This window comes from Nocardia sp. NPDC005746 (assembly GCF_040630785.1).
GTDB lineage: Bacteria > Actinomycetota > Actinomycetes > Mycobacteriales > Mycobacteriaceae > Nocardia.
Map to the genome: position 1 here is coordinate 1 of NZ_JBEXYE010000002.1, position 115343 is coordinate 115343.

General features: G+C 70.3%; 108 protein-coding genes and 1 pseudogene (1 of these 109 running past the window's edge). 53 read left to right on the forward strand and 56 right to left on the reverse strand.

Translation table 11 applies throughout. The features are described from left to right. The 3 genes from ABZ412_RS03780 to ABZ412_RS03790 form a co-directional block, all read left to right on the forward strand. A partial coding sequence (locus tag ABZ412_RS03780) for a SecY family transport protein (protein ID WP_357275974.1) occupies nucleotides 1-401 on the forward strand: 401 nt, incomplete at its 5' end. A gap of 14 nt (nucleotides 402-415) precedes the next feature. Beyond that, nucleotides 416-1327: a response regulator transcription factor gene (locus ABZ412_RS03785; RefSeq protein WP_357275976.1), complete on the forward strand. Its 912-nt coding sequence runs from the start codon at nucleotides 416-418 to the stop codon at nucleotides 1325-1327. Between the two features lie 328 nt (nucleotides 1328-1655). Then, on the forward strand, nucleotides 1656-2294 hold the full coding sequence (locus ABZ412_RS03790) for a response regulator transcription factor (protein WP_357277103.1): 639 nt from the start codon (nucleotides 1656-1658) through the stop codon (nucleotides 2292-2294). Nucleotide 2295: 1 nt separating this feature from the next. Here the strand turns inward: ABZ412_RS03790 and ABZ412_RS03795 are convergent, their stop codons facing one another. After that, a complete protein-coding gene (locus ABZ412_RS03795; RefSeq protein ID WP_357275978.1) occupies nucleotides 2296-2841 on the reverse strand; it encodes a hypothetical protein in 546 nt (181 codons plus the stop codon). 23 nt (nucleotides 2842-2864) lie between these two features. On the opposite strand from ABZ412_RS03795, the gene ABZ412_RS03800 reads away from it, so the two are divergent. Further along, nucleotides 2865-3998 carry a hypothetical protein gene (locus tag ABZ412_RS03800; RefSeq protein WP_357275980.1) on the forward strand — a complete coding sequence of 378 codons (1134 nt, stop codon included), beginning with the start codon at nucleotides 2865-2867 and terminating at the stop codon, nucleotides 3996-3998. 63 nt (nucleotides 3999-4061) lie between these two features. Then, a complete protein-coding gene (locus ABZ412_RS03805; protein WP_357275983.1) occupies nucleotides 4062-4550 on the forward strand; it encodes a YfbM family protein in 489 nt (162 codons plus the stop codon). Nucleotides 4551-4577: 27 nt separating this feature from the next. Here ABZ412_RS03805 and ABZ412_RS03810 read toward each other — a convergent pair whose 3' ends face one another. The 20 genes from ABZ412_RS03810 to ABZ412_RS03905 all read right to left on the reverse strand — a co-directional run bounded on the left by ABZ412_RS03810 (nucleotide 4578) and on the right by ABZ412_RS03905 (nucleotide 22729). Next, the gene (locus tag ABZ412_RS03810; RefSeq protein ID WP_357275985.1) at nucleotides 4578-5129 is read right to left on the reverse strand and encodes a CAP domain-containing protein; all 552 of its coding nucleotides are present in this window, start codon (nucleotides 5127-5129) and stop codon (nucleotides 4578-4580) included. Nucleotides 5130-5191: 62 nt separating this feature from the next. Further along, nucleotides 5192-5902, reverse strand: a complete 711-nt coding sequence (locus ABZ412_RS03815; RefSeq protein WP_357277105.1) for a DUF6390 family protein — start codon at nucleotides 5900-5902, stop codon at nucleotides 5192-5194. Between the two features lie 85 nt (nucleotides 5903-5987). Beyond that, nucleotides 5988-7067, reverse strand: coding sequence for a hydrogenase expression/formation protein HypE (hypE, locus tag ABZ412_RS03820; protein WP_357275987.1), 1080 nt, complete (start codon nucleotides 7065-7067; stop codon nucleotides 5988-5990). After that, nucleotides 7060-8172 carry a hydrogenase formation protein HypD gene (gene hypD / locus ABZ412_RS03825; protein ID WP_357275990.1) on the reverse strand — a complete coding sequence of 371 codons (1113 nt, stop codon included), beginning with the start codon at nucleotides 8170-8172 and terminating at the stop codon, nucleotides 7060-7062. The genes hypE and hypD overlap by 8 nt, the downstream gene beginning before the upstream one ends. After that, nucleotides 8169-8492 carry a HypC/HybG/HupF family hydrogenase formation chaperone gene (locus ABZ412_RS03830; protein ID WP_357275992.1) on the reverse strand — a complete coding sequence of 108 codons (324 nt, stop codon included), beginning with the start codon at nucleotides 8490-8492 and terminating at the stop codon, nucleotides 8169-8171. Before ABZ412_RS03830 ends, hypD begins: the two co-directional genes overlap by 4 nt. Before the next feature lie 17 nt (nucleotides 8493-8509). After that, complete coding sequence (gene hypF / locus ABZ412_RS03835) at nucleotides 8510-10813, reverse strand: carbamoyltransferase HypF (RefSeq protein WP_357275995.1); 2304 nt, start codon at nucleotides 10811-10813, stop codon at nucleotides 8510-8512. After that, nucleotides 10810-11052 (reverse strand): HypC/HybG/HupF family hydrogenase formation chaperone, encoded by a 243-nt coding sequence (locus ABZ412_RS03840; protein ID WP_357275997.1) that lies wholly within the window; start codon nucleotides 11050-11052, stop codon nucleotides 10810-10812. The genes hypF and ABZ412_RS03840 overlap by 4 nt, the downstream gene beginning before the upstream one ends. A gap of 3 nt (nucleotides 11053-11055) precedes the next feature. After that, nucleotides 11056-11532 carry a hydrogenase maturation protease gene (locus tag ABZ412_RS03845; protein WP_357276000.1) on the reverse strand — a complete coding sequence of 159 codons (477 nt, stop codon included), beginning with the start codon at nucleotides 11530-11532 and terminating at the stop codon, nucleotides 11056-11058. Nucleotides 11533-11643: 111 nt separating this feature from the next. Continuing rightward, complete coding sequence (locus ABZ412_RS03850; RefSeq protein ID WP_357276002.1) at nucleotides 11644-13029, reverse strand: hypothetical protein; 1386 nt, start codon at nucleotides 13027-13029, stop codon at nucleotides 11644-11646. Beyond that, nucleotides 13026-13676 (reverse strand): DUF6084 family protein, encoded by a 651-nt coding sequence (locus ABZ412_RS03855; RefSeq protein WP_357276004.1) that lies wholly within the window; start codon nucleotides 13674-13676, stop codon nucleotides 13026-13028. The genes ABZ412_RS03850 and ABZ412_RS03855 overlap by 4 nt, the downstream gene beginning before the upstream one ends. Continuing rightward, complete coding sequence (locus ABZ412_RS03860) at nucleotides 13673-14317, reverse strand: DUF5947 family protein (protein ID WP_357276006.1); 645 nt, start codon at nucleotides 14315-14317, stop codon at nucleotides 13673-13675. The genes ABZ412_RS03855 and ABZ412_RS03860 overlap by 4 nt, the downstream gene beginning before the upstream one ends. Next, nucleotides 14314-15213 carry a NifU family protein gene (locus ABZ412_RS03865; protein ID WP_357276008.1) on the reverse strand — a complete coding sequence of 300 codons (900 nt, stop codon included), beginning with the start codon at nucleotides 15211-15213 and terminating at the stop codon, nucleotides 14314-14316. The genes ABZ412_RS03860 and ABZ412_RS03865 overlap by 4 nt, the downstream gene beginning before the upstream one ends. Before the next feature lie 30 nt (nucleotides 15214-15243). Then, nucleotides 15244-17040: a nickel-dependent hydrogenase large subunit gene (locus tag ABZ412_RS03870; RefSeq protein ID WP_357276011.1), complete on the reverse strand. Its 1797-nt coding sequence runs from the start codon at nucleotides 17038-17040 to the stop codon at nucleotides 15244-15246. 10 nt (nucleotides 17041-17050) lie between these two features. After that, nucleotides 17051-18106: a hydrogenase expression protein HypE gene (locus tag ABZ412_RS03875; RefSeq protein ID WP_357276013.1), complete on the reverse strand. Its 1056-nt coding sequence runs from the start codon at nucleotides 18104-18106 to the stop codon at nucleotides 17051-17053. 88 nt (nucleotides 18107-18194) lie between these two features. After that, nucleotides 18195-19037 (reverse strand): hydrogenase nickel incorporation protein HypB, encoded by an 843-nt coding sequence (gene hypB, locus ABZ412_RS03880; RefSeq protein WP_357276015.1) that lies wholly within the window; start codon nucleotides 19035-19037, stop codon nucleotides 18195-18197. Then, nucleotides 18995-19369, reverse strand: a complete 375-nt coding sequence (gene hypA / locus ABZ412_RS03885) for a hydrogenase maturation nickel metallochaperone HypA (protein ID WP_357276018.1) — start codon at nucleotides 19367-19369, stop codon at nucleotides 18995-18997. The genes hypB and hypA overlap by 43 nt, the downstream gene beginning before the upstream one ends. 35 nt (nucleotides 19370-19404) lie before the next feature. Continuing rightward, nucleotides 19405-20514 (reverse strand): HoxN/HupN/NixA family nickel/cobalt transporter, encoded by a 1110-nt coding sequence (locus ABZ412_RS03890; RefSeq protein WP_357277107.1) that lies wholly within the window; start codon nucleotides 20512-20514, stop codon nucleotides 19405-19407. Nucleotides 20515-20745: 231 nt separating this feature from the next. Next, nucleotides 20746-21531 (reverse strand): SDR family oxidoreductase, encoded by a 786-nt coding sequence (locus ABZ412_RS03895; RefSeq protein ID WP_357276020.1) that lies wholly within the window; start codon nucleotides 21529-21531, stop codon nucleotides 20746-20748. Nucleotides 21532-21559: 28 nt separating this feature from the next. Then, complete coding sequence (locus ABZ412_RS03900; protein ID WP_357276023.1) at nucleotides 21560-22360, reverse strand: alpha/beta fold hydrolase; 801 nt, start codon at nucleotides 22358-22360, stop codon at nucleotides 21560-21562. A gap of 111 nt (nucleotides 22361-22471) precedes the next feature. Beyond that, complete coding sequence (locus ABZ412_RS03905) at nucleotides 22472-22729, reverse strand: hypothetical protein (protein WP_357277163.1); 258 nt, start codon at nucleotides 22727-22729, stop codon at nucleotides 22472-22474. Between ABZ412_RS03905 and ABZ412_RS03910 the strand changes: the two genes are divergently transcribed. Both ABZ412_RS03910 and ABZ412_RS03915 read left to right on the forward strand, forming a co-directional pair. Beyond that, entirely contained in the window at nucleotides 22613-23563 is a 951-nt protein-coding gene (locus ABZ412_RS03910; protein ID WP_357277110.1) for a LysR family transcriptional regulator, read from the forward strand. The genes ABZ412_RS03905 and ABZ412_RS03910 overlap by 117 nt on opposite strands. A 379-nt stretch (nucleotides 23564-23942) precedes the next feature. Continuing rightward, nucleotides 23943-24962 (forward strand): alcohol dehydrogenase, encoded by a 1020-nt coding sequence (locus ABZ412_RS03915; RefSeq protein ID WP_357276025.1) that lies wholly within the window; start codon nucleotides 23943-23945, stop codon nucleotides 24960-24962. Between the two features lie 238 nt (nucleotides 24963-25200). On the opposite strand, the gene ABZ412_RS03920 is transcribed toward ABZ412_RS03915, so the two are convergent. Next, nucleotides 25201-26154: an SDR family NAD(P)-dependent oxidoreductase gene (locus tag ABZ412_RS03920; RefSeq protein WP_357276027.1), complete on the reverse strand. Its 954-nt coding sequence runs from the start codon at nucleotides 26152-26154 to the stop codon at nucleotides 25201-25203. A gap of 141 nt (nucleotides 26155-26295) precedes the next feature. On the opposite strand from ABZ412_RS03920, the gene ABZ412_RS03925 reads away from it, so the two are divergent. From ABZ412_RS03925 to ABZ412_RS03950, 6 genes are read left to right on the forward strand one after another with little or no spacing between them, the layout of a single operon-like run. Next, on the forward strand, nucleotides 26296-26886 hold the full coding sequence (locus ABZ412_RS03925) for a lipocalin family protein (RefSeq protein WP_357276030.1): 591 nt from the start codon (nucleotides 26296-26298) through the stop codon (nucleotides 26884-26886). Further along, entirely contained in the window at nucleotides 26874-28217 is a 1344-nt protein-coding gene (locus ABZ412_RS03930) for an FAD-dependent oxidoreductase (protein ID WP_357276032.1), read from the forward strand. Before ABZ412_RS03925 ends, ABZ412_RS03930 begins: the two co-directional genes overlap by 13 nt. Beyond that, a complete protein-coding gene (locus ABZ412_RS03935) occupies nucleotides 28214-28939 on the forward strand; it encodes a DUF1365 domain-containing protein (protein WP_357276034.1) in 726 nt (241 codons plus the stop codon). Before ABZ412_RS03930 ends, ABZ412_RS03935 begins: the two co-directional genes overlap by 4 nt. Beyond that, a complete protein-coding gene (locus ABZ412_RS03940) occupies nucleotides 28936-30222 on the forward strand; it encodes a class I SAM-dependent methyltransferase (protein WP_357276036.1) in 1287 nt (428 codons plus the stop codon). The genes ABZ412_RS03935 and ABZ412_RS03940 overlap by 4 nt, the downstream gene beginning before the upstream one ends. Next, nucleotides 30219-30626 (forward strand): hypothetical protein, encoded by a 408-nt coding sequence (locus tag ABZ412_RS03945; RefSeq protein WP_357276038.1) that lies wholly within the window; start codon nucleotides 30219-30221, stop codon nucleotides 30624-30626. The genes ABZ412_RS03940 and ABZ412_RS03945 overlap by 4 nt, the downstream gene beginning before the upstream one ends. Then, the gene (locus ABZ412_RS03950) at nucleotides 30623-31501 is read left to right on the forward strand and encodes a MerR family transcriptional regulator (RefSeq protein ID WP_357276040.1); all 879 of its coding nucleotides are present in this window, start codon (nucleotides 30623-30625) and stop codon (nucleotides 31499-31501) included. Before ABZ412_RS03945 ends, ABZ412_RS03950 begins: the two co-directional genes overlap by 4 nt. Here ABZ412_RS03950 and ABZ412_RS03955 read toward each other — a convergent pair. Beyond that, nucleotides 31479-32339, reverse strand: coding sequence for a MerR family transcriptional regulator (locus tag ABZ412_RS03955; RefSeq protein WP_357276043.1), 861 nt, complete (start codon nucleotides 32337-32339; stop codon nucleotides 31479-31481). The genes ABZ412_RS03950 and ABZ412_RS03955 overlap by 23 nt on opposite strands. Nucleotides 32340-32389: 50 nt before the next feature. On the opposite strand from ABZ412_RS03955, the gene ABZ412_RS03960 reads away from it, so the two are divergent. Both ABZ412_RS03960 and ABZ412_RS03965 read left to right on the forward strand, forming a co-directional pair. Beyond that, on the forward strand, nucleotides 32390-33838 hold the full coding sequence (locus tag ABZ412_RS03960; RefSeq protein ID WP_357276045.1) for an SDR family oxidoreductase: 1449 nt from the start codon (nucleotides 32390-32392) through the stop codon (nucleotides 33836-33838). A 313-nt stretch (nucleotides 33839-34151) separates the two neighbouring features. Next, nucleotides 34152-34346 (forward strand): hypothetical protein, encoded by a 195-nt coding sequence (locus ABZ412_RS03965; protein ID WP_357276047.1) that lies wholly within the window; start codon nucleotides 34152-34154, stop codon nucleotides 34344-34346. A 235-nt stretch (nucleotides 34347-34581) separates the two neighbouring features. Here the strand turns inward: ABZ412_RS03965 and ABZ412_RS03970 are convergent, their stop codons facing one another. Together ABZ412_RS03970 and ABZ412_RS03975 are read right to left on the reverse strand one after the other, a co-directional pair. Beyond that, entirely contained in the window at nucleotides 34582-35004 is a 423-nt protein-coding gene (locus tag ABZ412_RS03970) for a CBS domain-containing protein (RefSeq protein WP_357276049.1), read from the reverse strand. Between the two features lie 193 nt (nucleotides 35005-35197). After that, nucleotides 35198-35350: a hypothetical protein gene (locus ABZ412_RS03975; RefSeq protein ID WP_357276052.1), complete on the reverse strand. Its 153-nt coding sequence runs from the start codon at nucleotides 35348-35350 to the stop codon at nucleotides 35198-35200. A gap of 331 nt (nucleotides 35351-35681) precedes the next feature. Between ABZ412_RS03975 and ABZ412_RS03980 the strand changes: the two genes are divergently transcribed. The 4 genes and pseudogenes from ABZ412_RS03980 (at nucleotide 35682) to ABZ412_RS03995 (ending at nucleotide 38343) form a co-directional block, all read left to right on the forward strand. Beyond that, the gene (locus ABZ412_RS03980) at nucleotides 35682-36053 is read left to right on the forward strand and encodes an OB-fold domain-containing protein (protein WP_357276055.1); all 372 of its coding nucleotides are present in this window, start codon (nucleotides 35682-35684) and stop codon (nucleotides 36051-36053) included. A 48-nt stretch (nucleotides 36054-36101) separates the two neighbouring features. Continuing rightward, nucleotides 36102-36516: pseudogene (locus tag ABZ412_RS03985) on the forward strand (acetoacetate--CoA ligase); the annotation flags it as partial. Nucleotides 36517-37045: 529 nt separating this feature from the next. Then, on the forward strand, nucleotides 37046-37603 hold the full coding sequence (locus ABZ412_RS03990) for a hypothetical protein (RefSeq protein ID WP_357276058.1): 558 nt from the start codon (nucleotides 37046-37048) through the stop codon (nucleotides 37601-37603). Next, nucleotides 37600-38343: a cobalt-precorrin-6A reductase gene (locus tag ABZ412_RS03995; RefSeq protein WP_357277112.1), complete on the forward strand. Its 744-nt coding sequence runs from the start codon at nucleotides 37600-37602 to the stop codon at nucleotides 38341-38343. Before ABZ412_RS03990 ends, ABZ412_RS03995 begins: the two co-directional genes overlap by 4 nt. A gap of 25 nt (nucleotides 38344-38368) precedes the next feature. Here ABZ412_RS03995 and ABZ412_RS04000 read toward each other — a convergent pair whose 3' ends face one another. From ABZ412_RS04000 to ABZ412_RS04015, 4 genes are all read right to left on the reverse strand, one after another. Further along, nucleotides 38369-38914 carry a PadR family transcriptional regulator gene (locus ABZ412_RS04000; protein WP_357276060.1) on the reverse strand — a complete coding sequence of 182 codons (546 nt, stop codon included), beginning with the start codon at nucleotides 38912-38914 and terminating at the stop codon, nucleotides 38369-38371. 54 nt (nucleotides 38915-38968) lie between these two features. Next, entirely contained in the window at nucleotides 38969-40591 is a 1623-nt protein-coding gene (gene cobJ, locus ABZ412_RS04005) for a precorrin-3B C(17)-methyltransferase (RefSeq protein WP_357276063.1), read from the reverse strand. Continuing rightward, the gene (locus ABZ412_RS04010) at nucleotides 40588-41223 is read right to left on the reverse strand and encodes a precorrin-8X methylmutase (RefSeq protein WP_357276065.1); all 636 of its coding nucleotides are present in this window, start codon (nucleotides 41221-41223) and stop codon (nucleotides 40588-40590) included. The genes cobJ and ABZ412_RS04010 overlap by 4 nt, the downstream gene beginning before the upstream one ends. A gap of 108 nt (nucleotides 41224-41331) precedes the next feature. Then, the gene (locus ABZ412_RS04015) at nucleotides 41332-41769 is read right to left on the reverse strand and encodes an Lrp/AsnC family transcriptional regulator (RefSeq protein ID WP_357276068.1); all 438 of its coding nucleotides are present in this window, start codon (nucleotides 41767-41769) and stop codon (nucleotides 41332-41334) included. Nucleotides 41770-41945: 176 nt separating this feature from the next. On the opposite strand from ABZ412_RS04015, the gene ddaH reads away from it, so the two are divergent. After that, nucleotides 41946-42818, forward strand: coding sequence for a dimethylargininase (ddaH, locus tag ABZ412_RS04020; protein WP_357276070.1), 873 nt, complete (start codon nucleotides 41946-41948; stop codon nucleotides 42816-42818). Here ddaH and ABZ412_RS04025 read toward each other — a convergent pair. Next, on the reverse strand, nucleotides 42787-43338 hold the full coding sequence (locus ABZ412_RS04025; protein WP_357276072.1) for a hypothetical protein: 552 nt from the start codon (nucleotides 43336-43338) through the stop codon (nucleotides 42787-42789). The two genes, ddaH and ABZ412_RS04025, sit on opposite strands and share 32 nt — an antisense overlap. A gap of 380 nt (nucleotides 43339-43718) precedes the next feature. Here ABZ412_RS04025 and ABZ412_RS04030 point away from each other — a divergent pair, with 380 nt between their 5' ends. Continuing rightward, the gene (locus tag ABZ412_RS04030) at nucleotides 43719-43898 is read left to right on the forward strand and encodes a hypothetical protein (RefSeq protein WP_357276074.1); all 180 of its coding nucleotides are present in this window, start codon (nucleotides 43719-43721) and stop codon (nucleotides 43896-43898) included. Nucleotides 43899-44285: 387 nt separating this feature from the next. Continuing rightward, a complete protein-coding gene (locus ABZ412_RS04035) occupies nucleotides 44286-46034 on the forward strand; it encodes an acyl-CoA dehydrogenase (protein ID WP_357276077.1) in 1749 nt (582 codons plus the stop codon). A 102-nt stretch (nucleotides 46035-46136) separates the two neighbouring features. On the opposite strand, the gene ABZ412_RS04040 is transcribed toward ABZ412_RS04035, so the two are convergent. Further along, nucleotides 46137-47099 carry an AraC family transcriptional regulator gene (locus tag ABZ412_RS04040; protein WP_357276079.1) on the reverse strand — a complete coding sequence of 321 codons (963 nt, stop codon included), beginning with the start codon at nucleotides 47097-47099 and terminating at the stop codon, nucleotides 46137-46139. Nucleotides 47100-47448: 349 nt separating this feature from the next. On the opposite strand from ABZ412_RS04040, the gene ABZ412_RS04045 reads away from it, so the two are divergent. Beyond that, the gene (locus ABZ412_RS04045; protein WP_357276081.1) at nucleotides 47449-48909 is read left to right on the forward strand and encodes a DUF6345 domain-containing protein; all 1461 of its coding nucleotides are present in this window, start codon (nucleotides 47449-47451) and stop codon (nucleotides 48907-48909) included. A 138-nt stretch (nucleotides 48910-49047) separates the two neighbouring features. Here ABZ412_RS04045 and cobG read toward each other — a convergent pair whose 3' ends face one another. Together cobG and ABZ412_RS04055 are read right to left on the reverse strand one after the other, a co-directional pair. Further along, a complete protein-coding gene (cobG, locus tag ABZ412_RS04050; protein WP_357276083.1) occupies nucleotides 49048-50247 on the reverse strand; it encodes a precorrin-3B synthase in 1200 nt (399 codons plus the stop codon). A 196-nt stretch (nucleotides 50248-50443) separates the two neighbouring features. Continuing rightward, complete coding sequence (locus tag ABZ412_RS04055) at nucleotides 50444-50674, reverse strand: hypothetical protein (RefSeq protein WP_357276085.1); 231 nt, start codon at nucleotides 50672-50674, stop codon at nucleotides 50444-50446. 343 nt (nucleotides 50675-51017) lie between these two features. On the opposite strand from ABZ412_RS04055, the gene cobN reads away from it, so the two are divergent. Further along, nucleotides 51018-54653, forward strand: a complete 3636-nt coding sequence (gene cobN, locus ABZ412_RS04060; RefSeq protein WP_357276087.1) for a cobaltochelatase subunit CobN — start codon at nucleotides 51018-51020, stop codon at nucleotides 54651-54653. Between the two features lie 306 nt (nucleotides 54654-54959). Beyond that, entirely contained in the window at nucleotides 54960-55499 is a 540-nt protein-coding gene (locus ABZ412_RS04065) for a hypothetical protein (RefSeq protein WP_357276089.1), read from the forward strand. A 75-nt stretch (nucleotides 55500-55574) separates the two neighbouring features. Here ABZ412_RS04065 and ABZ412_RS04070 read toward each other — a convergent pair whose 3' ends face one another. Both ABZ412_RS04070 and ABZ412_RS04075 read right to left on the reverse strand, forming a co-directional pair. Next, a complete protein-coding gene (locus ABZ412_RS04070) occupies nucleotides 55575-55955 on the reverse strand; it encodes a PPOX class F420-dependent oxidoreductase (protein WP_357276091.1) in 381 nt (126 codons plus the stop codon). 9 nt (nucleotides 55956-55964) lie between these two features. Continuing rightward, a complete protein-coding gene (locus ABZ412_RS04075; RefSeq protein ID WP_357276092.1) occupies nucleotides 55965-56705 on the reverse strand; it encodes an alpha/beta hydrolase in 741 nt (246 codons plus the stop codon). A gap of 92 nt (nucleotides 56706-56797) precedes the next feature. Here ABZ412_RS04075 and ABZ412_RS04080 point away from each other — a divergent pair, with 92 nt between their 5' ends. Together ABZ412_RS04080 and ABZ412_RS04085 are read left to right on the forward strand one after the other, a co-directional pair. Further along, nucleotides 56798-57382 carry a TetR/AcrR family transcriptional regulator gene (locus tag ABZ412_RS04080; RefSeq protein WP_357276095.1) on the forward strand — a complete coding sequence of 195 codons (585 nt, stop codon included), beginning with the start codon at nucleotides 56798-56800 and terminating at the stop codon, nucleotides 57380-57382. Between the two features lie 88 nt (nucleotides 57383-57470). After that, nucleotides 57471-58169 carry a glyoxalase gene (locus ABZ412_RS04085; protein ID WP_357276097.1) on the forward strand — a complete coding sequence of 233 codons (699 nt, stop codon included), beginning with the start codon at nucleotides 57471-57473 and terminating at the stop codon, nucleotides 58167-58169. Here ABZ412_RS04085 and ABZ412_RS04090 read toward each other — a convergent pair whose 3' ends face one another. Continuing rightward, a complete protein-coding gene (locus ABZ412_RS04090) occupies nucleotides 58170-58826 on the reverse strand; it encodes a TetR/AcrR family transcriptional regulator (RefSeq protein WP_357276099.1) in 657 nt (218 codons plus the stop codon). A gap of 168 nt (nucleotides 58827-58994) precedes the next feature. Between ABZ412_RS04090 and ABZ412_RS04095 the strand changes: the two genes are divergently transcribed. Beyond that, nucleotides 58995-60731 (forward strand): amidohydrolase, encoded by a 1737-nt coding sequence (locus tag ABZ412_RS04095; protein WP_357276101.1) that lies wholly within the window; start codon nucleotides 58995-58997, stop codon nucleotides 60729-60731. A 4-nt stretch (nucleotides 60732-60735) separates the two neighbouring features. Here ABZ412_RS04095 and map read toward each other — a convergent pair whose 3' ends face one another. Then, on the reverse strand, nucleotides 60736-61503 hold the full coding sequence (gene map / locus ABZ412_RS04100; RefSeq protein WP_357276104.1) for a type I methionyl aminopeptidase: 768 nt from the start codon (nucleotides 61501-61503) through the stop codon (nucleotides 60736-60738). 79 nt (nucleotides 61504-61582) lie between these two features. Between map and ABZ412_RS04105 the strand changes: the two genes are divergently transcribed. Next, on the forward strand, nucleotides 61583-61852 hold the full coding sequence (locus tag ABZ412_RS04105; protein ID WP_357276106.1) for a helix-turn-helix transcriptional regulator: 270 nt from the start codon (nucleotides 61583-61585) through the stop codon (nucleotides 61850-61852). Nucleotides 61853-61881: 29 nt separating this feature from the next. Here ABZ412_RS04105 and ABZ412_RS04110 read toward each other — a convergent pair whose 3' ends face one another. From ABZ412_RS04110 to ABZ412_RS04125, 4 genes are all read right to left on the reverse strand, one after another. Then, nucleotides 61882-62877 carry a trypsin-like peptidase domain-containing protein gene (locus ABZ412_RS04110; protein ID WP_357276108.1) on the reverse strand — a complete coding sequence of 332 codons (996 nt, stop codon included), beginning with the start codon at nucleotides 62875-62877 and terminating at the stop codon, nucleotides 61882-61884. 93 nt (nucleotides 62878-62970) lie between these two features. Then, complete coding sequence (locus tag ABZ412_RS04115; RefSeq protein ID WP_357276111.1) at nucleotides 62971-63567, reverse strand: dihydrofolate reductase; 597 nt, start codon at nucleotides 63565-63567, stop codon at nucleotides 62971-62973. Nucleotides 63568-63697: 130 nt separating this feature from the next. Then, entirely contained in the window at nucleotides 63698-65095 is a 1398-nt protein-coding gene (locus ABZ412_RS04120; RefSeq protein WP_357277115.1) for a TldD/PmbA family protein, read from the reverse strand. A gap of 21 nt (nucleotides 65096-65116) precedes the next feature. Further along, nucleotides 65117-66652 carry a TldD/PmbA family protein gene (locus tag ABZ412_RS04125; RefSeq protein ID WP_357277117.1) on the reverse strand — a complete coding sequence of 512 codons (1536 nt, stop codon included), beginning with the start codon at nucleotides 66650-66652 and terminating at the stop codon, nucleotides 65117-65119. A gap of 178 nt (nucleotides 66653-66830) precedes the next feature. Between ABZ412_RS04125 and ABZ412_RS04130 the strand changes: the two genes are divergently transcribed. Next, entirely contained in the window at nucleotides 66831-67562 is a 732-nt protein-coding gene (locus ABZ412_RS04130; RefSeq protein ID WP_357276113.1) for a TetR family transcriptional regulator, read from the forward strand. 6 nt (nucleotides 67563-67568) lie between these two features. On the opposite strand, the gene ABZ412_RS04135 is transcribed toward ABZ412_RS04130, so the two are convergent. Beyond that, nucleotides 67569-68336: a TSUP family transporter gene (locus ABZ412_RS04135; RefSeq protein ID WP_357276116.1), complete on the reverse strand. Its 768-nt coding sequence runs from the start codon at nucleotides 68334-68336 to the stop codon at nucleotides 67569-67571. 88 nt (nucleotides 68337-68424) lie between these two features. Between ABZ412_RS04135 and ABZ412_RS04140 the strand changes: the two genes are divergently transcribed. The 9 genes from ABZ412_RS04140 to ABZ412_RS04180 all read left to right on the forward strand — a co-directional run bounded on the left by ABZ412_RS04140 (nucleotide 68425) and on the right by ABZ412_RS04180 (nucleotide 91486). After that, the gene (locus ABZ412_RS04140) at nucleotides 68425-69648 is read left to right on the forward strand and encodes a sensor histidine kinase (protein ID WP_357276119.1); all 1224 of its coding nucleotides are present in this window, start codon (nucleotides 68425-68427) and stop codon (nucleotides 69646-69648) included. A 78-nt stretch (nucleotides 69649-69726) separates the two neighbouring features. Beyond that, nucleotides 69727-70389: a response regulator transcription factor gene (locus ABZ412_RS04145; RefSeq protein ID WP_357276121.1), complete on the forward strand. Its 663-nt coding sequence runs from the start codon at nucleotides 69727-69729 to the stop codon at nucleotides 70387-70389. 82 nt (nucleotides 70390-70471) lie between these two features. After that, entirely contained in the window at nucleotides 70472-70966 is a 495-nt protein-coding gene (locus tag ABZ412_RS04150; protein WP_357276123.1) for an FxsA family protein, read from the forward strand. A gap of 146 nt (nucleotides 70967-71112) precedes the next feature. After that, nucleotides 71113-72708 carry an amidohydrolase gene (locus tag ABZ412_RS04155; RefSeq protein ID WP_357276126.1) on the forward strand — a complete coding sequence of 532 codons (1596 nt, stop codon included), beginning with the start codon at nucleotides 71113-71115 and terminating at the stop codon, nucleotides 72706-72708. A gap of 322 nt (nucleotides 72709-73030) precedes the next feature. Continuing rightward, nucleotides 73031-74662, forward strand: a complete 1632-nt coding sequence (gene lnt, locus ABZ412_RS04160) for an apolipoprotein N-acyltransferase (RefSeq protein WP_357277119.1) — start codon at nucleotides 73031-73033, stop codon at nucleotides 74660-74662. A 410-nt stretch (nucleotides 74663-75072) separates the two neighbouring features. After that, a complete protein-coding gene (locus ABZ412_RS04165) occupies nucleotides 75073-88770 on the forward strand; it encodes an amino acid adenylation domain-containing protein (RefSeq protein ID WP_357276128.1) in 13698 nt (4565 codons plus the stop codon). Continuing rightward, on the forward strand, nucleotides 88767-89759 hold the full coding sequence (locus ABZ412_RS04170) for an ATP-binding cassette domain-containing protein (protein ID WP_357276130.1): 993 nt from the start codon (nucleotides 88767-88769) through the stop codon (nucleotides 89757-89759). The genes ABZ412_RS04165 and ABZ412_RS04170 overlap by 4 nt, the downstream gene beginning before the upstream one ends. Nucleotides 89760-89869: 110 nt before the next feature. Next, entirely contained in the window at nucleotides 89870-90652 is a 783-nt protein-coding gene (locus tag ABZ412_RS04175) for an ABC transporter permease (protein WP_357085957.1), read from the forward strand. An 87-nt stretch (nucleotides 90653-90739) separates the two neighbouring features. Beyond that, nucleotides 90740-91486, forward strand: coding sequence for a helix-turn-helix transcriptional regulator (locus ABZ412_RS04180; protein ID WP_357277121.1), 747 nt, complete (start codon nucleotides 90740-90742; stop codon nucleotides 91484-91486). A 68-nt stretch (nucleotides 91487-91554) separates the two neighbouring features. Here ABZ412_RS04180 and ABZ412_RS04185 read toward each other — a convergent pair whose 3' ends face one another. Further along, the gene (locus ABZ412_RS04185; RefSeq protein WP_213555785.1) at nucleotides 91555-91890 is read right to left on the reverse strand and encodes an RNA polymerase-binding protein RbpA; all 336 of its coding nucleotides are present in this window, start codon (nucleotides 91888-91890) and stop codon (nucleotides 91555-91557) included. A 196-nt stretch (nucleotides 91891-92086) separates the two neighbouring features. On the opposite strand from ABZ412_RS04185, the gene ABZ412_RS04190 reads away from it, so the two are divergent. Next, entirely contained in the window at nucleotides 92087-92413 is a 327-nt protein-coding gene (locus ABZ412_RS04190; RefSeq protein WP_033086730.1) for a hypothetical protein, read from the forward strand. Here ABZ412_RS04190 and ABZ412_RS04195 read toward each other — a convergent pair. Beyond that, nucleotides 92364-93407 carry a hypothetical protein gene (locus ABZ412_RS04195; RefSeq protein ID WP_357276133.1) on the reverse strand — a complete coding sequence of 348 codons (1044 nt, stop codon included), beginning with the start codon at nucleotides 93405-93407 and terminating at the stop codon, nucleotides 92364-92366. The genes ABZ412_RS04190 and ABZ412_RS04195 overlap by 50 nt on opposite strands. 193 nt (nucleotides 93408-93600) lie before the next feature. Continuing rightward, nucleotides 93601-94308 carry a M23 family metallopeptidase gene (locus ABZ412_RS04200; RefSeq protein WP_357276135.1) on the reverse strand — a complete coding sequence of 236 codons (708 nt, stop codon included), beginning with the start codon at nucleotides 94306-94308 and terminating at the stop codon, nucleotides 93601-93603. A gap of 182 nt (nucleotides 94309-94490) precedes the next feature. On the opposite strand from ABZ412_RS04200, the gene ABZ412_RS04205 reads away from it, so the two are divergent. Together ABZ412_RS04205 and ABZ412_RS04210 are read left to right on the forward strand one after the other, a co-directional pair. Continuing rightward, nucleotides 94491-94817: a metalloregulator ArsR/SmtB family transcription factor gene (locus ABZ412_RS04205; protein ID WP_357276138.1), complete on the forward strand. Its 327-nt coding sequence runs from the start codon at nucleotides 94491-94493 to the stop codon at nucleotides 94815-94817. A 98-nt stretch (nucleotides 94818-94915) separates the two neighbouring features. Beyond that, on the forward strand, nucleotides 94916-95827 hold the full coding sequence (locus ABZ412_RS04210) for an EamA family transporter (RefSeq protein ID WP_357276140.1): 912 nt from the start codon (nucleotides 94916-94918) through the stop codon (nucleotides 95825-95827). Here ABZ412_RS04210 and ABZ412_RS04215 read toward each other — a convergent pair. Further along, complete coding sequence (locus ABZ412_RS04215; RefSeq protein ID WP_357276143.1) at nucleotides 95824-96813, reverse strand: glycosyltransferase family 9 protein; 990 nt, start codon at nucleotides 96811-96813, stop codon at nucleotides 95824-95826. The genes ABZ412_RS04210 and ABZ412_RS04215 overlap by 4 nt on opposite strands. A gap of 206 nt (nucleotides 96814-97019) precedes the next feature. Between ABZ412_RS04215 and ABZ412_RS04220 the strand changes: the two genes are divergently transcribed. Next, entirely contained in the window at nucleotides 97020-97370 is a 351-nt protein-coding gene (locus ABZ412_RS04220; protein ID WP_357276146.1) for a hypothetical protein, read from the forward strand. 96 nt (nucleotides 97371-97466) lie between these two features. On the opposite strand, the gene ABZ412_RS04225 is transcribed toward ABZ412_RS04220, so the two are convergent. Both ABZ412_RS04225 and ABZ412_RS04230 read right to left on the reverse strand, forming a co-directional pair. Beyond that, nucleotides 97467-98153, reverse strand: a complete 687-nt coding sequence (locus ABZ412_RS04225; protein ID WP_357276147.1) for an SGNH/GDSL hydrolase family protein — start codon at nucleotides 98151-98153, stop codon at nucleotides 97467-97469. Then, the gene (locus ABZ412_RS04230; RefSeq protein WP_357276149.1) at nucleotides 98150-99601 is read right to left on the reverse strand and encodes an MFS transporter; all 1452 of its coding nucleotides are present in this window, start codon (nucleotides 99599-99601) and stop codon (nucleotides 98150-98152) included. Before ABZ412_RS04230 ends, ABZ412_RS04225 begins: the two co-directional genes overlap by 4 nt. 118 nt (nucleotides 99602-99719) lie before the next feature. Between ABZ412_RS04230 and ABZ412_RS04235 the strand changes: the two genes are divergently transcribed. Next, nucleotides 99720-100355: a TetR/AcrR family transcriptional regulator gene (locus tag ABZ412_RS04235; RefSeq protein ID WP_357276152.1), complete on the forward strand. Its 636-nt coding sequence runs from the start codon at nucleotides 99720-99722 to the stop codon at nucleotides 100353-100355. Between the two features lie 153 nt (nucleotides 100356-100508). Here ABZ412_RS04235 and ABZ412_RS04240 read toward each other — a convergent pair whose 3' ends face one another. From ABZ412_RS04240 to ABZ412_RS04255, 4 genes are all read right to left on the reverse strand, one after another. Continuing rightward, the gene (locus ABZ412_RS04240; protein WP_357276154.1) at nucleotides 100509-100844 is read right to left on the reverse strand and encodes a YnfA family protein; all 336 of its coding nucleotides are present in this window, start codon (nucleotides 100842-100844) and stop codon (nucleotides 100509-100511) included. 67 nt (nucleotides 100845-100911) lie between these two features. Then, nucleotides 100912-102141: a Dyp-type peroxidase gene (locus tag ABZ412_RS04245; protein WP_357276156.1), complete on the reverse strand. Its 1230-nt coding sequence runs from the start codon at nucleotides 102139-102141 to the stop codon at nucleotides 100912-100914. Beyond that, nucleotides 102134-102703: a copper chaperone PCu(A)C gene (locus ABZ412_RS04250; protein WP_357276159.1), complete on the reverse strand. Its 570-nt coding sequence runs from the start codon at nucleotides 102701-102703 to the stop codon at nucleotides 102134-102136. The genes ABZ412_RS04245 and ABZ412_RS04250 overlap by 8 nt, the downstream gene beginning before the upstream one ends. Nucleotides 102704-103060: 357 nt before the next feature. Then, entirely contained in the window at nucleotides 103061-103612 is a 552-nt protein-coding gene (locus ABZ412_RS04255; protein ID WP_357276161.1) for a hypothetical protein, read from the reverse strand. A 119-nt stretch (nucleotides 103613-103731) separates the two neighbouring features. Between ABZ412_RS04255 and ABZ412_RS04260 the strand changes: the two genes are divergently transcribed. The 3 genes from ABZ412_RS04260 to ABZ412_RS04270 all read left to right on the forward strand — a co-directional run bounded on the left by ABZ412_RS04260 (nucleotide 103732) and on the right by ABZ412_RS04270 (nucleotide 107755). Continuing rightward, entirely contained in the window at nucleotides 103732-104409 is a 678-nt protein-coding gene (locus ABZ412_RS04260; protein WP_357276164.1) for a response regulator transcription factor, read from the forward strand. Continuing rightward, nucleotides 104406-105455 (forward strand): HAMP domain-containing sensor histidine kinase, encoded by a 1050-nt coding sequence (locus ABZ412_RS04265; protein ID WP_357276167.1) that lies wholly within the window; start codon nucleotides 104406-104408, stop codon nucleotides 105453-105455. The genes ABZ412_RS04260 and ABZ412_RS04265 overlap by 4 nt, the downstream gene beginning before the upstream one ends. Nucleotides 105456-106009: 554 nt before the next feature. Next, nucleotides 106010-107755 carry a DUF4173 domain-containing protein gene (locus ABZ412_RS04270; RefSeq protein ID WP_357276169.1) on the forward strand — a complete coding sequence of 582 codons (1746 nt, stop codon included), beginning with the start codon at nucleotides 106010-106012 and terminating at the stop codon, nucleotides 107753-107755. Here the strand turns inward: ABZ412_RS04270 and ABZ412_RS04275 are convergent, their stop codons facing one another. From ABZ412_RS04275 to ABZ412_RS04285, 3 genes are all read right to left on the reverse strand, one after another. Beyond that, nucleotides 107756-108967 (reverse strand): hypothetical protein, encoded by a 1212-nt coding sequence (locus ABZ412_RS04275; protein WP_357276172.1) that lies wholly within the window; start codon nucleotides 108965-108967, stop codon nucleotides 107756-107758. 117 nt (nucleotides 108968-109084) lie between these two features. Further along, entirely contained in the window at nucleotides 109085-109438 is a 354-nt protein-coding gene (locus tag ABZ412_RS04280; protein ID WP_357276174.1) for a DUF1801 domain-containing protein, read from the reverse strand. 91 nt (nucleotides 109439-109529) lie between these two features. Further along, nucleotides 109530-110423 carry a TIGR03619 family F420-dependent LLM class oxidoreductase gene (locus ABZ412_RS04285; protein ID WP_357276176.1) on the reverse strand — a complete coding sequence of 298 codons (894 nt, stop codon included), beginning with the start codon at nucleotides 110421-110423 and terminating at the stop codon, nucleotides 109530-109532. A gap of 30 nt (nucleotides 110424-110453) precedes the next feature. Between ABZ412_RS04285 and ABZ412_RS04290 the strand changes: the two genes are divergently transcribed. Genes ABZ412_RS04290 through ABZ412_RS04300 form a run of 3 tightly spaced genes read left to right on the forward strand, consistent with a single transcriptional unit; the run spans nucleotide 110454 to nucleotide 112753 of the window. Beyond that, on the forward strand, nucleotides 110454-111011 hold the full coding sequence (locus tag ABZ412_RS04290) for a sugar O-acetyltransferase (RefSeq protein WP_357276178.1): 558 nt from the start codon (nucleotides 110454-110456) through the stop codon (nucleotides 111009-111011). Between the two features lie 54 nt (nucleotides 111012-111065). After that, nucleotides 111066-111854 (forward strand): helix-turn-helix transcriptional regulator, encoded by a 789-nt coding sequence (locus tag ABZ412_RS04295; RefSeq protein ID WP_357276180.1) that lies wholly within the window; start codon nucleotides 111066-111068, stop codon nucleotides 111852-111854. 41 nt (nucleotides 111855-111895) lie between these two features. Continuing rightward, nucleotides 111896-112753, forward strand: a complete 858-nt coding sequence (locus tag ABZ412_RS04300; protein ID WP_357276182.1) for a fructosamine kinase family protein — start codon at nucleotides 111896-111898, stop codon at nucleotides 112751-112753. 21 nt (nucleotides 112754-112774) lie between these two features. On the opposite strand, the gene ABZ412_RS04305 is transcribed toward ABZ412_RS04300, so the two are convergent. After that, nucleotides 112775-113668, reverse strand: a complete 894-nt coding sequence (locus tag ABZ412_RS04305) for an NAD(P)H-binding protein (RefSeq protein ID WP_357276183.1) — start codon at nucleotides 113666-113668, stop codon at nucleotides 112775-112777. Between the two features lie 67 nt (nucleotides 113669-113735). On the opposite strand from ABZ412_RS04305, the gene ABZ412_RS04310 reads away from it, so the two are divergent. The 3 genes from ABZ412_RS04310 to ABZ412_RS04320 form a co-directional block, all read left to right on the forward strand. Beyond that, on the forward strand, nucleotides 113736-114548 hold the full coding sequence (locus tag ABZ412_RS04310; protein ID WP_357276186.1) for a LysR family transcriptional regulator: 813 nt from the start codon (nucleotides 113736-113738) through the stop codon (nucleotides 114546-114548). Between the two features lie 10 nt (nucleotides 114549-114558). After that, on the forward strand, nucleotides 114559-114945 hold the full coding sequence (locus ABZ412_RS04315; RefSeq protein WP_357276188.1) for a VOC family protein: 387 nt from the start codon (nucleotides 114559-114561) through the stop codon (nucleotides 114943-114945). A 216-nt stretch (nucleotides 114946-115161) separates the two neighbouring features. After that, a protein-coding gene (locus ABZ412_RS04320; RefSeq protein ID WP_357085817.1) for a peptidylprolyl isomerase crosses the window boundary here: on the forward strand, nucleotides 115162-115343 show its 5' end (the start). It continues 310 nt past the right edge of the window; only the first 182 of its 492 coding nucleotides appear in the window; the start codon lies at nucleotides 115162-115164; its stop codon lies beyond the right edge, outside the window.

The following is a 115343-nucleotide window of genomic DNA, read 5'->3' on the forward strand; positions in this document are numbered from 1 at the left end:
AGAAGTATCTGGTCAATCCGAGCAACCCGGTCTACGTGGCGATCTACTTCGCCCTGATCGTGTTCTTCACCTACTTCTACGTCGCGATCACCTTCGACCCGGAGGAGCGCGCGGACGAGATGAAGAAGTTCGGCGGCTTCATCCCGGGCTACCGGCCGGGCAAGCCGACCGCCGATTACCTGAACTATGTCCTGAGCCGGATCACCCTCCCTGGCTCCCTCTACATCGGCGCCGTCGCGGTCCTGCCGAACGTGTTGCTGCGCTTCGGCTCCGGCAGCCCGGCCCAGAGCCTCGCGTTCGGCGGCACGTCGGTGCTGATCGTGGTGAGTGTCGCCCTCGATACGGTCAAGCAGCTCGAGAGCCAGCTGATGAACAGGAACTATGCGGGATTCCTCCGCTGAAGCAGACTGTGCAGATGCCCACGACAACACCGATGTCCCCGCTGCTGCTGCGGCTGGTGTCCACGCTCGTGCTCGCGATCAGCGCCACCGTGCTGGCGGCGCCCAGCGCGCAGGCCGCCACCCCCGTCGCCGGTCGCAGTGCCGCGGTGGGCTCGGACCCGCTCGCCGCGGGCAGCGATATCGTTGCCGCGCGGCAGGATTCGACGATCTCGGTGCTGCTCGCCAACGATCAGATCATCTTCCGTTCGGGCCTGCGGTCGGTGATCGAATCCGAGGTGGATCTGCGATGCGTCGCGGAGGTCGGCGACGGTGCGGCCGCGATTCGCGACATGCGGCGGCTGCGACCCGATATCGCCATCCTCGATCTCGACATGCCCGGTCTCGACGACCCGGCCGCGATCGAGACGGTCGCCGAACTCGGCAGCGCGAGCCGCATTCTCACCCTCGCCACCGAGGACACCGATGAGAACCTCTACCGCGCACTACGCCTGGGCAGCAGCGGCTTCTTCTCCAAAGCGGTGCCGGCGGCGGACCTGGTGGCCGCCATCCGGGCCGCCGCGCACCGTGACGCACTGATCGACCCCCGCCGGACCAGCCGCCTGATCACGCGCCTGACCCACGGCATCGAACCGTTCCCCGCCGCGCCGGAAATCGCCACGCTCACCCCGCGCGAGCATCAGGTCCTGGTGTTGATGGCCGAGGCCCGCACCAACCCCGAGATCTCCGCGGTCCTCGGCGTCGGCGAGCAGACCGTCAAAACCCATGTGTCCAACGTTCTCGCCAAGCTCGGTGTCCGTGACCGCGTGGAGGCGGTCGTCTACGCCCACACGCGCCGTATCGTCACCGGCAGCCCGTTCGCCCCGACCTCGGGTGTCGGCGACGGCGCCGCCGGTGCGGGTCATCCTGACGGAGTAGTCGCCGATTAGCTCTGTGGAGGGATGCCGACGACCACGACGCGTTCGTAGCGTCGTCGCCATGAAGAACAGAATGCGCATCGCGGTAGGAGCGCTGGCGAGTGTCGCGCTGGTCGCGACCGGATCGGCCGGGGCGGGGATACCTACCGGTTCCGCCGACGGCGTGGCCGAGGGGGTCTGGCAGACCGACGGATACGGCACGATCGTCAGCGTGCGGGGAGATCGCCTGCAGTACTTCGACTCCACGGCGATCAGCTGCTCACCCGGTGTGCTCTCCGCCCGACAGAAACCGGGCACGCCCGACACCTTCGTCGCCGACGAGGGATCGCGGCAGCTCACCCTGCGGCCGCGGGGACGGGATCAGGCGTCGCTGCGCTACACCTTCTTGAGCTCCCAGCCCGATATCGACGTCGTGGGTGAGGCGGCCGACGGCCGGCAGGCGGTCCGGCGGGCCGCCGAACTCGTGCCCGACGTCGTGCTGATGGACGTGCGAATGCCGGTGATGGACGGGCTCGAGGCGACGCGCGCGATCGTGTCCGCGTCCACGGACCCGCCGAAAGTCCTCGTCCTCACCACTTTCGACCTCGACGACTACGTCTACGCGGCGTTGCGGGCCGGTGCGAGCGGCTTCCTGTTGAAAGACGCTTCCGCCGAGCAGCTCGCCGAGGCGGTTCGGGTCATCGCTGCGGGCGACGCGCTCCTCGCCCCGTCGGTGACCCGGCGGCTGATCGCCGAATTCACCCGCCTCGGCCCGCGCCGCTCACATTCCGCCCCCGCCGATATCACCAACCGCGAAGCGGAGGTGCTCACCCTCGTCGCCGAAGGCTTGTCGAATCGGGAGGTCGCCGCGCGCCTGGTGCTTTCCGAGCACACGGTCAAGACGCACGTGGCCCGGACCCTGACCAAGCTCGGTCTCCGTGACCGCGCCCAGATGATCGTCTACGCCTACGAAACCGGTCTGGTCCGTCCCGGTTGGTGAATCATGGGCGCCCGGCGGGATAGTAAGGCTCCCCGCAGGATTCGCATTCGACGCCCGGATACAGGTCGTTGAGGAATTCGCCCAGCTCGACCTGACCCTGCAGGGCCGCGGTGGCGGCGAGTAGATAGCGGGTGGTGGCGGCCGGCTGCGGGGTAGCCAGTTGCTCGGTGGCCAGAGTCAGCGCTTCGGGCAACGCGGCACGATATGCCTCGGCGATGTCGTCCGGGACATCGTCACCGGTCGCGCCGAATTCTCCTGAGCAGATGACTATCAGGCCCACGACATACAGAAGGTCCCCGCGCGCCGCAGGCGGGATCGAGCGAGCCGAGGCGACCAAGTGTGGCACCGCGGCATAGGCGGCCGGCCAGGCGGTGCCCTCGGAACACAGGTACGGCCACAGGTCGTCGAAGCGTTTCGCATCCTGCGGATCCTCGGCGATCCACCGCAGCTCGTGCGGCACGAACACGACCTCGCCGCCGAGAGGCCGACCATTCGACCAGTGGCGGTGGTCGAGTTCGAGCCAGCGCGGGTCATCGAGGGGCAGCATGGGAACGAGAGTAGATTCCGGTCGTGACCGTCGACATCGATGCCGCGCAGTTCGGCAACCTCCTGCACGCGTACGGACGGTCCACCGATACACCTGCGCACCTGGCCGCGCTGGCCGGTGCGGACCCGGACGCGCGCCGCGCCGCGCTGGAACACTTGTGGTCGGCCGTCATTCACCAAGGCACGCCGTGGACGGCGACACCGCCCGCGGCCGTCGTGGTCGCCGAGCTGCTGGCGGGCCCGTTGCTGACCGACGCCGAGTTGCGGGCCGACCTGCTCGGTTTCCTGGCGGCCGTCGCCGAGGCCGGTTGGGTGTACGAGGACCTCGACGAACTGGCCCCACCAGCGGATTTCGATTTCGACTCGGTCCTCGCTGCGGCGCTCGACAGCGGCGACGAGGAGGAGCTGTACGGCGACGAGATCATGGCGAACGCGCTCTACGGCCGTGCTGTGGGCGGTTGCCGCGCCGCCGTCCCCGCTCTCCTCCCGGCCATCATGTCGGCACTGTCCGACCCCGAGGCCCCGGTCCGCGCGGCAGCAGCCCACGCGCTCGCCGCCTGCCGCGCCTCGCTCACCGACCCGGACACGGGTGATCGGCTCGACGAATTGGCCGCCCGAGCCGGCTCCGACGAGCGAGCCGCGCTGGTGCTGGCCATGGGCGAGCTCGGTCTGAAACCCCGTGCGTACCTGGATGATCCGCACCCCGGCGTGCGGGCGTGCGCCGCGCTGGCGCCCGGCTTGGCCGGCGACGAGGTCGCGACCGCCGAGATCCTCGCCGCGCTGCGGGACCCGGCGGCCACCGACGACTGGTTCACCCGACATCCGCCGCAGCTGGGTATGCGCATTCGCTTCGCCCTGGTCGCGGCGGCGATCGACCGCATCGAGGACACGGCCCGATTGCTCCCTGCCGCACTGGCCATCGCCGCGATCGCCCACCGCCACACCGTCGACCACGACTGGGGACCGCTCCTGCGTGCCTTCTTCGCCGACTACACCGGCGGCAGCCCGACCGACATCCAAACCGGCTACCTCGCCGCGCTGGTCGACAACCCCGACCTGTGGGACCCCCGACACGGCAACGCCGGCCTCGTCTTCCGCGACGCCGGGCTGCCGTATGACCGCGACACCTGCCGCGCGCTGATTCGGGCGGGAGCGTAGCGCGCGACAGCAGCTGTGCGCGTGACCGAGTTTGCGCCGGTTCATTCGGATACCGTCGAGTTCATGTTGGGAGTGCACTTCGCCATTACCGCCGAGCAGGAGCGGGCGCTACTCGCCGCCGACGACCGGGATGACGTGGACGCGATCGACGAGTTGCTCGGCGACATCGAGGAATCCTGGTCGGAGCCCGACCTGAAAGTCGACACCGACAAGGCCTGGGACGCCATTCATCGCAGCCTGACCGACGGCACCCTCGACCCCAGCAGCGGGCAGTATCCGCTCGCGCCAGCCATTCTCGGCGGCCGGCATCTGCATGACGACTACTACGCGGTGTATGTCGGCGCGGAGCAGGTGCGGGACGTCGCGAAAGCGCTGCACGAGGTTATCCGTGCCGGTATGCGGTCGGCCTTCGACGCCATCGATGACGAGGAATACGCCGGGGCACTCGATGACGAGGACTTCGAGTACACCTGGAGCAATTTCGTCGACGTCCGGTCCTTCTACCACCGGGCGGCCGCGGCGGGACGAGCCGTGATCTTCACCGCGCAGTGACGATCCCACCGTGATCGGAGTGGCGGGTCATAGCGGGGCGCCGAAATCTTGTGTCCACAAGGGTCCGTCGGTGCCGAAGTGGACTCCGATGCCGATATCGGTGTACGCGCAGTTGAGGATATTGCCGCGGTGGCCGGGGCGCGACAGCCACTCGGCCATCACCTCGGCGGCGTCGGCCTGGCCGTGGGCGATGTTCTCGCCGACGGTGCGCCACAGATAGCCGGCGGCCACGACTCGCTGGTTCGGCATCCACCCGTCTGGGTCGCGATGATCGAAGTAGGCGCGAGCGGCCATATCGTCGGAATGGCGCTGTGCCGCGTTCTGCAGGCGCGCGTCGGGCCGTAGTGCGCGGCATCCGTGCTGCGCGCGTTCGCCGTTCACGAGTTCGAGCACACCTGCTCGCGCCGCATCGGTCTGTGGATCGGACGGAGCGGGCGGCTGCGCCGAACCGACGTCCGGTCCCTGGGACGAGCCGATTCCGATCCACCCGGGCGGGTCCGACAGGGCAGTGGCATGGGAAAGCACTGCCCCGGCCATCACGCAGGTGATCACGGTGGCGGATCGCTTGAAATACACCACTGATGCTCCCATTGTCTCGTTGCTCCCGGATGTTTCGATAGCGGTCGGCGGCACCGACACGGCTAGGTGTCGATGTCGAGACGGTGGTTGGTGGCGGCCAGCTGTCGGAGGGTGCTGTCGGTCAGGTTCGCGGTTTGGGCGCTGTCCAGCGGCGCCGTCAGTCGATCCCAGTGGAGGGCAACGTGATCGCCGGGTCGCGGGTCTGTCGTCAGGCGGCCGTCGGCGGTGAGGGTCGCGGTGCGGGTGCCGGGTGTGCCCAGGTCGAGGTGGTGGCCGTCCCAGGTCAGGTGGCTGGCCTCCAGCCGGACGTGGGAGCCGTCGCGGGCCACCACGCGCGCCGGGGTGATGCGGCATTTGTCGAGGACTTCCAGGGCGGTGGGGGTCGCCGCCGTGCCGAGCAGGCGGCTCCACGGGTAGACGCCGAAGACGTGGAAGCAATGGTTGGGGGCTGCCTCGGGGGCGAGCCGGGGGGTCAGGTGGGTCCAGTACAGGCCCGCGGCCGGGCCCAGGATGGCGAGCAGTTCGGTGCAGAAGGCTGCCGGATCGAGGGTCGAGCCGATTCCTCCACCGTGCCAATAGGATTCGACCAGGCGCAGGTCGAGGGGGTCGGCGATGCCGGTCATGGCGGACATGACCTGGAGGTAGGGCCAGGCGCCGGTGAAGCGGCGGGCGGCGTCGCGGATCAACGCGGGCGATCCGTCGGACAGGGCCGTCGTGTCCGGTGGTCCGCAGTAGCCCAGCGCGTTCGGCGGGTAGGCGTAACGCGCGAACATCGTCTCCCCGGCCCCCGGGTCGGGTGGCTGGGACCGGGTGTAATCGGGGTGGGGGACGGTGATGGCGGCCTCCGTGAGTTGGGGGTCAGCAGATGCGTGGAAGCTGTTCTCCTGCGGGTAGATCGACGACCCGAGTGCCACCGAGCGCGGTGTGCGCGGTCACCATGCCGGGATGCTCGGCCACACAGCGGCCGATGATCTCGGCGTGCACCCCGAGCGGATGGGCGCGCATGGCGGCCAGCACCCGATCGGCGTCCGCGGCGGGCACGAAGGCCACCAGCTTGCCTTCGTTGGCCACGTACAGCGGGTCCAGGCCGAGCAGCCCGCACGCGTCGCGGACCCCGGCGGGGATCGGAATCGTGTTCTCGTCCAAAGCGATTCCCACGCCCGCGGCGCGCGCGATCTCGTTCAGGCTGGCGGCCACCCCACCGCGAGTCGGGTCGCGCATGGTGTGCACGGTCGCGCCGGTCGCCAGCATCGCCGCGACCAGACCGTGCAGCGGAGCGGTGTCACTGCACACGGTCGTCCCGAATTCGAGTCCCTCGCGGCACGACAGTACCGCGACGCCGTGCAATCCGATCTCCCCGCTGACCATGACCACGTCTCCAGGCGCGGCGAGTTCGGGCCGGATGTCGACTCCGGGATCGAGCACGCCGATGCCCGCGGTATTGACGTAGATGCCGTCCCCGTGCCCGGCGTCGACGACCTTGGTGTCGCCGGTGACGAGCGCGACCCCGGCGCCGAGCGCCGCGGTGCCCATGGCCGAGGCCACTTCCGCGATCCGTACGAGCGGCGTGCCCTCCTCGAGGATGAACGCGGTCGACAGGACCAGCGGCCGCGCCCCCGACATCGCCAGATCGTTGACCGTGCCGTTGACGGCCAGATCGCCGATGGATCCGCCGGGAAAGGTCAACGGCTTCACCACGAACGAGTCGGTGCTGAACGCCAGCCGCGTCTCGCCGACCGTCACGACCGCCGAGTCGCCGAGCCCGGCCTGCGCCGCCGCCCCGAACGCGGGCAGGAACAAATGCTCGATCAGCTCGCCGGACATCGCGCCGCCGCCTCCGTGCCCCATCACGATGGTGGGTGAGTCGCGCAGCGGCATCGGGCACACCCAGTTCTCGAAATCGACGGCGCCGTTGCCGCTTCCGACAATGTCAGGCATGAGCCACCTCCGCGGGCAGATCCAGCCGCCGGTACAGGTAGTAGGCCGCGCAGGCGCCCTCGGAGGACACCATGGTGGCGCCGAGCGGATTACGCGGTGTGCACTCCTTGCCGAAGGCGGCGCACTCGTGCGGTTTGATCAGGCCCTGCAGCACCTCGCCCGATCGGCAGATCGGCGATTCCTCGGTGTGCAGATCGCTGACCGCGAACCGGTGTTCGGCGTCGAACTCGCGGTAGCGCGGCGAGAGCCGCCAGCCGCTCTGCGGGATCACCCCGATGCCGCGCCAGCCGCGGTCGGTGATCTCGAAGACATCGGCGAGCATGGCCTTGGCGGCCGGGTTGCCCTCGGCGGTGACCGCGCGCCGGTAGGCGTTCTCCACCTCGTGGCGGCCGTGTTCGAGCTGGTCGACGGTGCGCCGGATGCCCTCGAGGATGTCGAGCGGCTCGAATCCGGTGACCACCACCGGAACCCGGTACTTCTCCGACAGTGGCGGATACTCGGCGGTGCCCATCACGGTGCACACGTGCCCCGCGGCCAGGAAGGCCTGGACCCGGCAGCTCGGCGATTCCATGATGGCGGCGATCGCCGGGGGCACCAGCACGTGCGAGACGAGCAGCGAGAAGTTGCGCACGCCGAGCCTCTGCGCCTGGTAGACGGTCATGGCGTTGGCCGGTGCGGTGGTCTCGAACCCGATGCCGAAGAACACGACCTGGCGGTCGGGGTTGGCGCGGGCGAGTTCGAGGGCGTCGAGCGGTGAGTAGACGACGCGGACGTCGCCGCCTTCGCTCTTGATCCGGAACAGATCCTTGGAACTGCCGGGCACGCGCAGCATGTCGCCGAAGGAGCAGAAGATGACATTGGGCTGGGCGGCGATGGCCAGCGCCTTGTCGATCAGCTCGAGCGGGGTGACGCAGACCGGGCAGCCGGGACCGTGGATCATCTCGATCTGGTCGGGCAGCAGTTGGTCGATCCCGTGGCGGATGATCGAATGCGTCTGCCCGCCACAGACTTCCATGATCGACCAGCGCCGCGTGGTGGTGGAGCGGATCCGATCGAGCAGCAGCTTCGCCAGTTCCGGATTACTGAATTCGTCGAGGTATTTCATGGTTTCACCTCCGGATCGGCGGGCGGGGTGGTTTCCGGGTTGGCCACTCCGGCCTGGGCTGCGGCGATCGCGAATCCATCGCCGAATTCCTCCTTCAGCACGCCGAGGTGTTCGAACTCGGCGAGCGTCTGCATGGCCGACTCCTCGTCGAGCCGCTGGATGGCGAAGCCGACGTGCACGATCACGTAGTCGCCGACGGCGATGTCCGGGATGTACTGCAGGCAGACATCCTTCTGGACGCCGCCGAAGTCGACCACCGACATCCGCGTGCCATCCCGCTCGTGAACGCTGAGCACTTTGCCGGGGACTGCCAGGCACATCGCTGTTCTCCTTCCGCTCAGCTCGCCGCGACGGCGAGTAACTGGCCGAACGCGATCCCACCGTCGTTGGGTGGCACGCGATGGTGGGTGAGGACGTGGAAACCGTGCTCGCGCAGCAGCCGCAGCACGGTCGTGAGCAGCAGCGCGTTCTGGAACACGCCGCCGGACAATGCGACCGGTTGCTCCGGATCGCCGTAGCGTGTCGCCAGATCCAGGACCAGGTGTGCGACGCCCGCGTGGAACCGCGCGCCGATGACACCGGCGGGCACCCCGCCGCGCACATCGGCGATCACCGCGGCGAGCACGGGCGCCGGATCGATGGCGGCCGTCTCGTCGATGGGGTCGCCGGGCAGGGCGAACCGGTAGGCGACCGCGCCCGGGTCGGCGTCACGGGACAGGCCCTCCCATTCGATGGCGGCCTGCGCCTCGTAGTCGACCTCGTGCCGCACCCCGCACAGCGAGGCGACGGCATCGAACAACCGGCCCATGCTGGAGGTGGGCACACAGCCGAGCCCGGTGTCGAGCTGATGTGCCAGCACCTGCGCCTCGCGCGGCGGGCAGGCGCGCACGCACGGCAGATCCGGCGACCAATCGAGGTTCGCGGACCGCAAGTGCGCCAAGGCCATTCGATACGGCCGCTGCACGCTGAGGTCACCGCCGGCCAGCGGCACGTAGCGCAGGTGCGCCAGGCGGCGGAACCCCTTGTAGCTCGCGGCGAGCACCTCCCCGCCCCAGATGGCGCGGTCGGGCCCGTAACCGGTGCCGTCGAAGGCGAATCCGAGCACGGTCGCGCTCGCGTCCAGGCCGTGCTCGCCCATGACGGCCGCCACGTGCGCGTGATGGTGCTGCACCAGCCGGATCGGTCGGCGGCCCGCGTGTTCCGCGGCCCAGGCGGTGGACCGGTAGCGGGGGTGGGCGTCGGCGGCGAGCTGCTGCGGGGCGACGCCGGTGAGTTTCTCGAGATGCCGCTCGGCGGCGGTGAACGCGCGCAGGGTCGCGACGTCGTCCATGTCGCCGATGTGCTGGCTCAGCCAGGCGTAGCGGCCGTCGGCGACGGCGCAGGTGTTCTTGAGGTCCGCGCCCACGGCGAGGGTCGGCGCGGCGGGCAGCGGCAGGGCGAGCGGCAGCGGGGCGTAGCCGCGGGAGCGCCGGAACGGCACCTCGACGCCGTCGACCACCTTGACCACCGAGTCGTCGCACGGCACCAGGATCGGGCGGTTGTGGGACAGGACGGCGTCGGCGAGCCCGGACAGTCGTTCGCGGGCGTCGGAGTCGGTGTGGCAGATGGGTTCTCCGCCGAGGTTGCCCGACGTCATGACCAGCACGCGCGGGCCGGGGGCGTCGCCGGGCAGTCCGAACAGCAGCAGATGCAGCGGCGTGTAGGCGATCATCACCCCGAGATCGCGGTTGTGCGGCGCGACCGCGTCCACGGGCAGCGGCGGCGCGTCGGGGTCCGCGGACGCGGAGGTCCGGCGCGGCAGCAGCACGATGGGCCGGGCCGGGCCGGTGAGCAGGGCGGCGGCGGTCGCATCCACGTCGGCGATGGCCGCGGCGGTCGCCAGATCGGGCACCATGACCGCGAAAGGCTTGTCGCCCCGCCGTTTCCGGCGGCGCAGCTCCGCCACCGCGGCGCTGTCGGCGGCATCACAGGCCAGGTGATAGCCGCCGATGCCCTTGACGGCCAGAATCCCGCCGTCACGCAGCGTGTTCCGTGCCGCTCGCAGCGGCTCCCCGGCCTCGGGGTCGGAGAAACGCAGGGTCGGCCCGCACTCGTTGCAGGCGATCGGCTGCGCGTGGAAACGGCGGTCGCCGGGATCGGCGTACTCGCGCGCGCAGGTCTCGCACATGGCGAACCCGGCCATCGAGGTCTGCGGGCGGTCGTAGGGCAGCGCGGCGATGATGGTGAACCGCGGACCGCAGTTGGTGCAGGTGATGAACGGATGCCGGTAACGCCGGTTGCCCGGATCCTGGAGTTCGGCAGCGCATTCGGCGCAGATCGCGACATCGGGCGATGCGAGGGTGCGCCCGTCGCCCCGGGTGGTGCCGGAGATGTGGAAGCCGGTCCCGCCGCGGACGGGGATCTCGGTCTGCTCGACGGTCTCGACGACCGCCAGCGGCGGCGGTCGGTCCCGCAGGCGCGCGACGAAGGCGTCCACGCCGTCCGCCGCCCCCTCGATCTCGATGACCACTCCGGAGCTGTCGTTGCACACCGATCCGGTCAGCGCCAGCTCGGCCGCCGTGGTGTACACGAAGGGCCGGAACCCGACGCCCTGCACCACGCCGCCGACGATGATCCGCCGCCGGACCCGGGCCCCGGTCACTGCTCCTCACCCGATCCCATCAGCCGCAGCCCCGCCAGCGCGGCGGCGGCCCCGGCCTCGTCGGTCTTCTCGACCGCGAACCCCATGTGGATGATCACCCAGTCGCCGGGTCCGGCCGGATCGTCCTCCAGCAGGCCGACATTCACGGTCCGCTGCTCGCCGGAGACGTCGACCAGCGCGATCTGACCGTGATAGCCCTCGACCGGTCCGACGACGCGGCCGGGGATGCCCAGGCACATCGTTCACACCTCCTGCGGGTGCCGCAGCGCGGTCACCACGGATTCGACGGCGGCCATCGCGGGGTCCACCGCGGCGGCCACGGGTTCGGTCAGGCCGATGCCGTCGGCGACGGAGCCGATCTGGCAGCCCACGATCACCGTCGGCGGAATGGTTCCTCCCATCGCCCGGACCACGGCGAAGACCGCGTCCGGGTGCATGGCGTGCGCGTCGAGACCGACGCCGCCGCCACCCGGATCGGCGTGGAACACGTCCACCTGCCCGGGTGTGCCGCGGTCGGGCAGCGCGTCGACGAGCACCAGCGCGTCCCAGCCGTCGAGCAGGTCGTAGGCCAGGTGCAGTCCGCGGATGCCGTAATCGGTCACGCGCACATCGGGTTCGGTGCTCGCCGGCATGCGCCGCACCACCTCGGAGCCGAACCCGTCGTCTCCGAGGAAGATGTTGCCGATGCCGGCGACCAGCACTCTCGTCGTGGGAATCACCCCGCTACATGTGCCGGATTCGCAAGTATCGGCGCATATCCGGTATCGACCGGATGCCGACCGCTGCCACCAGCAGCGCTGCCAGGGCCACGAGCACGACGGCGATCACACCTACGATTTCCATGGCGGGATTCCTTTCTCGATCGGTTCGACTTCGTCGGGCGCGAAATACAGGTATCGGCCGTACCATTCGTGCAGCTCGGCGGCGGGATCGTCCTCGACGACCACCGCCAGGTGGAGCTGCCCGTCGACGTCCTCGTGCACCGAGGCGACGCGCGCGGTGCGGCCCGCGTAGAACAGGTCCTGCGCGTCGGCGCGGCGGGAGGGATGCAACCGCACCCGGCTGCCGCGGGCGACCGGCGTGCCGCCGATCACCACGGTGTCGGAGTCGGGATCGACGGCAGTGTCGGACAGCGGATCCCACCACGGGGTGTCCGGGTCGAGCGCGGGCAGGACGCGCGGCGATCCCGATGCGGCGTCCACGAGCCGGTTGTCCTCGCGCGGCAGGCTGTCGTCGCGGAGTAGTCCGTGCAGTCCCTGCATGCTCTCCGGTGTCATGGCCTCGCAGCGGTCGATCAGCTCGGCGGCGCGCGGATCGGTGGCGCGGGCCTGATCCTTCTCCTCGTCGGTGAGGGTGAGCACGCGCAGGGTCAGGATCTCGTCGATCTCGGTGGAATCGAACAGCGGCCCTTCGCTCTGCTCGGCGATGCGCGGATGGTCGTAGAGGATGATCGGTGAGATCAGCAGCAGGTCCGCGGTGCCCTCGGGACCCGCGAGCACGGGAAAGCAGCGGCGCTGGGTGCAGGCCTCGGCCGCGTCGACGGCATCGTCCGGCGGGTCGATCAGCGACAGGAAGACGCCGTCGCGCAGTTCGCAGAGCACGTGCGCGCCGAGGAAGGATCGGGTGACGGCATCGTCCTTGTCGATCGCGGGGACGCCGAGATTGCGGACGGTGACACTGATCCGCTGATAACGGCCGACCCGCTCGACGACGGTCTCGGCCAGGCCGCTCAGGGTTCGGCGCGTGCGCACGAGGCTGCCGAAGGGTGTGCCGTCGTCGTCGGCGAAGTCCTCGATGTCCACTCCGCCGTCGACGTCGATGCGGAACGTGGTGTCCGACAGCGGCCTCGGCCCCGAGTCGATCTCCTGCTCGACGGCCTCGTCCCATCCGGTCCAGACTCGCGCGCCCGCCCGGAGCTCGGGCACGGTCCGCCCGGTGGCGTCCTCGACGGTGCGACGCTGCAGTTGCAGGAACCGGACCGTCAGGCGCAGTGTCGCGGCGGGGCTCGCGTCGACCAGGAATTGCGCGGCGAGCGCGGACTCCTCACCGAGGCCCGCCGCGGCCGCGCCCTCGGGACCCAGGACCCCGAATTGCCAGCGGGACTGGTTCTTTCGCGCATTCGCGTGGTACGGGTACAGCAGGTAGCCCTCGTACAGCACGGCGTCGGCGACCGCCCGCGCCTGGTCGCGGACGCTGCCGGGCTCGTGGCCGCTCACGACGGCTCCCGCGACGGGGCCGACAGCAGTTCGGTGACCGCCTGGTCGTAGTCGAGGAAGCCGTGCCCGGACTTGTAGGCGGTGAGGGCGTCGACGGTCTCGCGCCGCATCCGCACCCAGCCGGTGTCGGGGTAGTGGGTGTCCATGAGCTGCCGCCACACGGACACGGGCATATTGAACCGGTCATCGCGATCCCACGGGATCTGCTGCACCGAGAAACCCGACGCGCCTTTGAAGAACACGGTTCCGCTGAACAGGAACAACAGCGGCACCGTGCCGTCCCGCAGGGCGTGCAGGTACTTCGATCCGGTCACCTCCAGGTCGTAGGTGCACGGCAGCGGCAGGTCCACCTCGGAGCCGCCGGTGAAGCCGGGCACCGTCGTCGTGGTGTGCATCCACAGGAACGTTCGCTGGGTGTCGTGCCAGCGGTCGCGGGTGCCGAACAGGTCGAGCAGCCCACTGCCCTCGGCGTCTGTGTAGGCGCGCCGATTGGGTTCGATGCGGACCTGGGCCCGTAAGGCGATGGCGTGCACCGGTTCCTCGCCGAGCGCCGCGATCCCGACGCGCGCCGACAGGGTCGGCCCGATGGCGTAGGGCTCGGGCTTGATGTCGAGCACCGCGAAGGTGATCGAGTAGGCGGGACTCACGGCCGCCCACCGCCTCGGGCGAGAGCGCGGGCGTTCATGGTGGCGAAGAACTCGTCGATGTAGTGCCGGGCCTCGGAACCGCCGTCGAATCCCTTCCACAGCAACCGCATTCGCCCGACAAACTCGTAGCAGGTGTCGATGGGCAGCAGCAGGCAGTCGCCGGGGCTCTCGCGGCCGGCGCTGCCGGGCATACGGATCAGCAGCGCTTCGACGTCGTCGGCGAGCACGTCGAGTTCGGGATGGTTGCGCAGCAGATCCCGCCAGTGCTCGGGCGGCAGTTCCGATTCGGTCGCGCCGGCCGGGCCCGGATAGAACGCGACGGTCCGGCCCTGCGCGGAATTCGCGAACACGAACGCCAGACCCACCGGAATCTCGAGCGTGTCCCACTCGGCGGCGGTGATCGCGGTCTGCCCGAACGCCAGATACCGGTCCGGGACCGCGCGGTAGCGCAGTGCCGCGGCCGGCTCGGTGAACAGCAGATAGCAACTGGTGCAGACACACTGCAGGTGGCGGCTCTCGACATCGACCACATGCCGGTGCGGTGCGCCGATGGGCTCGGCGCACATCTCGCAGCGCTCACCGGCCGGTCCCGGATCCGGCCGGTTCGCGAGTCGGCGCAGCACCGAGAACGAGGCGCTCATGCGGTGGGCTCCAGCGCGGGCACCGCCACCGTGGGCACGCCGTCGCGCAGCAGCACCGGCAGGGGGTGCAGGTGGCCCTCCCCGTCGAGCCGGTCCCCGGCGTGCACGGCGTCGTAGTGCGCCCGGCAGGACGGGCAGCGCAGCACGGCGTCACCGACCGGATACCCGGGCCGCCGATGCAGCTGGGCGCCGGTGAGCGAGCCGCCGCACGCCGGGCAGGTGTCGCGGTACACCAGCAGGTTGTCGCCGACGCGGCAGGCCAGCAGGGCCTGCCCGGCGACCTCGTAGCCGGCGACCTCGCCCGGACTCAGTTCCGCCAGTTCGGGCACGGCGACCCAGTCGGCGGCGGGCGCGGCGTGCACCCGGGTGAACAGGGACTCGGCCGGAATCACGGCCGAGTTCGAATCAGATTGCGCGGCAACGACTTCGATGCGCTCGATCTCCGGCGCCGCGGCACGGACGGCTTCCTCGACCGCCAGTTCCAGGGTCACCGAGGACGACGGGCAGCCGCGGCAGCTGCCCGAGAGCTCCAGCCGCACCACGCCGTCCTCGACGTCGACCAGGCTGACGTCGCCGCCGTGGGAACCCAGGTAGGGGCGGACGCTGTCGAGGGCGGACCGCACCCGGTCGGGAACGTCGTCGGGGTGCAGTCCGTGCACGATCAGCAGGCTGGCCACCAGTTCGTCCGCGGCCAGCCGCCGCACCGCGTCGTCGTCGAGCAGCTCGACGACCCGTCGCAGTCCCGCGCCGTACAGCTCGACGAGTTCACCGACGAGTTGTTCGGCGCGCTCGCGGGCGATCGGCCCGCCCGCGGAGCTCGCGTCGAGGAGGTCTTCGATCCGGTCGCCGGCGTGCCGCCAATGGTCGTCGCGCGCCGCCGGACGATCGTCTCCCATCGATGTCCCTCCTCACGGTCGGTGTCCTCGTCACTGGGTGACGGGCGTCTGGGTGGGGGAGTGCAGCAGGTCCAGCGACTTGCCACCGCCCAGGTACATGTGCACGCCACACGGCAGACACGGATCGAAACTGCGCACGGTGCGCATGATGTCGATCCCCTTGAAGTGCTCCCGGTCGTTCTCCTCGAAGATCGGCTGACCCTGCACCGCGTCCTCGTAGGGACCCGGCGTGCCGAAGCTGTCGCGCGGGCTCGCGTTCCAGGGCGTCGGCGGGTACGGGTGATAGTTGGCGATCTTGCCGTCGCGGATCACCATGTGATGCGACAGCACCCCGCGGACCGCTTCGGTGAATCCGCATCCGATGCCTTCGTCGGGGACCTCGAATGCCTCCCAGGTCTTGGTCCGGCCCGCCCGGATCTCGACGAGCGCCTGCTCCGCGAAATGCAGGGCACAGGCAGCGGCGTAGGCCTGGAAATAAGTGCGAGCCCGGTTCCGCTCGATGGTGTTCGAGCCGAAAGCCGGTATCTTCCACTCGAATTCGACCGGCCCGCGGAGGGCGGTCTTGGGCAGGTTGATCTGCACGCTGTGGCCGGTGGACTTCACATAGCCGATGTCGACCAGCCCGGCCAGCGCGGTGGCCCACAGCCGGGCCAGCGGTCCGCCGCCGGTATCGAGGGCCAGATGGTCGGTGCCGTCGAACCAGCGCGGCGACATCACCCAGCTGTACTTGTCCTCCAGATCGCGTTTCTGCGGTTGAGGGTTGGTGTGCTGGTTCCACGGGTGCCGCCGGTCCACCGGATTGCCCAGCGGATCCTGGGTCACGAACATCTCCTGATCGGTCCAGTCCTCGTAATACGAACTGCCCAGCAGGATTCGGAGGCCGAGGTTGATATCGACCAGCGAGGTGGTGAGGAGCTTGCCGTCCACGACCACGCCCGGTGAGACGAACATGTGCCGACCCCAGTCCTCCATGTCACGGTAGGAGAAGTTGCAGAACTCGGGGTCCTGGAAGGAGCCCCAGCAGCCGAGCAGCGTGCGCCGCAGTCCGACCTTGTCGTAGCCGGGCAGGGCCTCGTAGAAGAAGTCGAACAGGTCGTCGTGCATGGGCACGACCTTCTTCATGAACTCCACGTACCGCATCAGCCGTGACATGTAGTCGGTCATCAGCTGGATCGTGGCCACGGTGCCCACGCCGCCGGGATACAGCGTCGACGGGTGGACGTGGCGGCCCTCCATGAGGCAGAACATCTCTCGCGTGTAGCGGCTGACCTGCAGCGCCTCGCGATAGAAATCGCCGGTGAAGGGATTGAGCGCGCGCATGATGTCGGCGATCGTGCGATAGCCGTGCGCGTCCGCGTGCGGCGCGGCGGTCTTCTCCGCCAGCGTGAGCACGCCGGGATTGGTCTCGGAGACCATCTTCTCGCAGAAGTCCACGCCGACCAGATTCTCCTGGAAGATATTGTGGTCGAACATGTATTCGGCGGCCTCGCCGAGATTGACGATCCATTCGCCGAGGTTCGGTGGCTTCACGCCGTACGCCATGTTCTGGCAGTAGCACGAGCAGGTGGCGTGATTGTCACCGCAGATGCCGCAGATGCGGCTGGTGATGAAGTGCGCGTCACGCGGATCCTTGCCGCGCATGAAGATGGAGTAGCCGCGGAAGATCGACGACGTGCTGTGACATTCGACGACTTCGCGATTCGCGAAATCGATTTTGGTGTAAATGCCCAGACTGCCGACGATGCGGGTGATCGGATCCCACGCCATTTCCACGAGCGAATCGGGCTCGATGAGGCGATGTGAGGGTTCCGGAATGATCTGTGTCATCGGAATTCTCCTACCAGGTGCGTCGCGCACCCGTCTCGAGCTCGGTGCCCCGATGCCGCCAATGCGGCTCCTTGTCCACGGTGCGCGCCGTGATGTGACGCAGGCTGCGGATCACCGATCCGTACAGTCCGGAGGCGGCGGAGGACAGCTTTCCGCCCGGCGGTTCGTCCATGAACGGCATGAATTTGTCCGGGAATCCGGGCATGGTGCAGCCGATGCAGATACCGCCGACATTCGGGCACCCGCCCACGCCGTTGAGCCAACCACGCTTGGGCACATTGCATTTCACGACCGGACCCCAGCAGCCGAGTTTGACGATACACTTCGGCGAACCGTATTCGTGCGCGAAATCGCCCTGCTCGTAATAGCCCGCCCGGTCGCAACCCTCGTGCACGGTCGCGCCGAAAAGCCATTTCGGACGCAGCGCTTCGTCGAGCGGAATCATCGGCGCCTGGCCGGTCGCCATGTACAGCAGATAGGTCAGGGTCTCGGAGAGATTGTCCGGTTGGATCGGGCAGCCCGGCACGCACACGATCGGGATGCCCGCCTTGCTCTGCCAGTCCCAGCCCAGATAGTCCGGGACACCCATGGCCCCGGTCGGATTGCCCGCCATGGCGTGGATGCCGCCGTAGGTGGCGCAGGTGCCCACCGCCACCACCGCGGTTGCCTTGGGCGCCAAGCGATCCAGCCATTCGCTGGTGGTCATCGGCTGACCGGTGTCGGGGTTGTTGCCGAACCCGCACCAATAGCCTTCGGTGTGCAGCTGCTCGTTCGGAATGGAGCCCTCCACGACCAGCACGAACGGCTCGAGTTCACCGCGGTCGGCCTTGAAGAACCATTCCAGGAAGTCATCGGCGCCCCCGGCGGGGCCACATTCGAAATCGATCAACGGCCAGTGGACGGCGACCTTCGGCAGTCCCGGAAGGGATCCGAGAGCGATCTCCTCGACACTGGGTTGGGTGGCGGCAGTCAACGCCACCGAGTCACCGTCACAACTGAGGCCTGCGTTGATCCACAGCACATGGATCAGCGTCTCTTCGGCTTTGACTGCTTCGCCAGTTGGCATGAATGCCGCCCTTCAGAAGCTGGTGGCCACCTGCGTGGTTCCCATACAGCTCGGAATCGCGTCGAAATGTGACCCTGATCACGCCAGTCTATTCTCGGCGCAGACCTTCCTCAAGATCGCTGAGCAGGGCGGACGTCTGTTCGAACAGCCATTCGTACCAGTTCGCCAGGCCCATTCCCGTGGTCGCCGACACCGTCAGCACGCCGATCCCGGGATTGATGGAATTCGCGTACTCGCGGCACCGCTCCACATCGAAATCCACGTAGGGCAGCAGGTCCATTTTGTTGACCAGCACCAGGGAGGCGGCCGCGAACATGTGCGGATATTTCAACGGTTTGTCGGTGCCCTCGGTCACCGAGATGACCACGACCTTCGCGTGCTCGCCCAGGTCGAAAAGCGCGGGGCAGACCAGATTCCCGACATTCTCGATGAACAGCAGTGTGCCGGGGGCGGGGGACAGCGCCGTGAGCGCGCTGTCCATCATGGCGGCGTCCAAGTGGCATCCGGCGCCGGTATTGACCTGGACCACCGGCCGCCCGGTCGCGCGGATGCGCTCGCCGTCGAGCATGGTCTCCTGATCGCCCTCGATCACCGCGATCGAGGTGTCGGCGAGGTCGCGCAGCGTGCGCTCGAGCAGGGTCGTCTTGCCCGAGCCGGGGGAGCTGGTCAGGTTGATCGCCAGGATGGCCTGCTCGGCCAGCCGGCGCCGGACCGCGCGGGCCAGTGCGTCGTTCTTCGCCAGCACCTTCTGTTCGAGAGTGATCGTCTCGGTCGGCGCGAGGTGCACGTGCTCGCCGGGACCGTGCCCGTGCACATGGTCGCCCGCGCCGCCGTCGTGCCGGTGCGGATGATCGTGCTCGGGTGAATGGTGGTGGGGGACAACGGTGATCACGGCTGATCCGTCATCACCGCAGCCGCAGGTGGCGCACATTCCCGGCTCACCTCCAAGGACCGGATACGCAGCTCGCGCCCCGCGGTGATTTCCACGTCGGCGCTGCCGCAGGGACACAACAGGATCGGATCGGCGACCTGGAATCGGTCGCCGCAGGATCGGCACGACGCACTGCCTGGAATCACGGCGATCTCGAGCCGCGCGCCCTCGGCCACGGTTCCCTCCGCGGCGATCTCGAAACAGAACTCCATCGCGGCGGGGATCACCGCGCACAGCGCCCCGACCTCGACGGTCACACTGTGCACCCGCCGACCGGCCGCGTGTTCACACACGGCCTCGACCAGGCTGCAGGTTATCGCCATCTCGTGCACACGGGCCTCGATTCGACGATCGGAGAAGACCCACGCTACTCCCCGGCCTCGGGTGCGCGGGCGGTTGTCTCCACCCGGGGCGCACCGGCCCACCGCTGCTCGATGCGGCCGAAGCGCCACCCGGCCAGGGCGATCACCCAGACACCGACGAAAACACCGACGACCAGGCAGCCGAGCAGTGTCGAATCGATGCCACCGGGGTCGGAACCCGCGCCACGCAGGCTCAGCAGTTCGACCGTGCCCACGATCAGGGCGACCGCCACCGACAGCGCCGTCACGGTGAGGTTGTAGTAGACCTTGCGCAGCGGCTGCGCGAAGGCCCACCCGTAGGCGAAGTTCATGAAGGTGCCGTCGAGGGTGTCGAGCAGGCTCATTCCGGCCGCGAACAGCACCGGCAGGCACAGGATGGCGTACCAGGGCAGCCCGGCCGCCGCGCTGGTCCCGGCCAGCACCAGCAGCGCGACCTCGGTGGCGGTGTCGAAGCCCAGGCCGAACAGCAGCCCGATCGGGAACAGCTGCCACGGCCGGGAGATCGACTTCATCACCGGGCCCAGCAGCCGGGTCACGAACCCACGCCCGGCGAGCCGGTCCTCCAGCTCGGCCTCGTCGAAGCGGCCCGAACGCAACCCGCGCACCGCCCGCAGAATCCCGGTCAGCACAACGAGATTGATGAGCGCGATGAGATAGAGGAAGCCGCCCACCACCGCGGCGCCGACCACACCGGAGTAGCGGTGCAGCGCCGAGGAATCGTCGGCCACCGGCCCGGCCACCGCTTTCACGCCCACCGACAGCAGCAGGGCCAGCCCGAACACCACGGTGGAATGCCCGAGCGAGAAGTACAGCCCGACCGACAGCGGCCGCTGCCCGTCGTGCATGAGCTTTCGGGTGGTGTTGTCGATGGCGGCGATATGGTCGGCGTCGAAAGCATGCCGCAGCCCCAGCACGTAGGCGGTCAGCCCGACCCCGAACCCGAGCGTCCGGTCGCCGACGCTGAAATGTCGCGGGGCCACGATCCCGATCAGCGTGCCCCAGCCGATCACATGCAACCCGACGACCACCGCGACGATCCCGGCCAGGCGGAGCCATTCCTGCCTGGTGATGGTGAACCGATCGGTCAGAAAGCCGATCGGACCACGTCGCTGCACTGTCGACGCCACGGCTGACTCCCTGCGACCCGGGTTCCTCGACCGTAGACTCCGCCGACCCCGCGCGGCAAGGCCACTCGACGCTCGGTCCCCCCGGCGATTGGACAGCTGTGTCCCGAATCAGGCGGGCGGCGCCAGGCTCAGCTGAGCGAACCGGTGTTGTTCGTCGACGGTGGAATCGCCCGGGTGTGATCGCTCCGGCCCGCGAGACCGCGCCTCGAGCACGGACGCTCAGGTGGTCGTGAGCAGGCCGCCGTCGATCACGAAGTCCGAGCCGGTGATGTTCGCGGCGCGCTCGCTGGCGAGAAAGACCGCGAGGTCGGCGATCTCGTCGGGGCGGGTGAAGCGGCCGGTGACGGATGCCGCTGCCGCGGACCGCGCGACGTCATCGGCGTCGCCGCCGGTGGCGCGGGCGATCGCGTGGGCGACACCGGTGTCGCTCAGCCACAGGTCGGTGGCGACGGGGCCGGGGCTGATGGTGTTGACCCGGATGCCGTGGGGGCCGAGCTGTTTCGACAGCGACTTCGCGGTATTGGTGAGAGCGGCTTTCGCGGCGCTGTAATCGATCACCGCCGGATCGGCGAGCGTGGCATTGACCGAACTGATCATGACGATGCTGCCCTGCCCGGCACCGAGCATGGCGGGCAGCACGGCGCGGGTGGTTCGGATCGCGGCCAGCAGATCCAGAGTGAGGGTGCCCAGCCAGTCGTCGTCGGTGACGTCGAGGAACCCGGTCAGGCGGGGCGTGACCTTGCCGACATTGTTGACCAGAATTCTTGTGTCACCGAGCTTCTCGGCGGCGGCAGCCACATCGATCGCGCCCTCCGGGGTGGACAGATCGACCTCGACCGGATGTACCCGGCCGCCGTCGGCGAGTGCGCGCAGCTCGTCACCGGTGTGGCGGGCGGCGGCGACCACGATCGCGCCTTCCTCGACGAGGGTCCGGGTGATGGCCAGACCGATACCCCGGCTCGCGCCGGTGACCACCGCGAGCACGTCGGTCAGTCCGAGATCCATGGCAGGCGCTCCTTCGTCCGGTCGGTTACTACAGACCCTGGTCGGCCAGCCAGGCGAGCACGGCGTCGGCGACGTCCTTCCAGCCGCTGTCCACCGTCAGTGAATGGCCACGGCCCTCGAACTGCTTCAACTCGGTCACCGCGGTGGAGTCGCGGTACTGCTTCAATGTCGATCGAGTGACTACATCGGGCACCGTGTGGTCCTCGAGACCCGAGATGAGCAGCAGCGGACCTCGATCCGCGTTGCCGGTGTTCACCTTCGCCTGCGAGTGCAGCACGAAGTTGGCGGCGGCGGCCTGGAACAGCGGGCGGGCCGGTGAGGGAATGGTCCACCGTTCGAACAGCTCGTCGGATTCCTGCTCGGACACCGCATTCCCGAATCCGAATCGGAATTCCTTCTCGGTCAAGGAGACCGCCTTGTGCAAGTTGGTCGGGTTTCCCAATGCCGGCAGGCCGGCGCGCAGCTGCGCGAGGGGCAGCGGCAGGACTCCCTTGATCTGCGCCGGATCGATCGCGACTCCGGCGACGCCGCGCCCCTCGCCCAGGAGCTTCTCGGTGATGAGGCCGCCGAAGGAATGGCCGACAATGATCGGTGCGGCAGGCAGGGTGTCGATTATCTCGGCGAAATGCGCTGTGGCATCGTCGATTCCAATGTTCGCGACCGCATCCGGATGCTCGCGCGCGGACGCGACCGTGTCGGGCTCACCCGGCCAGCCCGGAGCGATCGGAGCGTATCCAGCGGCGCGGAAGTGTTCGACCCACGGGCCCCAACTGGTGGCATGCAGCCACAAGCCGTGAATGAACACCACCGGGGTAGCGGACTGCGGCATGTCGATCCCTCTCTGCGCGAACCTGCGGCGGCGCCAGCGGGTTCGACGGCGCATCGCCCGGCGCCCACGGCCCCTGCCGAGTCCACCATCGCGTCCCCGCGGATGTCCAAGTCATATCCAGCCCAGATCGATAACCGAGACGGCATACTTGCAGGCGAGGATGCGTTCGAGGCCGCGGGGATCGAAGAGTGAGGGCGAATTGTGGACCTGGACATACGCCGACTGCGCTACTTCGTCGCCGTCGCCGACGAGCTGCACTTCGGGCGCGCCGCAGCCAAGGTCTACATCAGCCAGCCGGCGCTGTCGAAGCAGATTCGCAAGCTCGAGGATCAGCTCGGCGTGCGACTGCTGGAACGTGACAGTCGCCATGTGACACTGACTGCGCACGGACACCGGGTCCTCTCCGATGCTCGGGAGTTGATCGCCCTGGCCGCCCGCATCGGCGAACACCCCGTCGAGTCCGCGATGGTGCGCATCGCCCACATCTTCGAGCTGCAGACCAGCCGGATCGTCGCAGACGCCTTCGCTGCCGCCTATCCCGATGTCCGGCTCGTCGAGCGCTCGCTGGACAGCCGGCGGCAATTGGACGCATTGCTGAACAACCGGCTCGATGTCGCGATATTGCGTGTCACGGCCGAGATGGTCGCGCTGAATCCGACCGGCTGGCAATTTCATCGCCTGCGTCTCGAACCGATGTTGCTGGTCGGCCGCCCGGGCGATCCGCCGAAGGCCTCGGTATCCCTGTTCGAACGCCCGGTGGAGGTCTTCGCCGACACGCCCGCGTCCGGGCTGTACAACGCGCACGGCGACTATCTCACAACCCTCGAACGCGCCAGCGGGATGTCGATGCGATGGCTGGGTAACCCCGGTACCTTCGGGCATTGCCTGGCCGCCATGCACCGTGCCACCGAGTCGGGCTATGTCCTCGAATTCGAAAGTTACGCAGCACGATACGCGGAGTCTGGAGTACCGATTCACCATCCCGCGGAGCTGCAACCGTACTACCCGTGGTGTATCGCCTGGCGCGACGAACCGCACAATGCAGCCGTCGCCGACTTCCTCCGAATCGCTGAACACACTGCCCGGCAGCACCATTGGCACCTCCCACCCCACCGTCCGGCGCGGCCCTGGGTGCCTCCTGACGACCCGACGCACTCGCCCCAAGCCGTGGCCGCGACCACCGCGCCGCGGCCACGGCCGTGAGGGTCAGCTGACTTTGACGTTGTCGAGGTCGATCGAGACCAGCACCGGCTCGTCGACGCGGTGCCCGGTCACGTCACGGCCGTAGACGACACGCTTGGTAGGTAGCACGACGGGCCGGACGACGAGGATCGGGGGGCGCGATGTGCACCAGAGCGGAGCTGGTGGAACCCTGCAGCACGCCCGGGAAGCCGCCTCGCCCATGACCGCCGACCAGTGCCGAACCCTGGTCGGGCCCCGGGCACGGTCGGGGACCGTCGGTTATCCATGCACAGGAAGGACTGGGGGCACTACCCTCGAAGGTGCCCCGGCGGTCCGATGGAGGACCGTGACGGACAGGACTGCGTTTCAGGCCCGCTCACAGCCGGAGGGAGTTCTTCCGATGCCCAGCATCCGATCCGTCCAGGTGGACCATCCGGACGGCGAACTGTTCCTGACCACTCGCGACATACCCGATCCGGGGCCGGGACAGGTGCGGGTCACCGTCGAAGCCTGCGGTATCTGTCACTCGGACAACGCGTTCGTCACCAATGCGTTGCCAGGTGTGACGTTCCCGCTGACGCCCGGCCATGAGATCGCGGGTCGTATCGACGCGGTCGGCGAGGGCGTACCGCGCTGGCGTCCCGGCGACCGGGTGGCCGTCGGCTGGTTCGGCGGTGCGTGCCTGTACTGCGACCACTGTCGTGACGGGGACTTCATGCATTGCGAGAACCTCCAGGTGCCGGGCTGGCAGTATCCGGGGGGTTATGCCGACGCCGTGGTCGTGCCGGCCAGCGCGATCGCCCGCATCCCCGACGAGTTCACCGCGGTCGACGCCGGACCGATGGCCTGCGCGGGAGTGACCACCTACAACTCGCTGCGCCGGAGCCAGGCGCGCCCCGGCGATCTGGTCGCGATCCTCGGCATCGGCGGGCTCGGGCACCTCGGTGTCCAGTTCGCCGCGAAGATGGGTTTCGACACCGTCGCGATCGCACGGGGAGAGGACAAGGAACCGCTCGCTACGAAACTCGGGGCCCGGCACTACATCGACTCCACAGCCCAGGATGTCGCCGCCGAACTCCGTCGTCTCGGCGGCGCCCGCGTCGTTCAAGCCACCGCCGCGAGCTCCGAGGCGATGGCCGCCACCATCGACGGCCTGTCCACGGACGGTGAACTGATCGTCATCGGTGCGGTTCCGACGCCGATCCCGGTCAGCCCCTTCCAACTGATCTTTCAGTCCCGGGCCGTGCGCGGGCACCCGGCAGGCACCGCCCGCGACATCGAGCGCACCCTCGACTTCGCCGCCGTCACCGGCATCCGGGCCATGATCGAGGAGCGGCCGCTCGACGATGCGCCCGCCGCATATCGCCACGCCCTCAGTGGGAAAGCCCGGTTCCGCGTGGTCCTGACAACAGGACTCTGACCGCAGCCCGGTCGCCGGGCGGAGTCGAGGTCGCGGGGCTGTCGGACGGTCGTGGCAGGTCGGCAGCTATATGAATTACCTTGCACGGTAGCGGGATTGGCTCATCGCTGATCCTTTGCACCTGTCGTGGCGTTGTTCATCGCGGGGCGGTCGCGGCCATGGCACTGGCGAGCCTCGGTCCAGCGCTTTGCCGCTGCGGATACCGATGCACTGTTTATGCATCGATATTCTGTTTGAGTCACCTAGCGGGCAAGCCCGCCGCGGCGGCGCAGTACTGCCACACCCGTTCCCGGTCGGCGGCCGACGTGCGGGTCCCGGCCCGGTAGTGCTCCGGCCGGGCGCGGCGATCGTGCCAGAAGCGCCCGGACGGGACGTCGGTGGCCGCCAGCCAGACCGCGGTGTCCGCGCCTTGCTCGGGTGTGCGCAGGAGCCGTCCGGCCAGTCGGCGGAAGCGGGGCAGTGCCGCCGAGATGCCGGGGGTGTCCACCCAGCCCGGGTGCATGCAGTGCACGGAAATTCCCTGCGGCGCATATCGATCGGCGAGTATCGGGGTGAGGGCCACCTGGATGCGCTTGGAGCGCGCGTAGGCCGTCGCGCCGCGATAGGGCGTCGCCCGGTACTCGATGTCGCCGGGGTGCAGGGCCTGGGTGTACATGCCGCCGGAGGACACCAGGATCACCCGCGCCGCCGCCGAGCGGGTCAGCAGTGGTGCGAGCGCCTCGGTCATCAGCAAGGGGCCGAGCACGTGGGTCGCCAGGCAGAGCTCGTGGCCCTGTGGGTTCTCGGTTCGCCGCGGCGGCAGCACTCCGGCGTTGTGGACCAGCACGTCGACGCGATCGACCTGTCGGGCCAGGTCGGCGGCGACATCGCGGACGGCGGCCAGGTCGGAGACATCGCAGCATGTGACCCCGACCGCCGCGCCGGGCACGGCCGCGGTGATCTCCGCCGCCGCGGCGACGCCGCGCTCGCGGTCGCGCACGACCAGGGTGACCGCCGCGCCGACTTCCGCCAGCCCGGTCGCGATGGCCTTGCCGATCCCGGAGTTCGCGCCGGTGACCAGGGCGGTGCGGCCGCGCAGCGCATCGGTGGGGATCGACGGCCACGACCCGCGCCGGAGCCGGTGACCGAGGCGGCCGTAACCGAGTACGACCGTGCGATCCAGGAGGTCGTCGAGGACGTGCTGTGCGCTCATGCTGTCTCGCCTTTCGCTCGCGTCGCTCGATGCCGGGCATAGATTCAACTGATGCATCGTTTTTGCATCGATTGAATGCTAGCATCGACAACCAGGAGCCGGGAACAACCGACCGGCGCACGCCCAACCGGCGGAGGAACCATGCACACCAGTCCATTGCGCGGCCGCCGATGGCTGCGCGCCGCGGCCGCCGCCGCGGTCCTGCCCGCCTGCTGGCCGCTCGCCGCCCGGGCGGCCGCCGCACCTCCGCCGCCGGTGCCGATGCTGGAGGTGTCCCGGTATACCGGAACCTGGCTGCAGCTCGCGGCGATCCCACAGCCGTTCAATCTCGCCTGCGCACGCGACACCCGGGCCGAGTACACCCCCACACCGGACGGACTGACCGTGCGGAACTCCTGCACCACCTGGCTCGGCACCCGTGACGAGATCACCGGCACCGCGCGCATCACCGATCCGGCCACCAACGCGCAACTGGGGGTGAGCTTCCGGGGGGAGTCCGATCCGGCGACCAACTACATCGTCACCGCGCTGGATCCCGACTACCGCTGGTCGGTCGTCGTGAACCCCGGCCGCACAGCCGGTTTCGTGCTCTCCCGTACGCCCGCGCCCGACGCCGGGCAGTGGAGCGACATCCGCGCGGGCATCGACGCGGCGGGCATGGATCCCTGCCTGTTCCTGACCTCACCGGTGACCGGCGGCTTCGACGGAATCGAGCCGTTGTGCGCGCGCTGACCGGGGCGGCCCGTCGCCGCGTCGCGGTGATCGGCAGCGGAGTGTCCGGCCTCACCGCCGCCTGGGTGCTGGCCCGCGACTGCGAAGTGGTGCTGTACGAGGCGGATTCGCGGCTCGGCGGCCATGCCCACACCCATCGGGTGCCCGTGCGCGCGGACGGCTCCGGCGATCGCCTCGGCGTGGACTCGGGGTTCATCGTGCACAACGACCGCACCTACCCGACGCTGCTGCGGTTGTTCGATGAACTGGGCGTGCGCACACAGGAATCCGACATGTCGATGTCGGTGCGCTGCGACGGCTGCGGCCTGGAGTACGCCGGAGCGAAGGGGCCGCGCGGACTGATCCCGGAACCCTCGGTCCTGCTGCGCCCGCCCTATCTGCGCATGCTCGGTGAGATCACCCGCTTCCACCGGCTGGCGCGAGCCGAATTGGCCACCGGCGCCGACGAACCGCGCACCCTCGGCGAGTTCCTCACCGACTGCGCCTTCACGCCCTACTTCACGGCACATTTCATGGTGCCGCTGGTGGCGGCGGTCTGGTCGTGTCCGCCACGGCTGGCCCTGCGCTACCCGGCCCGCTACCTGTTCACGTTCCTCGATCATCACGGCATGCTCACCGTGTTCGGATCGCCCACCTGGCGCACCGTCACCGGCGGCTCGGCGAGCTATGTGCGGGCCGTGGCCGCCCGCCTGCACCAGGTGCGCGCCGGGGTTCCGGTCCGCTCGGTGCACCGTGGCGCGCACACCGTCGGAGTGCGTGACGATGCCGACGAGGTGGAGTTCTTCGACGCCGCGGTCATCGCCACCCACCCGGAACAGGCGCTGCGCCTGCTGGATTCGCCGACCATCGCCGAGTCGCACATCTTCGGAGGGCTGCCCTATACGGCCAATCGAGTGCTGCTGCACACCGATGATTCGGTGCTGCCCCGGCGGTCCGGCGCGCGCGCCTCGTGGAACTACCGGCTGCCGCACTGCACGGCCACCCCGGAGCGGGTCCAGGTCAGCTACGACCTGACCCGGTTGCAACGCCTGCCCGACGGACCGGGCGATCGGCGGTTCCTGGTCACCCTCGGCGACGACGGCCGGGTGGCGCCCGAGTCCGTGCTCGCGACCATGGACTACGAACACCCCCGGTACACACCCGAATCCATGACCGCGCGCCGCCGGCTCGCCGAAATCGGGGACCACACAGTGGCGTTCGCCGGTGCCTACCACGGCTGGGGATTCCACGAGGACGGCGCACTGTCCGGCGTACGCGCCGCCGAACGGATCGGCGGCCGGTGGCACGGGAGCCCATCGACCCCGGCTGTCACCATCCGGGAGTCGTCATGACCCGAGCGAGACTGGTGCGCACCGTCATTCACCACACACGACTGGCGCCGGTGCGGCACGCCTTCACCTATCGCAGTTACAGCTGGCTGGTCGACCTGGACGAACTGCCCGCACTGTCGTGGCCGTGGCGCTGCTTGGCGAGCTTCCGTGCCCGCGACCACCTCGGCGACCCCGCTGCCACCCTGCGCGCCAATGTGATCGACTACCTGGCCGCGGCCGGAATCGAACTGGGCGATGGACGCATCCTCATGCTCGCCAACGCCCGGGTGCTCGGATACGTCTTCAATCCCCTCACCGTCTACTGGTGCCACGACGCGAACGGCACACTGCGCTGGGTGATCGCCGAGGTCCACAACACCTACGGCGAGCGGCACCGCTACCTGGCGCCCGCGCGGCCGGAAGCGATTGTCGCCAAGGAGTTCTACGTGTCCCCGTTCACTCCCGCCGCCGGACGGTACCGGCTGCGGGCTCCGGAACCCACGGATCGGCTCCGGGTGGCGATCACGCTGGAAGGAACCGACGGCCGCGCCGTCTTCGCCGGGACCGTCAGCGGGCAAGTGCTGCCCGCGAACCGGCGCACCGTGGCCCGGGTACTGGCGGCGCACCCGGTCGAAACGCTGCGGGTGACCGCCCTGATCCGCTGGCAAGGCCTACGCCTGTGGCGCCGGGGCCTGCCCATCACTGCCCGCCCGTCGGCTGCCTCCCGGGAGGTCCTGACATGAGCCGATCCTCGTTCGCACGGCCGCCCGCCGTCTCCGGTGCGCACCGAATCGCACCGCCGCCGGTGCCGATCGGCCCGCGGTCCGCACTCGGCCGCCCGGTCGTCCTGGCCCTGTTCGAGCGTGCGGTGCAACGCCTTCCGCTGCGGATCGAACTGCCCGGCGGTGAACGCTGGGGCGGCGCGCTCGACGACCCGGATGCGCCCCGCCTGGTGCTTCACGATCCCGACGCCTTCGCCCGGCGGATCGCGGTCTCCGGTCTCATCGGGTTCGGCGAGGCGTACATGGCCGGCGAGTGGAGCGCCCCGGATCTGCCCGCGGGGCTGACGGTGCTGGCCGCCGACATCCGCGCAGTGGTGCCCAGGCCACTGCACGTGTTCCGGCCGCTGCTGCTCCCGCGACACCCGCGGGCCACCAGGGCGACCGCCGCGGGTGCCCGCCGCAACGCCGCGCACCATTACGACCTGTCCAACGACTTCTTCGCGGCCTTCCTCGACGAGACCCTGACCTATTCGGCGGCGCTGTTCGAACGCCTGGAACCGGCACCGACCTGGGACGATCTCGCCGCGGCGCAGCATCGCAAAATCGATCGGCTGCTCGACGACGCCGGGGTCGGGCCGGGCAGCACGGTGCTCGAAATCGGCACCGGCTGGGGCGAATTGGCGCTGCGGGCGGCACGCAGGGGCGCGACGGTCCGGTCGCTCACCCTGTCCTCCGAGCAACAGCGTCACGCCCGGCAGCGGGTCGCGGCCGCCGGGCTGACCGACCGGGTGTCGATCGAGCTGCTGGACTACCGTCGCGTCGACGGGCGCTACGACGCCGTCGTCTCGGTGGAGATGATCGAGGCGGTCGGATACGACTACCTGCCCGGCTACCTGGCCACCCTCGAACGGGTGCTCGCGCCCGGCGGGCGCATCGCTCTGCAGGTCATCACCATGCCCCACGACCGCCTGCGGGCCGCGCGGCGAACGCACACCTGGATCCAGGAGTACATCTTCCCGGGCGGGTTCCTGCCCTCGGAAACCCTGCTCGCTCAGCTTCTTTCGGCGCACACCGGCCTGGGGATCACGCATCGCCGCAGCCTGGGCCACCATTACGAGCACACGCTGCGCCTGTGGCTGGAACGGTTCACCGCCGCCGCCGACCACGTCGCCGACCTGGGATTCGACGAGGTCTTCCAGCGGATGTGGCGGTTGTACCTGGCCTACTCCGAGGCCGGATTCCGCTCGGACTATCTCGATGTCGTGCACCTCGTGCTGCGCGAGCGGGACGGCGGTGCACGATGAATCCGACCACGCCCACCCGGATCCTCGGCGCGGCGACGGCCGCCTACGGTCTCGCCGTCGCTCTGCGACCCGAGATCCTGTTGCGGCCCACGGGTTTGGGTTCCGGTCTCGAATCGGAGCCGCGAGCCGCGGCGCGGCTGATCGCCCTGCGCGACCTGGCCTCTGGCCTGGCGATGCTGCTGACCTCCGATCCGCGCGCGCGGCGCACCGCGATCGTCGTGCGTGTCGCTTCGGACGCGGCCGACACCCTGGTGTTCGCCCATGCCCTGCGCGGACGGCCCGAACAGGTGAAAACGCTGGCAGTGACCGGCGGTTGGGGAGTGCTGTGCGCGGCCGGCGCGCTCCACGAGTGGCGTCGTGGCCGGCGACACCGGCTCGCGGCGCACGGTGCGGTGCGGACGTGACTTCCGGGCCGGGCGGGACGCAGTCGGGCGCGGTGGCCGAGTTCACCGTGGGCGCGGTCGCGCGGCGGGTGGGTGTTCCCGTGGCGACCTTGCGCAGCTGGAATCGGCGTTACGGCATCGGCCCACAGCGGCATCGGCCCGGGGAGCACCGGTCCTACACCTCGACGGACCTGGCGATGGTCACCCGCATGGTCGAGTTGGTGCGGGCCGGCGCGAGTCCCGGCAGTGCCGCGCGGGCCGCGCGGGCCGTCGCCGAACCGGCCCCGCGCCGCGGCGATGTCAGGCCGGTGCTGGCCGCGGCGGAGCGCATGGATGTCGCCCGGTTGCTGACGCTGCTGTCGGCGCACGTGGCCCATCACGGGGTGGGCGACACCTGGAATCTGTTGTGCCGCCCCGCCTTCGCGGAGATCGTCGATCGCCAGCGCCGCGGCGAAGGCTATATCGAGGTCGAGCACCTGCTGTCCTGGGCGTCCACGACGAGCCTGCATCGTGCGGTTCCGGCGGTGGCGGACGCGGCGGGGGAACCCCGAATCATGTTGGCCTGCACCGCCGGAGAGCAGCATGTGCTGCCGCTCGAAGTCCTGCGCGCGGCCTTGGCCGAATGCGGAACCGCGGCGCTCCTGCTCGGTGCGTCGGTTCCGCCGGAGGCACTCGAGCGCGCTCTGTCCCGGCGACACCGCCCGGCCGCGGTCGTGCTGTGGTCGCAATCGCCGGGCACCGCGTCGCTCGAATCGCTCCGGGTGGCCACCGCCGGGGCCGGGTCGGTGTTCGCCGCCGGGCCGGGCTGGGAACACGCCGGCGGCGAGGCCGAGGTCTCGCGATTGCGCTCGCTGGAGGAGGCGCTCGATGCGCTTACCGCGCCGCGGACGCGCTGAGCAGTTCGACCGCTTCGGTGAGATCGGCGAGCCGCCGGGCGGATTCGGGCAGGATGAGAGTGTCCCAGCCGGGACCGCCGACATAGACCATCGCCTGAGCGTCGGCGCAGGCGCGGATCGCGGAGGTGAGGGCCGTCGCCTCCTGCTGCGACCACAGCACGACCGTGGCCGGAACCGGGACGCGGGCCAGCGTGTCGGCCAGGGCCGCGGTCGGGACATCCGGCCCGAGCATGCGCGCCCCCACCTCTCGTTCCGCGAGCGCGGCGCGCAGCACTTCCAATGGCAGAGAATGGGTTTCACCGCCGGTGCAGGCGAGGATCAGCGGCGCGGACATGCGGGCCGTGGCCGGCGGCACGGTCCGGTGCAGGGCCGCGACGATGCCCCAGGACAGCAGATGCTCCACGTCCACGCAGCCCTCGCCCGCGAGCTGGCGGCCGACGATGTTCGCGAAGGCGGGGCGGCACAAGCCATCCCAGGTGTCGATCACCCCGTACATGCGCAGATGCTTCTCGACCAGATCGCAGACCACGTCGGTGTCGAGATCGAAGGCCGCCGACACGAGCGCGGCCGCGTCACCGAACGACAGAGCGGAACCGCGGGCGGCCGCCGCCGCGCCGGCCGGCGTGGACCCGGCGCGGATCAGATCCACCATCCGCGTCAGCAGCGCGATATCGCCTTCGGTGTAGAGCCGGTGCCGGCCCGGGCGATCCTGTGCGGGGCCGATACCGTAGCGGCGATTCCAGCTGCGCAGGGTCGCGGTCGGGATGCCGAGCCGTTCGGCCGCCGCGCGGACCGAGAAACCGGTCTGTTCGGGGGCGGATATCGGGCGGTGCGACATGCCTTGATTGTGCCTGTTCATGATCGGAAGGGGTGATTACGGTGCGGTGTGTGGTGTTCGGGGCCACCGGCTATATCGGTGGCCGCCTGGTGCCGGAACTGCTGGCGGCCGGGCACAGCGTGCGCGTCCTGGCCCGCGACGTCGGCAAACTCGACGACGTGCCCTGGCGGGATCGGGTGGACGTGGTGCGCGGCGACGTGACCCGCCCCGACGACGTGCGCGGCGCCCTGGCCGGGCAGGATGTTCTCTACTACCTGGTGCATTCGTTGGCGCGCACCGATTTCGAGCATGTCGATCGGAAAGCGGCGTGCACGGTCGCGGCGGCGGCGGACCGTGCGGGACTGCGGCGGATCGTCTACCTGGGCGGCATCACGCCCGCCGATCAGGAACTGTCACGTCATCTGGCGTCGCGCGCCGAAGTCGGTGAGATCCTGGTGCGGGCGGCGACGCCCGCGGTGGTGTTGCGCGCCGCCGTCATCATCGGTTCCGGCTCCGCGAGTTTCGAGATGCTGCGCTATCTCACCGAACGCCTGCCGGTCATGGTGACGCCGCGCTGGGTGCGCAACCGCATCCAGCCCATCGCGGTGCGCGACGTGCTCTACTACCTCGTCGCCGCCGCGGGTCTGGCGGGCGACGTGAACGACGCGTTCGACATCGGCGGCCCCGACGTGCTCACCTACCTCGGCATGATGCGCGGCTACGCGGCCGTCGCCGAGCTGCCCCGCCGGTTGATCGTGCCGGTCCCGGTGCTCACACCCTGGCTGTCGGCGCAGTGGGTGAATCTGGTGACCCCGGTGCCGCGGGCGATCGCCGTACCGCTGATGGAATCACTGGTCAACGACGTGATCTGCGCCGATCACCGGATCGCCACGGTCATCGCCGACCCACCCGGCGGGCCGACGCCGTATCGCCGCGCGGTGGCCCTGGCGTTGCAGCGGGTCCGAGCGCTGGACGTGCCCACCCGCTGGTCGGACGCGAATCCGCCGCACGCCCCGGCCAATCCGCTGCCCACCGACCCGGAATGGTCCGGCGGCTCGATGTATTGCGATGTGCGAGAACAGGATACGGCTGCAGACCCGGAAGCGGTGTGGTCGGTGCTGGAGGCGATCGGCGGCGCCAACGGCTGGTACTCCTTCCCGCCCGCCTGGGCGCTGCGCGGCTGGATCGACCGCCTGATGGGCGGTGCCGGGCTGCGTCGAGGCCGCCGCCATCCGCACCGGCTGCGCGAAGGCGACGCCCTGGATTGGTGGCGGGTCGAACGCCTCGAGCGCGGCCGCCGAATCCTGCTGCGCGCGGAGATGCGGGTCCCGGGCCGCGCCTGGTTGGAACTGTCGGTCTCCCCGGCCTCCGGTGGCGGCGCCCACTACCGTCAGCGCGCCCTGTTCGAACCCCACGGCCTGGCCGGGCACCTCTACTGGCATGCCATCGCCCCGTTCCACGCCCTGATCTTCGGCGGCATGGTTCGCAATATCACCGGCGCGGCACAGCGAGCGCGGTGAGCGCCAGGCTGGGTGCTTCGAGGGTGCCCTCGGGCAGGCCATCCGTCCGCAGGGTCCGCCCGCACGTCCCCTTCCACCCTGTCCGCGTGACAGTTCTCGGGGAATTGGGCCGACCGTAGCCTGTCATTGACCTTGAACGCCTACCCTGGGGCAGGTCGGCCCCTCCGCGGTGGCGCAGACCCCTCGGCAATTGCCTTTCGGGCCCTCGTGGCATTCCTCGCGCGTGGTCGACCTCGGCGTACACCGCCGCCGCGAGTTGAGAATCCAGCCCGCCCGGTGAGACCGGCGTCGGGCACGGATTCGGAGGTACGCCATGACAGCAGCTCCACACGAATCACACGGTGACGGCCCCGCTCGGCGGGCCGGACGCCGGCACCGGACACCACCCACCATCACCCGCGGTTCCGACGATGACGCGCCGGTGGTGCGCTGGCCGGATCCGAGCCGGCTCGAATCGTGGTGGGACGCGATCATGCATCACGCCGACGAGCCGCCCGTCGCCACGTGATACGTCTGGGCGGCTGGGCCCGGGCGCCCATTCATCCGTAGCGCCCGGGCCCATCGGGTGACACGCCGTCAGGTGCTCGACTGCCAAGTTGCCCAACGAATTCCATCGAGGATGGACGGCTGCCTAGGTTGCCGAGGGCAACCACAACTCGGTGATCGGGCACTCTGCCGGCTCCCGGCGCAGATGGCCGGTCTCAGGTCACACCTCCTCCAAGCCCCATGTCTGGAGGTGGGGCTCACGCTCTTCCGTAGATGGCGGTGACGAACTCCCCGAGTGTGTGTTCGTCGAGGTGCCTGGCCAGATCGGCTTCGCTGATCATGCCGACCATCCGCTTGCGCCCGTCGATCACCGGCATCCGCTTGACCCGGTGGCTCTCCATCGACCCGAGCACCTCGGAGACGTCGGCGTCAGCGGCCACCCAGCGTGGTGTGGCCTCGCACAGCTCGCTGGCTCGGGTGGCCTCGGGAGACAATCCCCGGGCAACGCATTTCACCGCGATGTCGCGGTCGGTGATGATGCCGACCATTCGTTCGTTGTCATCGGCGACAACCACCGATCCGACGTCGAGCTCGGCCATCACCTGGGCCGCGTCGGCGACGGTCTGATCCTGCGATATCCACTGGGCGCCGGGCCTCATGATCTCGCGTGCCGTGGTCATAGAGCTACCTCCTCATATCCAGCCGGTGCTGATCAATGGGATGAAGCGACCCAATTCTCCGCGCTTATCGCCGGAGGTGCGAGATTCCGGAGCATCACGAAGGTGTGACTGTTCGGCATCTTCAGCAAGGATCCGGCCTTGGGTGGCGGGAATTAACTCGAGGTGATGCTGTCGAACTTGTCGCGAAGAACCCCTATGCGGGCGCCGAGATACCGGCGGACGGGCGAAGTGCGGACCAGCCCGTGTAGAGGGCGCGGTCGAAGAAGTGGGAGAACGACCCGCTCGAGCGGGGGCATCCAGCCGCGGTGAAGTCCTCGGCCCGGTCGATCTCGGGGCTGCTGGCCACGGTCGCACCACTTTTCGGGTGCTCGAGTCGGCCTCGGACGCATGGAACTCAGGCCCTGCCAACGTCAGTTACTGATCGAATGGGAGACAAACAGGCCTAACGACTGCCGTCAAGGGCCTGTTGTCCCTTCGGCGTGGCCTTCGGAGGGCGCCGGGTTCAGCAGACGACTCGAAGCTCGTTCTCACGTCCTTCGGGCGCAGTGGTGCGTCGGGTAGCGGGTAGCAGGCGTAGGAGAAATAGGTATGTCGGGGGTAGTTCGACCGTCGTGGTCGTGCCCACCGGCGACGAGGCTGAGAGGTGTCCCGTTGGCAACCCTCGAGCGGAGGAACCGATGTCTGCACCCACCCTTCAGCACAGCTCTCATGACGCCGGCATGGTCGCGGAAGAGATCTTGATGATCCGCAGATGCGTGACCTGTGACAGGTTGTTCGCGCCGATGACCGCCGGATGTTCCTCGTGTTCGTCGGACGACCTGGAGTGCGTGCCGTCGTCCGGCGTCGGGTCGGTCGTGTCGTGGCGGGTGGTGGATCGCGCCGGTGCGCGTGGTGGGTTGGTGCCGTTGACGGTCGCGATCGTGGAGCTCGACGAGGGGCCGTGGGTCTACGCCTCCCTCGAGGGTGAGGTGCCGCCCGCGGAGGGGCCGGTGCGTGTGCAGTTTCAGCCGCGGCCTCGGGACGACAGGTTTCCCGTCTTCGTGGTGTGACGCCCCTGGAACGTGCGGTGTGCCGAATTCGATCTCCCCGACCGCGGAGGTCGCAGCGATGCCACGGTGAACCGCAACGGGATCCGGATGGGGTCCGCCGACATCTACGATGTGGTCGAGGCGATACCCGAGATCGCCGAGGCGATGGTCGTCGGCGTCGACGGACCGGACGCGAACTATTGGATGCCGATGTTCCTCACCCTCATACCGGGCGCCGAGCTCACCGACGAACTCGTGAACGGAATCCAGGACAGGATACGAATCAGGTTGTCCCCGAGGCACGTTCCCGACGGGGTGATCGAGGCCCCGGGCATCCCCCACACCCGAACAGGGAAGAAGCTGGAGATTCCCGTAACCGCCATGCTCACCGGACGCGATGTCAGCATCGATGCCAAATCCATCGGTCGGTCTTGTCTCAGCTGCTCGGAGACAGGAGGCGTCATGTCGGTCCGCCGAAGGCTGAAGCGCAAGTGACGCACAGGGTGCGGTCGACTTCGAGGATCCGGTCGAATGGGCATCCATTGGCAGGGACCCGAAGTGCATTCGACCGGCCGGTGGGAGGGTGCGCCAGTCGGCAGAGGGATACTCCTCCCGCGGAACGCGCGCAATTAGTGACCCCGCCGGCGCCGCTACCGGTGCGGGGGTGGTGGTCAGCGGAGATCTTTCCGATTCTGCGGGGGAGTGGTCGACCCGGGGCGACCTTCGAAGCGCGCTAGCAATCCATACCGCGGGCAAGACGGGCGACAAGCGCCGGGCGAGTGCGCAATTGGGACATCAGAGTGGTGTGGGGTTTGGAATAGGGCACTTCGCTGACCAGGCGGGATACCTTCTCGGGGTGATGGACAAAGATGTATGACAGCGGAATCCGTGTCCTCCCTGAGCCATCCAAACTGAAACATCACTACGTCAACGGTAGGGTTACGACCTGGAATCCGAGGGTTATCGGATTCGGATGTTGCTCTATTAGGAGATCGATGAAGTACACAAAGTTCGTGGCTACCGCATTCGTCGCCGCGGCCGCGACCGGCATTGCCGCGGGCACCGGATACGCCGTTCCGCTCGACCAGGCTCCGGTCGTGGAGCAGGCCGCGTCGCCGCTGCACGGCACCCAGCAGGGCGTCGGCTACGACGTCGTGGTCAGCGATGCCAACGACATCGTCACCAAGGTCACCGGCGGACAGTTCAGCCTGGACGCCACCGGCAAGACGGTGTTCCTGAAGAACCAGGCCGGGGACGTCGTCACCCAGGTGCCGCTGACCGGCACCCTGGCCGGCAAGCAGTACGGGCTGACCGCGGCCATCGACACCACCGGCACCCAGCTGACGCTGACCTCGGTGTCGGCGCCGCTGGCCACCGCCAAGGACATCGACTCGCAGGGTGACTTCTTCGGGCAGCTGCAGCACGCGGCGCTGGGCGGGATCATCGGCGGCATCCTCGGCGCGTTCCTGTTCGGGATCGGCGCGATCCCGGGCGCGATCATCGGGCTGCTGGTCGTCGGCGGGCAGCCGCTGATCGATTCCGGGTCGGCCTACTTCAGCGGGCAGCCCTGAGAACGCTGATCCTCGGCGGCACCCGGGAAGCCCGGGAACTCGCCGACATCGCGTCCGGCGAGCGGGGATTCGAGATCGTGTCCTCGCTCGCCGGGCGGGTGCGCGCACCCGTCCTCCCGGTCGGCGCGGTGCGGGTGGGCGGATTCGGGGGTGCCGAGGGGTTGCGGGAGTGGCTGTCCGGCAACGGCATCGAGGCCGTGGTGGACGCCACCCATCCGTTCGCGGGCCGGATCACCGCCAATGCGGCGGTCGCGGCGGCGGCGCTCGGACTGCCGGTGCTGCATGTGCGGCGGCCGGGGTGGATCGAGCGGTGCGGGGACCGGTGGGTGCGGGTGCCGGATCTGGAATTGGCGGCGGAAGCCGCTGCGGCGCTGGGTAAACGGGTATTTCTGACCATCGGCCGCCAGGGTGTGGCCGCCTTCGAGCACTCCGACGAGTGGTTCCTGATCCGGGCGATCGACCCACCCGAGGGCGCGGTGCCCGCGCATCACGAATTGCTGCTCGCCCGCGGACCTTTCAGCGTCGAGGACGAGATCGCATTGCTCGTCGAACGGCGCATCGACGTCCTGGTGACCAAGGACAGCGGGGGCGCGCTCACCGAGGCCAAGCTGACCGCGGCCCGGGAACTGGGGCTGGCGGTCGTGATGATCGACCGGCCGCCGCTGCCCGCGGGCGCGGAGCAGGTGGAAACCGTTGCGGCAGCGTGGGATTGGCTGCTCGCCCGGCGCGACGAAGCGTAGCGGCATCGGCCGGGCGGCGATCCGGTCAGGACAGGCGGCTGGTGCGGTCCAACAGCTCCGGCAGGCGGTCGAACCATTCCAGGACGGCGCGTTCGTAGCGGATGCCGAAATCCAGTGTGGCCCGCTCGTAGGGCGACATCCGCTGCTCGTCCTGACCGGACAGGTAGCCCGAGAGCCGCTGTTCGTGGACGGTGCGGTTGGCGGCGACGATGCGTTCCAGGCGGGCGGCGTCCACGAATTCCCCGAAGGACAGGGTCAGCAGTAGCGGCACCCGGATGGTCTCCGCGCCCGGATCGCGGGCGATCCACTCGGCGAAGGCCTCCCGGCCGTCCTCGGTGATCCGGTACGGCGTGCGGTCGCGGGCGCCCGAGGCGCCCTTCTCGACCAGGCCGAGGCCGTGCATGGTGGCGAGCTCGCGGTACACCTGGCTCTGGGTGATGGTCCAGAAGTCGCCGATGCGGTCCTGGGCCAGCGCCACCAGATCCCACCCGGACATCTCGCCCTGGTGCAGGAATCCGAGTAGGGACGCGGCCGTCGAGTTGAGCGGGCGTCGAGCGTGATCTTCTGGCACCGGCACTCCTTCCACAGCCTACGTTCTACATAGGAATATTACGGGGCCGGGCGTTCAGGCCTCGTAGCGACGCGAGGTGAACACGCGCGGACCGCCGGCCGCCTCGAACACCGTGGTCGTGGACGCGCCCACGATCAGCAGCGTGCGCATGTCCACCACGGCGGGATCCAGCTCACCCAGCGTCACCACCCGCACCGACTCCGTCGGGCCGCCCACATCGCGGCCGATCACCACCGGCGTCTCCGGCTTGCGGTGCTCGAGCACCAGATCCCGCATGGCCGCCACCTGCCAGGTGCGCTGCGACGACGCCGGGTTGTAGACGGCGAACGCCATATCCGCCGAGGCCACCGCCGAGATCCGTTGCGCCACCGTCTCCCACGGCTTGAGGCGATCCGAGAGCGAGATCATCGCGAAATCGTGGCCCAGGGGCGCGCCCAGCCGGCTCGCCACCGCGCTCGCGGCGGTCACTCCGGGCAGCACCCGCACGGGCACCTCGCGCCACTGCGGATCCGCCGACTCCTCGATCACCGCCGCCGCCATGGCGAACACGCCGGGATCCCCGGACGACACCACCACGACCTTCGCGCCCTGCTTGGCCATGTCCAAAGCCATTCCGGCGCGCTCGGATTCGACGCGATTGTCACTGGCGTGGCGCCGCTGACCCGGCCGCACCGGCACGCGGTTCACGTAGGTGGTGTAGCCGACGATGTCGGTCGCCTCGGCCAGCGCCCGAGACACCTCCGGCGTGGTCCAGGCCTCGTCGCCCGGTCCCAGTCCGATGACGACGACCTCGCCGACCTGGTCCTGCCGCGTCACCGAGGATGCCGGATCTGCTTCGATGGGAACCGCGCTCGAGACGCCGGTCGGAGTCGCTGCCGCCGGCGCACCGGTCGGAGTCGCTACCGCCGCAACCGATTCCGAGCCGTCCCGCGCGGCTGATTCGGTCAGGGTGATGCGGGTCTGCGGGGTGGGTCCCGGAACCACCGTGATCGCGAAGTACGGGACGCTCGACTCGTCGACGTCGGCCGCGCGCAGCACGCGCTGCCGGTCGGAGCTGGCGCGCTCGACGTAATAGGCGTCGTCGAGGCGGCCGGAGTCGGCGAGGGCGCGGCGCACACCGGGGTAGGTGCGGCCGAGCTTCATGATCGCGGCGGCGTCGGTCTCGCGCAGGCGGCGGGTCAGCTCCTCGGGCGGCAGCGTGCCCGGCAGCACGGTGAGAACCTGCTTCTCCTCCACCAAGGGGGTGCCCAGGGCGGCGGAGGCGGCGCTGACCGAGGTGACGCCGGGGATGATCTCGGTGTCGAACCGGTCGGCCAGGCGGCGGTGCATGTGCTGGAACGAGCTGTAGAACAGCGGGTCACCGGCGGCGAGCAGCGCGACGGTGCGGCCCGCCGCGAGGTGCTCGGCCAGGCGGGCGGCGGCGGACTCGTAGAACTCGTCGATCGCGCCCTGGTAGCCGCCGGGGTGGTCGGTGGTCTCGGTGGTGACCGGGTAGATCAGGTGCTCCTCGAGCTGACCTTCGCGCATATAGGGGGCGGCGATGGCGCGCGAGATGCTGCGCCCGTGCCGGGCGCTGTGGAAGGCGATGACGTCGGCCTCGCCGATCACCCGGGCGGCCTTGACCGTCACCAGTTCCGGATCGCCGGGTCCGAGCCCGACACCCCAGAGCTTGCTCATTCTTGTTCGCTCGCAATCGCATTGAGGGCGGCGGCGGTGATGGCGCTGCCGCCGCGCCGGCCTCGCACGGTCAGGAATTCGACGCCGCCGTATTCGGCCAGCGCCTCCTTGGATTCCGCGGCCCCGATGAACCCGACCGGGATGCCGAGCACCGCGGCGGGGCGGGGCGCGCCCGCGTCGATCATGTCGAGCAGGTGGAACAGCGCGGTCGGCGCATTGCCGACGGCCACCACCGCGCCGTCGAGGCGGTCGCTCCAGAGCTCCAGGGCCGCAGCCGATCTGGTGTTGTCCATCCGCGCGGCCAGGTCGGGTACGCGCGGGTCGTCGAGCAGGCACAGCACGTCGTTGTCGGCGGGCAGCCGCTTGCGGGTGACGCCGGAGGCGACCATCTTGGCGTCGCACAGGATCGGCGCGCCCGACCGCAGCGCGGCCCGCGCCTTGGCCACCACATCGGTGCTGAACTCGACGTCGCCCGCCAGGTCCACCTGCCCGCAGGCGTGGATCATGCGCACCACCACCTGTGACACGTCCGCCGGGAACCGGGTCAGATCGGCCTCGGCCCGGATGGTCGCGAACGAGCGCCGATAGATCTCGGCCCCGTCTTTGAGGTAGCTGGCACGCACGTCGGACATGGCCTCCACCCTAGATTTCGCCGCCGGGGCGGTGCTGGCCGGGTAGTGCGCCCGGCCACAGTGGACGGTCCGCAGCGGGCGCGGCCGGTGCTTTCGGGCCCGGCCGGGTCAGGTGCGGGGGCGTTCGAGCAGGCGGGACATGACGATATTGCTGCGGGTGCGCCCGACGCGGGCGTTCTCGCGGATGCGTTCGACGGTGGCCTCGATCTCGGCCATGTCGGTGGCCATCACGTGGACCAGTGCGTCGGCCTCACCGGCGATGGTCCACACGCCGACGACCTGGGGAATCGGTTCGAGGCCGCGGCGTAGTTCGGCGGGGGAGATGTTGTCGCGGTAGAAGACCTCGACATACGCCTCGGTGCGCCAGCCCAGGGCGGCCGGGTTCACGACGGCGGTGAAACCGGTGATCTGGCCCGCCGCGACCAGTTTGTCGACGCGGCGTTTGACCGCGGGGGCGGACAGACCGATGACCGCGCCGATGTCCTGGAACGAGGCGCGCGCGTTCTCCAGCAGGTGGGCCAGGATCCGGCGGTCGAGATCGTCCACGGTCGCTCCTTCGCAAGGATCCGGGCATATCGGGCGCGATGATGCCCACGCGTCATTCGGACGCAACGAATCGCTGTTCGTGGGTTGATCAACGCAACGTTTCGCTATTCCTGACGCAACGGTACGCCACTTATCTTCGTGTCAGATCCGTCCGCGCCGCTTCCGAGGGAGTCCCGTTGACGTCCGTAGCCACGCTGCCCGCCCGCGATCCCGCCGCCCGCCGGCCCGTGCCCCGCCGCTACCTCATGTGCCGCCCCGACCACTTCGACGTCACCTACGCCATCAATCCGTGGATGGACACCGCCGACCCCGTGAACCGGGGGCTCGCCCTGGCCCAGTGGGACGCGCTGCGCGGCGCCTACGAGGGGCACGGACACCGGGTCGACGTCATCGAACCGGTGGCGGGGCTGCCCGACATGGTGTTCGCCGCCAATGGGGGACTGGCCATCGGGGAGCGGGCGCTCTCGGCCCGCTTCGCCAATCCCGAACGTGCGCAGGAAGGCCCGGCCTACCACGACTGGATGGCCGCCCAGTGCTTCACGAGCGTGGCGCGCGCCCGCGAAACCAACGAGGGCGAGGGCGATTTCGCCATCGCGCCCGACCGCATCCTCGCCGGGACCGGGTTCCGCAGCGCCCGCGGCGCGCATCAGGAGGTGGCGGAGTACTTCGGATTGCCGGTCGTCTCACTGGATCTGGTGGATCCGCGCTTCTACCACCTCGACACCGCGCTCATGGTCCTCGACGACACCATCGCCTACTATCCGGCCGCCTTCAGCGGACCCAGCGCGCGGCTGCTCGCGAGCCTGTACCCGGACGCGATTCTCGCCACCGAGGCCGACGCGAATGTGCTGGGCCTCAACGGGGTCTGCGACGGGTACCACGTGTTCCTGAGCGACAAGGCCGTCGACCTGGCCGCGCAATTGCGGGCCCGCGGCTACGAACCGGTCGGGATCGACATGTCGGAGCTGCTCAAGTCCGGCGGCAGCGTCAAGTGCTGCACCATGGAGTGGCACTCGGTCAGAACGGCAGTCGCGTCCGGAACGGACTGACCCGCGGATCGTTCAGCGGGTGAGCCAGGATCAGGAAGCGCAGCAGCATGATCGCACCGGTTATCTGCAACGCCGCCAACGGGATCTCGCCGATGATCGCCGTGCCCAGTGACAGCCAGAAATCCCCGGCGTCCGCGGTGACGATGTCGAACCAGGCGTCCACCACCAGCAGGATGCCGGTGCCGAACGCCGGGAGCAGCAACACCACCCGCCGCTTCCAGCCCAGATAAGCGGTGGTCGCCATCATCAGCACGAGCACGATGTCGAACCCGATCCACGCCAGCGACCAATTGCGGGCGTGATATTCCGCCGGCAGCGAGAACCCCAGGTACACGATCCACGGAATCAGCCCCAGACAGCCGCCGACCATGAGCGCCAGCCGCACCCGCCGGTGCAGCCGCACCACCTCCGGGCGCGGCAGCACCCGCTCCGGCGGCGGCTGCAACCGCCGGATCAGCTCGCGACGCTCCTCATCGGACATCGCCAGGATCTCCTGATCGCTGAGCTTCGCGATGGTCATGGCCGCCTCCAGCATCCGATGGTCGTCGCAGCGCGGATAACCCACTGTGCACCAGCAACCCCGCCGCGTGCACCCCGCACCCGTCCCGGACCGGTCGGGCCCGTCCGCGCGCGTGGGTCGGCAGTGGAATCGAGTAGTCCGCCACCTGGCGGGGGTTGTTGTCCCGCGTTCTCCCGACCGGCTCGCCGCCGCGCCGATCAGCCGCGACCGTGGTGCTCACCCCATCGCCGCGGATCGGGAGGGACCGGACCTTCCCGGCGACCTCGGGGGCCGACGACCGAGCGTGTCCGTCGGTTCCGGCAGCTCGTTGCCGGTGCGCCTCGGCTCCCGGACCACGTGACCGCCGGTGCGACCGGGTGCCCGCCGATATCCTCATGCCGATGGTCGAGTACCGGCCCGATGCCATCCGCACCAGCGGACACGAACACGCGCGCTACCGCCAAGCCGTGACCGACGCCCTGTCCGGCATCGACCTGCGCACCGTGCGGACCGCGCTCGCGGCGTGCCTGTTCACGACACACTGTGATGGTTCACTGCGAACATTCAGACAATCTGTGTAACACTACAATTCGTGACTTTCGGGCCGAACATGGCACTGTGGCAACGAATCACGCGAGCGGCCCTGGTCGCGACCGTGGTTCAGCAGCCGTGTCCTGCTACCGGCCTGCTCACGCGAATCTCTCTCCCGCGCAACACCGTGATCCGGTCGGGCACGCGTGGCCTCCCGAACCTTCCCCAGCCCACATCGCTGGATGTCGCGTGAAGGTGAGTGGTGCGTCGAACTTCTGACAGGTAATCGCCCGGCTCACTGTTCCGGACCCGTCACGGTGCCCGCGTAATCACGCAGCAACGCCGGGTACCGGTGCGCCCGAGCGCCGCGATTGCCTCCTATGCCCTCGGCGGACCAGTTGCCGACGGGATCGATTGAATGAGTAGGAGAAGGATCCATGCAGCATGAGCAGACCCCCTTGGCCGGAGTTCTCCGCCACGGCAGCCTCGAGTTCGACCAGCACTTGCAGAAGATCCTGAACAACCCGGCCTACTTCGTCACCGAGGCCCAGAGCCAGGAGCAGCGCCGCCAGAACGCCTACGACCAGCTGCACAACCTGGTCGAGGAGGTCGGCAGCACCCGCGACATCGCCACCGACTTGCCGCGACTCTTCGCCGTCTTCGACTGGTCGGCGGTGCTGGCGACGGATCTGATCCCGCTGATCTCCGGGCACTACAACCTGGCCTCGGGCAGCCTGTCCACCCTGACCGATTCCGATTCGGCCGCACCGTATCTGCAGGACCTCGACAACGGCTCGAGCGTCGGGGTCATGCTGCTGACCGAATACGGGTGCGGGTCCAACATCCAGTTCATGCAGACCCGCGCGACCTGGGACGGCGACGGGTTCGTCATCGACACCCCGAACCCGCGGGCCCGCAAGTTCATGCCCAGCGTCGGCATCCCCGTGTCCCGCGTCTGCGTGGTCGGTGCCCGCTTCATCGACGCCGCGGGCGTCGATCACGGCGTGCATCTGTTCGCGGCACGACTACGAGGACCCGACGGCGCCCCCGCGCCCGGTGTGACCATCACCCAGCTCGACCATCAACCGCTGGTCATCATGGACAACTCCGTCATCGCGTTCGACAAACTGAAGGTCGATCGCAGCGCCTGGCTGAGCAACGACCTCGCCACCATCGACGACCGGGGTGTGCTGACCTGGCGCGACGAGGACAGCCGGAAGAGGTCGTTCGCCTCGGCGATCAGTCAGCTCACGGTCGGCCGGCTCGCGCTCGCGTCCTGCCTCAACGCCGCCGCGCGGGCCTCGCTCTACATCGCGCTGCGGTACGCCGCCAAACGGGTGGTGCCGCTGACCCCCTCCGACACCCCGTACATGGTCGAGCTGCCGCACGTGCGCGACACCCTGCTCACCGACCTGGCCGGCACCATCGCTCGCACGCTCTACGGCAACACGGTGAAAACGTCGCTCGCCAACGCCGACCTCACCAGCCGTGACACGGTCGTCTCGGTGATGCTGGCCAAGCACTTCATCCAGCTGCACGCCCTGGACACGGTGACCCACGCCAGAATTCGGATGGGCGCCCAGGGAATGTTCAGCGCCAATCGGGTGGCCGACTACCTCGGGGTCTGCCACGCGGCCATCACCGGCGAGGGCGATTGCCACGTCCTCGGTTCCGTGGCCGGTCGCGTCCTGGCCAAACACCTGGCCGGAAAGCCGGTACCCGAAGTCGTTCTGCACGATCCCGCCGATCAAGCCGACCGTCTGAGCCTGTTCAGCGCCCGGACCTTGACGATCGTGGAAGAGACCCAGCAATATCTGACGACGCCCGGGCTCGAGGGGCGCTTGGCGGTCATTCCCGAAGCGCTCGCCCTCGCAGAGGCCTTCTCGGCCGAAGAAGCCCTCCAGGTGCTCCACCGATTCGCCGATCACCCCGAGATCGCCGCCGTGCGTGATGTCTTCGCGCTGAACTACCTCGATCAGCACGCCGTCTGGTACCTCACCCACGGACTGCTCGACATCGCCGCGGTCGACACCATCAAACAGCGACTCCGCATGGCCATCGACACCCTGGCCGAGCACCTCCCCGCGTTGCTGGACGCTTTCGGTTTCGACGATGAAATTCTGGCGGCACCGGTCCTTTCCGACGATCTGCCCGCTGCCTGGGAAACTCGCTGCCACGATCGGTGACGACCCTGACCTAGGTGCCAGCGGCCAGGCCCGCCCGCGAGCCTGGCCGCTGGCCGTTCACCAGGTCCGAACCCCGGACCAACGGCACCCCAGCGGCCGCGGTCAGGTCGATCTGCTCCGTAGCCGGCCGGGCGGAACGCCGAATCTGTCGCGGCAGCCCTTGGTGAAGACGGACAAAGCGACAAATCCGCTGTCGTAGGCGATATCCGCGATCGTGTAACCGGCGTTCCGAGGATCGGCCAACCGTTTCGCGGCACGGTCGAGGCGGGTCGCGAGCAGGTAGCTGTGAGGTGATGTACCGAAATCGCGCATCGCCCGCTCGAGTTGGCGCCGGGTGATGCCGAGATGTTCGGCCACCGCGTCCACGGTGAGTCGCGGATCATCCGAACATCGTTGAATGTACACACGCGCATCCCGGGAAATGGCCGCGAATTTCGTGTCTTCCGGGGCTCGGCGTTCGTCGAGGGCGCCGGCGAGCAAGCCTGTCCAATGCGTGCTGATTCTCAGGAACTGGCTGGGTGTCATGGCGTCGCCGTGACGGGAGAGTTGCTCGGTCAGCGCGAGCACGGAACCGAGCAAGGGGTCATGGGTGTCGAGCGCCAGAAACGAGCGGCTGACCGGGGCTTCGGGAAGCCGCAGCGCGTCGGCGGGGATATTGAGGATCCAAGCCCGCACATGGTCGGCATGGGAGAGCACCATGCGTTGCCCCCAATCGACCACACCCATCTGCCCGGGTCGCAACGACACCCGAGTGCCGTGCTGCTCGATGTCGAGGGGTCCACTACGGGCGACGAGCAGCCGAGCGCTGCGGTCGCCATCGGCATCGATGTCGGCAATGGTGCGCTCGTACGAGATTCCAGTCGATTCGAAGGCGACATTCTGGAAGTCGCCGAGCCGATAGCTCGCCAGACGTTGAACCCGCAGTGCGCCATGGAAGTTCGGCCAATCGGCGAAGTCGACCCGTGCCCCGCCCTGGTTCGCCGACACCTGCTCACGCCAGTATCCAGGCCTGTCATGCTTCGACAACTCCGTTGTCGTATCGCTCACCACGACGAGTTCGGACACCGGCGCCCCCTTCTTCCGTCGCAAATCCGGACGCGGCTCGTCGCGAATCCGGTGGAACAGAATCTATACGCGCACATAGTCTTTGGCCGAAGCTCCGGTCGATGGCGCCGACGTCGACGACCGGGAACGCCGCTCGCGGTCAGCGAGGCCCGCGGGCGGCGTCAGGCCTTCGCTCAGCTGCTCGACGAAACCGCGCCCGAGCAGGGGACGCGCCCGGGGCTGGTGTGTGCCGGCGGTCTGCTGAAGGGGGGCAGATCTCGAGCATCTACCAGCCCTGGGGCGGGTCGGCGGGGAAATCGAGTAGTCCGGTACCCGTGCCCGTGCGCCCGGCATCGGTGACCATTCGTCAATGTCCGACAACATGTACGGCGGCGCGTCGGTGCAGGTCTATCCGAAAGATGCCACGTTGACCTACCCGCACGCGTGCGTGAGCGGCTTCCTCGACTACGTCGCGAAGTTCAACGGCGTCAACTTCCACGCCAAGGACGACGATGTGCGCGAATGGCGGTACGACCAGGAGTACGACAACTGGCAGGACAGCCTCGGCATGGACTCGGTGCGGGTCTTCTACCACTACGCGCACAGCACCACCATGAGCAATGGCGTGTACCTGACCTCGATGGGCCGCACCTGGGACAACACCATCTACGCCGAATCCGACCGGATGGGCTTCGGCGACCAGCGCCTGCGCTACCTGTTCCTGCACGGCTGCGAATCGCTGCGCACCAACTTCGGACACAGCCCCTACCGCACCTGGCACACGCCGAACCGGGGCGCGCGGATGCTGTTCGGATTCGACAGCCTCACCTTCGACACCGACCAGCAGGGGACACGGTTCTTCAAGGAATGGAACACCGGCAAATCGTTCAGCCAGGCGTGGCAGGACGCGGCACTGTCGATCTTCCACAACAATCACCGGGTGTCCTCCGCCGCCTGCGGCGCCACCGACCGTGAAGCGCAGGACCGGCTCTGGAACGAGCGGCTGTTCCATGGCGGCGCGGTCTCCGACGACTGGTACTGGTGGCGCTGGGCGGGTCAATTCCCCCTCGAAGTCGACCTGAGCATTCCCCTTCCACGCCAACCGATGTCACTGCGCCTGGCCCGCCGCAGCGCCGAGGCCGACACCGCGGCCGCCCTGGGGGAACGGCACGGTCTCCGCGGCCTGCTCGCCGAGTCCGCGTCCCCGGTTACCGAGGAGTCCTGCGCGCGAGCCGAATTCGAACCCCGGCTGGTCATGCACCCCGACGGCGCCTACCAGGCGTTCTACGCCGAGCCGGACCGCACCGCCAACGGCCGCACACCCGAAGAGATTCGCGACCTCGCCGACCTGGCCCTGCGAGAACTGGACCTCGGCCACGACCTGGCCCTGGCCGGAATGTCGGCCACCTTCCACGCGGGCGCGAGCCGCGACGGCGACACGGTGGCGGCGGCGGTGGCCGACTACACCCTGCACTACCGCCAGCTCCACAACGGCGTCCCCGCTGTCGCGGGCGGTGACGGCCAGCTCACCATGACCCTCGATCCGACCGGCCAACTCTGCTCGATCTCCGACACCACCGTCCCGATCCTGAGCGCCGAGCAGGCCCACCCGCCCACCACCGACGACACCGACGCCTGCACGGCCCTGACCGAGGCGACCGCCGCCCGCGCCGAATGCCTCGGCGGCCGTGCCCGTCTCGCCGTCGTCCCCGACTCCCGCGAGATCGGCTACCGCTACGACCGCGACGACGCGGCCCTCGTCGCCCGTCAGACGATCGAGATCACCGGTGGCCGCTTCCGGATCCGCGACATCGTCGAGGTCACTGTCTGAGCGCGCACCGAACTGCCGGATGTCCCGCCGTCAGGAGAACAGCCATCGGCGCACGGCCGCCTCGAGTTCCGCGGTGCCGCGACGAGAGGACGAGGCATCTCACTCACACCGCCCGATCCGGGCGGTTCGGTTCCTTGGCTAGTCCGCGGGGATGATGCGGTAGCCGTCGGTGGTGGCGATGACGTCGGTGACCGCGCCCTTCGGGCGGCCGCAGCGGCGGTCGCAGCCGGACCAGTGCTGGCGGCCGGCGACCACCACGTCGGCGGCGTCGAGACCTTCGCGAGCGAATCCCGGTGCGCCCGTGGGGAGTACGCGGCCGGAGTCGACGGCCTCGGCGACGTCGGCGCGGACATCGGTGCGGGACTTGGCGCAGCCGGGCATGCCGGCGCAGGCGCTGACCTGGAGCCACGGGGAGGCGGCGTCGAAGATCAGGCCCATGGGGGCCAGGACTCGGACCACCTGTTCGGCGGGCCATTCGTCGAGGTCGGCGAGGATCAGGCTGCGCCACGGGGTGACGATGATCGGGCATTCGACGGCGGCGAGGAATTCGGCGGTGCGGGCGGGGAGGGAGCCGAGGCGCACGCCCGCGCCGAGGGCCACCCGGCCGTCGGACTGGGTCATCCAACCGATCGGAATGTCCTGGGGGCCGGGCGGTTCCAGGAGGTCGGTGGCGACGTCGAGGTCGGGGTGGGCGGCGCGGAGGCGGTCGGTCAGCCGGGCCGCGCCGTCGGGGATCTCGTGCAGACGCCAGTGGCCGTCGCGGAGGTCGAGGAAGCCGTCGGCGGCGGCGAGCATGTGGTCGACCGCGGCGTCGGCGGGCAGGCGGAGGCCGGAGTCCCTGCCCGCCAACAGGAGTGCGTAGGTGTGCTCGTCGAGCGCGTGCACGCCGATGTCGCCGCCCAGGCCGCTGACATCGCCGCGGCCGTCGTCGAGGGTGAACAGGACCCGGCCGGGCAGCTCGGCGTAGCGCGGCTGTGCGCGCAGTCCTTCGTCGAGAGTCGGAACCAGGGGATGTACATCGGTCCAGCCGCCGACGCGTCCCGACAGCGGCGAGGCGATGATGTTGCGCACCCGTTCGTGGGTGGCGCTGGGCAGCAGTCCGGCCGCGGTGAGCCGCTCGGTGAGCGCGGCCGCGTCGCGGACCTGCCGGAATTGGATGTTCCCGCGTGACGTGAGCTCGATGTTCCCGTCGCCGAGGTCGGCGGCCGCTTCCGCGAGGGCCTGGAGCTGGGTGGGGGAGAGGAGTCCGCCGGGCACCCGGATACGGGCGAGGGGACCGTCGGCTGCTTCGTGCAGGCGCAGCACGCCCGGGCAGGAGTCGGGATCGGTTCGCGTCATGACGCCACCCAGCGTACGGAGGACGCCGAGACCGGGCACGGCCGCCCGGGGTCGGGTTCCCATCTCTGACTATCTGCATTTGGAGATATTGCAATCTAAATATGTGTTCCGGTGTGGCGGGATGAAGACAAAAGAAGACTCCGCGACGGGGGAGTCTCGGAGTCTGGTTGCCGGATCGATCGATTCGCCGGGCGGTTCAGCCCGCACGGTGCGGTTCGATGGCCGCCGGCGCCCCGCGGCGGCGGGCGAAGGCGGGTGTGGTTTCCCAGGTGTCGTTGAGCAGGCTGGGGACGTTGTGGTGGTCGGCGTGATCGCGGTGCACGGTGGTGCTCATGACCGTGAGGCCGAACAGGATGGTCGCCGCGCAGATGATCCCGGCGATGAGCGCCCACTGCGAGTGACCGGAGCCGGCGGCCGTGAGAGCCATGGCCAGCGTCGCGAAGGCAACCAGTACGCAAAAGTATCCCGACCAGGCAGCAAAGCGGTTCCGCCTGACCCATCCTGGAGTGAGTGGCATACCGGCAGCGTACGCGCCGACCGGTCGGTTCCGCAGGGGTGCGAGCCAGGATTGGCCGCACTGTGATCGGTGCCCACGGGCGGCGACACGGGCGCGATATCGGGCCCGCGACGGCGGCGCGATAGCATCGGCGAGCTCGTCGAACGGAAGAAAGCCGGTGCAATTCCGGTGCGGTCGCGCCACTGTGACAGTCAGACCTTCCCGGCGAGCGCCGAACCGTGCTGGGCGCGTCACCCTAGGAAGGCCGAGACCCTTGATCCTGTTGCTGTCCACCTCCGACACCGATCTGCTGAGCGCGCGCGCCAGCGGCGCCGCCTACCGGCTGGCCAATCCGGCCCGGCTGCTGCCGGAGGACCTGCCGGTCCTGCTGAACGGTGTGTCGCTGGTGATCGTGCGCGTGCTGGGCGGGAAGCGGGCCTGGGAGGAGGGCCTCGAGACGGTGCGCGCCAGCGGAATTCCGGTGGTCGCCCTCGGCGGTGAGATCGCGCCCGACGCCGAGCTGATGGAGTGCTCGACCGTGCCCGGCGGTGTCGCCGCCGACGCCCACAACTACCTGGCCGCGGGCGGCCCGCGAAACCTGCTGCAGCTGCACAACTTCCTGTCCGACACGGTGCTGCTCACCGGCGAGGGGTTCGAGCCGCCGGTCGAGATGCCGAGCTGGGGTGAGCTGGAACGGCACGCCTGCCCAGTCCCGGACGACGCGCCGACCGTGGCCGTGGTCTACTACCGCGCCCAGCACCTGGCCGGGAACACCGCCTACATCGACGCGCTGTGCACCGCCATCGAGGCCAAGGGCGCTCGCGCGCTGCCGATCTACTGCGCCTCGCTGCGCACCGCGGAGCCGGAGCTGCTCGCCACGCTCGGCACGGCCGATGCTCTGGTGGTGACCGTGCTCGCGGCGGGCGGCACCAAGCCCGCGACCGCCTCGGCCGGCGGCGACGACGAGGCCTGGGACGTGGGCGCGCTCGCGGACCTGGATGTGCCGATCCTGCAGGGCCTGTGCCTGACCAGCGGCCGCGAGCAGTGGGAGGCCAATGACGACGGCCTGTCGCCGCTGGATGTCGCCACCCAGGTGGCGGTGCCGGAGTTCGACGGTCGCATCATCACGGTCCCGTTCTCGTTCAAGGAGTTCGACGCGGACGGGCTGTCGTCGTACGTGCCCGACGCCGAGCGCGCGGCCCGGGTGGCGGGTATCGCGGTGCGCTACGCGCGGCTGCGCCACATTCCGGCCGAGCGCAAGAAGGTCGCGATCGTGCTGTCGGCGTACCCGACCAAGCACGCCCGCATCGGCAATGCCGTCGGTCTGGACACTCCCGCCAGCGCCATCCGGCTGCTCACCGAGATGCGCGAGGCCGGATACGACCTCGGCGCGCCCGGTGAGATCCCGGGTCTGGAGGGCGCGGACGGTGACGCCCTGATCCACGCGCTCATCGCGGCGGGCGGGCAGGACCCGGACTGGCTGAGCCAGGAACAGCTGGAGGGCAACCCGATTCGCATCGGCGCCGACCTCTACACCCGCTGGTTCGAGACGCTGCCGGAGGATCTGCGCGAGGCGGTCGTCGAGGCGTGGGGCCCGCCGCCGGGTGAGCTGTACGTGGACCGCTCCGCCGACCCGAAGGGCGAGATCGTCATCGCCGCCTTGCGTTTCGGCAATGTGGTGCTGATCGTGCAGCCGCCGCGCGGTTTCGGCGAGAACCCGGTCGCCATCTACCACGATCCGGACCTGCCGCCGAGCCACCACTACCTGGCCGCGTACCGCTGGCTGGCCGCCGCGGAGGGCTTCGCCGCCGACGCCGTGGTGCACCTGGGCAAGCACGGCAACCTGGAGTGGCTGCCCGGCAAGACCCTCGGCATGTCCGCCTCCTGCGGCACCGATGCCGCCCTCGGCGATCTGCCGCTGATCTACCCGTTCCTGGTCAACGACCCGGGCGAGGGCACCCAGGCCAAGCGCCGCGCCCACGCCACCCTGGTCGACCACCTGATCCCGCCGATGGCGCGCGCCGAGACCTACGGCGACATCTCACGGCTCGAGCAGTTGCTCGACGAGCACGCCAATATCTCCGCGCTCGACCCGGCCAAGCTGCCCGCCATCCGCCAGCAGATCTGGACGCTCATGCGCGCGGCCAAGATGGACCACGACCTCGGGCTCACCGAACGCCCGGACGAAGAGGTCTTCGACGACATGCTGCTGCACGTCGACGGCTGGCTGTGCGAGATCAAGGACGTGCAGATCCGTGACGGCCTGCACGTGCTCGGCCAGGCCCCGGCGGGGGAGGCCGAGGTCGACCTGGTGCTGGCCATGCTGCGCGCCCGCCAACTGTGGGGCGGCGAGGTCAATGTGCCGGGCCTGCGAGAAGCGCTGGGGCTCAGCGAATCCGGTGACGAGAAGCGCGACCGGGTGGACGCCTTCGAGCAGTTGGCGCGCGAACTGGTCTCGGGCATGCAGGAAGTCGACTGGGACGTCGACTCCATCGACGCGGTGACCGCGGGCGTGTTCGGCGGGGAGGCGGCCGCGGCCGCGGGCCTCACCGACGTCCCCGGGCGCCTGGCGGAGACGCGCCGGGTGCTGGGCTTCGCCGCCACCGAGGTGGTGCCGCGACTGCGACAGACCGGTGTCGAGGTGGCTCGCATCCTGCACGCGCTGAATGGCGGTTTCATTCCGGCCGGACCGAGTGGCTCGCCGCTGCGCGGTCTGATCAACGTGCTGCCCACCGGCCGCAACTTCTACTCGGTCGACCCGAAGGCGGTGCCGTCGCGGCTGGCCTGGGAAACCGGTCAGGCCATGGCGGATTCGCTGCTGGCCCGCTACCTGGCCGACCACGGCGAGTACCCGCGATCGGTGGGCCTGTCGGTGTGGGGCACCTCGGCCATGCGCACCTCCGGCGACGATATCGCCGAGGTGTTCGCGCTGCTGGGCGTGCGGCCGGTGTGGGACGAGGCCAGCCGCCGTGTCACCCGCCTGGAAGCCATCACCCTCGAGGAGCTGGGCCGTCCGCGCATCGACGTGACCGTGCGGATCAGCGGCTTCTTCCGCGACGCCTTCCCGCACGTGCTGGCCCTGCTCGACGACGCGGTGCGACTGGCCGCCGGACTCGACGAGCCCGCCGACCGGAACTACGTGCGCGTCCACGCCCAGGCCGACCTGGCCGAGCACGGTGACGAACGCCGCGCCACCACACGCATTTTCGGCTCCAAGCCCGGCACCTACGGCGCGGGCCTGCTGCAGCTCATCGACTCCAAGAGCTGGCGCACCGACGATGACCTGGCCCGGGTGTACACCGCGTGGGGCGGCTTCGCCTACGGTCGCGACCTCGACGGCGCGCCCGCCGCCGACGACATGCGGACCGCGTACAAGCGAATCGCGGTGGCGGCCAAGAACACCGACACCCGTGAACACGATATCGCCGACTCCGACGACTACTTCCAGTACCACGGCGGCATGGTGGCCGCGGTGCGCGCGTTCACCGGCTCGAACCCCGAGGCGTACATCGGCGACAGCACCCGCCCGGACGCGGTCCGCACCCGCACCCTGTCGGAGGAGACCACCCGGGTGTTCCGGGCGCGCGTGGTGAATCCGCGCTGGATCGAGGCCATGCGCCGGCACGGCTACAAGGGCGCCTTCGAGATGGCCGCCACCGTCGACTATCTGTTCGGTTACGACGCCACCACCAATGTGGTCGCCGACTGGATGTACGAAAAGCTGGCCGAGTCCTACGTTTTCGACGAGACCAACCGCAAGTTCATGGAGCAGTCCAATCCCTGGGCGCTGCACGGGATCGCGGAACGTCTGCTGGAGGCGGCGGAGCGGAAGCTGTGGGAGCAGCCCGACCCCGCCACGCTGGATCGGCTGCGGCAGGTCTACCTGGAGACCGAAGGCGAACTGGAGTAGGCGATTTCGCGTACCCGGACCGGGGTGGCCCGCAGGACAGCGGCGGACAATCCCGGTGCAGGGGGGTTCCCACCGCCGGTTCGTAAGAGGAGTATGAGAACCGGACCCGGCGTCGGGCTCGGGGAAGCGGCGGGGCCTCCGGTGATATGCGAGTCATATTGCCGGACCGAATAATTCGAAGTGGGGAATCCCCGATTCGCAGCGGTCCGGGTGTGTGCGTCCGAGTCGTGTCTCACGGCGTCCCATGATGGTACGGACGTCTACTCGGTCATGCGGTGAATCGGTCCCTCGGCGTAGGGAACCATCATGAGAATCGCCAAGATCGCCGCTACCGCTCTGCTGTCCGTCGCCGCGCTGTGCGTGGCCACGGTGACCGCCCACGGCGAACCCGCTGTCGCGGCACCGGGAATCAGCGGGGTGGACCGGGGTGTCGACTACTCCATCTCCCTGGCCCAGGACCGCAGCGCGGTCACCACCACGCTGGCCTCGGGCCATTTCGAGCTCGCCGGCGGCGCGGTGAACATCATCGCGCCCGCGGGGGAGACCCTCGCGGCGCTGCCGCTGGTCTACCAGGCCGCCGACCGCACCCTCACCGTCGTCCCCGAGGTGAACGCCGACGCCACCGAATTGACGGTGCGACCGGCGAATCCGGCCGATGTCGCCGCACCCAACGGTGATGTCGTCGCGTTGCAGACCGTGGCCAATGCCGGATCGATCGTCGCCGGGGCGCTCATCGGCTGTGTGGTCGGGGCTGTGATCGGCGTCTGGTTCTTCCTGGTCGGCGCCGTGATCGGTTGCGGTGTGGGCGGTTTGGTCGGCGCGATCATCGCGAACGACCAGCCGTGATCGACCGATCCGGAAGCAGATAGCGCGAAACCACGTCGCCGGACCGGTCGGTACGGCGACGTGGCGTGAATTCGCTTATGCCGGAAGGATCTCGATGCCGATGGTGCCCGCGTTGCCGCGGCGCAGCTTGCTTCCCATGATGGTCAGCCAGCCCAGGATCCCGTACTTGCGCTTGATGAGATCCCGCACGCGGTCGCTGCCCGCGTCGTCGAGCACCGTCGCGCGCCCCTTGACGATCTCGCCGTGCGTCTTGCCGCGCACATCGCACGGTTGCAGCGTCACGTCGGGATTGCGCCGGATGCGCTTGACCTTCCAGCTGTCGGTGACCGTCCACACGTAGAGGCGGCCGCCGTCGAGCGCGGCCCACAGCGGCGTCGCCACCGCGGTGCCGTCCTTCTTGTAGGTGGTCAGGTTGACGTAGTTCGCGGTGCCCACGGGCCCGAACGGGTTGTCCACGCCCGCAGCCTATCCGGTATGGGCGCCGGACGCTCCCAGGCGCACGAGGTCCCGGGACGCGGCGAAATCGGCGACCAGGTCGGCGAAGGCCGCACCGTGGGTGAGCGGGAGATAGTGCCCTGAACGCGGCACGACCAGCAGCCTGGCGGCGGGGGCGGCGTGCAGGAAGCGCTGTTCGCCGAGGCGGAAGTGGTCGTGGCCGCCGTTGATCAGGCGCACGGGCCCGCGATACTCGGCCAGCGCGGCGAGCGGATCGAATGCGGTGAGGGCCGCCATCACCTCGGGAATGGCCTCGGTCGCGATGCCGCCGCGTGCGATGTCGGCGGCGACCCGGGGCGGCAGCACCCGCTCGAAGACCTGCTCGCTGAAGGCCTTTCCGCCGTCGGCGCGGGCGGTCAGGACGCGGTGCATGAGCAGGAACGGGGTCGCGAGGGCCCGGCTCGGAGTCACGCTCGCGCCCGCCACGACCAGGCCGGTCACCCGCTCGGGGTGGGCCGCGGCGGCCGCGACCGAGACCTGGCCGCCCAGTGAATGGCCCACGACCACCGCCTCGCCGCCGAGTTGATCGATCCCCGCGCGCACGGCCTCGATCGCGCCCGGCAGCGTGAATCGCTCGCCGCGGCGGCGGCCGTGCCCGGGCAGATCGATGGCCAGCACCGGGTGCCGCGGGGTGAGGTGTTCGCTGACCTGCCCCCAGCAGGCGGAGCTCAATCGAATGCCGTGGACCAGCAGGATCGGTGTTGTCGTCATGGCGTCCTCCCGACTCGAATGCAACGCTACGTTGCGTTGCAATCAAAGCAGGGATCGGTTCACAACGCAACGTTGTGTTGTATTTTGGTGGGGTGACGACACCGGAACGGCGAACCGCGGGCGCGCCGCGGCAGGCGGCCGCGATCTTCGCCGCGGCCCTGGAACTGCTGGCGGACAAGGGATATGACGGCCTCACCATGGAGGCGGTGGCCGCGCGATCCGGGGTGAACAAGACGACGCTGTACCGGTGGTGGCCCGCCAAGGACGCGCTGCTGGCCGCGGCGCTCACCGACTCCGACCTGCTGAGCTTCCCGATGCCGGACACCGGCAGCCTGCGCGGCGATCTGCTGGGGCTGGCGCGGGCCATCGCCGGACTGCTCACCGACCCCGCGACCGCGCCCGTGGCGACCGCGGTACTGGCCGCGGCGCCCGCGCGGCCGCAGCTCGCGGCGGTCGGGGCCGCGTTCTTCGCCGAACGGCTCGGCCGCGAGCAACCGGTGTTCGAACGAGCCGTCGCACGCGGCGAACTCGACCCCGGCTGTGATCCCGCGGCCATCATGGATCTGCTGGCCGGGGCCATCTGGTTCCGGCTGCTCCTGCGCGGCCGGCCGCTGACACCCGAATATCTCTCCGGTGCGGTCGATCTCGTGGTGGACGGGTTGCCCGGGGCGGGCTGAGGTGGGCGCGAGGCCGGGTCATAGGCGCGTACCCGCCCCGATCCGTACGTTGGGTTCCGACGACCCGAACGGCACGAGGAGGCGCACGGTGGCGGCAGTTTCGGTACCGATGCTCTGGGGCGGCGAGCTACCCGAGACCCTGGATTTCTACCGGACACTGGGATACACCGTCACCTACGAGATGACCCGGCCCTATACCTACGGAATCGTCGAACGCGATGGCTTCCAGCTGCATTTCGGGCCCACACCGCAGGATCTGTCCGCGGAGGGAGCCCATATCGGCTGTCTGGTGCTCGTGGACGAGGTCGAGCCCTGGCACGCGGAATTCAAGGCCGCGCTGCGTGCCCGCTACGGCAAGGTGCCCGGTCGGGGCGCCCCGCGCATCACCCGATTCCGCACCGGGCAGACCCGGTTCACGGTCGTGGATCCGGTCGGCAATACCGTCATCTACATCCAGCGCGACGAACCCGATCCCGAATACGGCGGCTCGAAACAGCTCGAGGGCCTGGCCCGGGTGCTCGACAACGCACGCATCTTCCGTGATTCGAAGAACGACGACGCCACCGCGGTCCGCGTACTCGAGACCGGGCTGCGTCGTCACGCCGCCACCGCCCCGCTGGTCGACCGGGCCCGGGCGCTGGCGATGCTCGCCGAAATCGCCACGGTCGCAGGCGAAGCCGCGCGGGTGGCCGAATTACGGGCCGAGATCGAGGGATTGGGACTCTGCGACGCCGATCGTGCGGCGATGGCGGGAGACCTGGACGCCATCGCCGCCGCCGGGGAGTGATCAGGCGGGGCGGGCACCGACTATCCGCAGGGCCACGGCCGCGTAGTCGGCGCCGATCTCGTCGGGGGTACGGCGGTAGTCGCCGTGGTACCAGCGGGAGGTGTCCACGCACAGCGACATGAGCGCCAAGGTGGCGGCGTGGGTGTCGGCGACATCGAACACGCCCTCGCCGACCCCGCGGGCGACGAGGTCGCGGACCAGGCGGTGAATGGCGAGCTGGAGGTCGGTGACCTCGGCGCGGTGCTCGGGGGTGAGGTCGGTGAGATGGTGCAGGACCACCCGGACCGAGGCGGCGTGCTCGGCGTGCCAGACCGTCAGGTCGCGCACCACGGCGGCGAGCCGCTCGGCCACGGTGCCCGCACCCCCGGCCGCGGTGGTGGCGACCTGTTCGGTCAGCCGCATCGACGACAGCGAGATGCGGTAGAGGACTTCCTCTTTGGAGCCGAAATGCACGTACAACCCGGCCGGGCTCAGACCCGCGCGGGCGGCGATGTCGCGGGTCGTGGTGGCGTGGAAGCCGCGTTCGGCGAAGGCGTCGATGGCGGCCAGGAAGATGCGGCGCTGGCCCTCGGGGAAGCGGCGCTGGGTGAGCTCCTGCTGCGCGACCGCGACCGTGCCACGGGCGGCGTCACGCGCCGCGTCGTCGTCGATACCCATCGAATGAGTATCTCCCAGCGAGTGTTTCACCCGCTCACCGGCCGGGGAACCCCGGTGTGATCTCGCGGCGCCGACACACGCGCCGGGAGCTTGACTCATCGCGGGGGGCGGCGACCGTAACTTGGTTGTCGGAGCCACCTCGTGGGTGGACGACCAGGGAAGGGACGCATGGCGATGAGCAGGCGGAGTTTCGTGGTGGGTAGCGCCGTGGCGGCGTCGGCCTCGGTCGCGGCGTGCGGGACCCACGACTCGGGATCGGGTGCGTTGGCGGATGTCATCTTCTCCGGTGGGCCGATCGTCACCGTGGCCGGCGGGGCGCCCGAGGCCGAGGCGCTGGCCGTCACCGGCGGGCGGATCAGTGCGGTGGGCGCCGAATCCGAGGTGATGGCTCACCGGGGACCCGCGACGACGATGGTCGATCTGCGGGGGCGGGCGCTGTTGCCCGCGTTCGTGGAACCGCACAGCCATCCCTCGCAGATCGCCGCCGCCCTCGCCCCGCCCGCGGTCGACGTGCGGCCGTTCACCGTGCCGACCGGGGACGGCGTGAGCGCGAAGCTGGCCGAGGCGGTGCGGAACGCGCAGCCGGGGGAGTCGATCCTGTTGTACGGGATCGATGTGCTGTTGCAGACCGGCCTGGTGCTGCCGACCGTGCGGAGTCTCGATGCCGCCGCGCCCGCGAATCCGGTTGTGGTGGTGGCCAACAGCGGGCATGCCGCATACGGCAATACCGCGGCGCTGGTACGGGCCGGGATCACTCGCGACACCCCGAATCCGCCGGGGGCGGAGTACGTCCGCGGGCCCGACGGCGAACTGACCGGCGAGGTGCGGGAGGCGGCCGCGATCCTGACACTGACCGAGCCGTTGCAGGCATCGGTCAGCGGCGGGATGCCCGACCGATTGCGCTGGGCCTACGGACAATTGGCGGCCGCCGGATACGCCACCGCCAGCGAGCACACCGGCAGCGCCGACTCCGGGACGCTGTACACCGCGATGGCCGCGGACCCGGCCTGCCCGATCCGGATTCGCTCCTACACCATGGGAACCCCGGAACTGGCCACCAATGCCGCCCACGTGCCCGGCCCGGCCGTCGGCGGGGACGCCCTGTTCGGAGTCATCGGCATGAAACTGTGGGCGGACGGATCGCCCTGGCAGGGCAGTATCTTCACCACGTTCCCGTATCTCACGAACGAGGCCACCGCCCGCATGGGTCTCGAGCCGCACCACCACGGCGGCATGAACTACACCCCCGAACAGATCACCGACCTGTCGGCCGCGTTCGTCGGGCAGGGCTGGCAGCCCGCCTGCCACGTGCACGGCGACGCGGCCGTGGATGTCGTGCTCGACGCCTACGAAAAGGCCCTCGTCGGGAAGAGCGGCGAGCTGCGGCCGCGGCTCGAGCACTGTGGGGCGATGCGGCCCGACCAGTTCGCTCGCGCCGCCGAGCTCGGGGTGACGGTGAGCTTCTTCATCGAGCACGTCTACTACTGGGGTGACGTGCTGCTGGACGAACTGTTCGGTCCCGAACACGGCGCGCACTGGATGTCGGCGAAATCGGCGCTGGACGCGGGGCTGCGGATCTCGTTCCACAATGACGGCACCGTCACCCCGCCCGACCCCATCGGCAATATCGCCACCGCCGTCACCCGCACCGCGCGCGGCAGCGGGCGCGTCCTGGCCGCCGAGCAGTGCCTGAGCGTCGACGCCGCGATCAAGGCGCAGACCCTCGACGCGGCCTGGCAGCTGCACCTCGACACCGAGATCGGCAGCCTGGAACCGGGCAAGTACGCGGATCTGGTGGTGCTGTCGGGCAATCCGCGCGCCGTGCCGCCGGAGTCGTTGCGCGCCTTGACGGTCGAGGCCACCTACCTCATGGGCCGCCAGACCTTCGGCGAACCGCTCGCCTGACCCGTCACCCGACGCGGGTCAGCACCTGCGGGCCCGCCTCGGTGATGGCGATGGTGTGCTCGGAGTGGGCGGTGCGCGAACCGTCGGCCGAGCGCAGGGTCCAGCCGTCGGGGTCGGTGACGATGCGGTCGGTGCCGCGCGCGAACCACGGCTCGATCGCCAGGGTCATGCCCGGGCGCAGCCGGAAACCGCGCCCGGCGCGCCCGGCATTGGGGACGTGCGGGTCCTCGTGCATGGTGCGGCCCAGGCCGTGCCCGCCGTACTCGGTGTTGATCGGGTAGCCGTGGTCGCGGGCCACGGCGGCGATGGCCGCGGACAGGTCGCCGATGCTGTTGCCGGGCTCGGCGACCGCGATGGCCGCGTCCAGTGCCGCTTCGGTGGCGCGGATCAGCCGTTCGTCCTCGGGATCGGGGCTGCCCACGATGACCGTGACCGCGGAGTCGGCGACCCAGCCGTCGATGCTCACCGCCAGATCCATGCTCAGCACGTCGCCGTCGCGCAGCGTGTAGTCGAACGGGAGCCCGTGCAGCACGGCATCGTTCACCGACAGGCAGATGGTGTTGCGGAACGGTCCGCGACCGAAACTCGGGGAGTAGTCCCAGTAGCAGGAGATCGCGCCGCGCTCCCGGATGCGTTCGCGGACCACGGCCTCCAGCTCCAGCAGGTTGACCCCGATCCGGGCCCGCTCCCGCAGTTCGGCGAGCACGCCGGCCACGAACTGCCCGGTCACGCGCATGCTGTCGATCTCGGCGGGGCTCTTGAGTTCCACCATGACTACCTCCATCAATCGGTATTTTAATACCGACCATAGCGGCTTGCGGTATTTAAATACCAACCGTAGGGTGGCCGGTATGGTTCGACTGCCCCTCACGCCCGCCCAGCTCGAAGCCGGACGCCGCCTGGGCGCGGCCCTGCGCACCGCCCGCGACGGCCGCGATCCGGTGGAAGTGGCCGCGAGCGCCGGCATCTCGCCGGAGACGCTGCGCAAGATCGAATCGGGGCGCCTGCCCACGCCCGCGTTCGGGACCGTGGTGGCGTTGAGCCGCACCCTGGACATTCCCCTCGACGAGCTGGCCGAGATCTGGCATCCCGGCGACGCGGAGCAGCGCTCGGCCTCGTAACCGATTGCCGGGGGCCGTGACCGGCCGGTTCAGTCGCCGGTCAGCTCGACCGGCACCGCGAGCACATCCACCATCGCGCCATTGCGCAGCACCGTCACCGGCAGCGTGCGCCCGATGGCGTCGGCGAACAACTGTCGCTGGATGCCCTGCGCGTCGCGGATCTCGGTGCGCGCGATGCTGAGCACCAGGTCCCCGCGCCGCAGCCCGGCCTGTTCGGCGGGCCCGCCGCGCACCACCTCCACGATCCGCAGTCCCGCGTCCTGCCCGGTGCGGGCGGCGACCGCGGTCGGCAGGGGAGCGGGCACCCCGACCACGCCCAGATAGGCGCGCCGGACCCGGCCCTCGGTGAGCAGCGTGCTGATGATGCGGCGGGTGGTGACATTGATCGGAATCGCCAGACCCAGCCCGATCCCGGCGACCGCGGTATTGATCCCCACCACCCGGCCCGCCGAATCCGCCAGCGCGCCACCGGAATTGCCGGGATTGAGGGCGGCATCGGTCTGGATCACGTCCTCGACGACGCGCGCGGTGCGCCGGTTGCCGACCGGCACCGAGCGGCCCAGCGCGCTCACCACGCCCGCGGTCACCGACCCGGCCAGCCCCAGCGGAGAACCGACCGCCACCACCAGCTGCCCGACCACCAGGCTGTCGGCGTCCCCGAGCCGCACCGCGTCGGGCGCGCCGCCGCGGGCGCGCAGGACCGCCAGATCCGAGAGCGGATCCACCCCCACCACGTCGAAGGCCGATTCGAGGCCGTCGGCGAACACCACGGTCCCCTTGCTCGCCTCGCCGACCACGTGCGCGTTGGTGAGCAGGAATCCGTCGGCGGTGAACACCACCGCCGATCCGCCGCCGTGCCGGGTCTGCACGCTGGCCACGTGCGGGGTCACCGAGGCGGCGACCGCGATCACGGTGCGCGAGTAGGCGTCCAGGGCCGCGGGGTCCGGATCGCCGAAACCCGGCGGCGGCGCGGGGTCGGGGTTCTCGTCCCACGGCGAGAGTTCGTCGTCCACGACGACCACCATCCGATTACGTGATTACAGTGCGTAATCCCAGGATGCGCGCGTCCACGGCGCCGCGACAACCGGTTCGCCGACAGCGCAAACCGGCGACGCGGTTCAGCGCAGGCGGTACTTCAGGTGGGTGACACGGGAGCCGGGCACGATCTCCGGATCGTCCAGCAGCACCGGCGCATTCGCCAGCTCACCCAGCAGCGGCACCCCGCTGCCCAGCAGCACCGGCACCAGATCGACCCAGACCTCGTCGAGCAGGCCCTCGTCGAGGCACTGCCGGGCCACGTCACCGCCGCTGACACCGACCATCCGGTCCCCGGCGATGCCGCGCGCCACGTCGATGGCCTCCTTCACCCCGCCGGTCACGAAGGTGAACGGCGCGTCGGGGTGCTCGGCGATCCACTGCTCGGGCACGGTGTGGGTGACCACCACGATCGGCTTGTCCGCCGGATGCACCCCGCCCCAGCCGTCGGTCAGCGTGAACAGCCGCTTGCCGACCACATAGACCCCGACCCCGTCGAGCCAGGCTCGCAGGTATTCGGCGTCGGAGGCGGTCAGCGTGAACGGGATCTCGGGGTGGGTGCCGGCGATCGGCACGTCGCCACTCTGGTACCAGGCGAACAGGTGCTCGAAACCGGTTTCGCCGGGGCCCGCGATGAATCCGTCGAGGGACATGCTCGCGCCGGTGACTACCTTGCTCATGGCCGTACTCCTTCAGCAGGGGAACGAATCGGCGTGTTTCGCCGTCTCTGCCTGGAAGTCGGCGCCGCCTCCCGGAAATCATCGTTGTCGCGCGGCGAACTTTTCTGGGAAACGGACCGGTCCGACCGAATCAGGTCGCCTGGCTCACCGAGGACATGTGGAAATCGGGAATCCGCAACGGCGGCATGGCCGTCCGGGTGAACCAGTCCTTCCACTCGCGCGGCAGGGTGATCTCGGTGCGGCCAGCCTCCGACACGCGCCGCAGCAGGTCCAGCGGGCTCTCGTTGAAGCGGAAATTGTTGACCGCGCCGCTCACCTCGCCGTTCTCGACCAGGTAGACGCCGTCGCGGGTGAGGCCGGTGAGCAGCAGCGTGGCCGGATCGACCTCGCGGATGTACCACAGGCAGGTCAGCAGCAGGCCGCGCTCGGTGCGCGCGATCATGTCGGTCAGGGTGGCGTCGCCGCCGCCGGTCAGGAGCAGGTTCTCGCCGGGCAGCGTGACGGGGGCGTCGAATTCGGCGGCGGTGGCCCGCGGATACACCAGCGACTCGATCACGCCCTCGCGCACCCAGTCGGTGCGCTGCGCGGTCAGGCCGTTGTCGAACACCGACAGCGACTCCGACGACGACGGCGTCGCCACGAACGGCCGGTACTGCAGACCCGCCGCGCTCGGATCCGAGGACAGGGTCAGCGGAATCCCGGTGAGCCGCTCCCCGATTCGGGTGCCGCCCGCCCGCGAGAAGGCCGTGTGGCCCTCGTGCGCGCCGCGGCCCTCCATGGACCAGGCCATGTAGATCATCAGATCCGCGACCGCGGACGGCGGCAGCAGCGTCTCGTAGCGGCCCGCGGGCAGCTCGACGCGCCGCGTGGACCAGTCCAGCCGCCGCGACAGCTCCGCCAGCAGACCGGGGGTGTCGACATCGGCGAAATCGGTGGTGCCCGTGCCGACCCACGCGCTGGCCAGCTCCGCGCCCGCACCGCGCTTGCCGTTGATCTCCACCGAACCCGTCGGCTGCACCCAGCGCCGCCGCAACCCGGTGGAGGTGCCCAGCCAGGTGGAGTGCATCTGGTGGTGCGCGAAACCGTACAGGCGGTCGGAACCGTCGAAACCGGCGGCGAGATCGCGTGCCAGCGTGGTGAACACGCCGATGTCGGTGGTGGCCGGATCACCGTCCCAGTCCAGCAGCCGGTCCAGGGTGTCGGCGTCGACGGCGCCGGGATCCAGCAGCGGCATGGCGTCGCGCGCCGGCTCGGCGTCGCGGGCGGCTCGCTCGCTGGCCCGCACCACGGCTTCGATCTCGGCCGGATCCACGCTCGTGGAACTCACGCTGCCGACCCGCGCGACGGCCGGGCCCTCCCGGAACACCGAGACCACCGCCCAGTCGCGCGCCACCGAGGAACCGTTGGTGGTCATGGAGTTTCCGGCCCAGCGCAGCGACGCCTCGTGCGCGTCGGTGACGATCACCATGGCCTCGTCGGCGCGCGAGGCCCGCAGCGCGCGTTCGACGACCTCGGGGGCGGGGAGCACACTCACCGTGTCGGTCCTTTCCTACTGTCCGGCTTCGGCGCGGGTATTGAGAATATTGATGCCGCGCACCAGCACCGACGGGCAGCCGTGCGAGACCGCCGCCACCTGACCGGGTTGCGCCTTACCGCAGTTGAACGCCCCGCCCAGCACCCAGGTCGAGGGCCCGCCGACGGCCTCCATCGCGCCCCAGAAGTCGGTGGTGGTGGCCTGGTAGGCGACATCGCGCACCTGCCCGGCCAGCTCACCGTGACGAATCCGGAAGAAGCGCTGACCGGTGAACTGGAAGTTGTAGCGCTGCATGTCGATCGACCACGACTTGTCGCCGACGATGTAGAGACCGTTCTCCACCCGGGAGATGAGCTCGGCGGTGCTGGTGTCGCGCTCCGGGTCGGGTTGCAGCGACACATTGGCCATGCGCTGGATCGGCACGTGGTGCGCGGAATCGGCGTAGGAGCAGCCGTTGGAGCGTTCCAGGCCCAGCTTGGGCGCGAACACCCGGTCGAGCTGGTAGCCGACCAGCACCCCGTCGCGCACCAGATCCCAGCGCTGCCCGGCCACGCCCTCGTCGTCCCAGCCGACGGTGGCCAGGCCGTGCTCCTGGGTGCGGTCACCGGTGACGTGCATGATCGGCGTGCCGTAGCGCAGCGTGCCGAGCTGGTCGGGGGTGGCGAACGAAGTTCCCGCGTAGGCGGATTCATAGCCGATGGCGCGGTCGTACTCGGTGGCGTGGCCGATGGACTCGTGGATGGTGAGCCACAGATTGCTCGGATCGATGACCAGATCGGTGGGGCCCGCCTCGACGGTGGGGGCCTTCACCTTCTCCGCCAGCCACTCCGGCATCCGCGCGAGTTCGCCCGCCCAATCCCAGTTTCCGTCCGCGCCGGTCACGTACTCCCAGCCGCGCCCGGCCGGAGCGGCCAGGGTGCGCATGGTCTCGAACACGCCCGCCGCCGGATCGACGGTGATGGCCTCGAACTGCGGGTGCAGGCGCACCCGCTGCTGGGTGATGCGCGAGCCGAAGGTGTCGGCGTAGAAGGTCTGCTCCTTGACCTGCAGCACCGCCGCCGTCACGTGATCCACGCCGTCGGCGGAACTCAGCCGCCCCGAATAGTCCAGCAGCAGCGCCACTTTCTCCGGTGTCGGCACCTCGAAGGGGTCGACGTCGTAGGCGGAGACGTACTCGGCGTCGTCGTAGCGTGGCTCCGGAGCCAGTTCCACGCGTTCGCGATTGAGCGCGCGCAAGGTCCGCGCCACCGTCACCGCGCGCTGCGCCACCTGGGCGGCGGTTTCGGTGGTGAGGTCGGCGTGTGAGGCGAAACCCCAGGTGCCGTCGACGATCACGCGCACTGCGAACCCGAGATCGGTACTGTCGGACACCGATTCGACGCGGCCGTCGCGCAATCTGATGGACTGCTGCACGAGTCGATGGACCCGCAGGTCCGCGTACTCGGCCCCGGCCGCGCGGGCCGCGCTCAACGCGGCGTCGGCGAGCGCGGACAGCGGCAGCGCGCGGAACTGGCCGTCGATGACCTTGGTAGCGATGCTCACCCGCACCACGCTAGAGGGCGACACGCCGGGGGTTCAAGAAACCACGCAGCCCGAACGAAATTCATCCCGCGCAAATCTGCATACGCTGCAACGATGCGCGAAGTGTGAAGGAGCACACCGGGAAACGGCACGCTCAACGGCCTGACATTCCGCGGATTGCCGATCGGATGCCGTACTGTCTGCCCGCGTGCCGCCATCCGCACTCCGCGATCGCAAACGGGAACGTACCCGCCGAGCCCTGCTCGAAGCCGCCGTAGAACAATTCGAGAGCCGAGGATACGAGGCGGCCACCGTCGCCGACATCGCGGCCGCCGCCGAAGTCGGCACCCGGACGTTCTTCAACTACTTCGCCAGCAAAGAGGAACTATTGTTCCCCGAGCCGGACGAACGCGTACAGGCCGCCGTGCGCGCCATCGCCACCCGCCGCCCCGGTGAACGACCCGTCGAGGTGCTGCTGCGCGCGCTGCGCGCCGCCGGTGACAATCCCGGCGACCACCTGGGCGACGACCTCGCCGCGCGCATCGCCGTACTCCGCGCCCAGGTATCACGCACCGTGCCCGCCGTGTCGGGCCGGGCCGCCTACGCCCAGCTCGCGTCGCAGCAGGAGATCGCGCGCCAGCTGCGCGCCGCGTTCCCCGAGGAACTCGACGACGTCGGCGCGGCCGCCCTGGTCGGCGCGGTCGTCGGCGCCGTATCCGGGGCGCTGACCGTGCTGTTCCAACGGCCCGGCCTCGAGGACGGCGAAGCGCTGCAACGCAAGATCCAGGAGACCACCTCGAAGGTGCTGGCGCCGTGGCTGTCCCAGCCCGCGCCGGAGCTGCCCGCCGACCACCAACCGGTGATCGCCGACGTTCCACTACGCCCGGAACCCGAAGCCTTTCGCCCCCTGAGCTCGGCACACCGGCTGGCCCGCGTCTGAACCCGGTCAGCCGAACTGCTGCCAGCCCAGGCGGATCACCATGGCGGTGACCACCACCAGCAGGACGACCCGGACGAAACCGGCGCCCTTGGCCAGGGCCATGCGGGACCCGGCGATCGAACCGGCCACATTCGCCACCGCCATGGACAGCCCCAGCGCCCACAGCACGTGACCCGTGCTCGCCAGGAACAGCAGCGAACCCAGGTTGGATCCGCAGTTGATCACCTTCGCCATGGCCGCGGCCCGCACGAACTCGGTGCCGAGCAGGGTGGCGAAGGTGATGATCAGGAACGTGCCCGTCCCCGGCCCGAGAACGCCGTCGTAGAGGCCGATCAGACCCGCGGCCAGCGCCACCACCAGGATGGTCTTGCGGCGGGTCGGGGGATGGGTGGCCATCGTGACCCCGATCGAGGGGCGCAGCGTCACGAACACCGCCACCCCGATCAGCACCACCATGACGATCGGAATGAAGTACCGGCGGTCGATGAGGGCCACCGCCGCCGAACCGCACGCGGCCGCCCCCGCCGCGATGATGGCGCCCGGGATCAGCACCTTCCAGCGCATCGGCACCTTGCGGGCGAAGGTGAACACCGCGGCGCTGGTGCCGGAGAACGCGGCGATCTTGTTGGTGCCCAGGGCCGTTTGCGGCGCCAGGCCGGGCAGCACCACGAACAGGGTCGGCAACACGATCAGCCCGCCGCCGCCGACCACGGCGTCGACCCAGCCGGCCGCTGTCGCCGCGGTCAACAGGATCGCCCAGTCCGCAATGCTCACTCCGCGACCCAACCAGACGCCGCCACCGCGATTCAAACCGCCGGGTCTGGCAGCGAGTTGTCAGCGAACCGGCCCGTAGGGTGGACGGGTGCGCCGATTCAGTCTCTGGCTGCGCGGAAAACCGCTGATCACCGATTCGGCGGTCGCGCTGCTGTTGTTCGTCATCGATGTGCTCGCCCTGAGCAACAGCCAGTACAAACCCACCTACCTCGTGCTCAGCGTGCTGCTGCCGCTGCCGATCGTGTTCCGCCGCACCCACACCCGCGCCGCCGCGGCCGCCATGGTCGTGCTGTCCATGACCGCGTCGCTGGTGCACTGGAGCGTCAGCGACCACGCCGTGCACCCGGCGCTGCTGGGCCTGGGCATCATGCTCTACACCCTCGTCGCCTACGTCGGCCGCCGCCAAGGACTCGTCTACCTGGTGATCCTGCTCGTCGACGGGATCGTCGCCGCGGCCGCCATCGGCACACCGCAGGGCACCGACATCCTGTTCAACGCCCTCTACTACGCGCTGTGCTGGACCCTGGCCGAATTCGTCGGCGCCCGCCACGCCTACGACGCCGAGGTCGCCGCCCGCCTGGCCGTCGCAGACTACGACCGCGAACGCCGCGCCCACGACGCCGTCGCCGCCGAACGCACCCGCATCGCCCGCGAACTGCACGACGTGGTCGCGCACGCGGTCAGCGTCATCATCGTGCAGGCCGACGGCGCCCGCTACGCCCTGCGCCACGACCCCGACACCGCCGAGCAAGCGCTCACCACCATCGCCGGCACCGGCCGCGAAGCCCTGCGCGAACTGCGCCGCACCGTCGAGCTGCTGCGCACCGAGCATGCGCCCGAACAACTTCCGCAACACGGCACCGCGGGCATCGCCAAGCTCGCCGACATGATGCGCAGCGCCGGACTGGACGTGTCCCTCGAACTGCGCGGCGAACTCGACACCGTCACCCCCGAGGTCAGCCTCGGCATCCACCGCATCGTGCAGGAATCGCTCACCAACACCCTGCGCCACGCCGGACCCGACCCGCACGCCGAAGTCCGCGTCACCCGCCGCGACACCGACGTGCTGCTCGAGATCACCGACACCGGCGGCGCCCCGCTCACCGCGCCCCCCGACAGCGGCTGCCCCGCCGGATCCGCCACCGCCCTGCCCGTGCTCGCCACCCGCATCCCCGGCAGCGGACTGGGACTGGTCGGCATGCGCGAACGCATCGCCGTCCTGGGCGGCACCCTCACCACGGGCCGGAATCCGCACGGCGGCTGGACCGTCCGCGCCACCATCCCGCTCGACCGCGACGACGTGCAGGACTGAACCGCCCCACCTGCACCGACCGTGACGGGCCGCCGCCCGGCTACCCGCCCGCATCCCGGCGCCGGATAGGTTGGGGGCGTGCCGATCACCGTGCTCGTCGTCGATGACCAGGAACTCATGCGCGCCGGATTGCGAATGGTGCTCGGCGCGCACCCCGACATCGACGTGGTCGGGGAGGCCGACAACGGCGCCACCGCCATCGCCCGCGCCACCGAACTCGTCCCCGACGTCGTCCTCATGGATGTCCGCATGCCCGTCACCGACGGCGTCACCGCCACCGCCCGCATCATCGAATCCGGCTGCGGCAGCCGCGTTCTCGTCATGACCACCTTCGATCTCGACGAACACGCCCTCGGCGCGCTGCGCGCGGGAGCCAGCGGCTTCCTGCTCAAGGACACCCCGCCCGAAGACCTCATCTCCGCCATCCGCAGCGTCGCCGCCGGCGACGCCGTCGTCTCCCCGAAGGTCACCAAACGCCTGCTCGACCGCCTCATCGCCGAGGACCCGGCCGCCGGGCGCGACCCCGGCGTCCTCAACGTCCTCACCGCCCGCGAACGCGAGGTCCTCGAACACATCGCCGCGGGCCGCTCCAACGCCGAGATCGCGGGCGCCCTCTACCTCTCCGAGGCCACCGTCAAAACCCACGTCGGCCGCGTCCTCACCAAACTCGGCCTCCGCGACCGGGTCCAGGCCGTCGTCCTGGCCTACGAGACCGGCCTGGTCCGGCCCGGCGGCGCCTGACCGGTGTGACCGGGACCGCACCCGGGAGAAAATTCGGGGCCTCGCGCGTTGTCACGGGTAGACCGATCGAAAGGATCGCCTGATGCCCGCCCTGTTGTTCCTCGCCTGGTTCGCCGCCGAGATCGCCACCCTGATCGGGGTCGGCCACCTCATCGGCGTCTTCCCCACGATCCTGCTGCTGCTGGCCGGATCGGCCGTGGGTCTGGTGCTCGTGCGCTCGCAGGGCCGCCGCGTGTTCGAGGGATTCCGCCGCGCCGCACGCGGTGAACTCGAACCCAGCACCGCCGTCGCCGACGGCGCGCTGGTCGGCGTGGGCGCGGTCCTGATGTTCGTGCCCGGCCTGCTCACCACCGCGCTCGGCCTGCTGGCCCTGCTGCCGTTCACCCGATTCCTGCTCCGCCCGATCGTGGCCGCCTTCGCGGCGCGCCGACTGAACCGGGTCGCCACCGCCGTCCGACCCTACGGGTACCGCAATGTCGTGATCGATCCCGACGGCGAGGTCATCGACGCGACCGTGGTCACCGAGTACTACGACGACGGTCAGGGCAACGGATACAAGATGATCGATCCCCGCTGAGCGGGAACCCACACCTCGATCCCTACCGCCCGCGGGGCCGATCACCAGCACGGTGATCGGCCCCGCGGCCTTGCGGCAGGGGTCCTGGTCACAGTCGGCGAGTGCGATTGCCGGGACCGGCGGGCCGTGCGGCAGACTGGGCAGTCGTGAGTACCCAGTTGCTGGTCGGCGGCCGTATCTACAGTTCGAGCAATCCCGACGCGACGGCCATGGCCGTCACCGACGGGACCGTGGTGTGGGTCGGGCTGGACAAGCCGGGGCGGGCGCTGCATCCGGACGCGGAGATCATCGACCTCGACGGGGCGTTCGTCGCGCCGGGATTCGTCGACCCGCACGTGCACGTCACCGCACTCGGGTTGAAGCTGACGGGACTCGATCTGGCGCAAGCCGGTTCACTGCGGGAATGCCTGGAACTGGTGCGGGACTTCGCCTCCGGCCACCCCGACGGCGTGATCCTCGGCGAGGGCTGGGACGAGACCCGCTGGGCCGAGGGCCGGACTCCGACCCGCGAGGAACTCGACGCGGCCGCGCCGGGACGACAGGTGTATCTGGCTCGCGTGGACGCGCATTCGGCCGTCGCCTCGACCCCGCTGCTCGACGCCGTCGACGGAATCACCGAGGCCGACGGGTTCACCCGCGGCGAGCCGCTGCGCGGGGACGCCCACCACCGGGTGCGCGGGGCCGCGCTCGGCGCGCTGAGCCGGGCACAGCGCGACGCGGCCCGGCAGGCGGCGTTGGACTCGGCCGCCGCCAACGGGGTTGTGGCCGTGCACGAATGCGCGGGACCCGAGATCTCCGGCGCCGACGACGTGCGCGAACTCCTCGACTTCACCCACGGCGTCGAGGTCCGCGCCTACTGGGGACAGGCCGTCCGCACCGCCGACGAAGCCCGCACCCTGGTCGAGGAACTCGGCGTGCACGCCCTCGGCGGCGACCTGTTCGTCGACGGGGCCATCGGCTCGCACACCGCCTGGCTGCGCGACCCCTACACCGACCGCGACAGCACCGGCACCGCCTACCTCGACGCCGAAGCCATTGCGGCCCACGTGCTCGCCTGCACCGAAGCCGGCATCCAGACCGGCTTCCACGTCATCGGCGACGCCGCCATGGACGCCGTCGTCACCGGATTCGCACGGGCCGTGGACGCCCTCGGCGGACCGGCCGTCGCCTCGCGCGGGCACCGGCTCGAACACGCCGAGATGATGACGGCCGACCAGATCGGCAAACTCGCCGCCTGGGGTGTGATCGCCAGCGTCCAACCGGGATTCGACGCCGCCTGGGGCGGCCCCGACGGCATGTACGCCACCCGCCTCGGCGCCGACCGGGCCGCCACCCTGAACCCGTTCGCCGCCATGGCCGCCGCGGGCATCTCCCTCGCCATCGGCTCCGACGCCCCGGTCACCGCGCTGAACCCGTGGGAAGCGCTGCGCGCCGCGGTCAACCACCGCACCCCCGGCCACCAGATCTCCCCGCGCGCCGCCTTCGCCGCCGCCACCCGGGGCGCCTGGCGCGCGGGCGGCGTCCGCGACGGCGTCGCCGGAACCCTGGTCCCCGGCGCACCCGCCTCCTACGCGATCTGGGACTCGCGCGAACTGGTCGTCGCGGCCGCCGCCGACACCGTCCAGCGCTGGTCCACCGACCCCCGCTCCCGCGTCCCCGGCCTGCCGCCGCTCACCTTGGCCGCCACCCTGCCGCAATGCCTGCGCACCGTGCACCGCGGGGTCACCATCCATGAAGCCTGACACCGATCCCGAAAGGAACCTCCGGGCATCGGCTTCCGCCGCCGATGCGGGTGGTGCGTCCGAAACCGGCTCGCGCCCGGACGGTTCGGACGACGTGACGGGTGGCGCGGACCAGGGGCCCGGGGCCCGCGCCGCGAATCCGGAACAGGTCGCCGCGACCACCGACGGGGGTTCAGCAGCCGCAGAGGGTTCGGCGGCCGCTCGTTCGGCTGACGCAGCGGCCGCCGGTGCCGGTTCGGTTCTCGGATCGGCTGCGGTTGAGGGTGGTTCGGCCAGTGGCGCGGTGCCGCCGAGGTTCGGGATCGGTAGGTCGCTCGCCGCGATCGCGGCGGTCGCAGAGCGCTGGCCCAGGGCGGCACGCCTGCTCGCGGCCGTCGTGGCCGGGCTGCTGCTCTACGCGAGCTTCCCGCCGCGGACCCTGTGGTTCCTCGCGCCGGTCGGGATCGCGATCCTGACGCTGGCGGTGCGTGGAACCGGCCGGGCGCGTGCGGGATTCGGGTATGGATATGTGGCGGGGCTCGCGTTCTTCCTGCCGCTGTTGCCGTGGACCGGGATCTATGTCGGTCCCGCGCCGTGGCTCGCCCTGTCGGCGGTATGCGCCGTCTACGTCGGGCTTTTCGGGCTGCTGACCCGGTGGGTGGCGACCCTGCCGGGGTGGCCGCTGTGGGTGGCGACGGTGTGGTCGCTCACCGAATGGGGACGCGCCAGTTTCCCGTTCGGCGGGTTTCCCTGGGGGAAGCTGGCTTTCGGGCAGGCCGACGGCTGGTACCTGCCGTTCGCGATGGTCGGCGGCGCGCCGCTGGTGAGTTTCGCGGTGGCGCTCACCGGCACCGGACTCGCCGCGCTCGCCGCGGGATTGCCGGGCCGCCTCACCGCCCGTGCCGGCGATAGCGGAGGAGTGGCCGGGGCCACATCGGATTCTCCCAGATGGGGAGCATCGCATCTCACATCGTGGAACCGGATTATTGCTGCGGCAATGCTTGTGGCTATAGTTCCCCTGGCCGGAGTGATCCTCCGGACCGCGCTGCCCGGCCCGGAGGACGGCAACCGGCCGATCACGGTCGCCGCCATCCAGGGCAGCGTGCCGCGCCTGGGCCTGGACTTCAATGCCCAGCGCCGCGCGGTTCTCGACAATCACGTCAAGCGCACCGAGGAACTCGCCCGCGACATCGCGGCCGGGAAGGCCCCGCAGCCCGACGTGGTGATCTGGCCGGAGAACTCCTCCGATATCGATCCGCTGCGCAACGCCGATGCGGCGCAGGAGATCTCGCAGGCGTCGGTCGCGGTGAAGGCCCCCATCCTGGTGGGCGCGGTGCTCGTGAACTCCGATCGCACCACCACCAACTCGGTCATCGTGTGGAACGGCGACGCGGGCCCGGCCGAGCGGCACGACAAGAAGATCATCCAGCCCTTCGGCGAGTATCTGCCCTACCGGGAGTTCTTCCGCCACTTCTCCGAATACGCCGACCGCGCGGGCTATTTCGTGCCCGGCCACGGTGACGGCGTGGTGCACGTGCGGCCGGCGGGCGGCGGCGCCCCGGTCGCCATCGGCGTGGCCACCTGTTACGAGGTCGCCTTCGACCGCGCCTTCGAGCAGTCGGTGCGCGCTGGCGCGCAGCTGCTCTCCGTGCCGTCCAACAACGCCACCTTCGGCCGCAGTGAGATGACCTATCAGCAGCTGGCCATGTCGCGGGTGCGCGCGGTCGAGCACGGCCGCGCGGTGGTGGTGTCGGTGACCACCGGCGTCAGCGCCATGATCACCGCCGATGGCGTGATCCGGCAGCAGACGCCGCAGTTCGAGCCGGCGGCGCTGGTCGCGACGTTGCCGCTGCGGAACAATACGACACTCGCGTCCCGTTTGGGCCCCACGCCCGAGACTGTTGTGTGTATTCTGGCCGCGGCCGCTACAGCGGCCGCGCTGTTCCGGAGGCGTTATCGCACCCCGCGCGGGTGAAATCTGAATCGGTCATAACCAACCGGACGGCCGGAGAATTCATCCGGCGTGGTACCGCGGGCACGTGTGTGAGGGCCGTTCCCGTACTCGGCGACTGAGATTCGCCAGTTTGTTGCCAGGGCTTGTGGAGTTCCCCGATAGGTCCGAACCAAAACCGTTCCAATATGTGAGTTGGGCGCATATTGTGAGGTTGCTGTTCGGTAACTGAACTACAGCCGCGTTCCGCCAACGCTGTTCGTTGCGGCAACTCGAGATCACCACCGATCCACTCGGCGGGATGCTCCGAATCATAGGACGTGGATCACGTCCTACGGCTCGCGCATGCGCGCGCACGCCGGGCATCCAGGACCTTGTGATCACTCTTTCGGGGCTCGGGGAGTTGCGTCTACAGCGTCAGAACGGAGTGTTTGATGAGTTCATTGGCCACCGACCGTGTCGACCAATGTTCTTCGGGTGAATTCTCGGCCCAACCTTTCGTGCTCTCCCCGGCGCAGACAGCCCTCTGGTACGCCCAGCGGATCAGGCCAGACATCCCCCTCACCATCGCGCAGTTCGTCGAGATCCACGGCGACCTCGATGTCGGCCGCCTGCTCTACGCCATCGAACGCTTCGGCGCCGAGAGCGAGGTCGGCCACGTCCGCCTGCTCGAGATCGACGGCGTCCCGCACCAGGTGGTCGACCTCAACCGGCGCCCCGGCTGGGCCCGGGTCGACCTGCGCGGCGAGCCGGACCCGCGCGCCGCGGCCCACGCCTGGATGAACGAGCACGCCAGCTCGCCCATCGACATCGAGCGCGACCCGCTCACCACCAATGTGGTGATCCAGATCGGCGATGCCGACTGGATCTGGTACACCCGCGGCCACCACATCGTGATCGACGGCTACGGCGCCATGAACGCCACCACCCGCGCCGCCGAGATCTACACCGCGCTCGAGGATCACACCGAACCGACGGTCTCCCGCGCCACGCCGCTGGCCACCATCTACGGCGACGAGAACCGCTACCGCGACACCACCCGCTTCGTCTCCGACTGCGACTACTGGCGCGCCCAGCTCGCCGGCGTCGGCGAACCCCTCACGCTGTCGGCCAACGGCACCGTCGCCCCGATCTCCGACGCCGGTCGCCGCAGCGCCACCGCGGTGCTCACGCCCGAGGTCGAGGCCGCTATCGAGGCCGCCGCCACCGCATTCGGCTCCAACACCTCCGCGCTGTTCGTCGCCGCCCTGGCCGGCTACGTGCGCGCGGTCACCGGCACCCAGGACGTGGTGCTCAGCCTGCCCGTCTCCGCGCGCACCACGGTGGCGTTGCGGCGTTCGGCGGGCGTGGTGTCGAACGTGGTGCCCATCCGCGTGCAGTTCACCGGCGCCGAGACCGTCGCCGACACCGTGCGCGCCGTCGAGTTGCAGATCACCGGCGCGCTGCGCCACCAGCGCTACCGCAGCGACGACATCCGCCGCGACTGCGGCTACTCACGCGATTCGCGCGGCTTCTTCGGGCCCATGGTCAACCTCATGCTCTTCCACAGCGAGCTGAAGTTCGGCAGCCTGATGGGCTCGATCAACGTGCTGTCCACCGGCCCGGTCGAGGACCTCTCGATCAACCTCTACAACGGCCTGGGCGACCGCACCCACATCGACTTCGAGGCCAACCCGCGCCTCTACGGCGACGCCGAACTGTCCATGCACCACGGCCGGTTCCTGGACTACCTGGGCCGATTCGTCTCCGCCGCACCCGAATCCGTGGTCGTGGACATGCCGGTACTCACCGACGTCGAACGCGACCGCGTCCTGCGTGAATGGAATTCGACCGAGGTCGCCCGCCAGGAGGGCACCCTGGCCGGGCTGTTCGCCGACCGGGCAGCCATGTCCGCCGACCGGATCGCACTGGATTTCGAGGGCGAGACCCTCACCTACGGCGCGCTCGACGAGCGCGCCAACCGCCTCGCGCGCGAACTCGTCGCGCGCGGCGCGGGCCCCGACACCCTGGTCGGCCTGGCCATGCGCCGCAGCCTCGACCTGCTGGTCGGCATGTACGCCGTCGTCAAGGCGGGCGCGGCCTACCTGCCCATCGATTCCGACCACCCGGCCCACCGCATCGCCGCCGTGCTCGAGCAGGGCCGGCCGCTGTGCGTGCTCACCACCGCCGCCGACGGCGTCGAACTGCCCGATCTCGCACCGCGATTCGACATCGACACCGCTGATCTGTCCGCCCACTCCGGCCGACCGGTCACCGACGCCGACCGCACCGCCCCGCTGCGCGCCGACCACCTGGCGTACGTCATCTTCACCTCCGGCTCCACCGGCAAGCCCAAGGGCGTCGGCGTCAGCCACGCCGCCATCGTGAACCGGCTGCGCTGGATGCAGCACGCCTACCCGCTCGACACCTCCGACGTCGTGCTGCAGAAGACCCCCGCCACCTTCGACGTGTCGGTGTGGGAGTTCTTCTGGCCCTTGCAGATCGGCGCCCGCCTGGTCATCGCCGCCCCCGACGGCCACCGCGACCCGGCCTACCTGGCCCGAGTCATCGCCGAGAAGGGCGTCACCACGGCCCATTTCGTGCCGTCCATGCTGTCGGTGTTCCTCACCGACACCGAGGTGAGCGGCTGCACCGGCCTGGTACGGGTGTTCTGCAGCGGTGAGGCGCTGCCCGCCGCCACCGTCGCCGAATTCCACGCCGCCCTGGGCACCGGACCCGAAGCGCCGCAACTGCACAACCTCTACGGACCCACCGAGGCCGCCGTCGACGTCACCGCCTGGCACTGCACGCCCGGCAGCACCGACGTGCCGATCGGCGCGCCCGTCTGGAACACCCACACCTACGTCCTCGACGCCCGCCTGCAGCCCGTCGCCCCCGGCGTGGTCGGCGAGCTGTACCTGGCGGGCGTGCAGCTGGCCCGCGGCTACCTGGGCCGCGCCGCCCTCACCGGCGACCGGTTCGTGGCCAACCCGTTCACCCCCGGCGCCCGCATGTACCGCACCGGCGACCTGGTGCGCTGGCGCGGCAGCGGCCACTCCGGCGTACTGGAGTACCTGGGCCGCAGCGACTTCCAGGTCAAGGTGCGCGGCCTGCGCATCGAACTCGGCGACATCGAGGCCGCCCTGCTCGCCGACCCCCGGGTCGCGCGCGCGGTGTGCGTCGCCCGCCGCGGCCGCGGCGGCGACGAACTGGTCGGCTACGCGGTCGCCGGCCCCGGCGTCGAGGTGCTGGACCCCATCGAGCTCACCGCCGGGCTGCGCCGCACCCTGCCCGGCTACATGGTGCCCTCGGTCGTGATGGTCATCGACGAACTACCGTTGAGCGCCAACGGCAAGGTGGATCGCAAGGCGCTGCCCGAGCCGGACGCGGGGGCCCGACGGCCCGACCGACCCGTGGCCGAGCCCAGCACCGATATGGAACGCCAGCTCCTCGCCATCTTCGCCGAGGTGCTCGGCACCGACGAACTCGACGTCCAGGACAGCTTCTTCGACCTGGGCGGCAACTCGCTGACCGCGGCCCGCGCCATGGCGCGCGTCAATGCCGCGCTCGGCGTCTCGCTCACCATTCGCGACCTGTTCGAAACCTCCACCGTGGCCGCGCTCGCCGCCCGGCTCTCCGCCGCGCGGCTAGACGGGACCGCGCGCCCCGAGCCGCTGCTGACGGCCGGGCCACGGCCGCAGCAGATTCCGCTGTCCCTGGCCCAGCAGCGGCTGTGGATCCTCAACCGGTTCGCCGAGCACGCGGCCGCCTACAATATGCCGTTCGCGGTGAAACTGACCGGGCCGCTGGACATTCCGGCCCTGCGCGCCGGACTGGTGGACGTGCTGGAACGGCACGAGAGCCTGCGCACCACCTTCCCCGACACCCCCGACGGGCCCTGCCAGCTCATCCACCCGGCGGCCGAGATCCCGCTCACCCTCGACCCCATCGACGCCGACGCGGACGCCGACGCCGTCGCGCTGGCCACCGAATTCGCCGGGTACGGTTTCGACCTGCGCAGTCAGGCCCCCGTGCGGGTGGCGTTGTACCGCACCGGCCCGGACACCCACCTGCTGCTGGTGGTGCTGCACCACATCAGCGGTGATGGCTGGTCGATCGACCCGCTCACCCGCGACCTGATGACCGCGGTCGCCGCCCGCGCCCGGGGCGAGGCCCCGGTGTGGACGCCGCTGCCGGTGCAGTACGCCGATTTCGCGCTGTGGCAACGGGAACTGCTCGGCGACGAAGCCGATCCGGCCAGCGCCCTGGCCCGGCAGCTGGCCTACTGGCGTGCCGCCCTCGCCGACCTGCCCGACCAGCTGGACCTGCCCCTGGACCGTCCGCGTCCGCGGCAGCGGTCCACCGACGGCGGGACCGTCGAATTCACCATCCCCGCCGCGGTCCGCCGCGCCCTGGCCACCGTCGCCCACGACCGCGGCGTCAGCACGTTCATGGTGTTGCACGCCGCGCTGGCCGTGGTGCTCTCGCGCCTGTGCAACACCGCCGACATCGCCATCGGCACGCCGATCGCCGGGCGCAGCGATCCCGCGCTCGACGACCTGGTCGGTATGTTCGTCAACACCCTGGTGCTGCGCACCCGGGTGGATCCGGCCGCCGGATTCGACCGCATGCTCACCGAGGTCCGCGACACCGACCTCAACGCCTTCGCCAATGCCGACGTGCCGTTCGAGCGGCTCGTCGAGGTGGTCAACCCGGAGCGGTCCGCGTCCCGGCACCCGCTGTTCCAGGTCATGCTGTCCTACGACAACGGGCCCGAGACGCGCGTCGACCTGCCCGGCGTGGACAGCGAAGTGGTGCCGATGGCCACCGACATCGCCAAGTTCGACCTGCAGCTGACCGTGCACGACCCGGCTGGGGCCCCGGCCGAGGACGCCGGGATGTCGGCCGAATTCGGTTACGCCGCCGATGTTTTCGACCACGCCACGGTCGCGGCCATCGCCCGCCGCTTCGGTGCGCTGCTGGCCGCCGCGGTCACCGAACCCGCGCTGCCGGTCGGCGATCTGCCACTGCTGGACGTGCGCGAGACCGCGAGACTGGTGCCCATCATGGGTGCGCCCGGCGAACCCGCCATCACCCTGGCGCGGCTGCTCACCGACACCGCCGAACGCGTCCCCGACGCGGTGGCCGTGCGCTACCTGGGCGAGGACACCACCTACCGCGAACTCGACGAACGCTCGAACCGCTTGGCGCGGGTGCTGATCGAGCACGGCGCCGGGCCCGAGGTGGTCGTCGCCGTCGCGCTGCCGCGCAGCCTCGACAGCATCCTCGCGGTGTGGTCGGTCGCCAAGACCGGCGCCGCCTACGTGCCCATCGACCCCGACTACCCGTCGGACCGCATCGCCCACATGCTCGCCGACTCCGGGGCCATGCTCGGTATCACCAATGCCGAACGGCGCGCGGACATGCCGACCACCTGGCCCGGCAACCGGGGGCGGCACCGCAAGAGCTACGTGGACTGGCTGCTGCTCGGCTCCGAACAGCTCGGCACGGAATGCGCGCAGTTCCCCGACACCGCGGTCACCGACATCGAACGGCACCACCCGCTGCGCACCGGTGGCCCGGCCTACCTCATCTACACCTCCGGCTCCACCGGCAAGCCCAAGGCCGTGGTGGTCACCAACGCGGGCATCGCCTCGCTGGCGCACGAGCAGATGCACCTGTTCAAGGTCACCGATTCGGCTCGCACCCTGCACTTCTCGTCGCCCAGCTTCGACGCCTCGGTGCTGGAGCTGCTGCTCGGCTTCGCGGCCGGCGCCACCATCGTGGTCGCGCCGGCGGGCGTCTTCGGCGGTGAGGAGCTCGCGCGCATCCTGCGCGAGGAGCACGTGACGCACGCGTTCGTCACCCCCGCCGCCCTGGGCACCGTACCCGCCGCCGACCTGCCCGAACTCGAGGCCGTCATCGTCGGCGGCGAGGCCTGCCCCGAGGACCTGGTGACGGTGTGGACCGCGCCGGAATCGCGGCCCGGGAAGCCCGCCCGGCGCATGCACAACATGTACGGCCCGTCCGAGGCCACCGTCGCCGCCACCGCCACCGGACCCATGGTGGCCGGGCAGCCGGTGCCGATCGGCCTGCCCGTGCGCGGAATGCGGCTGTTCGTGCTCGACGGCCGCCTGCACCCGGTGCCGCCGGGCGTGGCGGGGGAGCTGTACCTGTCCGGCCCCGGCCTGGCGCGCGGCTACCTGGGCCGGCACGCCCTGACCGCGCAACGCTTCCCGGCCAACCCGCACGGCCGCCGCGGCGAACGCATGTACCGCACCGGCGATCTGGTGGTCGCCGACGACGCCGGGCAGCTGCGCTTCCTGGGCCGCGCCGACGATCAGATCAAGATCCGCGGCTTCCGCATCGAACTCGCCGAGATCGACCACGTGCTCGCCGCGCACCCGGGCGTCACGTTCGCGCTCACCCTCGTCCACCACGACGAGCGCGGAATCCCGCGCCTGGTCTCCTATCTCACCGCCGACACCGCCCTCGACGCGGCCCAGGTGCTCGGCACCGCGCGCGGACGGCTGCCCGGCTACATGGTGCCCTCGGCGCTGACCGTGCTCGACGCCATGCCCGTCACCCCGTCGGGCAAGCTGGACCGCAAGGCGCTGCCCGCGCCCGAGTTCATGGCCGCCGCGGCCTCCCGCGCTCCGGAAACCGAACTGGAACAGCAGGTCGCGCTGGCGTTCGGCTCGATCCTGGGCGGGATCGCGCCCGGCGTGGACGACAACTTCTTCGAGATCGGCGGCAACTCGCTGCTGGCGACCCGCCTCACCGCGGCCCTGTACGCCGAATTCGGGGTGGAGCTGCCGGTGCGCGACATCTTCGAGTCGCCCACCGTGGCCGGGGTGGCCGTACGTCTGGCGGCTGTCACTACTCCCGGCTTCGCGGGTGCGCCCCGGGCGCAGCGTGTCGCGCTGGCTGTGCACTCGCCGCGCCCGGAGCGCGTACCACTGTCGCTGCCGCAACAGCGACTGTGGTTCCTCAACAGATATTCCCCCGAATCCAGTGCTTACAACATCGCATTCGTGCTGCGGATCGACGGCGATCCGGACATCGACGCCCTGCGGGCCGCTCTGGCCGACGTGGTCGAACGCCACGAGGTGCTGCGCACCGTCTTCCCTGAGGACGAGCAGGGCGCCTACCAGGTCGTCCTCGACACCGCGGGCTGCCTTCCGGTGCCCGAGGTCGTCGAGACCGACGATGTCGGCGCCCGCAATGCGCTGCGCTCGCTGGCCCGGCGCGGCTTCGATCTGGCGCACGAGATCCCGCTGCACATGGCGTTGCTGCGCACCGGAACCCGCCGGCACCTGATCGGCATCGCGCTGCACCACATCGCCGCCGACGGCTGGTCGCTGGGCCCGCTGACCCAGGACCTGGCCATCGCCTACGCCGCCCGCCACGGCGGCGTGGCCCCCGCGTGGACGCCGCTGCCGGTGCAGTACGCCGACTTCAGCCTGTGGCAGCGCGAGATCCTGGGCGCCGACACCGACGCCGAGAGCGCCGCCGCCGCGCAGCTCGCCTACTGGCGGGCCGCCCTGGCCGACCTGCCCGAGGAACTGCCGTTGCCCTACGACCGGCCCCGTCCGGCCGAACCCACCGGCCGGGCCGGGACGGTGCGGTTCGAGGTGCCGGAAGCCTTGCAGCGCAGGCTCGCCGAGGTCGCGCGGGCGCACGGCGTCAGCCTGTTCATGGTGCTGCACTCCACCCTCGCCGTCATGCTGCGGGTGGTCACCGGTGGCCGCGACATCGTCATCGGCACCCCGATCGCCGGGCGCTCCGATACCCGCCTCGACGACCTGGTCGGCATGTTCGTCAACACGCTGATCCTGCGTTCGGACGTGGACCCCGACCACACCTTCGCCGAACTGCTGCAGGCCGACCGCGACACCGAACTGGCCGCCATGGCCAACGCCGAGGTGCCCTACGAGCGGGTCGTAGAGGAACTGCAGTCCGGCGAGGACCGGCACCGCCGGTTCGGTGCGAGCCCGCTGCTGCAGGTGGCGCTGAGCGTGCAGGACACCCCGGCGCCCGTGCTGCGGCTGCCCGGACTGTCGCTGCACGCCGAGGAACTCGACATCGCGTTGGCCAAGTTCGATCTGGAACTGCGGGTGCTGCCCGGCCTCGCCGCCGACGAACGCGTCTTCGAATTCATCTACGCCGCCGAGCTGTTCGAGCAGCAGACGGTGACCGTCCTGGCAGAACGCCTGGTCCAGGTGTTCGAGGCCGTCACCGGTGACGCGCAGGTGCGGGTCCGCGACATCGACGCGCGCACCGAACTCGAGCGCGAGATGTTCACCCCCGCCTGGGGTCCGGTGCCCGAACCGCAGTGCAGCCTGGCCGCCTACTTCGCGGCCACCGCGCACCTCAACGCGGACCGGGTGTTCCTGCGTCTCGACGAGACCGAACTGACCTACCGCGAAGCCGACATCTACTCGAACCGCCTGGCGCGGGCCCTGATCGATCGCGGCCTGGGCCCCGGCGACCGGGTCGCGCTCGGCCTGACCCGCTCGATGGAATCGGTCCTGGCGGCACTGTCCGTCACCAAGTGCGGCGCCGCGTTCGTCCCGGTGGACCCGAACTATCCGGCGGATCGGGTGCGGCACATGCTCTCCGACTCCGGCTGCCGGGTCGGCATCAGCATGACCGAGCACGCGGACGCGCTGCACACCGCCGCCGGGGAGCACCCGGTGGACTGGCTGCTGCTCGACGACCCCGAGCTGCTCGAAGTGCTCGAGGTGCTCGACGAGACCGCGATCACCGACGCCGACCGCACCGCCACCCTGTGGACGGGGGACCTCGCCTACATCGTCTACACCTCCGGTTCGACCGGAAAACCCAAGGGCGTGGCCGTCACCCACGGCGGCCTGTCCAACTTCGCCGACGAGATCCGCGAGCGCATGCGGGTCGAACGGGACTCGCGGGCCATGCATTTCGCGTCCCCGAGCTTCGACGCCGCCATACTCGACCTGCTACTGGCGATCGGGGCCGGCGCGACCATGATCATCGTCCCGCCCGACGTGTACGGCGGCGACGAACTGGCCTCGCTCATGGACCGCGAACAGGTCAGCCACACCTTCATGACCCCGGCCGCGCTGGCCACCATCGACCGTGAGCGCTGGCCGCTGCCGCACCTGCGGTCGGTCATGGTCGGCGGCGAGGCCTGCGGTCCGGAACTGGTGGCGCGCTGGGCTCCCGGCCGCATGATGTTCAACGGCTACGGGCCCACCGAGACCACCGTCGTCGCCACCATCGCCGGACCGCTGGCGGTCGGGGAGCCGATCACCATCGGCAAGCTGGTGCGCGGCGCGCGGGCCCTGGTCCTCGACGAACGCCTGCGGGCGGTCCCGGTCGGCGTCCCCGGCGAGCTGTACCTGGGCGGACAGGGTTGCGCGCGTGGCTATCTCGAACGGTTCGAGCTGACCGCGGCCCGCTTCGTGGCCGACCCGTACGGGCCGCCCGGATCACGGATCTACCGCACCGGTGACGTGGTGCGCTGGAGCGCCGACGGCGACATCGTCTACCTGGGTCGCACCGACCACCAGGTGAAGGTGCGCGGCTTCCGCATCGAGCTCGGCGAGATCGACGGCGTGCTCACCGCGCATCCCGCGATCCGCTTCGCGCACACCGAGGTCCGCGAGATCGCGGGCGTGCGGCGCATCGTGTCGTTCGTGCTGCCCGCCGACGGCGGCACGCCCGACCTCGAGCAGCTGCGCGGCCACTGCGCCGGACACCTGCCCGCGCATATGGTTCCGAGTTCGCTCACCGTGCTCGACCGCATTCCGCTCACCCCGGTCGGCAAGCTGGACCGCGACGCGCTGCCGCCGCCCGCGGCGCCGCTCGCCTCGGTCTCGCGCGCACCGGAGACCGACACCGAGCGCCTGGTCGCCGAGGTGATCGGGGAACTGGTCGGTGCGCCGGGGATCGGCGCGGACGACAGCTTCTTCGAGGTCGGCGGAAACTCGCTGCTGGCCACCCAATTGGTGGCCCGGCTGGCCACCGCCACCGGGGTGCGGCTCGAGGTGCGGGCCGTGTTCGCCGCCCCGACCGTGGCCGGTCTCGCGGCCGCACTGGATGCCGGTTCCGCCTCGGACGACCTGCGCCCGGAACCGCGCCGGCGCACCCGTCCCGAGCGGATCCCGCTCTCGGCGGCGCAGCGCCGGCTGTGGTTCCTGGAGAAGTTCAACGCCTCCGTGGAGAACGGGGAAGCGCTGGGCGCCTACAACGTTCCGGTCGCCCTGCGCCTGCACGGCGAACTGAACGTCGCGGCCCTGCGCGCGGCCCTGCGCGAGGTGCAGGAACGGCACGAGACGTTGCGCACCGTGTTCCCCGAGATCGACGGCGAACCGTGCCAGCAGATCCTGGAACCGGGCGAGGCCACCGTCGGGCTGCCGATCCGGACCGTGACCGAGGCCGAGGTGCCGGGCGAGATCCGCCGGGTCACCGCCGGCGGCTTCGACCTGGCCACCAGCGTGCCGCTGCGCGCGGCCCTGCTGCGGCTGCCGGGCGACCAGACCGAGCACGTGCTGGTGCTGGTCGTGCACCACATCGCCATGGACGGCTGGTCGCTGCAACCGCTCGCGGCCGACGTGGCCGCCGCCTACCGGGCGCACGTCGCCAAGCAGGCCCCCGAATGGCCCGAACTGCCCATCCAGTACGCCGATTACACGCTGTGGCAGCAGGATGTGCTGGGCCGTGAGGACGATCCGGAATCGGTGATCAGCGGCCAGCTCGGCTACTGGCGGCGCGCCCTGGACGGTCTGCCCGAGCTGCTCGCGGTGCCGTCGGACCGGCCGCGCCCGCCCGCCCCGACCTATCGCGGCGGCACGGTGGAATGCGGGCTGGACCCGTTCACCCACCGCGAATTGCAGGCGCTGGCAGCCGAACACGGCGTCACCATGTTCATGGTGCTGCACGCCGCACTGGCGGCACTGTTGCATCGACTGACCGCGGGCGACGACATCGCCGTGGGCACACCCATCGCCGGACGCGGCCACCCCGCGCTGGACCGGCTGGTCGGCATGTTCGTCGGAACCCTGGTGCTGCGCACCAGCATCGACGGCGGCACCAGCTTCGCCGATCTGCTGCGCACGGTCCGCGACACCGACCTGGAGGCGTTCGCGCACGCCGACGTCCCGTTCGAGCGACTGGTCGAGGTGCTCAACCCGGTCCGCTCGCAGGCGCATCACCCGATGTTCCAGGTGATGCTGTCGGTGCAGAACCAGCCGGTGCGGGTGCTCGAACTGCCGGGCCTGCGCATCGAGGCCGACGACGCCGACCCCGGCATCGCCAAGTTCGACCTGCAGTTCACCCTCACCGAATCCTGGACCGCGGCACGCGAACCCGACGGCATCACCGTCTCGGTCAACTACGCCGCCGACCTCTTCGACGAGGACACCGCCCAGGGACTGGCCCAGCGGTTCGTGCGGCTGCTCGGCGCGGCCGCCGGGCACCCGGGCACCGCGATCGGTGATCTCGACCTGCTCGACGCCGCCGAGTGGACGGCCCTGGCGCCGGTGCGCGGCGCGGAACCCGGTCTGCCGATCACCTTCCCGGAGGTGTTCGAGGCCGCCGCCAACCTGAACCGGGCCGCCATCGCGGTCCGCTCGGCGGGCACCCAGATCTCCTACGACGCCCTCGACCGCTGGACCAACCGGCTCGCCCGGGTCCTGATCGGTTACGGCGTCGGACCGGAAACCCTGGTCGCCATGGGCATTCCGCGGTCGGCCGAATCGGTGGCGGTGACCCTCGCCATCGCCAAGGCCGGCGCCGCGTTCGTGCCCGTCGACCCCGGGTATCCGGAGCAGCGGATCAGCCACATGCTGCTGGATTCCGGTGCGGCCGTGGGCATCACCCTGTCCACACACCGCGGGCGCATGCCCGACGGCGCCAACTGGACCGTGCTGGACGCGCCGTCGTTCCGGCGTCGCGTGCTGGCCACCTCCGACGCGCCCATCCGTGACAGCGAGCGGACCTCGCCGCTGCGCATGGACAACCCGGCGTACGTCATCTACACCTCCGGGTCCACGGGCATCCCGAAGGGCGTCGTCGTCACCCACGGCGGCCTGTCCAACTTCGCCGCCGAGACCGCGCAGCGGTTCGACGTCGGACCCGGCTGCCGCGTGCTGCACTTCGCCACACCGAGTTTCGACGCCGCTATGCTCGACCTGCTGTTCGCCCTCGGCGGCGCCGCGACCCTCGTCATCACCCCACCTGGCGTGGTCGGCGGCGAGGAGCTGGGGAAGGTGTTCGCCGACGAGGGCATCACCCACGCCTTCATCACCACCTCGGCGCTCGGGACCGTCGACCCGGCGGGCGCGACCGCGCTGCGGCACGTCCTGGTCGGCGGCGAGGCGTTGCCGCCGGACCTGGTCACCCGGTGGGCTCCCGGCCGCAAGCTGTACAACGTGTACGGGCCGACGGAAACCACCATCGTCACGGTGATCTCGCAGCCCTTGACGCCCGGCGGGCCGATCACCATCGGCGGACCCATCCGCGGTGTCGGCGCGACCGTCCTGGACGTGCGCCTGCACCCGGCCCCGGCCGGAGTCACCGGTGAACTGCACCTGGCGGGCGCGGCCCTGGCCCGCGGCTACCTGCGCCGCCCGGGCCTGACCGCGCAGCGGTTCGTGGCCAACCCGTTCGGCAAGCCGGGCGCCCGCATGTACCGCACCGGCGACCTGGTCCGCTGGCTCGAACGCGACGGCAGCGCACGGGATCTGGACTACGTGGGCCGCACCGACCATCAGGTCAAGATCCGCGGCTTCCGCATCGAGCTCGGCGAGATCGACGCGGCGCTGGCCAAGCACCCGGCGGTGGAGTTCGCGACCACCATCGGCCACCGCACCACGGCCGGGTCCACCGCGCTGGTGGCCTACGTGAAGCCGCGCACTGGGACCGCGCCCACCCCGGCCGAACTCACCGCGCACATGGCCGCGTTGGTGCCCAACTACATGGTGCCGCAGTCGATCATGCTGCTGGACCGGGTGCCGCTGTCGCCGGTCGGCAAACTGGACCGGAAGGCGTTGCCGGAACCGGTGTTCGCGGCCCGCGAGGGCTACCGGGCGCCGACCGGCCCGATCGAGACGGCCCTGTGCGCGGCCTTCGCGGACGTGCTCGGCCTCGGCGCGGAGCGCCAGGTCGGCGTGGACGACGGGTTCTTCGAACTCGGCGGCAACTCGCTGCTGGCCACCAAGGTGGTCGCGCAGTTGCGGGCCGCCGGGATCGACCTGCCCGTGCAGGCCATGTTCGGAGAATCCACGCCGGCCGCCATCGCCGCCCGCCTGTCCTCGGCCGAGGGCGACGTCGGGGCGGCGCTGAGCGCGGCGCTCGGCGCGGTGCTGCCGCTGCGCCCGAGCACGGATTCGACGGTGCCGCCGCTGTTCTGCGTACATCCGGCGATCGGCCTGTCCTGGTGCTTCGCCGGACTGCTGTCGCACCTGCCGCCCGAACGGCCGGTGTACGGCCTGCAGGCGCCGCACGTGGCGGGCGAGGAAAGCCACCGGACCATCGCCGAAGCCGCGAAATACTATGTGGCGCACATGAAATCGGTGCAGCCGGAGGGTCCTTACCATGTGCTGGGCTGGTCGCTGGGCGGGCTCATCGCCCACGAGGTGGCGGTGCAGCTGCAGGAGGGCGGCGACGAGGTGGCGCTGCTCGGCATGATGGACAGCTACCAGCTCTCCGACCGGTGGCTCGAGCAGGCCATGCCGACGGTGGCCTCGATCATCGCCGAATTCGGATCCGACCTGCTCGGCGGTGACGCCGACATCGATCCGCGCCTGACCCTGCAGGAGGCGGCCGAACTGCTGCGCGGCCGCTCCGGGCCGTTCGCGGCGCTCACGATCGAACACCTGGAACGGCTCTACACCGGTTACGAGAACGGCACGGCCCAGGCGCACGGCTTCCGGCCGCGGGTCTTCGACGGCGACCTGGTGTTCTTCACCGCCGCCGACGACGAGATCAACCGGGCGGACCCGGCGCGCTGCGCCGCGGCCTGGCAGTCCCACGTCACCGGCGTGGTGCACGACCAGCTGGTGCGCTGCACGCACGCCGGCATGACCACGCCGGAATCCCTCGCCGTCATCGGGCCGGTGCTGCGGGAACAGCTGGCGGAGATCGAAGCCCGGCGGGAGGGAACGCGATGAGTCTGGCCGTGGAAGTCCAAGGGCTGGTGAAGTATTACGGCAAGGTCCGGGTGCTGGACGGGATCGATCTGGAGATCCCGAGCGGCACCGTGATGGGACTGCTCGGGCCCAACGGCGCGGGCAAGACCACCACCGTGCGCATCGTCACCACCCTCTTACGCCCGAGCTCCGGCTCGGTGCAGGTGGCGGGCGTGGACGTGCTGAAGCATCCGGCCCGCGCCCGCACCCGGATCGGTCTGTCGGGTCAGTACGCGGCCATCGACGCCAATCTGTCCGGCTTCGAGAACCTGCGCATGGTGGCCCGGCTGTACGGCATGAACCACAAGAAGGCCACCGACCGCGCCACCGAGCTCTTGTCGGCGCTGGGCCTCGACCACGCGGCCGGGCGCCGGGCGGGCACCTACTCCGGCGGTATGGCGCGGCGCCTCGACCTCGCCGGGGCGCTGGTGTGCAGACCCCCGGTGGTGGTGCTCGACGAGCCCACCACCGGGCTGGATCCCCGTGGGCGACTGGACATGTGGCGCGTCATCGGCGAACTCGTCGACGACGGCACCACCGTGCTGCTCACCACCCAGTACCTGGAAGAGGCCGACCTGCTGGCCGACCGCATCACCGTCATCGACCGCGGGCGCGTCATCGCCCGCGGGTCGGCCGACGAACTCAAGACCTCCATCGGCGGCGACAAACTCACCGTCACCCTGGCCGCCGGCCAGAATCCCGCCCCCGCCCGCCGTGTGCTGGCCGGGGTCGGCATCGGTGAACCCGAGTACGACGAGTCGACCGACGGGCTGACCGTGGTGGTGAGCGACGGCACCCGCACCATGGTCGAAGCTCTGCGCCGCCTCGACGACGTCGGTGTGCACGTGCTCGACGCGACCGTGCACCGGCCCAGCCTCGACGACGTATTCCTGTCTCTCACCGGCAAATCCGCCGACCGCACGATCGATGTGCCCGCCACCGAGTCAGTTCAAGAGGAGATCCTGTCGTGACGACCCTGCCCGCCGACCCGGAAGCGCCTCCGGGCGAGGAGACAGCGGCCACCGCCGAGCAGCGGAACGTCCGCCCGGCCGGTGAGGGGCCCGCCATCCTGTTACCGCGGGTGGTGCGCGACAGCGCCATCGTCGCCTATCGCAACCTGATCACCATCCTGCGCGTGCCGACCCTGCTGGTGACCGCCACCATCCAGCCGCTGATGTTCGTGTTCCTGTTCGCCTACATCTTCGGCGCGTCCCTGGGCGGCAGCCAGTATCGGGAGTTCCTGCTCGCCGGAATCTTCACGCAGACAGTCGCTTTCAACGCGGCGTTCACCACCGTCGGCCTGGCGAACGACCTGCACAAGGGCATCATCGACCGGATGCGGACACTGCCCATGTCGCGGCTGGCGGTGCTGATGGGCCGCACCCTGTCCGACCTGGTGGTCAATATCCTGGCGCTCGCGGTCATGGTGGCGTGCGGGTACGTGGTCGGCTGGCGGATCAACGGGGCGATCATGGACGCGGTGCTGGCGTTCGCCGTCATCCTGCTGTTCGCCTTCGCCATGTCGTGGGTGGGCGCGATCACCGGGCTCATGTCGCCGAGTGTCGAGGTGGCCCAGAGTGCCGGGCTCATCTGGCTTTTCCCGCTGACCTTCATCTCCTCGGCGTTCATCTCCGGGGAGACGCTGCCGGGTCCGCTGCGGACGGTGGCCGCCTGGAATCCGATCACCGCGGTGTCGGCGGCCGGGCGCAAACTGTTCGGCAACGGGTCACCGCCCTCGTTCACCCCGGCCACCGGCTGGGCCGCCGACCACTGCGTCGAGTACTCGATCCTGTGCTCGGTGGGCATCCTGGCGATCGCGGTGCCGCTGGCCCTGGTGCAGTACCGCAAGGTCGCCAGTCACTGAGCGGGCTGGGCCTGCGCCCCCGACCCGGTCCGGACCCTGTTCGACGCCACCCGGGGCGCCCCCGAGGCCAGCGCCCGCTATCGCGACATCCTCGCCCCGCTCGGCATGGGCGACGAACTGCGCGCCGCGCTGCGGACGGGGGCGAGCTGCTGGGGTGTGCTGTGCCTGCACCGGGAGCCCTCGCCGGAGGGCTTCCGCGCCGACGAGGTCGGGTTCGTGCACGCCATGACCGCGCATCTGGCCGAGGGTCTGCGCGCGGCGGTACTGCTGTCGGAGGTGGAGACAGGTGCGGACGGGCAGCCCCCGCCCGGCCTGCTGCTGCTCGACGACGCCGGGACCGTGCTGGCCCGCACCCCCGAGGCGAGCGTTCTCCTGGCCGAGCTCGCCGACCAACCCGCGCGCGAGACGCTGCCGCAGGCGATCGTGGCGGTCGCCGTGCGCTTGCGCAGTCTGGAACTGGATCCGAATTCGCCTGCGGTGCCCCGTGTTCGACTGCGCACCCGGTCGGGTCGCTGGCTGGTGGCCCACGCCTCCCGGCTGCACACCGATCCGGGCGCGGACCCCGAGGGACCCATCGCGGTCATCCTCGAACCGGCCCGCGCCCCGCAGATCGCGCCGCTGAAACTGGCCGCTTACCCGCTGACCCCGCGCGAACACCAGATCGCGGCCCTGGTCCTGGCGGGCAATTCGACCCGGCGGATCGCCGACGCGTTGGTGGTCTCACCGCTGACGGTGCAGCAGCACCTGAAGTCGATCTTCGAGAAGTCCGGGGTGCGCAGCCGCCGCGATCTGGTCGCCAATCTGCTTGCCGCCCAGTACGGCCCACCTCACTGACCCCCGACACAGAACGGGTCCCCCGCACCGGTGGTGCGGGGGACCCGTGTCGTCGTGTCGCTGTGCGGCTAGCCGCGGCGGCGGGACTTGATCAAGTCCATGCGCTCCTGCAGCAGCTCCTCGAGCTCTTCCTTGCTGCGACGCTCGAGCAGCATGTCCCAGTGGGTGCGGGGCGGCTTGACCTTCTTGGGCTCCTGGGTGGTGCCCTCCATGAGCGTGCCCTCCTGGCCGTTGCGGCACAGCCAGGTGGGGGGGATTTCGGCGTCGTCGGCGAACGGGACGTCGAATTCCTCGCCGTTGTCGGTGCGGTACCGCGCCATCCGACGCGGCGCCAGGTCGTGGTCGCGGTCGGTCTCGTAGCTCACCGCTCCGAGCCGAGACCCCCGGAGTACGCGATCTGCCATGAGTGCGGTCCCTTCTCGCCTGTCGGCAATGTTCTACTTCAGTGTTTCTGCAGCTGCGGTACGTAGTGTCAACGTAGCCACGCACGTTTCGGTTCCCGTGGGGAGAACCCTGCCATCCTACCCGTGCGGGTCGCCCGGTTTGCTGCGGCGTGCCACTGCACCCGGTCGGGGCCGGAAACCGCTATTGTCTCGGACCATGTCTCGACGCGTGCTGTCCTGCTGCCAGTGGTGCGGGCGGGAGATCGCCGAATCGGAGATCGGACGCCGCCGCCGGTACTGCCGGCAATCGTGTCGCCAGCGGGCGTACGAGCATCGGAACAGTGTGAAGGGCACCGGTATTCCCGAGGATTCGGTGGTCCTGAGCGCCCAGGAGGTGTCGGATCTGTCCGACCGCTGGTTCGCCGCCCGCTGTGCCGCCGAGGATGTGGCCACCGCGGTCTCCGAGGGCGCGGAGATGATCGAACTCGCCGATCTCACCGCGACTTTGGTGGCGTTGACCCGCGAGGCCGAACGGCTGCGCTGACCCCGCCGGTGCGTCCGCTCAGCGCGTACACAATCGCGATTCCCGCGGCCGTGACGGCGGCGACAAGGCCGAGCGCGGTGAGGGTTTCGGCATCGGGCGAGGTCACGGGCTGCCCGCGCAGCGCCTGCCACAGCAGCGTCGCCACCAGGCCGGTGTAGCCGAGCGCGAGCACCCCGATCAGCCGGGCGCGGGTGCGTTCGGCGCGCAGCCACCCCACGGTGGGGGCGAGGCGGGTCAGCACGATGGCGGCGATGATGAGCAGCTGGATGCCGTGCAGGCCCGCGAAGTGCGCGATCCGCACGTCACCACCGTTCGTGCTCCAGTGCGTGATCGGCACGGTCGCGATACCGTCGCGGACCGCGTCGGACTGCCCGTGCCCGACGGTGTGGCCCGCGACCAGGGTGACCGGGCGTCCGGAGGCGTCGGTGGTCTGCTGCTTGCCGCTGTATCCCATCAGGTAGCCCAGCGCCATTCCGAACACCGCGATTCCCAGGCCCGCGCGGATGGCCATCGAGGTGGGCCGGTCGGTGACGCGCTGCCACGAAAGGGTCACCGCGATCACCAGATTCGCCAGGAACAGGCCCGGCACGCCGATCATGAACACCTTCTGGCCGATGGTGTTGAACGCGTCGGTCTGGGTGTTGAAGTGGCTGAAGGTGCCGCGCGCGGCCTGCACCACGACGAATCCGACATCGGCGACGGCGGTGCCGGCGAAGACGGTACCCATCCACCAGGTCAGGCGCTGCCCGCGGTGCGGGAAGGACACCAGCCAGGCCAGGGTGCCGCAGTACAGGACCATGGCTATGGCGAACTTGAGGGGTTTGAGCCACACCGTCTCGCCGAGCAGCACGCGGTCGTCGAAGACCATGGCGCACAGGGAGAACAGGGCCAGGGCGGCCATGGCGGCGGTGGTGGCGAGCAGGGGCCGGTGCAGTCGGCGGGCGGGGGCGAGGTCGGTGAGCGGCGCGAGCGTCGGGCGATCGAGCGTGGTCATGGGGCTGACGGTAGGTTCGCGATCCGCTGGTTCACGTCCCCCGGCGGTGGTGTGGCGACCCCGTACCCGGGTATGAGAAACGGCCCCAGCGGTAGCGCCGGGGCCGTTCTCCATCGTGCGGACGACGTTGTCGCACAAACCGATCCGTGCACCCCTCATCGGTGCTCGGAGGGGTTGGGGGGTTGGGGTGGGTCTAATCCGCGGGGGCGAACCCGAAGTCGACGCCGCGGCCGGCCAGCCAGCCGATCGGGTCGATGGGCGCGCCGGGGGCGGTGTGCACCTCGTAGTGCAGGTGCGGGCCGGTGGAGTAGCCGCGGCTGCCGACGGTGGCGAGCACGTCGCCGGCGCGCAGCTGCTGGCCGACGCCGACCAGGATGTCCTGCATGTGGCCGTAGACGCCGATGGTGCCGTCGTCCTGCTGCACACGCACCCACAGGCCGAAGCCGGAGGCGGGGCCGGCCTCGATCACGGTACCGTCGGTGATGGCGCGGATCGGGGTGCCGAAGCCGTCGCCGAAGTCGATGCCGGCGTGCATGGCGCCCCAGCGGATGCCGAAGCCGGAGGTCAGCGGGCCGTCGACGGGTCGCACGGTGGCCGGGCGCGGTGCCGGGATGCCGGGCAGCGGCGGCAGCGGGATGTTGAGGCCGTTGAGGTAGTCCAGCACCTCCTGCGGCACGATCTGCGGCTGCTGAGCCTCGCGCGGGGTGAAGGCGGTGAACTGGATGTCGTCGGCGGCGGAGGCGTTGGCGATGGCCACGGGGTCGTGGGCGGCATCGGGGCCGGTGGCGGCGAGGGCGGCCATGGACGCGCCGACGAGGGCGGTCACGGCTGCGGCGCGGGTCGCGGCTGCTCGGTATCGGCCGGTTCCCCAGAAGCGGGATAACGAATCGGTTACGGGCATGTCTCGAAGCTACGAGATCTCAGCTTGCGTTCAGAAACCCTGTTGCTACCGTCACATTGGTACAAAAGCCCAGTTCGATGATTACGAGTCGATAACGACACGCGAGTAATTCTGTGATGACGTTGGATTGTCCCGATAACGCGTGTATTGACCGTTGATCGACTTGGCGGCACACTATGTAAGTGCCCACTAACGGAGTGAAGGTGATCGGCGCGCTCGCCGACGACACCCGGCGCGCGGTCTTCGAGTCCCTGCCGCAGGGCCCGAAGGCGGTCGGGGAGATCGCCGAGGCCCTGGGCGTGACCAGCTCGGCGGTCTCGCAGCATCTGAAGGTGCTGCGCGAGGCCCGCCTGGTGATGATGCGCCCGCAGGGCAACCGCCGCCTGTACTCCCTGGACCCGCGCGGCCTGGCCGATGCCCGCGACTATCTCGAACAGTTCTGGCCCAGCGCCATCGCCGCCTACTCGGCCGCCCTGTCGGAGGCGAAGGCCGCGCCGGAAGGGGAGTAGCCGGTCGGGTCCGCGCATCGACGCGATGGTGTTCCCCAGGCCGGGACCGTGCGGACGTGCCGCGGTCTGCCCGCTCGAGCGGGCGATACGGTGTCGAGGTGGGTACGTCGGTCGGAGTGCAGCGGCAACGCCGCGCGGGTCTGCCCGGCTGGTCGGTCCCGCTGGTCTTCATCGTCAGCGGGGTGTCGCTGTACGCGGGCGCGGCGATCGGCGTGCGGTTGTTCGACACGGTCGAGCCCGCGACGGTGGCCTGGTTGCGGGCCGCGGCGGCCGGGGTGGCGCTGCTGATCTGGCGGCGGCCGTGGCGCTCGCGCTGGACGCGGCGCGCGGTGCTGGTGGCCTCGGGATTCGGGGTGGTCACCCTCGGTATGAACATCGCCTTCTATGAGGCGATCGCGCGGATTCCTCTCGGTACCGCGGTGGCCATCGAGTTCCTGGGTCCGATCGCGGTGGCGGCGCTGGGTTCACGCCGGGCCCGCGATCTGTTGGCCGTCGCGCTCGTGGCGGCCGGTGTCTTCCTGCTGGCGGGGGTGTCGTCGGAGGCCGGGCCCGGCGGTGTCGGGTTCGCGGTGCTGGCGGGTGTGTTGTGGGCGGGCTACATCCTGCTGGGTAAGCGGGTGGCCGATACGGGTTCGGGGATGGACGCGCTGGCGATCGGGACGACGGTGTCGGCGATCGCGCTGGCTCCGATCCTGGTGACCCGCCAATGTGTGCTCGCCCCGGCCGTTTTCGCCGATCCGCGCACCTGGCTGCTGGGTGTGGGCGTCGGGGTGTTGTCGAGCGCGGTGCCCTATGCCCTGGACCAGGTGGTGTTGCGCCGGGTGGGCCGCGCCCGGTTCGCGCTGTTGCTGGCCTTGCTGCCCGCGACGGCGGCGGTGATCGGGGCGGTGGCGCTGGCCCAGCGGCCCGGTGCGGCGGAGCTGGCCGGGATCGGGTTGGTGATGGCGGCGTTGAGTATCAGTGCCGGGCAACGGGATCCGCGGGTCCCGGCCACCGATTCGGGGGCCTAGCCGACGCGCCGGTAGGCCTGCTGGGCGCGGCGGTCGAGGCCGGTGCCGGGCCAGGGGCGTTTGCGCAGTTGCTTGTCGACGGCGTTGATCACCTCGGGGACACCGATCTTCAGCAGTCCGGGGTCGATGGCGTCGGCGTCCGGGTCGCCGGACTGCCCGGCCCACAGCACAGCGTGGCGGCCCAGCAGGTGCGGAGGCGGGCCGCTGCGGCTGGGCGGGTTGGGTCCGAACAGCTGCACGGTACGGGTGCCGAAGGCGGCGGCCAGGTGGGCGACGCCGGTGTCGCCGCACACCACGAGCGCGGCTTCGGCGACGGTGGCGGCCAGTTCGATGAGGTTCTGCTGTCCTGCGAGGACTCGCGCCGGTGAGAGTCCCGCGCGGGAGGCGACGCCGAACGCGGTCTCGCGTTCGGATTCGTCGCCGGTCAGCACGACTTCGCGGTCCTGCACCAGCAGGTGCCGGACCACCGCGGCGAACCGGTCGGCCGGCCAGCGGCGGGCGGGTGCGCCCGCGCCGATGTGGACGACCACGGCGTCGCGGTGGCTGGTGGTGGCCACCGGCGGCACCAGGCCGAGGTTGCGGCGGTCGGCGGCGATGCCGTCGTATTCGAGGAGATGGCACCAGCGGTCCACGTCGTGCAGGTCGGGTTCCCAGGCGGGGCCGGCGAGGTCGGGGAAGGCCGGATTGCGGTAGGACAGAATGCGTTCGGGGCGGGTGCGCGAGAGTTCCACGATGCCGTCGGCGCCGGGGCCGTTGAGGTTGACCGCGAGCGCGGGGGCGGGACCGTCCCAGCGCAGCCCGACGGGGTCGCTGACCGGGATCATCTCGTCGACGCAGGCGATGAGGTCGACGATCGGTTTGAGGCGGTGGGGTGCGGCGAGTGCAATGTGGTCACCGGGCCGGGCCCGGCGCAACGCGCGCAACGCGGGAACCGCGGTGAGCAGGTCACCGAGTCCACGTGCTCGCAGCACTAGTACAACCGCCACTGAAACCTCTCCTAGCCGGCCACGCTGCCCACGACGCCTGATCCACCACGTGCGGGGACCATCGGGTGAGGACTACCCGGCCTGTCCGAGGGCGAAACCCTCGGACCGGTCCGCACGGACAGTTGGTGCCGCCGTGTCCGATTCGCGAAAAATCGCGGGTACTACCGGCTGTCGTTGTGGGGTTCCGATCGACTACCGTGACACCCATGACCTTCGTCTACAACCTCATGGTGACGGCTCATCTGCTGGGTATGGCGGCCGTGGTCGGCGGGTACGCCGCCGCGCAGCCGCGAGTGTCGGAACTGATGGTGTGGGGCGCGCGCGTGATGGTCCTCACCGGCGTGATCCTGGTGGGCATGGCCGAGTCGATCGACTCGCTGCACAAGGACCCGAACATGGCGAAGATCATCACCAAGCTGGTGGTGGCCGTGGCGGTGGCCGCGTTCGCCGAGATGGGTCGCGCGGACGCCAAGCGCGGCAAGGAGGTGGCGTGGATGACCCACGCCGCGGGTGGCCTGGCGATCCTGAACGTCCTGATCGCCGCCCTGTGGAAGTGACCCCCGCGAGAGGGCCTGCTGCACAGGACCTTGGATGACGGCGATGCCGCATCGGGTGCGTAGTCGCATCCGGTGCGGCATCGGTCGGTTTCGGGGTCAGGATCGCCCGATGAGCTCCGGCGGCACCTCCCGGGCGTGGTGACGGGCCAGGCTCTTGGCGAGTTCGGCCGCGACCACGGCGTGCCCGGCCATGGTGAGGTGGATCCGGTCCGCGGAGAGCCAGTCCTCGCGCAGCCGCGCGGGGTGGTCCCAGAACTCGGTGAGGATGGCGTCGCGGCGGTGGGCGATGCGACGGACCGACTGCGCGAACTCGGCGAAACGTGGCCGCAGCGGGGCCAGCCGCCCGACGTAGGCGTCGGCGAGGGTGAACAGCGCGAGCCGGGCGCCGGTGGCGGCGACGCTCGCGCACAGGTCGTCGAGGTCGGCTTCCACGGTCAGCGGACCGGCGTCGCGCAGGAACAGGTCGTTGCCGCCGCAGATGACGACCACCAGATCCGGTCCGAACTCCTCGAGCGCGCGGAGTTGCCCGGCGCGCACGTCGGCGATGACCGCGCCGACCACGCCGGTGTTGAGGTAGGCGGCGTCGGGGTGCGCGGCGTGCAGCCAGCGGCCCAATCGGTCTGCCCAGGACACGGTTTCGTAGCCGGGCCGCGGGTCACCGGTGCCCGCGGCGGTCGAGTCGCCGATGACGGCGAGGCGGCGGAACGGCACCGCGCGCAACATGGCGGCGGCCGCCGCATCGGAGAGCGTGTAGGGATCGGTGTTCTCGGTGCGGTCGCTCATGAGGTGGTCTCCTCGGTGCGGACGGGCAGCGCCGCGAGCACGGCCGTGACGACGGCGATGGCGGCACAGCACGCGAACAGGGTGTGGAAGGCGGTCAGCGGCTGCCCGGGATGGGCGGCGAACACCGCGGCCAGCAGGGCGACCCCGAGCGCCCCGCCGGATTGGCGGGCGGTGATGTTCATGCCGACCCCGGCCGCGAACCGCTGCGGCGGCAGCGCTCGCGCGGCGGCGGTGCCCAGCACGGTGACGAGGATGCCGATGCCGCCGCCGCCCAGGATTCCCGCGGGCACCCACCCGGACCAGAGCGCGGGCTCGGTGTCGAAGACCCCGGTGCTCATGTAGAAGGTGGACGCGGCGAACAGCAACGCGCCCAGCACGCCGAGCCATCGCTGCCACGGGACGGGTGCGCGTCCGGCGACGACCGCGGTGACCATGGAGGCGACCGCGCCGACGCTCATGGCCGCCGCGGACTCCAGCACGGAGTACTGCCAGATGGCGTCGAGCCAGAGCGGTCCGGCCAGCAGCCACGCGAACATGGTGGCGCCGAAGACGAACGAGACGGCATTGACGAGGGCGTAGGCGTGGCTGCGCCACAGTCCGATGGCGATGGCGGGGCGCGGATGCCGCCGCGACCGCCACAACGCCAGGGCCAGCAGGACGACTCCGATCAGCGCGCTGCCCAGGGTGCGGGCGTCGGTCCAACCCCATTGCGGGCCTTGGGTGACCGCGGCGACGACAGTGCCGATACCGAGTCCGGTCGCGACGGCCCCGAGGAGATCTGGCAGTCCGTGCGGTTGCCGGTGCTCGCCGCGGGCCAGCCGCCATCCGGCGGCGATGAGCGCGGCCGCGATGGGCACGTTGATGACGAAGACCGACCGCCACCCGAACCAGTCCACGAGCGCCCCGCCCACGGCCGGGCCGACGGTCGCGGCGAATCCGCCTGCCGCGGTCCAGGCCGCCATGGCCATGCCGACGCGTTCGGGCGGGCTGCTGCTCAGGACGAGCGCGAGTCCGGCGGGAATGAGGAAGGCCGCGGTGCCGCCTTGCAGGAACCGTCCCGCGATGAGCCATTCGGCGCCGGGCGCGAGGGCGCACAGCAGGGAGGTGAGGGCGAATCCGGCCAGGGCGGTGAGGAATACGCGGCCGCGGCCGAGGGTGTCGGCGAGTTGCCCGGCGGGGGTGAGCAGGGCGGCGAAGGCGACGGCGTAGCCGCTGACCACCCAGGTGAGGGTGCCGGCGGCGGTGTCGGGGTAGTCGCGGGTGATCTCGGGGAAGGCGATATTGACCACGGACAGGTCGAGGAAGGACATGAATGCCGCGCCGGAGGCGACAAGCAGGGCGAGTTTCGCCGCGCGGCCGGAGTCGGCGGGTGCCGTCGCGGTGGTGCCGGCGGTGGCCGGTTCGGGTGGGGAGGTGTCGGGGCTCGGACGGTGGATGGTGTCGGTCATGACGGGCTCTCTGGGTGAGGGTCGGGAGCGGGATCAAAACTGTACGCACGATCGTTCGTATTGTTGAAAAGTACGACCGATCGTGCGTTTACGCAACAGGTGATGCGAGGATGGATCCATGGACGAACCGGTGCGCGCTTCCGACCAGGAGATTTCCGATCAGCGTCGGCTCAAGGGCGCGCGGGCCCGCGCGAGCATCGCCCGCCACGCCGCCGACGTCGCCTCCGTCGAGGGGCTGACGGGATTGAGTCTCGGGCGGCTGGCCGAGGACCTCGGGGTCAGCAAGTCCGGGGTGGCGACCCTGTTCGGCAGCAAGGAGAACCTGCAACTGGCCGCGGTGGCCGCGGCACGCGAGGTGTTCATCGACAATGTCGTGCGCCCGGCCCTCACCGCTGACCCGGGCCTGCCACGGCTGCGTGCGCTGATGGACCGCTGGTTCGACTACATCGGTGAGCCGGTGCTGCCCGGCGGCTGCTTTCGGGGCGCGTGCCAGCCGGAGTTCGACAGCCGTCCCGGCCCGGTGCGTGACGCGCTGGCCGCCGACCGTGAGGACTGGTTCACGATGCTGGCCGCGGAGATCGGCCGCGCCCAGCAGCAGGGCGCGATGACCGGACTGGATCCGCGCGCGGTCGCGTTCCAGTTCGACGCGGTGGTGTCGGCGGCCAACACCGCGACCCGTCTGGGTGACGAGGCGGCGCTGCCGACGGCGCGCGCGATCATCGACGGCCTGCTCGGCGCGGCACCTCACCGGTGATCATGGCCGTGACCTGCGGGAATCCGTAATCGGTTCGCGTATCGCGGTGTTGCACTCGATGCACCGATCGTCAACCCTCGACCTTTATGCGCGGAATGCGTGAATGCAGTTCGGGCGCAGCCGGTTTCACGTGGAGCAATGCATCGGTGTGTCTCACGCCGAGCGTGGCGCGTACATGATGAGCGCGACCCCCAGCACGCACACCAGGGCCCCGATCACATCCCAGCGGTCGGGCCGGAACCCGTCGAACACCATGCCCCACAGCAGTGATCCCGCCACGAACACGCCACCGTAGGCGGCCAGGATCCGACCGAAGTGGGCGTCGGGTTGCAGGGTGGCGACGAACCCGTAGCAGCCGAGCGCGACCACCCCCGCGCCCATCCACGCCCAGCCGCGCTGCTCCCGGACTCCCTGCCAGATCAGCCAGGCGCCACCGATTTCGGCGATGGCGGCCAACCCGAACAACACGATCGATCGCAACACGGTCATGGGGTCACCCTAGGTCCCGTGCCCGGCCACCGGCCGGACCGCCCGGGAGCGGTCCGGCCGGTCGCGATCAGCGTTGCGCCGGGGCGCTGTCGAACAACTGCTGACCGAGATAGCCGCCCGGTCCGGGCACCCCCGGCGGGATGGCGAACACCGCCGACCCGACCGGCGTCGTCCACTGGTTGAGCGCGTCGAAGTCGGCCAGCCGCTGCTGCACCGGCAGGTACTGGGCGTCCACGTCGCGCTGGAACGAGGCGAACAGCAGCCCCGAGTTCGACACGTGCCCGGGGGCGGGCGCGTCGTCGTAGTTGTAGCCGCGGCGCAGGAACCGCTCCCCGTCGTGGGCGTGGTGGGCACGCGCGATATGGGAGGACGGCGGGATCTTCGGGATGCCGTAGCGGTCGGTGGCCGCGAAGTCGGCTTCGTCGAATTCGCGGGTGCCCGACAAGGGCGCCCCGGTGTCGACGGTGCGCCCGACGGTGATCGCGCGGCCGTCGGCGTCGAGTTCGTCCCAGGTGTCGAGGTTCATCGCGATGCGCCGCAACACCATCGAGGTGCCCCCGGCCAGCCACGGCCGGACCGCGCCGTCGTCCCACACCAGGCGGTCGAAATCCGGTGTGGCCGGGGCGATGTTGACCGTCCCGTCGACCGAGCCCATCAGATTGCGCATGGTCTGGCCTCGCGGTGCGTCCCGGAAGCCGCGTTGCACCCACTTCACCGAGACCAGCGATTTGACGTGCTTGGACAGCACGCGCACCGCGTGCGCGACGGTGGTCGCCTCCTCACCGCACACCTGCAACAGCAGATCGCCCCCGCACCAGGCGGGATCGAGCCGGTCGATGGTGAACGGCGGCAACGGTTCGAGCCAGTGCGGGCGCTGGGATTCCAGCCCGGCCGCGGTGAACATCCCGGGACCGAACCCGGCGGTCACGGTGAGCCGGGCGGGCCGGGCGGCCAGCTCCGGTTCGGTGTCGGCGAGCGCGGGCTTGCCCTGGGTGAGGCGCGCGGCGTCGTCGGTCCAGATCTTCAACAGCCCGATGACGTCCTCGCGCCCCAGACCCGGTTTCAGGTCGAAGGCCACGAACGCCGCGTGCCGGGGCGGTTCGGTGGCGATTCCCGCCTGGTGGGGGCCGTAGAACGCGACCGTGTCCGATCCGGGGTCGCGATCGTGCTCGCGGTGGGTGAGGGTGGCCGCGCCCCAGCCGATGCCGGCGGCCCCGGCCGCGCCCGCCGCGACGGCGCCGCCGCCCAGCAGCCGCCGCCGTGACAGCCGGGCGGGCCGCGGTGCCGGATCAGCCACCGTGGGCGGCGTTGTCGCCGGAGGGCTGGTAGTTCTCCTTGCCGCCAGCGAAGTCACGCACCTGTGCGGTGATCGTCTTGGTGGAGCCGTCGGAGAAGGTGAGGGTGAGCGCGGCCTCCGAGCCGGTGCGCAGCGGGCCCTTCAGATCCATGAACATGAGGTGTTCCGCGCCGGGCTTGAGGGTCGCGGTGCCGTGGGCGGGGATGACGAGACCGCCGGCCTTGGGGCGCATCGCCTTGTCGCCCGAGGCGTCGGCCACGACTTCGTGGATCTCCACCCGCGCCGAGGCCGGGCTGCTGGCCGCGACCAGGTTCACCGGCTGGTCGGAGGAATTGGCCAGGGTGCCGAACGCGGCGGACATCCCGCTGTCGGCGGCCTTGACCCACTGATCGGTCAGGGTGATCGCCGCCGCCGCGGTGGCGGGGGACGACGAGGCGGTCTGCGAGGACGAGCAGGCGACGGGCAGCAGCGCCAGCGTCGTCACCGCCGCGGCCGCGCCGACCCGGCGGGCGAATCCGCCGGTGCGCAGACGGAAGCCGTGGCAGAAGGGCATCTGGGACATGTGAGAACTCCGTAGGTAGAAGACAGTGAAAGCCACCCCGGCGGAACGGTCGAGCCCGGATCGGCGCCGGATGCGCTCGGCCGCAACGCAGTGCGTCGGCGTCAGCGCGGCACGCGTCCGGCAGCGCGCTCGCCGCCTTCGGTCACAGCGCGGCGTTGCTCTGCTCGGCTGCCGCGCGGCGTCTCCGTCGGGCACTGTGCGTGGCGTGTTCGGCGCTGCGCGGGTGTGTCCGTCGGTCGCCGTGCTCGGCCTCGGTGCGGGGTGTGTCGGCGGTTGGTGGGCATCGGTCACCGAGCGCGGTCGCGTCCGGCGATGGCGCGGTGCACGATTCGGGCGTCAGCGCCGGATCGAGGGGTGTCAGGCCGGAACGAGGTCGGTGTACCGTGCGGCGGCCGGAGGCGGTCCGCGGCGTCCGATCCCGGGGCTCACCAGCAGCCGTCGCGCCACGGCGCGGTCATCGGCCGGCCTGGGCCGCATCCGGCGCACCGGCGGCGCGAGGATCGCGCTCAGCGCGAGCAGGAACCTGCGCACACCGGTGACGGCCCGCCGCAGGCCCGCCTCGGCGGCGCGAATCAGCAACGCGCCCACCGGAATCGCCACCAGGTGGGCGATCAGCATGGCCGCGGACGACGAATGATGGTGGTGCCCCGGCGACATCGACAGCGCGGCGTGCCCGATCGCCTGCCCGGCCGCCAGCATCCCGATGGTTCCGGGCAGCCCGTAGCGTGGCCGCATCGACGACGCCACGACCCCGATCACGGTGCACGCGGCCAGGAGCAGGGCCAGCGCCGAACCGTCGGTCAGGGACGCGCCGCCGCCGAGCCCGTGGGCGAGGATCGCGACCGCACCCGAGGACGCGCCGACGGCAGCGCCGCGCAGGCGCGCGGTGTGATCCGTCGGTGAGCGCACCCCGTCATGCTACGACGTCGCGTCGTTGTCGACGTTTCCAGGTGGTATGACCGGCGTCTCCACAACATCTCCACACGCGAGGCGAACGATCTCCACGCCGGTTGCCTAATGTCGGCTGCATGGAAACCAGTGCGCGCCGGATCCTGGTGGTCGAGGACGAGCCGACCATCGCCGAATCGATCGCCGCCCGCCTGCGCGCCGAGGGCTACACCGTCGACATCGCCCACGACGGGCCCGCCGGGGTGGCGGCCGAGGCGGCCGGGGACCCGGACCTGGTGGTGCTGGATGTGATGCTGCCCGGTTTCGACGGTCTCGAGGTGTGCCGCCGCATCCAGGCCCGCCGCCCCGTGCCGGTGCTCATGCTGACCGCCCGCACCGACGAGACCGACATGCTCGTCGGGCTCGGCGTCGGCGCGGACGACTATCTGACCAAACCGTTCTCCATGCGAGTGCTCGCCGCCCGCGTCCACGCCCTGCTGCGCCGGGTGGAACGCACCGCCGCACCGGTGGCCACCATCCTCGTCGGTGACCTGCGGATCGACACCGACCAGCGGCGGGTGTGGCGCGCGGACAGCGAAACCCAGCTCACGCCACTGGAATTCGAACTGCTCGTGCATCTGGCGCGGCGGCCGCGCACGGTGCTGGCGCGCGAACGACTACTGAGCGAGGTGTGGGGGTGGGCCGACGCGTCGGGCACCCGCGCGGTCGACAGCCACATCAAGGCGTTGCGCCGCAAGCTGGGCGCGGACCTGATCCGCACCGTGCACGGCGTCGGCTACAGCCTGGAGGCGCGATGATCGGCGATGCCGTGGCTCCGGTGACCGGGGTGCGGGCGGTCGCGAACCGGGTGGCGGCACGGCTGCCGCGGCCCCTGGACCGGGTGCCGTCGATCAAGGCGAAGCTGGCGATCCTCATGGTCGGCTCCGGTGCGGGCGCGTTCGGCTACTTCGCGATCCGCATCGGCGTGCTGCCGCCGCGCGCCACCGTCGTCGCCATGGTGTTCGCGCTGCTGATCTCCCAGGTGCTGGCCCACGGGATGACGATGCCGTTGCGGGAGATGACCGCCGCGGCCAAACACATGGCGCAGGGCGACTATTCGCGCCGCGTGCGCGCCACCTCCCGTGACGAGGTGGGCCAGCTGGCGGTGGCGTTCAATCAGATGGCCGCCGACCTGGCCGCCGCCGATCAGCAGCGGCGCGAGTTCATCGCCAATGTGTCCCACGAACTGCGCACCCCGATCACCGCCCTGGGCGCGGTGCTGGAGAACCTGGTCGACGGTGTCGCCCAACCGGATCCGGCGACCCTGCGCACCGCCCACGCCCAGACCCAGCGGCTGAGCCTGCTGGTATCGGAACTGCTGGCCTTGTCGAGCATCGAGGCGGGCGCGGTGCGCCTGGACCGCGAACCGGTGGATCTCGAGCCGCTGCTGAGCGAGGTGGTCGCCGAGGCCGAGGTGATGGCCGCCGCCGTGGACCGTCCCGTCCGCTTCACCATGGCCCTCGCCCCCGGCCTGACCGTGCACGCCGACCCCGCCCGCCTGCACCAGGTGCTGCTCAACCTGCTCGACAACGCCACCCGCCACGGCCCCGCCCACGGCGAGGTCCGCGTCCACGCCCGCACCGCCCACGGCCACACCGTCATCGAGGTCTCCGACGACGGCCCCGGCATCCCCGCCGCCGAACGCGCACGCGTCTTCGAACGCTTCACCCGCGGCGGCCGCGCCACCGGCGGCGGCACCGGCCTGGGCCTGGCCATCGCCCGCTGGATCGTGGACCTGCACGGCGGCACCATCGCCGTCGCGGACCCGGGCTCGTGCATCCGCATCACCTTGCCCCCACCCTGACCCGCACTCTCTTCTCACCGATTCCCGACCGTGCCCCGGCTGCGCACCGCGCTCCCCGGGCCGGTCCCGTTCACCCGATGGAGGAACACATGCCCGACACGCCCACACCGCCTCCCGATCCGAAACCGGATGCGGCGAGCGCCCCTGCTCCCGCACCCGCGACATCGGCCGAACAATCCGTCACGCCTGTTCCGGAGTCGGCATCCTCGACCGAAGGGTCCGACGCGCACGCTCCCGCCTCGGCGACCGAAGGGTCCGCGGCGGATGCTCTTGATCGGGCTGCTGAACCGGCTATGGCCACCGTGAGTTCCGCGCCTGTGCGGGACCCGGTGAGAGCCGCGTTCGTCCCCGGTGGTCCGCCGCCCCTCGTACCGGCTGCGGCGGCACCGGCGTTCGCCCCGGCGATGGCGGGTGCCGCGCCGACGGGCGCCGGTGGACCCGCGCCGTGGCCCGCCGCGTGGCCGGCCTATCCCACCCCGGTGCCACAATCGGGTGTGGCGGGGCTCTACCGTGTTGCACCGCAAGCGATTCCGTCGCGATCGGAGCGGGTTCCGGTGCCGAACGGGTTGCTTGCCGCCACGGCCGCTGCGGGGTGTGCGGCCGCGGTACTGGTACCCCTGGACCGTCCCGGCATCGGATGGCTGCTCACCGGACTGGCGATCACCGGCATGGTGTACGCGGTCGATCGCGCGGCACGGAACGCGGATTGGGGCGATGAAGAGGACGACTCGGACCGGAGTGACGTCGACCGCGCGGATCAGGGATCGGACAAGGGCCTGAGCGGTGCCGGTGACCGCCGGGACGACGTCGCGAATGGCAGCGCAGCTCGCGCCGACAGTGGTGACAGCCCAGCCCGCGATGGCATCGGGGGCAGCGTCGACGGTCACGAGGCCGGCGCCGACGCCGCACGCGAGGAGGACACCGGTCGCTCCGGTGCCGCCGATCACGACGATGCGGCTGCGGCACGCGTGGTCGCCGCATCCGGCGCCGATCGGGCAGCGCCCGAAACACATTCGTCGGCCGGGACGGGTCCTGTCGCGGGTATCGCCGGTCTGCTGCCCGCTGCTATCAGGGAGGTGCCCTGGGGTCGTGTCTGGTGGACAGGTGTGGCGCTGGCGCTGCTGTCGGTGGGTGCCTTCCGTGCCGCGCCGTGGCTTTTCGTGCTGTGCCTGGCGGGTGCGGCGGTGGCCGGGTCGCTGGCGGTGGTGCCGCGTTCGGCGTACGGAATGTGGTTCGACGTGCTCGCGGTGCCGTTCGCGGGGCTGAATTCATGGCCGTGGCTGTATCGGGCGATGACTCGCACCCGGGAGCGGGCGGGGACGGGCACGCAGCGGGTGTGGTGGTCGATCGGTGCGGCGGCGGCGCTGCTGCTGATCATGGTGCCGTTGCTGGCGGGGGCCGACGCGGTGTTCGCGGGTCTGGTGGACGGGCTGATCCCGGCCGTCGACGTCCCGGCGGTGCTGCGGTGGGTCGCGGTGTTCGTGGTCGCCGGGTCCGGGGTGGCCGGGGCGTTGTACCTGCTGGCCGGTCCGCCCCCGGCGGCCGACGATGACTCGTTCTCCGACCGGGGCCGTGGCGTGCGCCGGTTCTCGCCGCTGGAGTGGGGAATCCCGGTGGGCGCGTTGACGATCGTGTTCGCGGCGTTCGTCGCCACCCAGGTGGCGGTGCTGTTCGGTGGCGACGGCTACGTGCAGCGCACCGCGAGCCTCACCTACGCCGAGTACGCGCGCAGCGGCTTCTGGCAGTTGTCGATCGTGAGCCTGCTGACTCTCGCCGTGATCGGGGTCGTGCTGCGTTTCGCCGCGCAGGACGACGCCGCCGAGCGCCGCTGGCTGCGAATCGCGATCGCCGTGGTGATCGGTCTGGCGCTGGTGATCGTGGCGTCGGCGCTGCACCGCATGTGGACCTATCAGCAGGCGTACGGCTTCACCCTGCTGCGGCTGCTGGTGGAGGTGTTCGAAGGCTGGATCGCGCTGGTGTACCTGCTGCTGCTCGCCAGCCTGGCGGGCCTGCGCCGGTACTGGGTGCCGCGTGTGGCCGTGGGCGCCGCCCTGACGACCCTGTTCGCCTTGTCGGTCCTGAACCCGGAAGGTTTCGTCGCCGACCGCAATATCGCGCGCTGGCAGTCGGGCAAGTCCCTCGACACCGACTACCTGTCGAGCCTGTCCCCGGACGCGCTGCCCGCCACCGACCGGCTGCCCGACCCCCAGCGCACAGCCATCGCGAACGCCATCCGCGAAAGCCTGAAAGACGATTCCTGGCAGGGCTGGAACTACTCGCGCGCGACCGCGGACCGCTGATCAGCCGAAGCCGACCGGTGTCCAGCTCTGACCCCCGTCGCGGGTGGCGAGCATCATGGTGGGCACCGGCCCGCTTCCAGGGTGGCCCAGCACCACGAAACCCGTTGTCTCGGTGACGAACTCGCCGGACAACGGCTGCCAGCCGCGGTCGGGTGCGGTGTAGGCGGTGGTCCAGGTCTCGCCGCCGTCGGTGGAGGTCAGCAGGCGTTCGTCGACGGCGGCGACCAGATGGTTGCCATCGGCGGCCAGCAACACGGCCTTGACGGACCGCGACGGGGACAGCTGCCCGGTCTCGGTGAACGTGACGCCACCGTCGACCGAGGTCACCACACGGGTGGTGCCGCCGTCGCCGGACGCCGGGAGCCCGCACAGCGCCACCAGCCGCTTCTCCGACACCGCGTGCCAGTCCGCGGGCCCGTTGCCGCCACACGGCAGCTGCCACGGCGTCCACGTGCCGTCGACCATGCGGGCGCCGCTCCTGCCGCGCCCGGTGACCACCATCCAGGCACGGCTCCCGGTAACCGACACCTCGGGCACCGGGTAGGGGCCGCCGGCACCGGGCACCGCGACCTCGACCGGTCCGGTCCACGCGTCGCGGGTGATCGGGCTGGTGAACAACGCGGTCCGCTCGTCGGCCCGCGCGGACGCCACCCAGACGGTGTCCTCGGACACGGTGAGCGACCATGCCGGTTCCGCCGTCTTGATGTCGACATCGATCTCGCGCCAGGTGGATCCGCCGTCGTGGGTGGCGAACAGTGTGTCGCGGGTCCCGATCCAGCCGTTGCGGGCGTCGGCGAACTTCACCCAACCACCGTGGTGCCCGGCGTCGCGCAGCGGGGCCGGGAGCGGCGTCTCCCGCCAGGTGCGCCCGCCATCGGTGGTGTGCCGCAACGACTGGCACAGCAGGGCCGGGCACGGATAGCTGCGGCCCAGCACCCAGCCCTCGTCCGCGGAGACGAAGTTGATCGAATCGGGTTGGAAGCCCACCGGATCCGGGTCCGCGGCGCGCGTCGCCGCCGGTGTCGCGGTCGGCGCGGCCGAGATGGGACGAGGAGTCACCGCCGCGTCCGGTGCGGCCGAGGCTCCGCTCGCCGAATCCGGCCCGCTGTCACCGTCGTCCATGGTGAGCCCCGCGATCACCCCCGCGGCGAGCACCGGCATTCCGACCCCGATGACTCCGGCCAGTACGACCGGATTCGCCCGCAACCGCACCGGACGGGACTCCCTTCGACACGAACCGGGGCCCCGTTCCCGAGCGGTCGCCCGGCGGCCCTGCGGCACAACGGGATCGAGTATGCCCGGTGCCGGCCGGTTACGCCCATCCCGTGGTCAGCGGCCTCCGCGCTGCGCGGCCAGCCGGACCGCGACATCGCCGATGAGGTCGTAGGGGATGGGGTCGCGCAGCGGGAACTTCAACGTCCCCCTGCCCTTCAGGTAGGGCGCGATCGCCTGCTGGAACCCGTCGTCGCCGGTGGGCACCGGATACACCGACAGGAAGGTCTTCCAGCCCGCGAAATACGTGACGGCCTTGCCGTTCACCTGGACCGCGGGGATCTGGTAGCTGATGGTCTCCGACGCGTCGGGCAGGGCGGCGTGGATGGTGGCGCGAATCCTCTCGAGGGCGGCGCGGGCCGGGGCGGGCTGGGCGGCCAGGTAGTCGTCGACGGTCTCGGGCTCTGTCATGCACGGCCACCCTTCCGTGGCTCGGGGAGAGAGCTTCGTCCGATTCGACGGTACCGGGCCACCCGCCCGCGCCGGACCGATGCCACGCCGTTCAGCCGCGCAGCCGCTCCAACAGCCGCAACGCCGCGTCCCGCATGCCGTCGACGGAGTCGGTGACATAGAGCAGGTCGATGAAGAAATCGTCGAATCCGGTGTCGGCCGCGACCGTTTCGACGGTCTGCGCCACCTGCTCGAGATCGGTGCCCGCGGCCACGTTCACCCGCAGCACCGTCCCGATGGCGGCGGGATCACGACCCGCCGCGACCGCCGCGTCGTCGATGAACCCCCGCAAGGCCAGCAGCTGCTTGCCCCACCCGGGCGGACCCGGCACCGGCACCACCGGCAGCCACCCGTCCCCACGCCGCCCGATGCGGGCCAGCGCCGCCGGATTGAACGCGCCCAGGTGAATCGGGGGCCGCCGCACCGGCTTCAACGCACTGCGATGCTCGGGCACCGACACGAACCGGCCCTCGTACCCGGCCGGGTCGCTGGACCAGATGGCCTCGAGCGCGTCGAGGGTCTCCTCCAGCCGTGCCCCGCGCTGCGCGAACGGCACGCCCGCGGCCGCGTACTCCTCCGGCGACCACCCGATCCCGAACCCCGGAATCAGCCGCCCCTGGCTCACCACGTCGATCGTCGTCAGCGACCGCGCCAGCAGCGCGGGCCGATACATCGGCGCGATCAGCACATTCGCCCCCAACCGCACCCGCTCGGTGACCGCCGCCGCGATCCCCAGCACCAGGAACGGATCCAGCACCGCGTTGAACTCGTCGGGAATCCGGTCGGTCCCGCCGTACCCGACCGACGGGTTGGTGGCCGCGATCAGCCGGTCACCCACCCACAGACTGTCGGCTCCCGCCTCCTCCAACGCGGTCGCGTACTGCGCGATCCGCGCGCCCTCCCGAGCCTGGGCACCGAACTGTGGAAGCGAGAAGCCAATTTTCACTCCTCCGGTGATACCAGACAGGATGGGAGCGTGGGTGAACACAAGGACCGCATGCTCGCCGGTGAGCTCTACCGCGACAACGACCCCGAACTCGTCGCCGAACGCCGCCGCTGCCAAGAACTGCTCGACACCTTCAACGCCACCCGCGCCGGGCAGGACACCCAACGGCGCGCCGTGCTCGAACGACTGCTCGGCGCCATCGGCGAGGGCTCCTGGATCATGCCGCGCTTCCAATGCGACTACGGCCACCTGATCCGGCTGGGCCGCAACAGCTTCCTCAACTACGACGCCATCATCCTCGACTGCGCCCCGGTCACCATCGGCGACGACGTCTCCATCGGCCCGCGCGCCCAACTGCTCACCGCCCTGCACCCGATGGACGACCACGAACTGCGCCGCGCCCGCTGGGAGACCGCCGCACCCATCAGCATCGGCGACAACGTATGGCTCGGCGGCGGCGTCATCGTCTGCCCGGGGGTGACCATCGGCGCGAACACCGTGGTCGGCGCGGGCAGCGTCGTCACCCGCGACCTGCCCGCGAAGGTGTTCGCCGCCGGCAACCCGGCCCGCGTCATCCGCGAACTGTGAGCCTTACCCCCGGGGTAATGGCTTGGCGTGGTTGATCGTTCGTAGGATCGGAGAATGGCGACACCCACCGCCGGCGACCTGCTGCGACACTGGCGCACCGCGCGCCGGCTCAGCCAGCTCGAACTCGCCGGCCGCGCGGACACCTCCACCCGGCACCTGAGCTTCATCGAAACCGGCCGCGCCACCCCCAGCCGCCACATGCTGCTGCACCTGTCCGACGAACTCGACATCCCGCTGCGCGAACGCAACCGGATGCTGCTCGCCGCCGGATACGCCCCCGTCTACGCCGAACCCGAACTCGACACCCCCGCCATGCGCCCCATCCGCGACGCCGTCCGGCAGATCCTCACCGGCCTCGAACCCCACCCCGCCCTCGCCATCGACGCCGCCTGGACCATGATCGACGCCAATGCCGGGATCGCCCTGTTCCTCGACGGACTCGACCCCGCGCTGCTGCGTCCACCGGTGAACGCGCTGCGGTTGACCCTGCACCCCGACGGTCTCGCGGGCAGCATCATCAACCTCGCCGAATGGCGCGGGCACCTGTTCGAACGGCTGCAACGCCAGATCGACGTCACCGGATCACCCGAACTCACCGACCTGCTCGACGAAATGCGCACCTACCCCGGCGGCGAGGACGGCCCCGGCCTGCCCGAACCCGACCAGGCCGTGGTGCCGCTGCGGCTGCGGCTCGACGGACACGAACTCGCCTTCCTCAGCGCCACCACGGTTTTCGGCACACCCATGAACGTGACCGTCGCCGAGCTGGCCATCGAAGCGTTCCTGCCCGCCGACGCCGCCACCGCCGCCCTGCTCCGGGAACGACTCACTCCATCCGACTAGTCGGTCCGCGCGGGTGGTCCGATACCGCACAATGAGGATCCATGGACGTGCCCGCGCACCTCGCCCACCTCACCGGCACCCCCGTCGCGCACCTGCACCCACTCGGCCACAACCACGCCTGGGCCCTCCACCGCGCCGACATGACGGACGGACGAGCGCTATTCGTCAAAGCCGTCGACGACAACACCCCCGGCGTCGACGCAGTCCTGACCGCCGAAGCCGCCGGGCTGCGCTGGCTCGCAACCGGCCACGCGGGCCTCGTCCCACCCGTCGTCGCCGCCGACGAACGCATGCTCGTCCTGCCCTGGCAGCCACCACAACCCGCGGACCCGGCAGCCGCCGAACACCTCGGACACGACCTCGCCACCCTGCACGCCACCCACCCCGAGACCTTCGGGGCACCCTGGCCCGGATACATCGCCACCCTGCCCCTGGACAACACACTCGCCACGGGGGAGTGGGGAACCTGGTACACCGAACACCGCCTGGCCCCCTACCTCCCCGCCGCCGCCCCCGAACTCGGCCGCGACGGCATCCGACTGATCGAACGCGTCATCGACCGCATCACCGACCTCGCCGGACCACCCGAACCACCCGCCCGCCTGCACGGAGACCTCTGGTCCGGAAACATCCTGTGGTCGGGCGGCCGCGCACTCCTCATCGACCCGGCCGCACACGGCGGACACCGGGAGACGGACCTGGCCATGCTGGCCCTGTTCGGCGCGCCCTACCTGGACCGCATCCTCGGCGCCTACCAGAACGCCACACCCCTGAGTTCCGGATGGCGGCAACGGGTCCCACTGCACCAGCTGCATCCACTGCTGGTGCACGTGGTGCTCTTCGGCGGGTCCTACCGGGGGATGCTGCTCGCCGCCGCGGCCTCAGCCCTCGCGGGTTAGCGTCTCTGCCTCGCCGGTCGGTCAGGCACCGACCGCGCGAGCCAGGACCTGCTCACACCACGCACGGAACGTCGTCGGGCTCGCGGCCGCCTCCGCGCGCGGCACACCATCATCGAGACCCTCGTTCTTGGCGCGCATCATGTCGACGAACGCGGTCGCCATCACATCACTCACCCCACGCGCGATCTGCACGGCGCGAGCCTGCTCCAGAGACAGACACTCGTACCGCACCGGCCGGCCGAGCACCTCGGACACGATGTGCGCCATGTCGTTCGGCGACAGATCCTCCGGCCCCAGCAACGCCACCTCCCCGGCACCCGACCAGGAACGGTCCAGCAGCAGCCGCGCGGCCGCCGCCGCGATATCACGCGTCGCCACCGTCGCGGCCTTGCGATCGGCCGGCACCGTGCCCGTGAACACCCCGTCCTCGCGGATCGAGTTCGCCTGCCACACCAGGTTGTCCATGAACGACGGGTTGGCCAGCGCCCGATACGCCACACCCGAACCCGCGATGAGGTCGTCCATCGCCAGCGACGCCGTCACATGCCCGGCACGACCCGCGACCGACGTACCGCGCCCGAGCGCGGACACACCCACCACATGCCCGACCCCGTGCGCTGTGAACGCCTTCGCCGCCGCCTGGGTGAACCCGGAGAACGCGGCATCCAGACTCGCCCCGCCGGGAGCCGGCGGAACCAGCCAGAAAACCGCGTCCGCACCGGCGAACGCCCGATCCACCACATCGGGATCGCCGTGCGACCCGGCGACGACGTCGACCCGGGACCGGACCGACTCCGGCAACGTCGCTGGATCACGCACGACGACACGCAATTCATCGGTGCGAGTGGAGGTTTCGAGGAGAAGCTGCAACAACTGGCCACCGATGTGCCCGGTGGGAGCGGTAAGAACGATCATGCTTCGAGTCTCGTGACGGGCCGTCGCGACGTCCAAGACCCTTTCCGGCAATTGATACCGTGAGGGTATGGATCTGGACCTGCGCAAGCTCCGCTACTTCGCCGCCGTAGCCGAGCACCGCAACTTCGGCCGCGCCGCGCAACAGCTCTACATCGCCCAACCCGTCCTCAGCCGCCAGATCAAAGCCTTCGAACGCGAACTCGACTGCACCCTGCTCCTCCGCACCACCCGCACCGTCGAACTCACCGCCGCCGGACACCAGCTCTACGAGGAAGCCCAAGGCATCCTCGCCGCCGTCGACGCCGCCGTCCGCCGCGTCCACAACGCCGACCGCGGCGTCCGCCGCCTGGTCGTCGCCTTCTCCGTCGGACTCCATGTCTCCGAGATCCTCCGCGAATTCTCCACCCGCCATCCCGACGTCGAAACCGACGTCGTCCCCGCCCGCTGGTGGGAGCGCGACGCACCCCTGCGCGACGGTCGCGCCCAGATCGCCTACCTCCGACGGCCTTTCGACGAAACCGGCCTCCGCGTCATCCCCATCGGCCACGACCCCGGCGTAGCCTGCCTGCCCGCCGCCCACCCCCTCGCCGCTCGCCCCGAACTCACCCTCGCCGACTTCGACGGTGAACGCATGCTCGACATCGCGGCCCGCCGAACCCCCTCCCTCGAAGAGAAATTCGAACTCATAGCCTCCGGCCACGGCCTCCTCATCGTGCCCCGCAGCGTCGCGCGCGCCTATGTCCGCCCCGACCTCGTCCACCGCCCCGTCATCGACGCCCCCGGCTCCGAAACCTGCCTGGCCGTCGCCGCCGACCCTGCCAAACTCGTCCGCGAATTCCTCGACCTCGCCATTCCCGCCTTGCGCAATGGTGTGCGTTAGCGTTGCCGAGGTGCAGCTGCTGCGAATTCACCACGTCGCGATCATCGCGTCGGATTACGAGAAGTCGAAGTCCTTTTACGCCGAAATTCTCGGCCTGCGGATTCTCGCGGAGAACTATCGGGCTGAAAGGCGCTCGTACAAGCTGGATCTCGCCCTGCCGGATGGCGGGCAGCTGGAGCTGTTCTCGTTTCCGGAGCCGCCGCCACGCCCCTCGCGGCCCGAGGCGGCCGGCCTGCGGCACCTGGCGTTCGCGGTGCCGAATGTGGGGGAGGCCCTGGCCGAGCTGCGGGGGAGCGGAGTGGTCGTGGAGGAGGAGCGGGTCGACGAGTACACGGGGAAGCGGTTCGCGTTCTTCGCCGATCCCGACGGGCTGCCGCTCGAACTGTACGAAGCATGAGGTCGGGTCCCGGGCGCGCCGGGGCCATCCGAATCAGCCATTAGGAAATGGAACTATGCGCATCTACGCATGTGTAGCTCCATTTCAAGCAAACTCCGCCACTCACTACCGTGCGCACCTCCCTGACCACACCCATCACCAATGAACCTCGAAGAGGGGAGCGAGTATTCGATGCCGCTCGGTCGCTGGATCGGGCGCTCCCATACGATGGGCAACATGACCAAAGTGCTCCTGAAGACCTCCGCCGGGGACATCACCCTGGAACTGGACGACGCCAAGGCACCGAAGACCGTTGCCAACTTCGTCGACTACGTGAAGTCGGGCCACTACGCGGACACCGTGTTCCACCGCGTGATCCCGAACTTCATGATTCAGGGTGGCGGCCTGACTGCGAACAT

Coding starts and splice junctions, on each gene's coding strand:
- ABZ412_RS03785 (WP_357275976.1), top strand. CDS start 416: ATGCCCACGACAACACCGATGTCCCCGCTGCTGCTGCGGCTGGTGTCC.
- ABZ412_RS03795 (WP_357275978.1), bottom strand. CDS start 2,841: ATGCTGCCCCTCGATGACCCGCGCTGGCTCGAACTCGACCACCGCCAC.
- ABZ412_RS03805 (WP_357275983.1), top strand. CDS start 4,062: ATGTTGGGAGTGCACTTCGCCATTACCGCCGAGCAGGAGCGGGCGCTA.
- ABZ412_RS03815 (WP_357277105.1), bottom strand. CDS start 5,902: ATGTTCGCGCGTTACGCCTACCCGCCGAACGCGCTGGGCTACTGCGGA.
- hypE (WP_357275987.1), bottom strand. CDS start 7,067: ATGCCTGACATTGTCGGAAGCGGCAACGGCGCCGTCGATTTCGAGAAC.
- hypD (WP_357275990.1), bottom strand. CDS start 8,172: ATGAAATACCTCGACGAATTCAGTAATCCGGAACTGGCGAAGCTGCTG.
- ABZ412_RS03830 (WP_357275992.1), bottom strand. CDS start 8,492: ATGTGCCTGGCAGTCCCCGGCAAAGTGCTCAGCGTTCACGAGCGGGAT.
- ABZ412_RS03840 (WP_357275997.1), bottom strand. CDS start 11,052: ATGTGCCTGGGCATCCCCGGCCGCGTCGTCGGACCGGTCGAGGGCTAT.
- ABZ412_RS03860 (WP_357276006.1), bottom strand. CDS start 14,317: ATGAGCGCCTCGTTCTCGGTGCTGCGCCGACTCGCGAACCGGCCGGAT.
- ABZ412_RS03865 (WP_357276008.1), bottom strand. CDS start 15,213: ATGGGAGACGATCGTCCGGCGGCGCGCGACGACCATTGGCGGCACGCC.
- ABZ412_RS03870 (WP_357276011.1), bottom strand. CDS start 17,040: ATGACACAGATCATTCCGGAACCCTCACATCGCCTCATCGAGCCCGAT.
- ABZ412_RS03875 (WP_357276013.1), bottom strand. CDS start 18,106: ATGCCAACTGGCGAAGCAGTCAAAGCCGAAGAGACGCTGATCCATGTG.
- hypB (WP_357276015.1), bottom strand. CDS start 19,037: ATGTGCGCCACCTGCGGCTGCGGTGATGACGGATCAGCCGTGATCACC.
- ABZ412_RS03895 (WP_357276020.1), bottom strand. CDS start 21,531: ATGGATCTCGGACTGACCGACGTGCTCGCGGTGGTCACCGGCGCGAGC.
- ABZ412_RS03900 (WP_357276023.1), bottom strand. CDS start 22,360: ATGCCGCAGTCCGCTACCCCGGTGGTGTTCATTCACGGCTTGTGGCTG.
- ABZ412_RS03905 (WP_357277163.1), bottom strand. CDS start 22,729: ATGGCGACTGTCACGTTCCAGCAGTCGCACGCCGAGCTGATCCTCGAG.
- ABZ412_RS03915 (WP_357276025.1), top strand. CDS start 23,943: ATGCCCAGCATCCGATCCGTCCAGGTGGACCATCCGGACGGCGAACTG.
- ABZ412_RS03920 (WP_357276027.1), bottom strand. CDS start 26,154: ATGAGCGCACAGCACGTCCTCGACGACCTCCTGGATCGCACGGTCGTA.
- ABZ412_RS03925 (WP_357276030.1), top strand. CDS start 26,296: ATGCACACCAGTCCATTGCGCGGCCGCCGATGGCTGCGCGCCGCGGCC.
- ABZ412_RS03935 (WP_357276034.1), top strand. CDS start 28,214: ATGACCCGAGCGAGACTGGTGCGCACCGTCATTCACCACACACGACTG.
- ABZ412_RS03940 (WP_357276036.1), top strand. CDS start 28,936: ATGAGCCGATCCTCGTTCGCACGGCCGCCCGCCGTCTCCGGTGCGCAC.
- ABZ412_RS03945 (WP_357276038.1), top strand. CDS start 30,219: ATGAATCCGACCACGCCCACCCGGATCCTCGGCGCGGCGACGGCCGCC.
- ABZ412_RS03955 (WP_357276043.1), bottom strand. CDS start 32,339: ATGTCGCACCGCCCGATATCCGCCCCCGAACAGACCGGTTTCTCGGTC.
- ABZ412_RS03965 (WP_357276047.1), top strand. CDS start 34,152: ATGACAGCAGCTCCACACGAATCACACGGTGACGGCCCCGCTCGGCGG.
- ABZ412_RS03970 (WP_357276049.1), bottom strand. CDS start 35,004: ATGACCACGGCACGCGAGATCATGAGGCCCGGCGCCCAGTGGATATCG.
- ABZ412_RS03980 (WP_357276055.1), top strand. CDS start 35,682: ATGTCTGCACCCACCCTTCAGCACAGCTCTCATGACGCCGGCATGGTC.
- cobJ (WP_357276063.1), bottom strand. CDS start 40,591: ATGAGCAAGCTCTGGGGTGTCGGGCTCGGACCCGGCGATCCGGAACTG.
- ABZ412_RS04010 (WP_357276065.1), bottom strand. CDS start 41,223: ATGTCCGACGTGCGTGCCAGCTACCTCAAAGACGGGGCCGAGATCTAT.
- ABZ412_RS04025 (WP_357276072.1), bottom strand. CDS start 43,338: ATGACCATCGCGAAGCTCAGCGATCAGGAGATCCTGGCGATGTCCGAT.
- ABZ412_RS04030 (WP_357276074.1), top strand. CDS start 43,719: ATGGTCGAGTACCGGCCCGATGCCATCCGCACCAGCGGACACGAACAC.
- ABZ412_RS04035 (WP_357276077.1), top strand. CDS start 44,286: ATGCAGCATGAGCAGACCCCCTTGGCCGGAGTTCTCCGCCACGGCAGC.
- ABZ412_RS04045 (WP_357276081.1), top strand. CDS start 47,449: ATGTCCGACAACATGTACGGCGGCGCGTCGGTGCAGGTCTATCCGAAA.
- cobG (WP_357276083.1), bottom strand. CDS start 50,247: ATGACGCGAACCGATCCCGACTCCTGCCCGGGCGTGCTGCGCCTGCAC.
- ABZ412_RS04055 (WP_357276085.1), bottom strand. CDS start 50,674: ATGGCTCTCACGGCCGCCGGCTCCGGTCACTCGCAGTGGGCGCTCATC.
- ABZ412_RS04065 (WP_357276089.1), top strand. CDS start 54,960: ATGAGAATCGCCAAGATCGCCGCTACCGCTCTGCTGTCCGTCGCCGCG.
- ABZ412_RS04075 (WP_357276092.1), bottom strand. CDS start 56,705: ATGACGACAACACCGATCCTGCTGGTCCACGGCATTCGATTGAGCTCC.
- ABZ412_RS04090 (WP_357276099.1), bottom strand. CDS start 58,826: ATGGGTATCGACGACGACGCGGCGCGTGACGCCGCCCGTGGCACGGTC.
- ABZ412_RS04095 (WP_357276101.1), top strand. CDS start 58,995: ATGGCGATGAGCAGGCGGAGTTTCGTGGTGGGTAGCGCCGTGGCGGCG.
- map (WP_357276104.1), bottom strand. CDS start 61,503: ATGGTGGAACTCAAGAGCCCCGCCGAGATCGACAGCATGCGCGTGACC.
- ABZ412_RS04105 (WP_357276106.1), top strand. CDS start 61,583: ATGGTTCGACTGCCCCTCACGCCCGCCCAGCTCGAAGCCGGACGCCGC.
- ABZ412_RS04110 (WP_357276108.1), bottom strand. CDS start 62,877: ATGGTGGTCGTCGTGGACGACGAACTCTCGCCGTGGGACGAGAACCCC.
- ABZ412_RS04115 (WP_357276111.1), bottom strand. CDS start 63,567: ATGAGCAAGGTAGTCACCGGCGCGAGCATGTCCCTCGACGGATTCATC.
- ABZ412_RS04150 (WP_357276123.1), top strand. CDS start 70,472: ATGCCCGCCCTGTTGTTCCTCGCCTGGTTCGCCGCCGAGATCGCCACC.
- ABZ412_RS04165 (WP_357276128.1), top strand. CDS start 75,073: ATGAGTTCATTGGCCACCGACCGTGTCGACCAATGTTCTTCGGGTGAA.
- ABZ412_RS04170 (WP_357276130.1), top strand. CDS start 88,767: ATGAGTCTGGCCGTGGAAGTCCAAGGGCTGGTGAAGTATTACGGCAAG.
- ABZ412_RS04185 (WP_213555785.1), bottom strand. CDS start 91,890: ATGGCAGATCGCGTACTCCGGGGGTCTCGGCTCGGAGCGGTGAGCTAC.
- ABZ412_RS04190 (WP_033086730.1), top strand. CDS start 92,087: ATGTCTCGACGCGTGCTGTCCTGCTGCCAGTGGTGCGGGCGGGAGATC.
- ABZ412_RS04195 (WP_357276133.1), bottom strand. CDS start 93,407: ATGACCACGCTCGATCGCCCGACGCTCGCGCCGCTCACCGACCTCGCC.
- ABZ412_RS04200 (WP_357276135.1), bottom strand. CDS start 94,308: ATGCCCGTAACCGATTCGTTATCCCGCTTCTGGGGAACCGGCCGATAC.
- ABZ412_RS04220 (WP_357276146.1), top strand. CDS start 97,020: ATGACCTTCGTCTACAACCTCATGGTGACGGCTCATCTGCTGGGTATG.
- ABZ412_RS04225 (WP_357276147.1), bottom strand. CDS start 98,153: ATGAGCGACCGCACCGAGAACACCGATCCCTACACGCTCTCCGATGCG.
- ABZ412_RS04230 (WP_357276149.1), bottom strand. CDS start 99,601: ATGACCGACACCATCCACCGTCCGAGCCCCGACACCTCCCCACCCGAA.
- ABZ412_RS04235 (WP_357276152.1), top strand. CDS start 99,720: ATGGACGAACCGGTGCGCGCTTCCGACCAGGAGATTTCCGATCAGCGT.
- ABZ412_RS04240 (WP_357276154.1), bottom strand. CDS start 100,844: ATGACCGTGTTGCGATCGATCGTGTTGTTCGGGTTGGCCGCCATCGCC.
- ABZ412_RS04250 (WP_357276159.1), bottom strand. CDS start 102,703: ATGTCCCAGATGCCCTTCTGCCACGGCTTCCGTCTGCGCACCGGCGGA.
- ABZ412_RS04260 (WP_357276164.1), top strand. CDS start 103,732: ATGGAAACCAGTGCGCGCCGGATCCTGGTGGTCGAGGACGAGCCGACC.
- ABZ412_RS04265 (WP_357276167.1), top strand. CDS start 104,406: ATGATCGGCGATGCCGTGGCTCCGGTGACCGGGGTGCGGGCGGTCGCG.
- ABZ412_RS04280 (WP_357276174.1), bottom strand. CDS start 109,438: ATGACAGAGCCCGAGACCGTCGACGACTACCTGGCCGCCCAGCCCGCC.
- ABZ412_RS04295 (WP_357276180.1), top strand. CDS start 111,066: ATGGCGACACCCACCGCCGGCGACCTGCTGCGACACTGGCGCACCGCG.
- ABZ412_RS04300 (WP_357276182.1), top strand. CDS start 111,896: ATGGACGTGCCCGCGCACCTCGCCCACCTCACCGGCACCCCCGTCGCG.
- ABZ412_RS04305 (WP_357276183.1), bottom strand. CDS start 113,668: ATGATCGTTCTTACCGCTCCCACCGGGCACATCGGTGGCCAGTTGTTG.
- ABZ412_RS04310 (WP_357276186.1), top strand. CDS start 113,736: ATGGATCTGGACCTGCGCAAGCTCCGCTACTTCGCCGCCGTAGCCGAG.